The sequence below is a fragment of the Alteromonas lipotrueae genome (assembly GCF_019249255.1).
Lineage (GTDB): Bacteria > Pseudomonadota > Gammaproteobacteria > Enterobacterales > Alteromonadaceae > Alteromonas > Alteromonas lipotrueae.
The window spans coordinates 57,672-145,364 of record NZ_JAESDJ010000011.1; the positions used below are offsets into that span (position 1 = coordinate 57,672).

General features: G+C 43.7%; 77 protein-coding genes and 1 pseudogene (1 of these 78 cut by a window edge). 47 read left to right on the plus strand and 31 right to left on the minus strand.

Features of this window, described 5'->3' with window-relative positions; all coding sequences use genetic code 11:
- Nucleotides 1-343, plus strand: partial view of a TonB-dependent receptor gene (locus KYS23_RS14990; protein WP_218419247.1) — the final stretch only. The gene continues 2,678 nt to the left of window position 1, outside the view; 343 of the gene's 3,021 nt are visible here — the last part of the coding sequence; the start codon falls outside the window, past its left edge; it ends in the stop codon at nucleotides 341-343.
- 180 nt (nucleotides 344-523) lie between these two features.
- A complete protein-coding gene (locus KYS23_RS14995) occupies nucleotides 524-1,207 on the plus strand; it encodes a type 1 glutamine amidotransferase domain-containing protein (RefSeq protein ID WP_159533340.1) in 684 nt (227 codons plus the stop codon).
- Nucleotides 1,208-1,383: 176 nt separating this feature from the next.
- Here KYS23_RS14995 and KYS23_RS15000 read toward each other — a convergent pair whose 3' ends face one another.
- Both KYS23_RS15000 and argR read right to left on the minus strand, forming a co-directional pair.
- On the minus strand, nucleotides 1,384-3,984 hold the full coding sequence (locus KYS23_RS15000; protein ID WP_159533338.1) for a TonB-dependent receptor plug domain-containing protein: 2,601 nt from the start codon (nucleotides 3,982-3,984) through the stop codon (nucleotides 1,384-1,386).
- An 801-nt stretch (nucleotides 3,985-4,785) separates the two neighbouring features.
- Nucleotides 4,786-5,250: a transcriptional regulator ArgR gene (gene argR / locus KYS23_RS15005; protein WP_013782583.1), complete on the minus strand. Its 465-nt coding sequence runs from the start codon at nucleotides 5,248-5,250 to the stop codon at nucleotides 4,786-4,788.
- A 232-nt stretch (nucleotides 5,251-5,482) separates the two neighbouring features.
- Between argR and mdh the strand changes: the two genes are divergently transcribed.
- Nucleotides 5,483-6,421 carry a malate dehydrogenase gene (mdh, locus tag KYS23_RS15010; protein ID WP_159533336.1) on the plus strand — a complete coding sequence of 313 codons (939 nt, stop codon included), beginning with the start codon at nucleotides 5,483-5,485 and terminating at the stop codon, nucleotides 6,419-6,421.
- A gap of 506 nt (nucleotides 6,422-6,927) precedes the next feature.
- On the opposite strand, the gene KYS23_RS15015 is transcribed toward mdh, so the two are convergent.
- Entirely contained in the window at nucleotides 6,928-7,068 is a 141-nt protein-coding gene (locus KYS23_RS15015; protein ID WP_201510815.1) for a hypothetical protein, read from the minus strand.
- 509 nt (nucleotides 7,069-7,577) lie between these two features.
- Between KYS23_RS15015 and katG the strand changes: the two genes are divergently transcribed.
- Nucleotides 7,578-9,767, plus strand: a complete 2,190-nt coding sequence (gene katG / locus KYS23_RS15020) for a catalase/peroxidase HPI (protein ID WP_218419249.1) — start codon at nucleotides 7,578-7,580, stop codon at nucleotides 9,765-9,767.
- 105 nt (nucleotides 9,768-9,872) lie between these two features.
- Here the strand turns inward: katG and ppc are convergent, their stop codons facing one another.
- The gene (ppc, locus tag KYS23_RS15025) at nucleotides 9,873-12,494 is read right to left on the minus strand and encodes a phosphoenolpyruvate carboxylase (protein ID WP_159533332.1); all 2,622 of its coding nucleotides are present in this window, start codon (nucleotides 12,492-12,494) and stop codon (nucleotides 9,873-9,875) included.
- 233 nt (nucleotides 12,495-12,727) lie between these two features.
- On the opposite strand from ppc, the gene KYS23_RS15030 reads away from it, so the two are divergent.
- The 13 genes from KYS23_RS15030 (at nucleotide 12,728) to KYS23_RS15090 (ending at nucleotide 25,286) form a co-directional block, all read left to right on the plus strand.
- Entirely contained in the window at nucleotides 12,728-13,348 is a 621-nt protein-coding gene (locus KYS23_RS15030; RefSeq protein ID WP_057789303.1) for a BamJ family beta-barrel-assembly machinery protein, read from the plus strand.
- 378 nt (nucleotides 13,349-13,726) lie between these two features.
- Entirely contained in the window at nucleotides 13,727-14,905 is a 1,179-nt protein-coding gene (gene fabV / locus KYS23_RS15035) for an enoyl-ACP reductase FabV (protein WP_218397682.1), read from the plus strand.
- Between the two features lie 474 nt (nucleotides 14,906-15,379).
- Complete coding sequence (locus tag KYS23_RS15040; protein ID WP_218419278.1) at nucleotides 15,380-16,720, plus strand: Na(+)-translocating NADH-quinone reductase subunit A; 1,341 nt, start codon at nucleotides 15,380-15,382, stop codon at nucleotides 16,718-16,720.
- A 2-nt stretch (nucleotides 16,721-16,722) separates the two neighbouring features.
- A complete protein-coding gene (locus tag KYS23_RS15045) occupies nucleotides 16,723-17,925 on the plus strand; it encodes an NADH:ubiquinone reductase (Na(+)-transporting) subunit B (RefSeq protein WP_218419250.1) in 1,203 nt (400 codons plus the stop codon).
- Nucleotides 17,915-18,679, plus strand: coding sequence for a Na(+)-translocating NADH-quinone reductase subunit C (locus tag KYS23_RS15050; RefSeq protein WP_159533326.1), 765 nt, complete (start codon nucleotides 17,915-17,917; stop codon nucleotides 18,677-18,679). The genes KYS23_RS15045 and KYS23_RS15050 overlap by 11 nt, the downstream gene beginning before the upstream one ends.
- Before the next feature lie 10 nt (nucleotides 18,680-18,689).
- On the plus strand, nucleotides 18,690-19,322 hold the full coding sequence (locus tag KYS23_RS15055) for an NADH:ubiquinone reductase (Na(+)-transporting) subunit D (RefSeq protein WP_126872855.1): 633 nt from the start codon (nucleotides 18,690-18,692) through the stop codon (nucleotides 19,320-19,322).
- Between the two features lie 3 nt (nucleotides 19,323-19,325).
- Nucleotides 19,326-19,934, plus strand: a complete 609-nt coding sequence (gene nqrE, locus KYS23_RS15060) for an NADH:ubiquinone reductase (Na(+)-transporting) subunit E (RefSeq protein ID WP_013782594.1) — start codon at nucleotides 19,326-19,328, stop codon at nucleotides 19,932-19,934.
- A gap of 20 nt (nucleotides 19,935-19,954) precedes the next feature.
- Nucleotides 19,955-21,187, plus strand: coding sequence for an NADH:ubiquinone reductase (Na(+)-transporting) subunit F (gene nqrF, locus KYS23_RS15065; protein ID WP_062088288.1), 1,233 nt, complete (start codon nucleotides 19,955-19,957; stop codon nucleotides 21,185-21,187).
- A gap of 67 nt (nucleotides 21,188-21,254) precedes the next feature.
- Nucleotides 21,255-22,286 carry an FAD:protein FMN transferase gene (locus KYS23_RS15070; RefSeq protein ID WP_159533324.1) on the plus strand — a complete coding sequence of 344 codons (1,032 nt, stop codon included), beginning with the start codon at nucleotides 21,255-21,257 and terminating at the stop codon, nucleotides 22,284-22,286.
- Nucleotides 22,287-22,296: 10 nt separating this feature from the next.
- Complete coding sequence (nqrM, locus tag KYS23_RS15075) at nucleotides 22,297-22,530, plus strand: (Na+)-NQR maturation NqrM (RefSeq protein ID WP_013782597.1); 234 nt, start codon at nucleotides 22,297-22,299, stop codon at nucleotides 22,528-22,530.
- A gap of 334 nt (nucleotides 22,531-22,864) precedes the next feature.
- Nucleotides 22,865-23,938, plus strand: a complete 1,074-nt coding sequence (gene dinB / locus KYS23_RS15080) for a DNA polymerase IV (protein WP_159533322.1) — start codon at nucleotides 22,865-22,867, stop codon at nucleotides 23,936-23,938.
- Nucleotides 23,939-24,081: 143 nt separating this feature from the next.
- Nucleotides 24,082-24,345: a DUF1653 domain-containing protein gene (locus KYS23_RS15085; RefSeq protein ID WP_159533320.1), complete on the plus strand. Its 264-nt coding sequence runs from the start codon at nucleotides 24,082-24,084 to the stop codon at nucleotides 24,343-24,345.
- Nucleotides 24,346-24,410: 65 nt separating this feature from the next.
- On the plus strand, nucleotides 24,411-25,286 hold the full coding sequence (locus tag KYS23_RS15090; protein ID WP_218419252.1) for an MBL fold metallo-hydrolase: 876 nt from the start codon (nucleotides 24,411-24,413) through the stop codon (nucleotides 25,284-25,286).
- 62 nt (nucleotides 25,287-25,348) lie between these two features.
- On the opposite strand, the gene KYS23_RS15095 is transcribed toward KYS23_RS15090, so the two are convergent.
- Nucleotides 25,349-25,873, minus strand: coding sequence for an Lrp/AsnC family transcriptional regulator (locus tag KYS23_RS15095; RefSeq protein ID WP_218397678.1), 525 nt, complete (start codon nucleotides 25,871-25,873; stop codon nucleotides 25,349-25,351).
- 143 nt (nucleotides 25,874-26,016) lie between these two features.
- On the opposite strand from KYS23_RS15095, the gene KYS23_RS15100 reads away from it, so the two are divergent.
- The 4 genes from KYS23_RS15100 to KYS23_RS15115 all read left to right on the plus strand — a co-directional run bounded on the left by KYS23_RS15100 (nucleotide 26,017) and on the right by KYS23_RS15115 (nucleotide 29,930).
- Entirely contained in the window at nucleotides 26,017-26,295 is a 279-nt protein-coding gene (locus KYS23_RS15100) for a hypothetical protein (protein WP_218419254.1), read from the plus strand.
- On the plus strand, nucleotides 26,292-27,419 hold the full coding sequence (locus KYS23_RS15105; protein WP_218419255.1) for a DUF917 domain-containing protein: 1,128 nt from the start codon (nucleotides 26,292-26,294) through the stop codon (nucleotides 27,417-27,419). Before KYS23_RS15100 ends, KYS23_RS15105 begins: the two co-directional genes overlap by 4 nt.
- Nucleotides 27,420-27,510: 91 nt before the next feature.
- A complete protein-coding gene (locus tag KYS23_RS15110; RefSeq protein ID WP_218419257.1) occupies nucleotides 27,511-28,353 on the plus strand; it encodes a class II glutamine amidotransferase in 843 nt (280 codons plus the stop codon).
- A gap of 167 nt (nucleotides 28,354-28,520) precedes the next feature.
- Nucleotides 28,521-29,930 carry an alginate export family protein gene (locus KYS23_RS15115; protein WP_218419259.1) on the plus strand — a complete coding sequence of 470 codons (1,410 nt, stop codon included), beginning with the start codon at nucleotides 28,521-28,523 and terminating at the stop codon, nucleotides 29,928-29,930.
- A gap of 39 nt (nucleotides 29,931-29,969) precedes the next feature.
- Here the strand turns inward: KYS23_RS15115 and KYS23_RS15120 are convergent, their stop codons facing one another.
- Nucleotides 29,970-30,917: a LysR family transcriptional regulator gene (locus KYS23_RS15120; RefSeq protein ID WP_218419261.1), complete on the minus strand. Its 948-nt coding sequence runs from the start codon at nucleotides 30,915-30,917 to the stop codon at nucleotides 29,970-29,972.
- Nucleotides 30,918-31,016: 99 nt separating this feature from the next.
- Here KYS23_RS15120 and KYS23_RS15125 point away from each other — a divergent pair, with 99 nt between their 5' ends.
- Nucleotides 31,017-31,532, plus strand: a complete 516-nt coding sequence (locus KYS23_RS15125) for a lactoylglutathione lyase family protein (RefSeq protein ID WP_013782605.1) — start codon at nucleotides 31,017-31,019, stop codon at nucleotides 31,530-31,532.
- Nucleotides 31,533-31,663: 131 nt separating this feature from the next.
- On the opposite strand, the gene KYS23_RS15130 is transcribed toward KYS23_RS15125, so the two are convergent.
- The 3 genes from KYS23_RS15130 to KYS23_RS15140 are packed head-to-tail and all read right to left on the minus strand — an operon-like array spanning nucleotide 31,664 to nucleotide 35,079.
- Nucleotides 31,664-32,305: an MBL fold metallo-hydrolase gene (locus KYS23_RS15130; RefSeq protein ID WP_126872841.1), complete on the minus strand. Its 642-nt coding sequence runs from the start codon at nucleotides 32,303-32,305 to the stop codon at nucleotides 31,664-31,666.
- A gap of 21 nt (nucleotides 32,306-32,326) precedes the next feature.
- Nucleotides 32,327-34,063 (minus strand): amidohydrolase, encoded by a 1,737-nt coding sequence (locus tag KYS23_RS15135; protein WP_218419264.1) that lies wholly within the window; start codon nucleotides 34,061-34,063, stop codon nucleotides 32,327-32,329.
- 2 nt (nucleotides 34,064-34,065) lie between these two features.
- Nucleotides 34,066-35,079, minus strand: a complete 1,014-nt coding sequence (locus KYS23_RS15140; protein WP_218397673.1) for a serine/threonine dehydratase — start codon at nucleotides 35,077-35,079, stop codon at nucleotides 34,066-34,068.
- Between the two features lie 157 nt (nucleotides 35,080-35,236).
- Here KYS23_RS15140 and KYS23_RS15145 point away from each other — a divergent pair, with 157 nt between their 5' ends.
- Both KYS23_RS15145 and KYS23_RS15150 read left to right on the plus strand, forming a co-directional pair.
- Nucleotides 35,237-38,209 carry a sensor domain-containing protein gene (locus tag KYS23_RS15145; protein WP_218419266.1) on the plus strand — a complete coding sequence of 991 codons (2,973 nt, stop codon included), beginning with the start codon at nucleotides 35,237-35,239 and terminating at the stop codon, nucleotides 38,207-38,209.
- Nucleotides 38,210-38,218: 9 nt separating this feature from the next.
- On the plus strand, nucleotides 38,219-38,593 hold the full coding sequence (locus KYS23_RS15150) for a PH domain-containing protein (protein WP_159533302.1): 375 nt from the start codon (nucleotides 38,219-38,221) through the stop codon (nucleotides 38,591-38,593).
- 135 nt (nucleotides 38,594-38,728) lie between these two features.
- On the opposite strand, the gene KYS23_RS15155 is transcribed toward KYS23_RS15150, so the two are convergent.
- Complete coding sequence (locus KYS23_RS15155) at nucleotides 38,729-40,936, minus strand: S9 family peptidase (protein WP_218419268.1); 2,208 nt, start codon at nucleotides 40,934-40,936, stop codon at nucleotides 38,729-38,731.
- Nucleotides 40,937-41,008: 72 nt separating this feature from the next.
- Here KYS23_RS15155 and KYS23_RS15160 point away from each other — a divergent pair, with 72 nt between their 5' ends.
- Genes KYS23_RS15160 through KYS23_RS15170 form a run of 3 tightly spaced genes read left to right on the plus strand, consistent with a single transcriptional unit; the run spans nucleotide 41,009 to nucleotide 42,933 of the window.
- Nucleotides 41,009-41,629, plus strand: coding sequence for an NAD(P)H-binding protein (locus KYS23_RS15160; RefSeq protein WP_159533298.1), 621 nt, complete (start codon nucleotides 41,009-41,011; stop codon nucleotides 41,627-41,629).
- 47 nt (nucleotides 41,630-41,676) lie between these two features.
- Nucleotides 41,677-42,393, plus strand: a complete 717-nt coding sequence (locus KYS23_RS15165) for a tRNA1(Val) (adenine(37)-N6)-methyltransferase (protein WP_159533296.1) — start codon at nucleotides 41,677-41,679, stop codon at nucleotides 42,391-42,393.
- Nucleotides 42,394-42,408: 15 nt separating this feature from the next.
- Entirely contained in the window at nucleotides 42,409-42,933 is a 525-nt protein-coding gene (locus KYS23_RS15170) for a YgjV family protein (protein ID WP_159533294.1), read from the plus strand.
- Nucleotides 42,934-43,030: 97 nt separating this feature from the next.
- Here KYS23_RS15170 and KYS23_RS15175 read toward each other — a convergent pair whose 3' ends face one another.
- From KYS23_RS15175 to KYS23_RS15190, 4 genes are all read right to left on the minus strand, one after another.
- On the minus strand, nucleotides 43,031-43,438 hold the full coding sequence (locus KYS23_RS15175) for an ExbD/TolR family protein (protein ID WP_211071803.1): 408 nt from the start codon (nucleotides 43,436-43,438) through the stop codon (nucleotides 43,031-43,033).
- Nucleotides 43,439-43,578: 140 nt separating this feature from the next.
- Nucleotides 43,579-44,364 (minus strand): CLCA_X family protein, encoded by a 786-nt coding sequence (locus tag KYS23_RS15180; protein ID WP_159533290.1) that lies wholly within the window; start codon nucleotides 44,362-44,364, stop codon nucleotides 43,579-43,581.
- A gap of 2 nt (nucleotides 44,365-44,366) precedes the next feature.
- The gene (gene fldB, locus KYS23_RS15185) at nucleotides 44,367-44,906 is read right to left on the minus strand and encodes a flavodoxin FldB (protein WP_159533288.1); all 540 of its coding nucleotides are present in this window, start codon (nucleotides 44,904-44,906) and stop codon (nucleotides 44,367-44,369) included.
- A gap of 21 nt (nucleotides 44,907-44,927) precedes the next feature.
- Nucleotides 44,928-46,793 carry a metallophosphoesterase family protein gene (locus KYS23_RS15190; protein WP_218419280.1) on the minus strand — a complete coding sequence of 622 codons (1,866 nt, stop codon included), beginning with the start codon at nucleotides 46,791-46,793 and terminating at the stop codon, nucleotides 44,928-44,930.
- Between the two features lie 294 nt (nucleotides 46,794-47,087).
- Here KYS23_RS15190 and KYS23_RS15195 point away from each other — a divergent pair, with 294 nt between their 5' ends.
- Nucleotides 47,088-48,236, plus strand: a complete 1,149-nt coding sequence (locus tag KYS23_RS15195) for a hypothetical protein (RefSeq protein ID WP_159533286.1) — start codon at nucleotides 47,088-47,090, stop codon at nucleotides 48,234-48,236.
- Nucleotides 48,237-48,417: 181 nt separating this feature from the next.
- Here the strand turns inward: KYS23_RS15195 and msrA are convergent, their stop codons facing one another.
- Nucleotides 48,418-48,963: a peptide-methionine (S)-S-oxide reductase MsrA gene (gene msrA, locus KYS23_RS15200; RefSeq protein WP_218397665.1), complete on the minus strand. Its 546-nt coding sequence runs from the start codon at nucleotides 48,961-48,963 to the stop codon at nucleotides 48,418-48,420.
- Between the two features lie 168 nt (nucleotides 48,964-49,131).
- Between msrA and KYS23_RS15205 the strand changes: the two are divergent.
- From KYS23_RS15205 to KYS23_RS15215, 3 genes and pseudogenes are all read left to right on the plus strand, one after another.
- Nucleotides 49,132-49,524 (plus strand): annotated as a pseudogene (locus KYS23_RS15205) (thiol-disulfide oxidoreductase DCC family protein); the annotation flags it as partial.
- A gap of 85 nt (nucleotides 49,525-49,609) precedes the next feature.
- The gene (locus KYS23_RS15210; protein ID WP_218419272.1) at nucleotides 49,610-50,419 is read left to right on the plus strand and encodes an SDR family NAD(P)-dependent oxidoreductase; all 810 of its coding nucleotides are present in this window, start codon (nucleotides 49,610-49,612) and stop codon (nucleotides 50,417-50,419) included.
- A 207-nt stretch (nucleotides 50,420-50,626) separates the two neighbouring features.
- The gene (locus KYS23_RS15215) at nucleotides 50,627-52,048 is read left to right on the plus strand and encodes a sodium-dependent transporter (RefSeq protein ID WP_159533278.1); all 1,422 of its coding nucleotides are present in this window, start codon (nucleotides 50,627-50,629) and stop codon (nucleotides 52,046-52,048) included.
- 156 nt (nucleotides 52,049-52,204) lie between these two features.
- Here KYS23_RS15215 and KYS23_RS15220 read toward each other — a convergent pair whose 3' ends face one another.
- The gene (locus tag KYS23_RS15220; RefSeq protein WP_218419274.1) at nucleotides 52,205-53,035 is read right to left on the minus strand and encodes an NAD-dependent epimerase/dehydratase family protein; all 831 of its coding nucleotides are present in this window, start codon (nucleotides 53,033-53,035) and stop codon (nucleotides 52,205-52,207) included.
- A gap of 293 nt (nucleotides 53,036-53,328) precedes the next feature.
- A complete protein-coding gene (locus KYS23_RS15225) occupies nucleotides 53,329-54,129 on the minus strand; it encodes a DUF2884 family protein (RefSeq protein ID WP_159533274.1) in 801 nt (266 codons plus the stop codon).
- Between the two features lie 362 nt (nucleotides 54,130-54,491).
- On the opposite strand from KYS23_RS15225, the gene KYS23_RS15230 reads away from it, so the two are divergent.
- Complete coding sequence (locus tag KYS23_RS15230) at nucleotides 54,492-54,683, plus strand: hypothetical protein (RefSeq protein ID WP_013782633.1); 192 nt, start codon at nucleotides 54,492-54,494, stop codon at nucleotides 54,681-54,683.
- Nucleotides 54,684-54,761: 78 nt separating this feature from the next.
- Here the strand turns inward: KYS23_RS15230 and KYS23_RS15235 are convergent, their stop codons facing one another.
- Genes KYS23_RS15235 through KYS23_RS15245 form a run of 3 tightly spaced genes read right to left on the minus strand, consistent with a single transcriptional unit; the run spans nucleotide 54,762 to nucleotide 57,855 of the window.
- Entirely contained in the window at nucleotides 54,762-56,048 is a 1,287-nt protein-coding gene (locus tag KYS23_RS15235) for a mechanosensitive ion channel family protein (protein WP_159533272.1), read from the minus strand.
- Between the two features lie 2 nt (nucleotides 56,049-56,050).
- Nucleotides 56,051-56,944, minus strand: a complete 894-nt coding sequence (locus KYS23_RS15240; RefSeq protein ID WP_159533270.1) for an acyltransferase — start codon at nucleotides 56,942-56,944, stop codon at nucleotides 56,051-56,053.
- Nucleotides 56,941-57,855 carry an acyltransferase gene (locus KYS23_RS15245; protein ID WP_159533268.1) on the minus strand — a complete coding sequence of 305 codons (915 nt, stop codon included), beginning with the start codon at nucleotides 57,853-57,855 and terminating at the stop codon, nucleotides 56,941-56,943. Before KYS23_RS15245 ends, KYS23_RS15240 begins: the two co-directional genes overlap by 4 nt.
- Before the next feature lie 124 nt (nucleotides 57,856-57,979).
- Here KYS23_RS15245 and fghA point away from each other — a divergent pair, with 124 nt between their 5' ends.
- Entirely contained in the window at nucleotides 57,980-58,822 is an 843-nt protein-coding gene (gene fghA, locus KYS23_RS15250; protein WP_159533266.1) for an S-formylglutathione hydrolase, read from the plus strand.
- Between the two features lie 55 nt (nucleotides 58,823-58,877).
- Here the strand turns inward: fghA and KYS23_RS15255 are convergent, their stop codons facing one another.
- The 4 genes from KYS23_RS15255 to KYS23_RS15270 are packed head-to-tail and all read right to left on the minus strand — an operon-like array spanning nucleotide 58,878 to nucleotide 63,787.
- Entirely contained in the window at nucleotides 58,878-60,983 is a 2,106-nt protein-coding gene (locus KYS23_RS15255) for a sensor domain-containing protein (RefSeq protein WP_159533264.1), read from the minus strand.
- A 9-nt stretch (nucleotides 60,984-60,992) separates the two neighbouring features.
- The gene (locus KYS23_RS15260) at nucleotides 60,993-61,478 is read right to left on the minus strand and encodes a Rab family GTPase (RefSeq protein WP_159533262.1); all 486 of its coding nucleotides are present in this window, start codon (nucleotides 61,476-61,478) and stop codon (nucleotides 60,993-60,995) included.
- Nucleotides 61,475-63,244, minus strand: coding sequence for an OmpA family protein (locus tag KYS23_RS15265; protein WP_159533260.1), 1,770 nt, complete (start codon nucleotides 63,242-63,244; stop codon nucleotides 61,475-61,477). The genes KYS23_RS15260 and KYS23_RS15265 overlap by 4 nt, the downstream gene beginning before the upstream one ends.
- A gap of 6 nt (nucleotides 63,245-63,250) precedes the next feature.
- A complete protein-coding gene (locus KYS23_RS15270; RefSeq protein WP_159533258.1) occupies nucleotides 63,251-63,787 on the minus strand; it encodes a hypothetical protein in 537 nt (178 codons plus the stop codon).
- Nucleotides 63,788-64,116: 329 nt separating this feature from the next.
- On the opposite strand from KYS23_RS15270, the gene dusA reads away from it, so the two are divergent.
- The 10 genes from dusA to KYS23_RS15320 all read left to right on the plus strand — a co-directional run bounded on the left by dusA (nucleotide 64,117) and on the right by KYS23_RS15320 (nucleotide 74,212).
- The gene (gene dusA, locus KYS23_RS15275; protein ID WP_159533256.1) at nucleotides 64,117-65,160 is read left to right on the plus strand and encodes a tRNA dihydrouridine(20/20a) synthase DusA; all 1,044 of its coding nucleotides are present in this window, start codon (nucleotides 64,117-64,119) and stop codon (nucleotides 65,158-65,160) included.
- A gap of 228 nt (nucleotides 65,161-65,388) precedes the next feature.
- Nucleotides 65,389-65,670 carry a hypothetical protein gene (locus KYS23_RS15280; protein ID WP_159533254.1) on the plus strand — a complete coding sequence of 94 codons (282 nt, stop codon included), beginning with the start codon at nucleotides 65,389-65,391 and terminating at the stop codon, nucleotides 65,668-65,670.
- Nucleotides 65,671-66,020: 350 nt separating this feature from the next.
- Entirely contained in the window at nucleotides 66,021-66,692 is a 672-nt protein-coding gene (gene pspA, locus KYS23_RS15285; RefSeq protein WP_159533252.1) for a phage shock protein PspA, read from the plus strand.
- Between the two features lie 89 nt (nucleotides 66,693-66,781).
- Complete coding sequence (locus tag KYS23_RS15290) at nucleotides 66,782-66,982, plus strand: PspC domain-containing protein (protein ID WP_013782645.1); 201 nt, start codon at nucleotides 66,782-66,784, stop codon at nucleotides 66,980-66,982.
- Entirely contained in the window at nucleotides 66,982-67,326 is a 345-nt protein-coding gene (locus tag KYS23_RS15295) for a hypothetical protein (protein ID WP_159533250.1), read from the plus strand. Before KYS23_RS15290 ends, KYS23_RS15295 begins: the two co-directional genes overlap by 1 nt.
- A gap of 157 nt (nucleotides 67,327-67,483) precedes the next feature.
- Nucleotides 67,484-68,476: a DUF2333 family protein gene (locus KYS23_RS15300; RefSeq protein WP_159533248.1), complete on the plus strand. Its 993-nt coding sequence runs from the start codon at nucleotides 67,484-67,486 to the stop codon at nucleotides 68,474-68,476.
- 3 nt (nucleotides 68,477-68,479) lie between these two features.
- On the plus strand, nucleotides 68,480-69,235 hold the full coding sequence (locus tag KYS23_RS15305) for a TIGR04219 family outer membrane beta-barrel protein (RefSeq protein WP_159533246.1): 756 nt from the start codon (nucleotides 68,480-68,482) through the stop codon (nucleotides 69,233-69,235).
- Nucleotides 69,236-69,928: 693 nt separating this feature from the next.
- Nucleotides 69,929-71,755, plus strand: a complete 1,827-nt coding sequence (locus tag KYS23_RS15310) for an assimilatory sulfite reductase (NADPH) flavoprotein subunit (protein ID WP_159533244.1) — start codon at nucleotides 69,929-69,931, stop codon at nucleotides 71,753-71,755.
- Complete coding sequence (gene cysI / locus KYS23_RS15315) at nucleotides 71,755-73,473, plus strand: assimilatory sulfite reductase (NADPH) hemoprotein subunit (protein ID WP_218397657.1); 1,719 nt, start codon at nucleotides 71,755-71,757, stop codon at nucleotides 73,471-73,473. The genes KYS23_RS15310 and cysI overlap by 1 nt, the downstream gene beginning before the upstream one ends.
- A complete protein-coding gene (locus tag KYS23_RS15320) occupies nucleotides 73,466-74,212 on the plus strand; it encodes a phosphoadenylyl-sulfate reductase (protein ID WP_159533240.1) in 747 nt (248 codons plus the stop codon). Before cysI ends, KYS23_RS15320 begins: the two co-directional genes overlap by 8 nt.
- 53 nt (nucleotides 74,213-74,265) lie before the next feature.
- Here KYS23_RS15320 and KYS23_RS15325 read toward each other — a convergent pair whose 3' ends face one another.
- On the minus strand, nucleotides 74,266-75,066 hold the full coding sequence (locus tag KYS23_RS15325) for a TIGR03899 family protein (RefSeq protein ID WP_232370689.1): 801 nt from the start codon (nucleotides 75,064-75,066) through the stop codon (nucleotides 74,266-74,268).
- Between the two features lie 247 nt (nucleotides 75,067-75,313).
- Here KYS23_RS15325 and KYS23_RS15330 point away from each other — a divergent pair, with 247 nt between their 5' ends.
- Nucleotides 75,314-77,548: a bifunctional diguanylate cyclase/phosphodiesterase gene (locus KYS23_RS15330; protein WP_159533237.1), complete on the plus strand. Its 2,235-nt coding sequence runs from the start codon at nucleotides 75,314-75,316 to the stop codon at nucleotides 77,546-77,548.
- Nucleotides 77,549-77,552: 4 nt separating this feature from the next.
- Here the strand turns inward: KYS23_RS15330 and KYS23_RS15335 are convergent, their stop codons facing one another.
- Nucleotides 77,553-78,131, minus strand: a complete 579-nt coding sequence (locus KYS23_RS15335) for a uracil-DNA glycosylase family protein (protein ID WP_218397656.1) — start codon at nucleotides 78,129-78,131, stop codon at nucleotides 77,553-77,555.
- Nucleotides 78,132-78,246: 115 nt separating this feature from the next.
- Here KYS23_RS15335 and KYS23_RS15340 point away from each other — a divergent pair, with 115 nt between their 5' ends.
- Nucleotides 78,247-78,561 (plus strand): pyridine nucleotide transhydrogenase, encoded by a 315-nt coding sequence (locus KYS23_RS15340; RefSeq protein ID WP_159533233.1) that lies wholly within the window; start codon nucleotides 78,247-78,249, stop codon nucleotides 78,559-78,561.
- Nucleotides 78,562-78,613: 52 nt separating this feature from the next.
- On the opposite strand, the gene sthA is transcribed toward KYS23_RS15340, so the two are convergent.
- The 3 genes from sthA to KYS23_RS15355 all read right to left on the minus strand — a co-directional run bounded on the left by sthA (nucleotide 78,614) and on the right by KYS23_RS15355 (nucleotide 82,897).
- The gene (gene sthA, locus KYS23_RS15345) at nucleotides 78,614-80,041 is read right to left on the minus strand and encodes a Si-specific NAD(P)(+) transhydrogenase (protein WP_159533231.1); all 1,428 of its coding nucleotides are present in this window, start codon (nucleotides 80,039-80,041) and stop codon (nucleotides 78,614-78,616) included.
- A 170-nt stretch (nucleotides 80,042-80,211) separates the two neighbouring features.
- The gene (locus tag KYS23_RS15350) at nucleotides 80,212-81,339 is read right to left on the minus strand and encodes an acyl-CoA desaturase (RefSeq protein WP_159533229.1); all 1,128 of its coding nucleotides are present in this window, start codon (nucleotides 81,337-81,339) and stop codon (nucleotides 80,212-80,214) included.
- A 238-nt stretch (nucleotides 81,340-81,577) separates the two neighbouring features.
- On the minus strand, nucleotides 81,578-82,897 hold the full coding sequence (locus KYS23_RS15355; protein WP_218419276.1) for a DsbA family protein: 1,320 nt from the start codon (nucleotides 82,895-82,897) through the stop codon (nucleotides 81,578-81,580).
- A gap of 323 nt (nucleotides 82,898-83,220) precedes the next feature.
- Between KYS23_RS15355 and fabR the strand changes: the two genes are divergently transcribed.
- Entirely contained in the window at nucleotides 83,221-83,841 is a 621-nt protein-coding gene (gene fabR / locus KYS23_RS15360) for an HTH-type transcriptional repressor FabR (RefSeq protein WP_159533225.1), read from the plus strand.
- Nucleotides 83,842-83,972: 131 nt separating this feature from the next.
- On the opposite strand, the gene trmA is transcribed toward fabR, so the two are convergent.
- Nucleotides 83,973-85,067: a tRNA (uridine(54)-C5)-methyltransferase TrmA gene (gene trmA / locus KYS23_RS15365; protein WP_218397654.1), complete on the minus strand. Its 1,095-nt coding sequence runs from the start codon at nucleotides 85,065-85,067 to the stop codon at nucleotides 83,973-83,975.
- A 157-nt stretch (nucleotides 85,068-85,224) separates the two neighbouring features.
- On the opposite strand from trmA, the gene KYS23_RS15370 reads away from it, so the two are divergent.
- Entirely contained in the window at nucleotides 85,225-86,502 is a 1,278-nt protein-coding gene (locus KYS23_RS15370) for a DUF5610 domain-containing protein (RefSeq protein WP_218397652.1), read from the plus strand.
- Between the two features lie 36 nt (nucleotides 86,503-86,538).
- Here the strand turns inward: KYS23_RS15370 and KYS23_RS15375 are convergent, their stop codons facing one another.
- On the minus strand, nucleotides 86,539-87,003 hold the full coding sequence (locus KYS23_RS15375; protein WP_159533220.1) for an RNA recognition motif domain-containing protein: 465 nt from the start codon (nucleotides 87,001-87,003) through the stop codon (nucleotides 86,539-86,541).
- Nucleotides 87,004-87,693 lie beyond the last annotated feature (690 nt).

Sequence of the window (87,693 nt, forward strand, 5' to 3'; positions counted from 1 at the left end):
TCCGTTTAGTTACACCATCAGTGGTAACTCTGTATATGGCTATACGCCATACCTTGAAGGTAATAACGTATTACCGATTGGCGCAGAGCGTAATGATGAAACTAGCCCTTGGTGGGTTAAAGTGGATATCGCAGTTAGACAAAACATTCCTGCGTTCCGTGAAGATCACTCTGCTCAGGTTTACTTCGTAATGGATAACTTCACCAACTTCATCAACGATGATTGGGGTATTTTGGAAGAAGTTAATTTCAACACAGCCTCTCTAGGTACTTCATCTCCTGAAAGCCGTCAGGGTGATGCATCGCTTTGGGAAGTACGTGTAGGTATTGACTACCGCTTCTAAGCAACAGTTTAAAAACCAGTTGTAGTGTTAAATGCCACTTTCCAATTTTGGAAGTGGCATTTTTTTATCTTGCAAATCAACTTCTCCTAATGTTTCTCATCGCATTCCCTGCCTTTTTCTGATCTAACTATTACTGCCATACGAACGAATAACTAAATGAATTGTTCACATGGAGAACTTATGTCTAAACATATATTAATGGTAATGACCTCACATGAATTGTTAGGTGATACAGGCAAGAAAACAGGAATGTGGCTGGAAGAGTTCGCGTCACCGTATTACGCGTTCAAAGATGCGGGGTATACCATCACCTTAGCTTCACCTATGGGCGGCCAAGTGCCAATCGACCCAAACAGCTTGGCAGATGATGCCATGACCGACGATGCTATCCGTTACACAAAAGATGAGGTTGCAAGAAGCGCAATGTCCTCAACTATTGTGTTGGAAGATGTTCGTGCAGATGAGTTTGATGCTGTGTTCTATCCGGGCGGCCACGGTCCGCTATGGGACTTATCTGACAATACTCACTCCACAATGCTAATTGAAGATATGGTGAAAGCCCAGAAGCCTGTAGGCGCTGTTTGCCATGCTCCTATCGTACTTAAAGAAGTAAAACGCGCCGATGGTGAATTTTTTATTAACGGCAAAACCGTTACTGGCTTTTCAAATAGTGAAGAAGACGCAATGGGGTTAACCGACGTAGTGCCTTATTTAGTGGAAGATGCGCTTATCAGTAAAGGCGGTAAGTATGAAAGTACCGAAGACTTTGGCGTTAAAGTGTGTGTTGATGGTCTTTTGGTGACGGGGCAAAACCCAGCATCATCAGGACCCGCAGCAGAAACGCTTATTAAGGTACTTTCGTAGCGTACTTCAAGCACTTACACTACTCACTTAGCCCGTGTTGTCTAATTGACAGCTGGTATAAGGGGTTTATAAAGCGTTAATGATTACGAAAATAAGAAAACGCCGCTGACTGTGTTCTATCTCAAACAGATTAGAGATAGAACACAGGAAATGCGGCGTTTTTTATAAGTTAAATGTTAGAAGCTCGCTTGAACGTTGAAGCTCATAGTACGACCTAGTGGGTCATACAAAGAGTCATCATATCCGCGCCATTCCCCAGGTGCATACTCTTCAAGTTCATCGGTAATGTTGGCAATTCCGGCAGAAACCTTAACATTATCGTTCACATGATATGAAACCGTCACATTATGCTTAAAATAGTTGTCGGCATAATCGTAGTAATCGTAATAGGTTTCACCATTGGCGCCGATGAAGAGTGTTCTCCATGAGGCTGTCCACTTATCACCGTCTGTCCAATCTACCGTCAAGTTAGCGCGATTATCAGGATAGAATAATTCACCTGCCCACTCAGTACCTTCTTCTTCGTAACTAAATACGTGAGAGTATTCAAGGTTAACCCCGAAGTCTCCAATTTCAGTGGCCAGATCGTAGTTCGCGGTAATATCAAAACCGTTGGTCTTCACTTCTGAGTAGTTTGTGTAACCAGAGGTAATAGACGTAATTTTACCATCGCTATCACGAACGATACTGCTAGACGTACCATCTAAGTCAGCGGCAATTAAGTCATCTACATCAATATCTTCAATTTTATTTTCGTAGTCATATTGGTAGTAAGACACTTCAAGTGATAAATCATCAGTGACATCGTAAACCACACCAAGCGTAAGCGACTCAGAGTTTTCTGGGCTAAGGTCAGGGTTACCGCCGTAATAGGTTAGGTGTTGCTGACCGGATGAGCAGTAACTATCGTCGCTACCAGGATTATCTAGTGTATCGCAGTAATAGGTATCGTACGCGCTTGGGAAGCCGTAAGAAATGGTTGCGAACATTTCACTCATTGTAGGTGTACGGAAAGCTTCTCCCCAGCTAGCACGAAGTAACAGTGACTCAGTTGGGCGCCAGCTGATACCTAGCTTAGGTACGGTATCTGAGAACTCAGAGGTTGAAATGCTTTCGCCTGTATCCCCTTCAAGCTCGTACCCGTCGTAACGAAGTGCAGCAGATACTTCCACTTCATGGGGTAGTTCGATAGCAAACTCAGTATAGTAAGACTGTCGCTCACGAGTCGCATACACGTCGTCACCGCCCGAACCGCCTGAAATAATACCCAAGCCCGATTCAGGGTCAGATATCTGCTCAAAATCAAGGTAAGAGTACTCAGCGCCGAAAACAGCACTCACTGTCATGAAGTTATTCGAGAAAACTTCGCCAGAAATGCTGCCGTCAATAATGTCACGCATCTGTGTAGACTGGTAGGTGCCAGTGTGATCAGCGCTAGCTAATAGCTCTGCATTATAAGCAGACCAGTCGTCGGTACTTAAACCTTGAACATTAAATAAATCCAACTGTTCAGTATCAATTAAATCTTGTACAACTGTGTCGTTAACTAAGTTGTAATTGAATACCTCTTCTTTTGCCGATGTGCGCTGGTAATAAACCTGCCAGTCCCACTCGTTTCCACCAATATCGGTGTAACCTTCAAGCCCTGTTACCATTTCAAACGTGGTTTTTTCGGTTTTCGTATCACGTGTTCCCAAGCTAGCGGTACGGAAGTAAACAGCGCCATCTTGACCATAAGGGTTCATTGCGTTATCCGCATCGATGGTCAGCGAAGATGTAGATACTGGGGTAGCAGCATAACGAGTGTCTGTAGATGTCTGTAGTGCAGAGAAACGAGTAATAAGTTGCAAGTTCTCTGCTAACTCGTACTCGATTTTAGTCATTAAAGAGTTTTTCTCAGACGCGCCATAAAGCCAAGTGGTATTACCGTAGTAATAACCACAACGATCAGATTCAATCGATGTGTCAGCCACATCGCCACACAAATCTTCGTTATAAAGATACGAACTAGTATTTGTATCATAGAAATTGGCAACAGGGCTGTAGGTTGAATAGCTATCTAGTGCATTTTCGCCTGAAACTGCTACATCGGTGACTTCTTGAGTGTTTTCATGCTCAGCAATGAAAACGATACTACCTTTGTCATTGGTTACGCCGGCTGAAAAGTTGTACTTGCTAGAGTTGCCACCGTCAGCACCTGGATCTTCAAAGCTATAACCTACATTTACGCCATCAAACTGCTTCTTAGTAATAATGTTAATTACACCTGCCACGGCATCAGACCCGTAAATGGCGGAAGCTCCGTCGCGAAGAATTTCAATGCGCTCTACAATTGACATTGGGATCATCGACATATCAGAAGATGAGCCACCGTCGTACCCTAAACCTGGTAGGCGACGGCCATCCATAAGCACTAGCGTTGCGCCTGCACCCAGACCACGCAAGTTTACTTCACTAGACGCAGATGCGCCGCTGCCGTAGCCAGATTGGCCGCGAAATGAACCGAAAGTGTTAATCGAAGAGTTACGTAACACTTGGGCAACCGATGTATCGCCAGATAACGCGATAGATTCAGCAGTAATGACGGTAACGGGAGATACCGATTCAAGGTCAACCCGTTTAATACGCGAACCAGTAACCTGAATTTTTTCAACAGGCTCTACTGCGTTTTCATCATCACTTTGAGCGAATGCCATCGGCGAAGCCATTATGCTAGCAGAACCCGCTAACATAATGCTGCGCTTAATCGCGGTGCTTAGTTTATTCGTGTTAAACATTTAAATTCCCCTTGTCGAAGGTGATTACATTTAGTAATTACAAAGACGTTTATTAGTTTTTATTTTGAACAGATGTTTTCTGTCGGGAGAATTAAGCACTTCGTCGCGCTATTTGGCAATTTACAAAGTGTATAATTTGTTCTATTTAGACTTAATTTACTTTAATTATACGCAGGGCGGTGAAACCTTTACGCTCCTATACATTTGTAAAATAATTCTTATGCTTTTTATCTTTTTGGCTTGTTTAAAAATAAAACGAGGTTTGCATGGATAGAAATTAAAAATAATGTGAGAGGTAGATAGTGTGCAGGTTTAGCATGCAAATAGTGCGGGTTTAGTGCGGGTTTAGTGCGGGTTTAGTGAAGGGCTTGTGTATTAGGGGCGCAGGTGTAGCGTAGACGCGGGGCAGTTAAATATCATGTGAAGTTTAAAATGGGAGGGTGTTGTATCGAAGATGAAAATAGGTTCTATTATTTGAAAAATTAAAAGCGATTTTTTCTGATTTATCGTTTATTTTTTTGTGGGGAAAGGTTGTGGTAAAAGGTAAGGTGGCTTTTAATTTAATTTGGATAGTTGGATGTGCTTTTTAATGTTATAAGGTTGGTGGTGAAATTTAATTCTATAACGTATAAAACATTTAATTGTGGTTTTCGAATTCTTTACTTTTCTTTCCTTATTCTTTTCTAAGTCTATGATAATTTAAATGCACAGCTACCAAGTTGTTTTGTATCTCCCTGGTACAAATTCTTAACCGCCATCTTGTTATGGCGGTTTTTTTTTGCTTAAAAATTTAGTCGGGCCTTATACATTCTCGAATAAGTCTTCTACCCGTTGGCGTAATTCTTCAATAAGGGTCACGTCAGCAGGGGCAATAAAAATGGTATCGTCGCCCGCAATGGTACCAAGCACACCATCTTTTTTGCTTAATGAGTCAAGCAAGCGTGCAATGAGTTGCGCTGCACCTGGGCTGGTGCGAATAATCACCATCACATTATTATGCACAATGTCGAGAACAAGTTGCTTTAACGGGCTTTTAGCAGTAGGCATACCCAGTTCAGGCGGTAGGCAGTACACCATATCGCCGCGAGCATTGCGGGTACGAACTGCGCCAAATTTACTTAGCATGCGGGAAATTTTAGATTGGCTAATATTGTCATGGCCTTGAGTTTTAAGGGCATCGACAATTTCACCCTGAGACCCATAGCTTTCCGCTTTCAAAATTTCTTTAAAGGCTTTAATCAGTTGCTCTTGTTTTGCGTTGGCCATAGCATCCTGCACATCTGTTAACGTTAATAAGTTAAATAATCGTATATTTTATATTGTGCCTTACAGGTGACCTTTGCGCAATTTAATTGCATAATCATGCATGATAGTGAATATCGACATAAAATTGCCTTAAATGGCCGTATTAAGACCATCAGATGATTGAGTTTTCCCCCGCGTTGCATTAGTGTGACGTTCCGTTTAAATACGTGAGTAATCCCATAGGAGAAATGGTATGAAAGTAGCCGTGTTAGGTGCTGCCGGTGGTATTGGCCAAGCGCTGTCTTTGTTGTTAAAAACACAATTGCCAGCTGGTTCTGAGCTAGCGCTTTATGATGTAGCGCCAGTTGTTCCTGGTGTAGCTGTTGATTTAAGCCACATCCCAACTGCAGTAAAAGTAACCGGTCACGGTAAAGATGACCTAGCTGGTGCATTAACAGGTACAGACGTTGTTCTTATTCCTGCTGGTGTTCCGCGTAAGCCGGGCATGGATCGTTCAGACTTGTTCAACATTAACGCTGGTATTGTTAAGAACCTTATTGAAGGTGTTGCTGACAATTGTCCAGATGCTTGTGTTGGCATTATTACTAACCCAGTTAATACAACAGTGGCGATTGCTGCTGAGACGCTTAAAGCGAAAGGTGTTTATAACAAGAACAAATTGTTCGGTGTTACTACCCTTGACGTAATTCGCGCCGAGACTTTCGTTGCTGAGCTTAAAGAAGTAGACGTTGCTTCTGTACACGTTCCAGTAATCGGTGGTCACTCAGGCACAACTATTCTTCCTTTGCTTTCGCAAGTTGAAGGTGTTGAGTTCTCTGACGATGAAGTTTCAAGCCTAACTACTCGTATCCAAAATGCGGGTACTGAAGTTGTTGAAGCTAAAGCTGGCGGCGGTTCTGCTACCCTTTCAATGGGTCAAGCAGCTGCACGTTTCTGCTTATCTTTGGTTGCAGCAATGCAAGGTGAGAACGTGGTTGAATACACTTACGTTCAAACTGACGACAGCGACGACGCTGCATTCTTCGCTCACCCTGTTCGCCTTGGTGCTAACGGTGTTGAAGAAATCTTGCCATATGGCGAGCTAAGCGCATTTGAAGAAAAAGCGAAAAACGACATGCTAGATGGCCTTCGTGGCGACATCAAGCTAGGCGTAGATTTCGTAACTGGCTAAAGCTAGGATAATGGGAGCGCTGCTCCCATGTACAAGGCAGGATTAGTAAGCTCTACACAAACACGCCGAGTATCCATCCATGGAGGCTTGGCAGTAGCATCCATGCTACTGACAGTTTGTTACGACCTTACTAATTCTGCCTTTTTGTTTGAGGTACCTACATAATCAATTCGCCGTAAATACTTCTCTGTAGGCTCCGCCACCGCATCCTTAGCAAGGGAGGGGCTACTATTTAATTTCAAACCGTTTATCTACTAACACGCACTCATCGCACTCAATAGATTTCATTTTTGTAAGACAGCATTCATGCTGCCGACAGTTTGTTACGACCTCAATAACCCTGCCTTTTTATTTGGGTAAATCACACGGCTGATGAGTTCATTTGTATTGTTAATATGCATGATACCCACCCACAGAGCAGAGATGTCGCCAGTAGCCGTATTGGCTAACGCTTCTATTGAATATCGGTACACGTTTAAAAAGTTGCGAACGGATGATTGGTTCTGCTAATCATCTAATTGATAAGTGCTACTTAAGGTAGGTTTATTGTTTTTACCGGTAGTCGATTCTATTACTTTGCAATCGGTATCTATGTAGGGAGATAAAAACAAACGGTAGGCGCCAGCCATGACGAAATGCACTGCCAATGTATGCCTCAAAAAAGCGGTGTTCCCCGTTTTCATTTATCTGAAGTAATTTATCGTTATAGTCAGAGTCGCTCACACCTTCCTTGAGTCCTGAGGGCAAAGTAAACCGTTCAAATTGTGTTATAGGCATTAGCGCAAAAAAGGCGAGGGGCGGGTTTATAAGTGATCTGTTCAAATAAGACCTCCTGCCTAGGGATTAGTTACTAATATCGTTTGTTGCCCTATGATTTATCAACAAGCTTTTACAAAAAACGAGATAAAAGGCATAGAAAATTCATTGATATTGTCTACGCTTTCTTTAATTAATTTTACATGTCAGTGTTGATGAATAGCTTTATAAGGTCTTGTTTTCTCATCGTAAGGTTCAACGATTTCCTAATCGTTAAACCTATTCATCAGCATCGAAAAAACTCACTGTAGTAATATAAATCTAATAACTAGAATAATAACATGTCAATCAATCGGTTGGATTGATTAAGTGCTTTGTCGAACAGCAAGAGGTAACAAATATGAGTAACGCGAAGCTAGGCGATGTAAATGATTCAGATAGAAAGTGTCCCGTCATGCATGGTGGCCTTACGGCTACTGGCAGCACAAATATGGATTGGTGGCCTGAGGCGCTAAACCTAGACATATTGCATCAGCACGACACAAAAACCAATCCAATGGGTGACGAATTCAACTATCGCGAAGCAGTGAAAATGCTTGATTTTGATGAATTGAAAAAAGATATGATCGCGCTAATGACAGACTCTCAGTCGTGGTGGCCGGCAGATTGGGGGCACTACGGTGGCCTAATGATTAGGATGTCTTGGCACGCTGCCGGTTCGTATCGTATTGCAGATGGGCGTGGTGGAGCATCTACGGGCAACCAACGGTTCGCGCCACTAAACTCATGGCCGGATAACGTTAACCTTGATAAAGCGCGCCGCTTATTGTGGCCAATCAAGAAAAAGTACGGCAACAAGCTTAGCTGGGCGGATCTTTTAGTTTTTGCCGGCACAGTAGCTTATGAAAGCATGGGGCTTAAAACTTATGGTTTCGCATTTGGCCGCGCCGATATTTGGCACCCAGAAAAAGATACCTATTGGGGGGCTGAGAAAGAATGGCTAGCGCCAAGTGATGAGCGTTATAACGACGTTGAAACCCCAGAAACAATGGAAAATCCATTAGCTGCAGTGCAAATGGGGCTAATCTACGTGAACCCTGAAGGGGTGAATGGTAAACCTGATCCGCTTAAAACCGCACTACATGTACGTGAAACCTTTGCGCGTATGGCCATGAACGATGAAGAAACCGTTGCGCTTACGGCAGGTGGACACACCGTGGGTAAATGCCATGGTAACGGACGTGCGGAAAACTTAGGTCCTGATCCAGAAGGCGCTGATATCGCCGAGCAGGGTTTGGGTTGGATTAACCATGAATCACGTGGAATAGGTCGCGATACTGTATCAAGTGGTATTGAAGGTGCGTGGACGACTAACCCAACTCAGTGGGATAACGGCTACTTTGAACTGTTACTAAACTACGACTGGGAATTGAAAAAATCACCAGCGGGTGCTGAGCAATGGGAGCCTATCGACATTAAAGAGGAAGACAAGCCAGTTGATGTTGAAGATCCGTCAAAACGTTATAACCCTATCATGACCGATGCGGATATGGCGATGAAGATGGATCCTATTTATCGTGAAATTTCTGAGAAGTTTTACAACAATCCAGATTATTTCAGTGAAGTATTTGCTAAAGCATGGTTCAAATTGACTCACCGTGATTTGGGGCCAAAAGTACGTTATATCGGTCCTGAAGTGCCACAAGAAACGCTTATCTGGCAAGACCCTGTACCTGCAGGCAGCACGTCCTACGATGTGAATGCATTAAAAGCCAGCATTGCGGATTCCGGCCTAACAATTGGTGAAATGGTATCTACTGCGTGGGACAGTGCTAGAACCTTCCGTGGTTCAGACTTACGTGGTGGTGCAAATGGTGCCCGCATTCAGTTAGCGCCTCAGAAAGACTGGGAAGCGAACGAACCGGAAAAGCTAGCTAAGGTATTGTCGGTGTTGAAACCACTTGCTGAGGCAGCCGGTGTAAGTCTAGCAGATACCATTGTGTTGGCAGGTAATGTAGGTGTCGAAAAAGCCATCGAAGCGGCAGGGTTCAGCGTTGATGTGCCTTTTTCAGCAGGTCGTGGTGATGCGACTGATGATATGACGGATGCTGATTCTTTTGCACCACTAGAGCCGCAGGCCGATGGTTTCAGGAACTACTTGCCGAAAGACTACGTGGTTAAGCCAGAGGAGCTGTTGTTAGACAAAGCTCAGTTGCTTGGGTTAACGGCTGCAGAGATGACGGTGTTAGTAGGTGGAATGCGTGCAATGGGAACAAATTACCAAGGCACTGCACATGGTGTGTTTACAGGTAGTGCTGGCTCACTAACGAACGACTTTTTCACGACTATCACCGATATGCAATACACGTGGAAGCCCACAAGTAAAAACACTTACGGCATTGTAGATAGAGTGTCCGGTGAGCAAGTTTATTCAGCGACTCGTGTTGACTTAGTCTTCGGTTCAAACTCTATATTACGTTCTTACGCTGAGGTTTATGCGCAAGACGATAATAAAGAGAAGTTCGTTAAAGACTTTGTTAGAGCTTGGACTAAAGTGATGAATGCCGATCGCTTTGAATTACAGGCTTAACATTCAGTTTGTAATGTAAACTCACTAAAAAGCCCGCTTCAAGCGGGCTTTTTTATTTGTGCTATTTGGTTAAATAGTATGATTACGTACCTATCAAGATAGGTACTAACCTGTATTACGCATCCCTGTTGCGATACCAGTAATGGTCACCATCATGGCACGCTCTAGTGCGGTATTTTGCGCATTGTCACCCGCTTTACGAATTCTATCTAGCAATTCGATTTGTAGGTAATGAAGCGGCTGCAAGTAAGCGGCGCGAATTTCCATTGATTCTTTACCCAATGGATCAGCTTTCATAATGTCGTCTTCGCCAGTTAATGCTAGCAATGAAGCAATACTTTCTTTAAGTTCCTCTCGAAGGGCTGCACCAAAATGCTTAAGCTCTTCCGGTACTAGGCGCTCATCGTAGGCTTCACTGATACGTGGATCCGCTTTATGGAATACCATGTCCAGCATCGATAAGCGTGAACGATAGAATGGCCATTCGGCAAACATTTCATTCACGACTTTTTCATTTTCCGCATTTTTCACGCTATCGATAGCACGCATTACACCTAACCATGACGGCAAGACTAGGCGTGTTTGCGCCCACGCAAATATCCAAGGAATAGCACGAAGACTTTCGATACCACCTTGTGGCTTACGCTTAGAAGGTCGGCTGCCTAACGGTAACTTACCAAGCTCTTGTTCAGGTGTCGCCACGCGAAAGTAAGGCACAAAGTCTTCGTCATGGCGCACAGTAGCGCGGTAGTTGTCGCGACCCTGACCTGCCATCGTGGTAATTAGTTCACGCCACTCTTCTTTTGGCGCCGGGGGTGGGAACAACATGGCTTCAATTATCGCGCTGGCATAAATGCCTAGGCTTCGTTTGGCCAGTTTAGGCATACCAAACTTATATCGAATAGTTTCGCCCTGTTCAGTAACACGGAATCCACCTTCTAATGAGCCAGGAGGCTGCGAATAAATAGCAGCGTGGGCAGGTAAACCACCTCGGCCAATTGTACCGCCACGACCGTGGAACAAGGTAAGTGAACAGTTAAACTCTTCAGCAATAGCCACTAGCGCTTCTTGAGATTGATACTGAGCCCAACCTGCCGCAAGTGCGCCGGCATCTTTAGCTGAATCTGAATAACCAATCATCACGAATTGACGGCCTTTCACATAGCCACGATACCAGTCGATAGAAAGCAATTTACGCATAACACTTGGCGAGTTGTTTAAATCGTCTAGCGTTTCGAACAAAGGTGCAACTGGCATTGGCCAATCAACACCGCTTTCTTTAAGCAGTAATTGAACGGCAAGTACATCTGATGGCTCACTCGCCATCGAGATAATGTAAATACCAAAACCGTGCTTGCTGTGCTTAGCCACTACTTTACAAGTATCAAGTACTTCTTTCACATCTTCCGATGCGCCCCATTGGGCAGGGAATAGTGGGCGCTTTGAGCCAAGCTCACGTAGCAAGAAGGCTTGTTTGTCTTCTTCGCTCCATTGTGAGTAGTCACCTAACCCAAGGTAACGTGTAAGTTCACTAAATACATCAGCGTGGCGTTCTGAATCTTGGCGCACATCTAAACGAAGTAGGTGAATTCCAAAAACGCGGGCACGGCGAATGGTATCTAGCAGTAACCCTCTAGCGACTACATCCATGCCACAGTCGATAAGTGACTGGTGGCAAAGTAGTAGGGCTTCTAACAGTTCGTCGTTACTTTCAATCCAGTTAGACGTATCTGGGTTTTTACCGGCTAAATAATTAGCAATACCATCTCGGGTAGCGATAAAACGGTCTAGTAAAGGGCGAAGTAGAGCGCGGTAAGGCTCGTTCGCATCGCCTACTTTTTCACGCAGTGTGTTATTGCAGTCGTACATAGACAGTTCAACTTGCAAGCGGTCTAAGTCAAGCGCAAAAAGCTTCGCGGCACGTTTACGCGCCAATAGTAATACTTGCTCGGTAACTTTAGAGGTTACAAACGGGTTGCCGTCGCGGTCACCGCCCATCCAAGAGCTAAATTGCACCGGTGAAGCATCTAGCGGAAGCGACACGCTGTAGTCTTCTTGCAAACGGCCATCTAGCTCGCGCAGGAAATCGGGAACAGCTTCCCACAGTGAATTTTCAATAACTGAAAACCCCCAACGAGCTTCATCAACAGGGGTAGGGCGCACAGAACGAATTTCCTCTGTGTGCCACGCTTGGCTAATTAAATCAGCAACACGAGTCTCTACCTTACTTCTATCTGTATCGGTTAAAGACTCTTGATGCACAGCCTGTAAGCAGTCTGCTAACTCTTTATGTTTATGAATAAGGGTGCGACGTGTGACTTCGGTAGGGTGAGCCGTTAATACTAAGTCGATGTTCAACTTTCCGACTGCTTCTTGCACTTTATCAGCCGTGAGGTCGGCTTTATCTAGATGCTTAAACAGTGCATCAATAGACGCGTCAACATTCATTGCACTGTTATATTCTTGCTCAGCAATATTCCCTAGGTTTAAAAACTGTGCGAAAGCACGGCCTACCGTCAACAAGTCGCTGTCGGTCATCGTTTTGAAAGTTTCTTTCAGTTCATCACTGCAACTCGTGTCTCCCTGATAAGACGCTCGGCCGTCTTTTCGAATCTTCTCAATGCGATCAAGCCACTCTTGGCCTAATTGGTTTTTGATGGTTTCACCTAGCGTTTTGCCAAGGTATCTAACTGTATCTTTTAGTTCAGCATCGTAATGAGTGTGCATGCTATCCTCCCAATTATATGGCCTTCACCATACTAAGTACTTAACAAGTTGTAAAACCACTTTGCGTTATAATTTACAATATTTTGTTCCATTTGCCCCCATCTATTTAATGCTCAAAGCAAGATAAATTATGGTGTGCTACACTCTTGCATCGGAAAATGCAGAAACATATTCGTGAAACGCGGTTTGTTTGAAATTTGTACTGCATTTGTAATTTAATTTCAGGAGTTCTTGTGACTGATACATTCAACACAGTGGAAACCCAAGCAAGTTACGGCATTGGTTTTCAAATGGGTCAACAATTGCAATCTAATCCTTTTGAAGGTTTAGCTATTGACGCGGTAGTGACAGGGTTAAAAGATGCTTTCGCGGGTCAAGCTCCGCAGGTTGATAACGACGCACTACGTGATGCATTCGGCGAAATCCATAAGCGTATGCAAGCTGAGAAAGAAGAAGCAAGCAAAGCGGTTATCGAAGAAGGCGTTAAGTTCCTTGAAGAAAACGCAAAGCGTGAAGAAGTTCAGGTAACTGAATCTGGCCTACAATACGAAGTATTGGCTGAAGGCGATGGCGAAACGCCAACTGCAGATAGCACGGTTCGCGTGCATTACCACGGCACACTTACTTCAGGTGACGTTTTTGACAGTTCTTACGATCGTGGTCAACCGGCTGAATTCCCAGTTGGTGGCGTGATCAGAGGCTGGACTGAAGCACTACAGCTTATGAAAGTTGGTGCTAAGTTGCGTTTATACGTACCACATGATCTTGCGTACGGTGAGCAAGGAGCTGGTGCAGCAATCGCACCATACAGCACGTTAATTTTTGATGTTGAATTGCTTGATATCTTAGGTTAATTCACTCAAAAAGGTGAGCTCTTGTGGGGGCTCACCTTTTTATTCACTTCACATTTAACGTCACACTTCACACTTCACTTTTCTCTCCCTTGCTCGACTTATACGTCCGTTCTTAAATTAGCATCTACCCTCGTTTTACATTAACTTCTAGCGTAATAGTCGTTAATCATTTTTGTTTTCGTATACATTCTATAGCGTTCCAAGATATTCTTTCGATATAGACGTTAAAAACAGTTTTCGTACTAGGCTACCCATTTGTACATGTGTATCTTTTTGATGAATAAGGTGTTCGGTGTGTATATTGATGTCATCTGCTCCGAGTTGTTATCAGCCTTTGCACGTTTACAATAGGCGCACGCATAAAAAAGGAAAATGAATATGGTTATCAAGCCTAAAGTGAGAGGCTTTATCTGTACAAACGCACATCCTGTGGGTTGTGCAAAGTCAGTAGAGCAACAAATTGCCTATATTGAAGAGAAAGGCAGCTTGGGTGATGGCCCTAAAAATGTGCTAGTCATAGGTAGTTCTACGGGTTATGGCTTGGCATCGCGTATTACTTCTGCATTTGGTTATGGAGCAAAAACCCTTGGCGTTTGCTTCGAAAAAGCGCCTTCAGAACGTAAAACTGGCACTGCGGGTTGGTACAATACTGCTGCTTTCCATCAGCAGGCAGCTAAAAAAGGGCTTTATGCTGAGACTATCAATGGTGATGCGTTTTCTGATGAAATTAAAGCGCAAACAATAGATAAGATTAAAGCCAATATGGGTAAGGTCGACCTTGTGATTTATAGCTTGGCGTCACCGCGCAGAACCGATCCAGATACGGGCGTAGTCTATAAATCTACGCTTAAACCTGTGGGGCGTGAGTACACCACCAAAACTTACGATACCGACAAAGACAAAGTGCATGATGTTACCCTAGAGGCGGCAAACGACGACGAAATCTTAAACACCATTAAAGTCATGGGCGGAGAAGATTGGGAGCGTTGGATGGATCAACTGGGCGAAGCTGGCGTACTTGCTGAAGGTTGCAAAACCACGGCGTATACCTACATAGGAAAAGCCCTAACGTGGCCTATCTATGGCCAGGCGACCATCGGAAAAGCGAAGGAAGACTTAGACAGAGCCGCTGCTGCTATCATTGGTAAAAACACCGAGTTACTCGTTGAAGCGAATGTCAGTTCGTTGAAAGCTCTGGTTACACAAGCCAGTTCTGCCATTCCTGTTATGCCGCTTTATATATCGTTAATGCAGGAAGTGATGAAGCGCGACGGGACCCATGAAGGCTGTATTGAACAAATACATGGGTTGTTCTCTACCTGCCTATTCGGTGATACACCTACATTAGATGAGGCAAACCGCTATCGCATGGACGGCATTGAAACCAATGACGTTACGCAAGCTAAAATTCAAGCCTTGTGGGACAAAGTGACCCAAGAGAACTTTCATGAGCTAAGCGATTACGCTGGTTATCATCACGAATTTTTAAAACTGTTTGGTTTTGATATTGAAGGTGTTGATTACGAACAGGATATTGACCCACTCGTGAAATGGTAAAGGTTTACTATACTTAGTTAAGCCTAATATTGAGTAGAGCCGTCGAATAGACGGCTTTTTCGTTGTTTACTTACCACTTAAACGTAAATGGGGTTTACATTAAATTATAGAAAAGTTGCTCTTTATCTATGATTTGCGTGGCACAAACCGCTCGGTTAATGCTAAAATCCCGAAATTAAGCAGGGGTCTATTCTACCCCTACTCAACAACAGCGTTGATAGCAGTAATACAACAACAAAAATAAGTGTGAATTTTCACTGTTGGTCTATAAAAGAAAAGGCGTATAACGTCGCTTATACATTTGGAATATAAGTTACGGCTTCATAACAGGCTGACCGTAACAGTAAAAAATTCCGTCAATCTAAATATTAAAGGTGTTCAACACCTTAACAATAGTACGCTTTTGCATGCTGATAAGCAGGATTGTCTACGGTCATGCAAAAGAGTATTTCTATTAGAGTAGTGCGATTACATATGATAAAAATCAAGAAAGGTCTCGACCTCCCAATAGAGGGAGCGCCGAAGCAGGAGATCGCTGAAGGGTCTGCTGTTTCACGCGTTGCCATTCTGGGAGAAGAATATGTGGGTATGCGCCCTACCATGCACGTCCAAGTTGGCGATGTAGTGAAAAAAGGCCAGATGCTTTTTGAAGACAAAAAGAATCCTGGCGTTAAGTTCACTGCTCCAGCTGCGGGTGAAGTGGTAGAGGTAAACCGTGGTGCAAAGCGTGTTTTGCAATCAGTAGTGGTTAAGGTTAATGGCAGTGATGCTGTTAGCTTTGATAAAATTGCTGCAGACAAAATCGCGAGTACTGAGCGGGAGCAACTCCAATCAATCCTAGTTGAGTCAGGTATGTGGACAGCGTTGCGTACGCGCCCATTTAGCAAATCTCCAGCCCTCGACTCGATTCCAAATTCAATCTTTGTTACAGCAATGGACACCAATCCGCTAGCCGCGGACCCAGCGGTGATTATTGCTGAGCGCAACGATGACTTCGTAAACGGCTTAAAAGCGTTAACGCAGTTAAGTGGCGGCAAAGTTTACGTTTGTAAAGCTGCAGGCTCATCAGTAGCCACTGGCGATGCCGCAGTAGACGTAGAAGAATTCGGTGGACCACACCCAGCCGGCTTAGCAGGTACACATATCCATTATTTGGATTCTGCTGGTTTGAATAAAACGGTTTGGCATATTAGCTACCAAGATGTAATGGCCTTTGGTGCATTGCTTACTACGGGTGAGCTAGATGCCCGTCGTGTTATTGCTATTGGTGGTCCATCTGCTAAAAATCCTCGTCTAGTTCGTACCTCTATAGGTGCTGATTTAGAAGAGTTGCTAGCAAACGAACAACAAGACGGTGACGTACGTGTCGTTTCGGGTTCCGTGTTAAACGGCGTAACAGCACAAGGTGTTCACGGCTTCTTAGGTCGTTTCCACACCCAAGTATCACTGCTTAAAGAAGGTCGCGAGAAGAAATTCCTTGGCTGGATCACACCTGGTTCAGACAAGCATTCCGTCACGCGCGCTTATCTAGGCCACTTAGGTGGCAGCAAGAAGTTTGATATGACAACAACAACCAATGGCTCTGAGCGCTCTATGGTGCCAATTGGTAATTACGAACGCGTTATGCCCCTAGATATCATCCCTACGCTTTTGCTTAGAGATCTGATTTCTGGTGATTGTGACAGTGCTCAGACATTGGGTTGTTTAGAGTTGGACGAAGAAGATTTGGCATTGTGTACCTATGTATGCCCTGGCAAATACAACTACGGCCCGATTTTACGCGACTGTTTGACCACGATTGAGAAAGAGGGTTAGTCATGGGTTTAAAAGCGTATTTAGAAAAGATTGAACCGAACTTTGAGCCAGGTGGAAAGCACGAAAAATGGTATGCACTGTATGAAGCAGCGGCAACTATTTTCTACACTCCTGGTAAAGTAAACAAAGCTAACACGCACGTGCGTGACAGCATTGACCTTAAACGCATCATGATTTTGGTGTGGTTAGCAACATTCCCAGCAATGTTCTTCGGTATGTACAACATTGGTTTCCAAGCGCAAGAAGCTATTGCTGCTGGTGCCGGTACACTGCCTGACACATGGCAAGCAGGTTTATTCACTGCCTTAGGTGGAGACTTAGCGAATTCCGGTTTGTTAGGGTTATTCTTCTATGGTGCCTGCTTCTGGCTACCTATCTATGCAGTTACCTTTATTGTTGGTGGCTTCTGGGAAGTACTATTTGCTTCGGTACGTAAGCACGAAGTTAACGAAGGTTTCTTCGTTACCTCGGTACTTTTCGCATTAACGTTACCAGCAACTATCCCGCTTTGGCAGGTTGCATTAGGTATTACCTTTGGTGTGGTTATCGCTAAAGAAGTCTTCGGTGGAACTGGCCGTAACTTCCTAAACCCTGCATTGTCTGGTCGCGCGTTCTTATACTTCGCATATCCTGCACAAATCTCTGGTGACCAAGTTTGGGTTGCTGCTGATGGGTACTCAGGTGCAACATCATTAAGCCAAGCGGCTTCAGGCACGCTTGATTACGCTAACATGGACCTTTGGTTTGATAGCTTCTTCGGAACTATCGCAGGTTCTGCGGGTGAAGTATCTGCATTAGCTATCTTAATTGGTGGCTTGTTCATTATGTACATGCGTATTGCAAGCTGGCGAATTGTTGCTGGTGTAGCGATTGGGGTAGCCGTGTTTGCCACCTTGCTGAATATGATTGGTAGCGATACCAACTACATGTTTGCTATGCCTGCATATTGGCACTTTGTTATTGGTGGTCTTGCCTTTGGTATGTTCTTTATGGCCACAGACCCTGTGTCTGCATCGTTTACCAACAAAGGTAAGTGGGCATACGGTATTTTCATCGGCTTTATGACAGTACTTGTACGTGTGCTAAACCCAGCCTTCCCAGAAGGTGTAATGTTGGCCATTCTTTTTGCCAACCTTTGGGCGCCACTGTTCGACTATTTCGTCGCACAAAGTAATATCAAGCGGAGGGTAGCTCGTGTCGGCTAAGAAAGAATCTTTAGGAAAAACGATTGGCGTTGTAGTTGCCGTTTGTCTTGTGTGTTCAATTGTTGTATCTGGCGCCGCTGTAGGCTTGCGCTCGTTACAACAAACTAATGCGTCGCTCGATAAAAAGAGCAACATTTTGAACGCAGCAGGGCTTTACGAAACAGGCATGACGGGTAAAACCATCGAAAGTACATATAGCGAAAAGATTGAATCTCGCTATGTTGATTTGGAAAGCGGTGAGTTTGTAGAAGCGCCAGAGCCAGATTACGATATGTATAAAGCAGCCAAGCAAACTGAATACAGCACAAAAGTGACTAGCAGCAACGTTGGCTTCCAACGTCGCCCTAATGTTGCCAGTGTTTATTTGGTACGTGATGAAGCTGGCGATGTATCTCGCATTATCTTACCAGTGCACGGTAGTGGTCTTTGGGATCTTATGTACGGTTTTCTTGCCCTTGACGCCGATGGCGAAACCGTTCGTGAGTTGATTTACTATCAACAAAAAGAAACACCAGGACTTGGTGGCGAAGTGCAAAACCCAGCGTGGCAGGACAAATGGGATGGAAAGAAACTATTTGAAGATGGCGAAGTGGCTATCCGCGTAGTTAAAAATGCAAACCCAAGCAATCCACACACTATTGATGCGCTTTCAGGTGCTACCCTAACCAGTAAAGGTGTTGAAAACACTATTCAATACTGGGTAGGCGAGCAAGGCTTCGGCCAGTTCCTGAAGACTCAGGCATGGCGTTCATAAGGGGAGTCTCATGGCAGATACTAAAGAAATGAAAAAGGCCCTCTTTGGGCCAATTATGGACAACAACCCTATCGCCTTACAGGTTCTGGGTATTTGTTCAGCACTGGCTATTACCACTAAGCTAGAAACAGCCTTGGTAATGTCTTTAGCGCTAACAACGGTTGTAGCGTTCTCGAACTTGTTTATTTCAATGATTCGTAACCAGATACCATCAAGCGTTCGTATCATCATCCAAATGACTATCATTGCGTCGTTGGTAATCGTAGTTGACCAAATATTGAAGGCTTATTCGTACGAAATTTCGAAGCAGCTGTCGGTATTCGTTGGTTTGATTATTACTAACTGTATCGTAATGGGTCGTGCTGAAGCCTATGCAATGAAGAGCCCACCTCTGATGAGCTTTTTAGATGGTATTGGTAACGGTTTAGGTTACTCATTTGTACTCATTGTTATTGGTACAATTAAAGAGCTATTCGGTTTCGGTACTATTCTGAACTTCGAAATTCTTCCACTAGTTCAAAACGGTGGTTGGTATCAGGGTAATGGTTTGTTAATCCTACCATTTAGCTCATTCTTCTTAATCGGCGGTATGATTTGGGTTATCCGTACCCTTCGTCCCGAGCAAGTAGAGCCTAAGGAGTAAGTCATGGAACATTATTTGTCGTTATTTGTTCGCTCAATTTTTGTTGAGAACATGGCGTTATCACTTTTCTTAGGTATGTGTACCTTCTTGGCGGTATCGAAGAAAGTTAAAACTGCTATGGGTCTTGGTGTTGCGGTAATCGTAGTACTGGGTATTTCTGTACCGGTTAACCAAATCATTTATGTGAACATCCTTGCACCAGGTGCACTAGCGTGGGCTGGTTTCCCTGACGCAGATTTAAGCTTCCTGAATTTCTTAACCTTTATCGGCGTTATCGCGGCATTGGTTCAAATTTTGGAAATGAGCTTAGATAAGTTTTTCCCTGCGCTTTATAACGCGCTTGGTATCTTCCTTCCGCTAATTACGGTTAACTGCGCTATCTTCGGTGGTGTGGCATTCGCGGTACAACGTGAGTATAACTTGACCGAAAGTGTCGTTTACGGCGTAGGAAGTGGTATGGGCTGGGCAATTGCAATTGTGCTGTTGGCCGCTGTACGTGAGAAGCTTAAATATGCCGATATGCCTGATGGTATTCGTGGTCTGGGCTCTGTGTTCATGATTGCGGGTCTTATGGCACTTGGCTTCCAGTCATTCACTGGTATTCAGCTGTAATCGAGCTCGGGAGCATATAAATGAATCAAGTAGAAATTTTCCTAGGCGTCGGCATGTTTATTGCCATTGTATTGGCGCTAGTATTTATCATCATGTTTGCTAAGTCGAAGCTGGTACCAAGCGGTGATGTAACTATCACTATTAACGGTGACCCAGACAAAGCAATCAAAACTGAGCCAGGCGGCAAGCTTCTCGGTGCACTTGCAGATGCTGGATACTTCGTATCTTCAGCATGTGGTGGTGGTGGTTCTTGTGGTCAGTGCCGTGTAGACGTGCATTCAGGTGGTGGTGAAATTCTTCCAACTGAACTTGATCACATCACTAAAGGTGAAGCCCGTGAAGGCTGCCGTTTGTCATGTCAGGTTGCGATTAAGCAAGACATGGAAATCGAACTTGAAGAGTCAGTATTTGGTGTTAAAAAGTGGGATTGTGAAGTTATTTCTAACGACAACAAAGCGACCTTCATCAAAGAACTTAAGCTTCAAATTCCTAACGGTGAAAGCGTACCTTTCCGTGCTGGTGGTTACATTCAAATTGAAGCCCCTGCGCATCATGTTAAGTATAAAGAGTTTGAAATCCCTGATGAGTATCGCGGTGATTGGGAACGCTTTGGCTTCTTCGATATCGAATCTAAAGTAGATGAAGAAACCATTCGTGCTTACTCAATGGCTAACTACCCGGAAGAAGAAGGTATTATTATGTTGAACGTGCGTATCGCTACGCCGCCACCTAATAACTTAAGCCTACCTGCTGGTAAAATGTCATCGTACATCTGGAGCCTTAAAGAAGGCGACAAAGCAACGATCTCTGGTCCATTTGGGGAATTCTTCGCAAAAGAAACCGAAAACGAAATGGTATTTGTTGGCGGTGGTGCGGGTATGGCGCCAATGCGTTCGCATATCTTCGACCAACTTCGTCGCTTAAAAACTGATCGTAAGATGAGTTTCTGGTACGGTGCTCGTTCACTTCGCGAAATGTTCTATACAGAAGACTTCGATGAGTTAGCTGCAGAAAACGATAACTTCAAGTGGCACGTTGCCCTTTCAGATCCTCAGCCTGAGGACAACTGGGAAGGTTACACTGGGTTCATTCACCAAGTTCTTCTTGAGAACTACCTGAAAGATCACCCTGCGCCAGAAGATTGTGAGTTCTACATGTGTGGACCACCTATGATGAACGCAGCCGTTATCAACATGCTGAAAGACCTAGGTGTTGAAGACGAAAACATTATGCTTGATGACTTCGGTGGTTAATCCGAAAATCGACAAGTGAGTAAAGGGGGCGTAAGCCCCCTTTTTGTTTAGTTAAAGGACCCATAACGTGATTCGATTCTTTGCCAGAATAGCATTAGCAGTTATTGCTATGAGCATCCTCTTTATTGCCAGTTGCAGTGAAAAACCCCTTTCGGTAGTACATCTGCAAGGCCAAACCATGGGCACGACTTACAATGTTAAGTACGTACTAGGTGAAGGTGAGGCGGCAGTAGAAGGTTTGCAGGAAGAAATTGACGCTAAGTTAGTTAACATTAATAAAATGATGTCGACTTACGATACAACGTCTGAGTTGTCTCGTTTTAACCAATACCGATATTCAGATAACTTTGCTGTGTCTCAAGAGACACTTACCGTGGTTACTGAAGCCCTTCGCTTGGCCCGTTTGAGTGACGGTGTGCTAGATGTTACGGTTGGGCCCTTGGTCAATCTATGGGGATTTGGCCCGAATAAACGGCCAGAAAAAGTGCCAACCCAAGCAGATATTGATGCAGTTCGCGATTACGTAGGTTTTGAGAAATTATCTACTACGCCAACCGGCCTTAAGAAAGCAAACCCCATGCTGTATGTTGATTTATCAACGATTGCTAAAGGTTATGGTGTTGATGAAGTGGCGGCCATTTTAGATGCCCATGATTTAGAGCATTATCTTGTAGAGATTGGCGGTGAAATGCGGGTTAAAGGCGAGCGTGGTGATGGCAATGAATGGCTAATTGCGATTGAAAAGCCGGTAACGACAGAACGCGCGGTACAAAAAGTGGTGTCTATTGGCACTAATGCTATAGCGACTTCGGGTGATTACCGTAACTATTACGAAGAAGACGGTAAACGTTATTCTCATTTGATTGATCCGAATACCGGCGCACCGATAACCCATGATTTGGTGTCGGTTACGGTGGTAAACCCATCTTCAATGATTGCTGATGGCTTAGCCACAGCGTTTAATGTAATGGGGTGGCAACGTGCAATCGACCTTGCAGAGCAAGAGCAACTTGCTGTATTCCTCATTCGTCGCACAGCCGACGGATTTGAAGAGTATGCCACGCCAGAATTTGATAAACTGGTAGAAGTAAATAATTAAGGAGTAGGCTATGTCTACGTTTATTTTAGCATTCGGTTTCTTCCTCACTATGGTACTCGCCATGGCTGTTGGCTACCTGGTGCAGCGCAAAACTATTTCGGGTAGTTGCGGTGGACTAGGCGCATTAGGTATCGCTAAAGCATGTGATTGCCCCGAGCCTTGCGACAGGAAAAAATCTCGTATGGAAAAAGAAGAAGCGAGAGAAAAGAAATTGAATGAATGGAAACAAAATCAGATCCTTTAATCTGATGATGTAGTTAACCTAGTGATGTAAGTAGGCGCTGATAAAACAGAGCCTTTCACAACATTGGATCACACTATACGGCAATAACCGTTCCTAGATAAAAGCGCGATAGGCTGCAAGCTTACCGCGCTTTTTTTATCTAAAACGATACGCCTATTTTGCCCATTCACTCATAGTTCGCGCAAAGTGGTTGCTCACTATTCATCGTATACAGTGGTAAGCCTAACTGATATGTTCTAGAATACTGTTTTTACATACAGCATTTTTTTAAAGGCTTGTATAATAAGAGCTAGCAACTTAGGGGCGGCTTAGGGGCAGTTTGGGAGCATACACCATGCGAAAAATCATCCATGTAGATATGGACTGCTTTTATGCTGCGGTTGAAATGCGTGACAACCCTGCGTTACGCAATATCCCTATTGCCATTGGTGGAAGCTCTCAGCATCGAGGGGTTATTTCTACCTGTAATTACCCCGCCCGTAAATATGGCGTTCGTTCCGCCATGGCCACCGCTTATGCATTCAAGCTTTGCCCAAATCTCACCTTAGTGAAAGGGCGCATGGAGGCTTACGTAAAAGAGTCTCAACGAATTCGCGAAATATTTGCCGACTATACCGATTTAATCGAGCCACTTTCGTTAGATGAAGCTTACCTCGATGTGACCAATAGCCAATATTGTGGTGGCAGTGCCACGTTAATAGCCGAAGAAATTAGAAGTCGAATTGAGTCAGAGTTGGGCTTAACCGCATCGGCGGGCGTTGCACCCTGTAAGTTCGTAGCAAAAGTGGCCAGCGATGAAAATAAGCCTAATGGTATTTGTGTCATTACTCCTGATAAATTAGATAGTTTTGTGAGGGGCATGCCTCTTAAAAAAATTCCAGGGGTAGGTAAGGTGACAATGCTAAAGCTACAACGATTAGGCTTAGCTACCTGTAACGATGTGCGCAGTTATCCTTTTGAGCGCATACAAAAGGAATTAGGTAAATTTGGTGCGGTATTATGGGAGCGTGCGCATGGTATTGATGATCGAGAACTGTCAGTATCAAGAGAGCGTAAGTCTATAGGCGTAGAGCGCACCCTAAGCAACGATATTCATTCGATGGAAGAATGTAGAGACTTTATGCCTCATTTACTGGAAAAGCTTCAGGAACGCATTCAGGCGCATGAAAAGCGCACAGGCAAACCTGTTCGTATTCGTACTCAAGGGGTGAAACTTAAATTTCAAGACTTCCAGCTAACCACGGTTGAGCATCGATGCCCTTCGTTAAATGCGCATTACTTTGATACCCTACTAAAAGAAGCTTACGAGCGCGCTAAAGGCCGTGGTATACGCTTAGTTGGGCTACATATTGGTCTTGGTGAGGCACAAACCATACATCAGCTCCCTTTGCCCCTAGAAGGTGAGTAGAAAAGTGAGTAGTAAAGAGCGTAGACTGGTGTGTACATAGGTGAATAGCCGCAAAGTACGGGAAACCTTATCAGACGCTTTATGAACAGAGCCCGAATTTTACCGTATTCAAATTAACAAAAAAGTGAAAAGCAGGAACCATCATGACTACCCCGGAACCTAAAACCCAAGAACTTAAAACCCCAGGTCGATACCGCCATTATAAAGGCAGTGATTACGACGTTTACGAAGTGGCGATACATTCAGAAGACGAGTCTTCCTTAGTGGTATATCGTCCATGTTATGGCGAAAAAGCCCTGTGGGTTCGTCCATTAAGTATGTTTCAAGAAGAGGTGGTGGTAGAAGGTAAGTCAGTCCCTCGATTTGCTTATATTGGTGAGATCCCAAACGACGAAAAAATGATCTGAACCGCAAACTAAGTCATAGTGTACTTAGATCTATTTAATAATAAGCACTCTTTAAGGGAACCCTAATGACGCACAAACTTACCCGAAGTTTTCTACTTGCTGCAAGTTTAGTATCGACCACCTTCATTCCAGCCGCTTTTTCGCAAGACCGTTTCGAAAAGGTTGAAATAGAGGCAACAGCACTTAAAGGTTCTGTGCATATGTTGACGGGGATGGGCGGTAATATCGGCGTTTCTGCGGGTGACGATGGCATTCTAATTATTGACGATCAATTCGCACCTCTAGCTGAAAAAATTGCGACGGCACTTGGCGAGCTTGGCAGCGATAAGCCCAAGTATGTGATTAACACCCATTACCACGGCGACCATACAGGCTCAAATGCATTTTTCCACAGCCACAAAGGCGCGACTATATTAGCCCACGATAACGTGCGCATTCGATTAGCCAACGATGAAAAAGTATCGCCAGATGCGCTACCAGCTATCACTTATGAAAACGGCATTAAGTTACATTTTAACGGTGAAACCATTCACATTATGCATCTTGAATCAGGGCACACCGATGGCGATAGCATAGTATGGTTTGAACAGCCGGATATCATGCACACGGGTGATTTATTCTTTAATGGGTTATTCCCATTCATCGACTTAAATTCTGGCGGCAGTGTTAAAGGCTACATCGAATCAGTCAAGCAAGTGTTGGCGAAGATAAATGACGATACTGTGCTCATTCCTGGTCATGGTGAACTTAGCAATAAAACCGAGTACACCAATTTTCTTGCCATGATTGAAGAAACTTTTGCCTTTGTAAAAGCGCAGAAAGCAAAAGGCATGAGCCTTGAAGCAATTACTGAAGCAGGGCTCGATAGTAAATGGCATAAGTGGGCATGGAGCTTCATTTCTGAAGAGAAGTGGATTGCAACATTATACAAAGGCGCTTAGTCGAAGCACGTAGAGCCACTTTTAAAAACAAACAAGGAGCAGCTAAGTAGCAGCTCCTTTTTTTAGTTATCGGTAAGCATAGAAATTTTCGCTTTATCTAACCATTTTAATTGCGCCAGCGGATAGCCCAAAAAGAATTTTTCTCTTGATAAAATAATTCGATTTTCAATGCGCTTAATACCAAGCTCTTCTCTGTCACTCAGCAAGGTACAGGCATCATTTAGTTTGGCGATATTCGCAAAACAACTGAACGACACATAATCCACTTTTCCTGTAATCTGCATGCAATCCATGAACTCTGGTATTTCTTGAATAGCAGCAATAAAGCGCCGTTTAAATGGGGCACTATTGTCATGCAAGGTAAATTCAACATACGCGAAAACATGTTCGCACATGGCTTCAATATTCACATCAGCGTGAAAGGTGCGAAAGTACCCGGCTTCTTTTAATGCTTTTACTCGCTGAAAGCAGGCGCTAGGGGAAAGGTTAACTCGGCCCGCTAATTCCACGTTGGTGAGGTCTGCTTGCAAATGCAATATAGCCAATATTTTTTGATTGTAACTATCTAAATGAATAATCTTTTTCATAAGGTGGTTTCTGTTGGCTTAAACACACGAGTTACTACATTTAGAACTGTTTTTCGCGCTGAATTCCTTTTCTCCTTGTCCATCATGTTTACCCCTGTTGCCGCTATCTACTGCGCTGACTTTTTATTCTGCGACGACAAGCTGTGTACCGGGCGGGTGACTTTATTCCTGCGTTTAACATTTGCGCCATAGCCGCGTGGATAACCGGTATCCTGTTTAGCTTTTCGAGCGCTGAAACTGGGCTTTTTATCACCCCTATTGAAGCCATAGACGCCTTAATTATTTCCTTAGCCAGCTACCTTTTTTTATCCCGCGCAATGCGAGTTCTTACTAATAAGACCGCCATAAAGAACAGTGCCAATAGCGCTACACCCGCAACCATAACCGCAACCAAAGACACCACCGAAAGAGAAAACCTATGAAAGAACTAAGCTTTCAAGATATGAAAGACATTTTGCTAGGCTGTACTGTGCTAGGCACCGGGGGCGGTGGTGAAATGAGTGAAGGCCTAGAATTAATTAACGAAGTGATAGAGAAAGGATTACCACTTCGGCTTGTAGGGCTAGATGAAGCCCCCGACGATGAATGGATTTGCACGCCTTATTTGCTCGGCGCCCTCGATTTAACGGCCAAAGAGGCCGACGAATACAAAGCCTTACCCAGAAATGCTGAGCCAGCTATATGCGCCGCGTTTAGCCGCATAGAGTCTTATTTTGATAGAAAGTTTTATGGCACGGTATGCTGTGAAATGGGCGGTTCCAATACGGCTGTGGCATTTTATACCGCAGCGTTAAATGGTGGCGTGGTGATTGACGGTGATCCCGCTGGGCGGGCTGTACCTGAAATAACCCACTCAACCTATTATCTAAACGGACTTGATGCCGCGCCTGTTATTGCCGCCAATAGCTTTTGCGAAATCTTCGTGTGTGAAGGGTTGCATGATGACCAAAGAGCCGAGCACGTTATGCGTGCACTTTGCCGAGTTAGCGCCAACGACATTGCGGCTATCGACCACGCTATGCCGGTAAAAGATATCCGTCATGCCCTTATTGGTGGAACTATTTCAAAAGCGTGGGCGCTAGGTAAAGCAGTGTCGGCAGCCAAACAGCAAGGTGCGGATATTGCCAAAGTGATTGCAGACGTTGGCAATGGTTTTGTTGCCTTTAGAGGCAAAGTGACAGCCTTTGAATTTGATACCATAGGTGGCTTTTCTGTCGGAACCGTTGATTTAGCTGGCGCAGACAATGATGAAGGGAATGACGCAGGACATACCTACCAGTTAGGGGTTAAGAACGAAAACCTGGTCAGCTACTACGATGGTGAAGTGGATGTGACTATTCCAGATCTCATTTGTGTAATTGATGAGAATACCGGTGAGCCAGTGACCAATCCGCATTATGAAATTGGCCAATCGTTAGCGGTGATTATTTTGCCTGCGCCTGATGCATTTTTAACCCCAAAGGGCTTAGCTACCTTTGGTCCAGCGTATGTTGGTGTAGATGCGCCTTATCGCCCAGCTAGCTTGCAAAACAGGCACAATAAATAGGTGTAAATTAGACGTATTGCGCGTTGCTTAGCGCGCCAAGCTTGTTTATGCTCAAGCCTGTTATTATTAACGTTCTAAAAAAGGGTACATCGTGTGTGAACTGCTTGGCATGAGTGCCAATACGCCAACTGATTTGTGTTTTAGCTTTACTGGCCTCACCCGACGTGGTGGCGAGACAGGCCCGCACAAAGATGGCTGGGGCATGGCATTTTATGAAGGCAAGGGCATTCGCCTTTTTCACGATCCAGAGCCCTGTGCCACGTCTCAAATTGCAGAGTTTGTATCTCACCTGCCGATTAAAAGCGAAACGGCTATTTGTCATATTCGCCAAGCTAATGTAGGCAATATAAACCTTGCTAACACCCACCCTTTCACCCGTGAAATGTGGGGTAAGTATTGGGTGTTTGCCCACAATGGGCAGCTGCCTAACTTTGTACCTCGTGAAGGCATGTATGAAGCCGTTGGGGATACTGACAGCGAAGCCATGTTCTGCGACTTAATGAATCAGGTGCGCGAGAACTTGCCTCGTGATGCGATGCCGCAACAATTGGCCGATACACTGGTGGATATCGCAAAAGGCTACGCAGAGCAGGGCGTATTCAATTGTTTATTAAGCAATGGCGACTGGTTGTTTTCATTTTGTAGCACCAAAATGGCGAGCATTACCCGCCGTGCCCCGTTTGGCCCAGCTTGCCTCAGCGACGTGGAGGTAGAGATTGATTTTGCTGCAGAAACCACACCCAACGATGTGGTGAGTATCATTGCCACTGCGCCACTAACCCATGACGAACAATGGGATATTTACGAGCGTGGTGAATGGAAGCTATGGCAGCAAGGCGAGGTGATTGCCAGCGGTAAAGTGGATGTTCCTGTGCACAAATCTGAAGCGGCCATGACAAGCCCGAGCCCTGATCCTAGCGCTAACTCACTCTAGTTCAACCCTTAGTAAGTCACAACTGTCACGTAATTGTCACCGTACTGCAATTGACTTCTATCCTTACATATCTGAACATTCATATATTATAAATTTCATATGTGACTTGCCGGGGCATACGTTAATGCTCCGCAGTTCTATGATGTTTCAATTATAAATGGACGGGTATGAACAAGTGGTTAGGGTTTAATTACGGCGCATTTTTTGTTGTGCTTTTCGGCATTACCTCATTATGCACGATCGTTCCACTTACCAGCCATGCCCAAGGGTTTACTGTTGAAGGTGAACTTAGAGGCAGATATGAAAACCTAGACGGCCAATTTAGGGCCGGCGAGGAAGGGAGCGACGAGGTACTACTTTTTCGCACTCTACTCCATGGGAAGTACCGTTATGAAAACATCACGATAGGCATAGAAATTCAAGACAGTCGCAGTTATTTGGGAGATGAAAGTACTCCCTTGTCTAGCAGTTTTGTGAATACGGCTGACGCCCTACAAGCATATGTGGCGTTTTCGGGGCTGCCTAGTCTGCTTAGCTATGTACAACCGCAAAGGCATTCCCAGCACACACTCACTGTAGGAAGACAAACGGTGTCTATTGGATCGAAGCGGCAAATAGAGCGGGTAAGCTACGCCAATGTCATTAAAAGCTACACAGGTATTTATTCCCAGACGACCACCGACAGTAGTAATGAACTTCATGCCTTCTATGTCGTGCCGATTGAACGATTGGTCGATGACAAAGATGAGGTACTATCTAATCATTGGCAAGCAGATAAAGAGCAATGGGGGCGACGCATATGGGGTATTCATTATCGTCACGCAGATACACTACCTTCACTCGTTTCAAATTTATGGACGGAAGCATTTGTATACGGCTTCGATGAACAAGACCGGCACCATACCCCAACCCCGAATCGTCACTATCTCACCTTGGGTTTTCGGATTTTTCGTAAACACAAACCACAACAATGGAACCTCGATATAGAAGTTGCCCATCGACAAGGCAGTCGACATAGTAGCAGTGACGTGACAGACAACGATGATTTGGCCGTAAGTGCGAACATGTTATTGTTCCGTGTGGGTTACACCTTTAATCACTGGCTAAACCCTAACTTAGCCTTTCAGCACTATTACACCAGTGGCGATGATAACCCTAATGATAACCGCTATGGTCAGTTTGAACGGTTATTTGGCGGCAGGCGCACCGACTTAAACAATACTTCTATTCATGGGCCGTTAACACCTGCAAACCTAACCGCGACAGGGGTTCGCGTTGAGTTTCGTCCAAATGCAAACTGGGATGGAAGGATTCATTATTCTGCCGCTACCTTGTCGTCAAACACGGATAGCTTTGTTATTGGTAAATATCAGGATCCGTCAGGGCAAAGCGGTGATGATATTGGCCACACAGTCGATTCCCGTATCCGTTTTTGGACAGACGATAAAACGTGGATGTTTGATGCAGGTTTCTCGCTATTGTTCGCGGGCAATTACCTTGAGTCGTTACGAGCGCAAGAGGGTTTGCCTACCTCCACCACCCGCTTCGGTTATGTGCAATTGAGCTATCAATTTTAGTCAAAGAAGCGTGATTGCGTTTATTAACGCGTAAAGGTACTAGCTGTTAAGGGCCTCTACAATCAACGACTGAATTTTTTGATAGCGTAGTGGCAACGAACGGTGGGGAGTTTTCACAAAGTAAAGAGGCTCCGCAACATCGTTTGTTGCAGGGTATATCGTTAAACTTTCAGTGGCGTTGGCAAAGCTATCTAGTACTTTAATGGGCAGTACGGTAAAGCCCAGCCCTTTGCTTACGGGCAATAAAATTTGAGACAGCTGATTAATGTAACCACGCTTTGGCAACCGACTAGGATCTAATTGCATTAGCGCTTGCTCGCCCGAGTGGCTAAAGTAAAGTTTTAGGTAGTGCATGGCGTCGGGGTGGTTAATCAACCCAAGCGATAGCAAGATATCGGCAATGTCTTTTTCTTGGCTACTTGCACTATTGTCAGCACTATTATCAGCACTATTCGTACTTAAATTACCAAGAGCACCTTTGGGCAATATAAGCCCCAAAGATTCGCTACCGATTTTTTCAGAGGATAACATCTCTTCATCAGGTTGTTGCGTGACGATGCCTAACTCTAGGCTAGAAGCGTGAATGCTATTGAGGATGGTTCGGTTGGGCGCAACTTCTAAATGTATACTCAAACTCGGATGGGCAACCTGTAGCTCAACAAGTACAGGGTACAAACGCTGAGCCAACGCACCCGAGCAACCAATTACACACTGTCCTTCGTAGGGCGCATCAAACTTTAAGCTTTCTATGAGTGCCTGTTCATGCTTACTCAAGCTTTGCGCATAGTCGTAAACTCGTTGCCCTTGTTCAGTTAGCTCTACACCTTTACCTAGGCGAATGAGTAACTCACAGCCACAGGCTTCTTCCAATTTTTTTATGTGTTGGCTCACACCGGGCTGCGTCATAAATCGTTGTTCTGCGGTACGGGTAAAATTCCCCGTTTCTACTAGCACTTTGAACGTATCAAGCCACTGTGGATTTAGCATGGTATAAATTTAAATTATGGATTTGAGAATTAATCATAATTTCTAGTGTTTGCTTTGTCTAGTTAATATACGTGCATACTTTACATTGAGGAGATAAAGATGACTGAAGCAGTTAACACCCCTTATCCACGTACGTTTTCGCACATTGGTATTTCGGTTCCAGACCTTGATGCCGCCGTTAAATTTTACACTGAAGTACTAGGCTGGTACTTAATTATGAAGCCCACTGAGATTGTTGAAGATGATTCAGCAATTGGCGAGATGTGTACCGACGTATTTGGTGCAGGTTGGGATAAGTTCCGTATTGCTCACCTTTCAACGGGCGACCGTGTGGGTGTAGAAATTTTCGAGTTTAAAAATCAGGAAAACCCTGAAAATAACTTCGAATACTGGAAGACTGGCGTGTTCCATTTCTGTGTTCAAGACCCTGATGTTGAAGGCTTGGCAGAGAAAATTGTAGAAGCGGGTGGTAAGAAACGCATGAAAGCCCCGCGTTACTACTACCCAGGCGAGAAGCCTTACCGCATGATTTACATGGAAGACCCGTTTGGCAACATTCTAGAAATTTATAGCCACAGCTATGAACTTCATTACGCCAGCGGTGCCTACCAATAGGTAAAGGCAATAGGAAAGGAAGCAGGCATCAATGGCTATAACGTTAGACATTGATAATAGTAAGAGGCGAGTGGATCACTCGCCTTTTTTAATGGGCAGGAAAGCTACCGTATTGGCACTTCTATTAGCACTTAACCCCATTGCCCCGCAACATAAGGGTTGCTGGCTTTTTCTTTTGCTACCGTGGTAGTAGGGCCATGACCAGGATAAATCACCATATCGTCAGGCAGCGTTAAAATATTCGCGTTTATTGAATCGAGTAGCTGTTGATGATTTCCCTGAGGGAAATCAGTGCGCCCAATCGAGCCTGCAAAAATCACATCACCTACAATAACCTTGTTACTCGTTCGCTCCACCAGAACCACATGGCCAGGGGTATGTCCCGGACAGTGCAGCACCTCAAGCGTTAGCTCGCCAACTGAAATGGTATCTTTGTCATTCAACCATTGGTTAGGCACAAAGGGCGTGGCAGGTGGAAAGCCAAACATTTGGCTTTGCTGCATAAGGGCATCTAGCCAAAACTTGTCCCCCAGATGTGGCCCTATTATCGGCACATCGTAATGTTTAGCCAGTTCGACGGTGCCACCTACATGGTCTAAATGACCGTGGGTAAGAATGATTTTTTCAATAGTGACCTGATTATCCGACGCCGCGCCGATAAGTTTCTGTATATCTCCGCCAGGGTCAACAAATGCCCCCTGTTTACTACCTGCGTCCCAAATAAGCGAACAGTTTTGAGCAAATGGCGTAACCGGTATAATAACAATTTCCAATGTGCTGCCTCCCAACAACGGCTATTTCGAAAACACTTGTTTGCCTGCTATGTAGGTAGCATGCACTTGGGTTTTCCAAATATCTTTTTTATCAATGGTGAAGATATCTTGATCAACCAGTATAAAATCAGCCCATTTTCCCGGTGTAAGGGTGCCAAGTGTATCTTCCATATGTCCCGCGTAAGCGGCATCTAATGTAAAGCCTTTAAAGGCTTGCTCAATAGTAAGCGCTTCGTGTGCATACCAGCCTTTCACCGGTTGATTGTCCCTGTCTTGACGGGTTACCGCAGCGTGCAAACCATAAAATGGGTTTGCCAGTTCGACAGGAAAATCTGAGCCTAATGGCAAAGGAATGCCTGATTCAAGTAAAGTTTGCCACGCATAAGCACCTTCCATTCTGTCTTTTCCAATACGATCTTCAGCCATATTTTTATCGCTGGTGGCATGTGTTGGTTGCATGGATGGCAATACATCTAATTCGGCAAAACGAGCGAGATCTTCAGGCGCGATAACTTGCGCATGTTCTATTCGGTTACGTAATTCACTACCGCCAATAGCAGCAAATGTTTTTTCAAATTCATTAAGCGCAACATGATTCGCTTTGTCGCCAATAGCGTGGTAATTCAATTGAAACCCAGCACCGATGACCGATGTAAATAACGGCGTCATGTCCTCAGGCTGAGTGAGTAATAAACCATGCTGGTGGGGGGCGTCAGAGTAGGGGGCTAATAAGGCTGCGCCTCTACTGCCAAGGGCTCCGTCACCGTAGGCTTTGACTGAACGAATGTACAAATAATCATTAGCGTCTCGTATTGGCCCTTTTCCAAGTAGTTTACTTAAGTCAGGGTCAGTGGCGCTTATCATGGCGTATATTCGAATGGGTAATTCAGCTTGAACTGCTTGTTTAATATAGAAGTCGTACACACCACGGCCGACACCCGCATCATGCATTGACGTAATACCATTTGATAGTAAGTGCTTACCTGCGGCATCAAGTTGGCGTTTATAAACCGCATTGCTCTGTGTTGGTAAATAGGGTTCGACTAATGCCATGGCATTGTCAATTAATACTCCAGTCGGCTCGCCGTTAGCATCTTTAACTATCTCACCGCCAACGGGCGTGGGGGTGTCTTTGGTAATACCGGCCAAGGTAAGGGTTTTGGTATTAGCCCAACCCGCATGGCCATCTACACGCGTTAGCCATACCGGCCGGTCGGACACTTTTTTATCCAAATCACCACTGGTTGGAAAGGCTCTATCAGACCATAACTCTTGGTTCCACCCTCGGCCAGTAATCCATGGTTGCGTGCTATTCGCCAGTGCATATTCTGCTACGCTATCAGCGGCATCGGCAGCACTGGTACTTTCACGTAAATCAACTTCCAGTAGGTTGGCACCTAAGCCCAATAAATGCCCGTGCGCATCAATAAGCCCCGGCAACATTACGCGGCCTTTACCATCAATGGTGTTGGAAATATTTAACGTTTGAGCAGTGGTCTCATCTACTTTTATATCGAGAGAAAGCACTTTGCCTTCGTCGATAAGAATCGATGTGAACGATATTAAATCAGCATCATCATTCAGCGTGTAACCTTTTACGTTGGTAAAAAGTGTTGCTGCACACGCAACACCCGATAGTGTGGCTATAGCAAGGGCGCCACCGAATTTAAGAAAGGAGCGCTTAATGCCGTATCTGTTACTTTGATTAGGGGGAATTCCACTTACTATTTCTGTCGTATTAACGTGCATTTTTAGCATGCTTATTCTTCCGTGTTAATAATAGGGGGTTGTAGTAAAAAGTCGCGCTGCCAAATTTCGGTCATAGAGGCTTGGCTTATATTGCCGCCTGACAGCATCACCAATGCCGTTTGCCCAGGTGGCGTGTTAGCAGCCCAAGCAGCAACCGCTGCCATACTCATGGCACAAGTGGGCTCTATATGAAGTTTTAATAGGTGCTGTAGCCACTGCGTCCAGTAGACTATTTGCAATTCGTCCACTTCGTAAAAATCATCAAGCTCTTGTAATAGAGGAAAGGTCACATTGCCAACCGAGGGCGTTGCTGCGCCGTCGGCAAGGGTTACCGGTGGGGCATCAAGGGCAATAATCTCGCCTTGCTGCAATGACTGAGATGCATCGTTGGCAGCCAGTGGTTCAGCCCCAATCACTAGCGCATCGGGTTGTAGCGCACGAGCCGCAAGCAAAGTACCCGATAACAGTCCACCACCGCCACAAGGGGCAAAGATAGCATCTACCTTTCCTGTATCTTCGAGGGCTTCCATTGCGGCGGTGCCTTGACCGGCCACAATGTCTGGATGGTTAAATGGTGGGATCCACACAGTATTTTCTTCTTCGGCTGCATTAGCCACGGCGATATCTGCTTCTTGGCGGGTGGGGAACAACTTAAGTGTTGCCCCATAACTTTCAGTGGCCGCTGCTTTAATAGGAGAAATTGTTTTGCTAGCGAAAATAGTCGCGGGAATGCCATACTTTGCCGCCGCGTATGCCACGGCTTGTGCGTGATTACCCGAGCTATTCGCTACGACTTGTTTTGGTAACTTACCTTGTTCGTGAAGGTGACCTAAAAAGTTCAGTGCGCCGCGAAGCTTAAACGCGCCTATGGTTTGAAGGCATTCAGCTTTGAATAAAATACGGTGCCCCATCCACCTATTTAACAAACTCGACTCCATAATAGGTGTGCGCGTTACGTGGTCTTTTATTCTGTCATACGCTTGAGTTATAGACGAATAGGAGAGTTCCGTTTCATTAGGGTGCATGAGTAACGCCTTGTATCTTCATTAGAAATACGTTTATTTAAACGCAGTGATCATTATGTAAAGGTATACCCTACCATTTAAATTCTAAAAGGATAATTCATAAAAATTTCATATTCGAGGTTTATAGTCCCAGCCTCTCGAATGAGAGGTCATTGTAATGCAATCAAGAGTTACCCACCGAATTTACGGACTCCCCTTAGTGCTGTTCGTGTTTCTTTCCATACTTTTTGTTTCAGCGGGTGTCTATCTCGACAAAGAAGACAAACGGGTGCGGATTTCAAAAGCCCAGTCAGTTGCTGAACAGGTAAAAATTAGCTTAGAAGTATTCTCTACCGAACGCATCCAAGCCGTCCACAATTTAATGCGTAACTGGCCAACCTTTGCGCCCAATCAGGTAGATTGGTTTAATGCGCAAGCAATGTCTTTGATGGGGATGCAGCGCGGCTATAGTTCACTAACGTTTGCTGATCAAAACGGCATTATTCAATGGGTTGCTACGCCCTCTCATGGAATGAAAACTCGCCTATCGAACCAACTTATCGGCCAGCCACTCGTATCGGTGGGGCTAACTATTCCCGCGCTTGCTGAATCGCTGGCGAGTACGTTGGTACATTCGTCAGTAACGAGTCATTACCATATTATTGTTGGCCGTTCTATTAGCCCTCAAGAACTCAATCACGGGTACTTATTGGCGGGCTTTGACGCACAAACGATTTTGGGCGTTATGCTAGGTGAACTAGAAGGTCCTCAGTTTAATTTTGTGCTTCGAGACTCGGGGCACACCCTATTTAGCAATGGTGAGTTGGTCAATGATGGAACCGTTATTACTACTGAGCCATTTTCATTTATTGGTCGGCAGTTTTCGCTTTCCATGCAAACTCAAGTGGGGCGTTATAGCGTTGGCCTATTAGTCGCGGTAATCGGGCTTTTAATGTCGGCGTTGGCCAGCTGGATTTTTCATAAGCAAATGAAAGGTGCGGTGAATCTATCGGTCAGTCAAAAGCGCTACCTTACGGCAAGCGAGGCCTCGTTAGATGCGTTAGTCATTTATCGGCCCAAGGGCAGTGATTACGAGCTAGTTGAAGCGAACCGCTACAGCCGTTTTCTATTTCGTGGAGCATGCTCAGAGTTAAGCACTAAAACACTGAAAGACCAGTTAGCGTTTCTAGGTAAAGCCGAACTGTTCGACTGTATCAAGGAGGTGGCAACAAACAACATGCCCTTTGAAGAGTACGTCGCTATTAAGGAAAGTAAAATTGCGCCTGAATGGTTGAAGGTACAAGTGGTTAAAGCGGGAGACAATATTGCCTTAACCGCTAGGGATGTCACAGAAAGATTCAAAGCTCAGCAAGCACTTAAACATAGCGAAGAGCGCTATCGGAGGCTTGTCGATGGCATGCATAGACACTTCGTTTATACCAAAACCGCTGAACATAAGTTTATTTATGTCAGTGCTGGAATTAATACTATTTTGGGGTTTACGCCAGAGTATTTCATCGAGAAAGAATCGCGACTGTTAAGGAAAATACCAGACGAGACTTTCGATATACGAATGAAATCGGGGGAGGGGGTAAAACCCGACCCATATTTGGTTCACTACACCAGCTGTGAAGGAAAAGAATTGGTACTAGAGTTTTCAGATACGCCGATCTTGAACGAGTCTGGTGCCCTAATCGCAGTTGAAGGTATTGCAAAAGATGTAACCAAAGAGCAGGCGTTGCAAGAAGAAGTCGCCTATCAGGCCAATCATGACCAACTTACAGGTCTACTCAATCGGTATGCTTTTGATAAACAACTCCGTGACATTTTAGAGGCGAATGCAGCCGATACGCCTGATAAAAATACAGACGTGGAAAGAGACAACGTCACTACCATATACCCTTCACGAAACTCGGATGATAGCACTAACCCTGGCGTAATGTGCTTTATCGACATGGACAGGTTTAAGTTAGTAAACGACAGTTGCGGGCACCCCGCTGGCGATAAGTTACTTCAAGAAGTGTCTACCATATTTAGGCAGCACATTAGTGAGAAAGACTTGCTTGCCCGAATAGGCGGAGATGAATTTTGTATTATTTATCATGAACAGCCCCTTGATAAGGTAAAAATTAAGCTCGATAAGCTGTTAAAGGCTATCTCTACTTACCGGTTTATGTATGGAGATAAGCTATTTTTCGTTGGGGCGAGCATTGGTGTAATTGAAATGAATCCGCAAGAGCATAACGCCGCAGAACTCATCAAGGCCGCTGATAATGCCTGCTATAAGGCCAAGCATTTAGGAAGAAATAGGTACTTTGTTTACCATGCTCACGATGCACAACTGAACATGGATAACAGCGAAAATGATGTGTTACACACGCTGCACAAAGCGCTACAGTTCGATGGTTTTGAATTATATAGCCAAGCCATTATGCCCCTTAATGGCATAACTGAAGACGATACCAACGGCCTTGAACACTATGAAATTCTACTACGCTTAACCGGAAGTGATGGCACTCTTATTAGTCCAGGTTTGTTTATACCCCTTGCCGAACGTCACGGCTTGATGAACAAAGTGGACTACTGGGTGGTAGACAATACACTAAAGACATTAGAGGCCAATCCACTGCATGTAGACAATGTGGCTAAAGTAGCGATTAACTTGTCGGGAATTACCCTCGGCGATGAAATCACCTTGTTAAAAATTACCCAGCGGCTTCAAGGTACGACAGTACCACTAGAAAAAATTTGCTTTGAAATCACAGAAACCACAGCAGTCACTAACTTAAGTGCGGCTAAACATTTTATTTCCACCCTTCGGGAAATAGGGTGCAGCTTTGCCCTCGACGACTTTGGTGCAGGAATGTCGTCGTTCACTTACCTTAAAAACTTGGATGTTGATTACGTCAAAATTGACGGCTCCTTCGTTCGAAATATTGTTCACGATCCGATTGATCATGCTACAGTTACTGCGATAAATAATATTGCTCACAGTATGGGTAAGCAAACGGTGGCGGAGTTTGTGGTAGATACCGCAACGGCAAATGTACTAAAGGCACTACAGGTAGACTATGGTCAAGGTTTTGCCTTAGACAAGCCCAAGCCCCTTGCTCATCGCGTACAGTGGCTGACAAAACTCGTGTCTGTTTAGGAGAATAAAATGGGCTTATTTGACACCTTGCTAGGTAACGCTAGTGAAACCAGTGCTGAAGCGGTAAATGAAGAACTCTCACCCATATTGGCTGAAAATGAAACCGTCACCGCAGCATTTAAACTAGTAAGAGATTTAAGCGTATTTACCAATAAGCGTTTAATTCTTATTGATAAGCAAGGGCTAACGGGCAGAAAGGTTAATTACCATTCCATTCCTTATAAGTCTATTACCCAGTTTGTGGTAGAAACGGCAGGACACTTCGATACCGATGCAGAACTAAAAATATGGTTATCAGGTAAAGGTGACGCTATCGAAATTGAGTTAAGTAAAGCATCTGCGCAAGATGTACAGAAGAACTTAGCCAATCAGATGTTTGCATAATTCTATACTTATTGCCGGCTTAGATTTCACGGCGGTTTGACATAAAGAATGGGAAGTATAAATAAAAACGGCGGTGCTTTAAAAGCATCGCCGTTTTTCGTTCTCAGCTTTTTTCAAAGCCTAAAATTTAAAACCTTATTGCTCAGGCGTTAAATTTCTGTCGAAAAAGTTAGTAATGGTTTTGTACAAGTGGATACCCGTTTGCTTACCACGAATACTGTGCTTCTTACCCGGGTAATCCATGGTTTCAAATGGAATTGCCAAATCTTGAAGGTGCTTGTATAGCATCGTAGAGTGGGTGAACAATACGTTATCGTCAGCCATTCCGTGATAAATAAGCAAGTCACCTTTTAAGTCTTTCGCGTAAGGGAATACGGAAGAGGCTGTGTATGCATCGTCATCAGTTTTAGGGTTGCCCATATAGCGTTCAGTGTAATGCGTATCGTACAGGCGCCAGTCGGTAACTGGAGCACCAGACACACCTGCTTGGAAGTAGTCGCCCGCTTTAAACATGGTCATTAGCGTCATGTAACCGCCATAACTGTGGCCATGAACACCAATACGTTTAGCATCTACATAAGGTAGGGTTCGTAAGAACTCAACACCCGCTACTTGGTCGTCAACTTCTATAAAGCCCATCTTCTTGTAAATAGGATCTTCAAATGCTTTGCCACGGTAATTGGAGCCTCTGTTATCAAGGGTAAACACCACATAGCCTTTATCTACCCAATGTTGCATCAGTAACCCGCGATTACCTGCCCAGCTATTCGTCACAACTTGCGCATGTGGACCACCGTAAAGGTACACAATAACAGGGTGTTTCTTTTCAAGGTTTTCAGGTTTGTAAATACGGTACTTTAAGGTGGCGCCGTCTTTGGTAGTAATGTCGCCAAACTCAGGCTTCGTCCAGCTATCCATATAGGCATGTAACGGGTGGCCTTCTTCAACTTTGTTTTCTTCAAGCCATGTAATACGCTTGCCAGAAGCATCATTTAAACTTACTTGGGCAGGTGAGTTAATGGTAGAGAAACGGTCGATAAAGATGGAGGCATCTTTACTGAACGACACACTGTGATAAGCGCCTTCGTTGGTAATACGTGAAATATCGCCACCGTTTAACGATACCGAATAGGCGTGGCTTTCAAGCGGTGTATCTTTACGACCCGCGAAATAAATTCGGTTGTTCTTGGCATCAACCGCTTCGATGTTATCAACCACCCAATCGCCTTGAGTTAATTGACGCACTAACTTACCGCTATTCTCGTAAAGGTAAAGGTGCTTAAAGCCATCTCGTTCAGAGGCCCAGATAAACTGGTCTGAGTCAGACAAAAAGTATAAATCGTTATGCAAGTTAACCCACGTACTACTGGTTTCGCTTAACAATACTTCCTGTTTTTCTGTTGGAACGTTATACGCTCGCAGCTCAAGAGTCTGTTGGTCGCGAGTTTGCCACTGATACGTGAAGGTTTCACTGTTAGGCATCCATTTACCGCGGGCAAGGTATATGTCTTTGTCTTCGCCTAAGTCTACCCATCTGCGTGCACCGTTATTGATGTTTTGAATAGCAAGTTCAACAAGTACATTGTTGGTGCCTGCTTTAGGGTATTTCTGTTCAATGGTTTTAATGTCATCTGCGTAGATTTCAGAACGCGAAATGACGTCTACAGGGCTTTCATCTACTTTGGTAAATGCAATGAAGCTTTCATCTGGTGACCACCAGTAACCGGTCATTCTGCCCATTTCTTCTTGAGCAACGAATTCGGCCATACCAAATTTAATGTTGTCGCCACCTTCCTTTGTAATGGCCGTTTCTTTTCCCGACTCAATATGTTTTACATACAAGTTTTGGTCGCGAATGAAAGAAATGTAATTTCCTTTCGGAGATAGCTTAATATCAGTTTCAAATACGTCGGTATCAAGAAGTTGCTTTGCACCTTTCTCGCCAAGCTTGTGGTAATACACATCGCCACCTAGTGGGAATAGAAGGGCTTTTCCGTCGGCAGACCATTGATAGCTGACAATACCGCTACCCGATAAACGCATGCGTTCGCGACGGGCTTTTTCTTCGTCGCTCAATACTTCTTCGCCACTTTGAAGGTCATTTGAGTCGAATAGAAGGCGAGTTTCGCCACTGTCTATATGGTATTCCCATAAATCGAGACGTTCATAATCGGTCTGTTTTCCTTTTAGAAACGTAACTCTTTCTCCATCAGGAGAAACTTTAAGTGCACGAGGCGCATTGCCATCAAGGGAAGGAGAAGCGAAAATACGCTCAATATCGAGCGGTTCGGCCTGTACAGCGGTAGAGAGCATAGCGGCTCCTATTAAAAGGGCTTTTTTCATTTTTATCTGCATATTTTTAACTGTCGAATAGTTGATTGTAGAGAAACTGTCTTAGGATACAAGGTACTAAGTATGAAAACCGCAATGGTGCTAGGAGCGACCGGATTAGTGGGACGAACGTTGGTAAACATACTTTTACAGGACCGCCGCTATAGCGAAGTGACCTGTTTGGTAAGAAAGCCGCTACAGTCTAATCAATTCGCCGATCCACACAATAGGCTTAAACCCGTGGTTATTGATTTTGATAACCTGCAAGACTACCAAGGGTACTTCGGTGTCGATCACGTATATTGCTGTTTAGGGACCACACTTAAACAAGCGGGCTCTAAGTCGGCGTTTAGACGGGTGGATTTTGAATACGTACATGTTGCTGCTCAACTTACTCGTGCACAGCGCACCGGCAGTTTTGTATGGATCTCGTCGGTTGGAGCAGATGCAAAAAGCAGTAACTTTTATTTACGGGTGAAAGGCGAGTTAGAAAACGCGATAATGCGCATGCCACAGCTTCCTCATGCGGCAGCAGTACGTCCTTCACTTCTGTTGGGAACGCGAAGCGAATTTCGCACCCTTGAAGATGTGGCACAGAAAACCGCACCAGTTTGGAAAATATTGATGCAAGGGCCGTTAAAAAAATACCGCCCAGTGCATGCTGTCGATGTAGCAAGAAACATGATGACAAGGCAGAAGTGGTAGTGCCAGAGCACAACGCCCTAGAAAACAAAAATATAAAGAGAGCTACCATGTTTCGCTGTAAGCAGTTTGTGGTTAATCAAACCAATTGTGCTATGAAAGTAAATACCGACAGTATGATATTAGGCAGTTGGGCCAAGCCCAATCAAAGTAGCCATATTCTTGATATAGGCACGGGCACCGGTATTCTCGCGCTAATGATGGCGCAAACGTCTGCGCCATCAGCCAAAATCACCGCTATCGATATTGATGAAAAGGCTGCATCACAAGCGAGGTTAAACGTAGCTGCCTCACCTTGGCCAACAAAAATAACAGTGCAGCATAATAAGTTGTCGGACTTAGCTGCGGATAACGCGTTCGACTTTATCGTGTCTAATCCGCCCTATTTCGAGCATGTAAAAGGCCATAGTCATGCCTACAAGTCGCAAAGTGACACTAGAGAACAGGCTCGGCAAACTGTTTCACTTACCCCAGCGCATCTATTTTCATTTGTTACTGAGCAACTTACCAGTACTGGTGAGTTCTATTGCCTTTATCCTTTTGCTCGGGAGAGTGAAATTATAGGCATAGCTGCTGAAATAGGCTTAGTCACAAATCGTATTCTAAGAGTGCAGCACAATGACCAACGCCCCCCTTATGTGACGGTATTTTGTATGAGTAAACAACACAAAAAGAGCGACATTGACAATCTGGTGATTAGAGATGAAAGCGGAGATTACTCAAGTCGTTTTAAAGCGCTTTGCCGCGATTTCTATTTACGCTTTTAACAAAGGTAGTTTGGCATGTTGATTGTAGCTGAAGCGTTCGGTGCTATTGCCGTCGTACTTAATTTTATTGGTTATAGGCAAAATAGTGTAGAGCGCTATTTATTTATCTCTGCCTTTGCTTTACTGAGCTTAAGTGTGCATTTTTTTATGCTTGATGCCATGGCAGCTGGCGTGGGTACATGTTTAGCGGGGTTGCGTAATTTTATCGCTATAAAGCATCGTAGCCGATGGGTACTGTTTATTTTCGTGGCCGCCAATATCCTATTCATGCTGTATGAGTGGTTTATTCTGCACCATGACTGGAACATTTTTATCGCCTATGCGTCATCCCTCATTTTTACGATAGGCTCAATTGTCTTAAGAGAAACAGACAAAATCAGGCGATATTTCTTGCTCGCCGAAACACTTGGGCTCATGTACGCCCTCTCAGTAGGCAGTATTTTTGGTACCGTTTTTAATATCAGTAACTTATTTAGTATTGTGACAAAGATGATAAGTGATGGAAAAAAGAGCAATCATAAATGTTGGAGGTCGAAGTGAAGTTTTCCAAATACATTGATGGGGAGTCTATAAATCGGTGGACGAGTAAAAACGAAAAAGCCGCCCTAGAGGCGGCTTTTTAAAACTTTCGAAAGAACTAGCCTTTCTTGACCAGTACCGACACTTTAGCGATACCAGCTACTTTAACCTGGTTCATTACTTCTACCACTGTACCGTGTTCAGTATCTTCATCAGCTTGTATAGCTGCTGAATCAGTGTTGTTTTCCGCTAAAAAAGTTTGTGTGTTTGCAACAACACGGCGGATATCAACTTCACGGCCACCCATCATGATAGTGCCATCGGCATCTATACGAATAGAAAGCGCTTTAGAAGGCTGATCATTCTTAGCCTGATTGTCTTCTGGGCGGTTTGTATCTAACCCTTTTTCTTTCACGAACGAGGTCGTTACGATGAAGAAAATCAACATGATGAACACGATGTCCAACATGGGGGTCATATCAATCTGAGCCTCGTCTTCGGCCGAGGTATGCTTTTTTCTTTTCATCTCGTCTTCTTTTTTCTGTTACGTTCGAGCGCTTTAGTATACTGCCTGTAACAAAAATAAACAGGGTTTTGTACAAAACAGCGTGCTCGTTAACACTTGTTGCTGAAAAATTGCTCAGTTTCCATCGTAAAACAACAAACTTAAGATTGTTTGTGGGAAATGGCGACGCCTAATTGGTAAAAATACAACATCAACGACTCATTGAGCGCTATACGCAAATTACCATGAGGATAAATGCCAAGTCTAGCCTCTGTTGATCTTTTTGTGCCTTGAACCAAGAATGCATTTTTGATCAAATGGTCTTGAACGCAGGCTTCAAAGGCTCTGGCGGCCATTTCTTGTGGCATTGCGTAATAATAGATTTTTAATGCGCGATCCGCCTCTACAGATCGTACAAAATAATCGTTAGGTCGATTATTGTTGTCTAAAAACAACGAAGAGAAGCATTTACTCAGTTTTTCATTGAGTGGATGGGGGTTGAGTTGGGCATTATCTAACCACGCTTGCGAGGCAAAGCTACCCACACCTACATCGGCAAACATTTTGGGTGCAATATAATGATCAAACGCATGAAACCACTCATGAGCTAATGCGCCTGCGCCGGCATTCTTAGCCAATGCGAGCTGTCTTCGAGCGCTGTTATAATGTGCGCTGGCGCCTTTTTGACCACCACTGCCAAAGGCTAGCGATAATGTGCCGTTTAAAGACAGCACTTGTTCGTTCACGTTTAAAATGGTGGCCAGATCATACAAGGCGTCGAAGAATAAGTTGGCCGCTATTTGCTGTTCATCAGCGGTTACCCATTTTCCAATGGTGATACTCGAAAAATTAAACAGTTTGCGAATATCTTGAAAAGTGACATCGGCACCATCTCTATGGCTTGGGCCATTACGATAGAAGTCTTGATGTATGCGCCCTTGGGTCACAGCTAACCCGCTAACGATATAAGCAGTTGTTCACACCATGCAGCAATACGTTCATCTGATTTGTCGTACTGGTTCTCGTCGTCTAACGAGAGGCCTAAAAAGTGTGACTTGTCTTCAGTTAATGCTTTAGACGCTGTGAACTCATAACCCTCATTGGGCCAATAACCAATGATAGTGCAGTTGGAAGGGGCGATAGCATCGTGCAGCATACCCAAGGCATCTTGAAACCAATCAGCGTAACCAAGTTGGTCGCCCATGCCGTATAAGGCTACGATTTTACCTTCCAAATTAAGCTGGTGGGCTTCTTCCCAGTGAGACTCCCAATCTTCTTGCAGCTCACCGAAGTCCCAAGTAGAAATACCAAAGATAATAACGTCATAGTCGGCAGTTTTGTTCAAACTTACATCTTTAATATTGTGAACATCTACAATGTTATCGTCGAATAAGCTATTCAATTGTGCCTGAATTTTTTCCGCTGCCATTTCCGTATAACAGGTTGTTGAACCGTAGAATAAGCCAATCGACAGCGCATTATCACTCATGAAAACCTCTTTCCGTACACACTAATTATCTTTTATGGGCGGGAATTCTACCTCTTTACCATTGCTCAACAAAGCTTTGCAGCCAACAACTGTACTATTTTGTGAAATTTGTAATATACCAATGGCGCAGCCGTTATATAGCTCACCGTATCCTGATGATGGCTCTCTGGCGGTGACTGACATATTTCTGCGCCGCGTGAACACGTTCAGCACAGATTTTGGCCCGTAGAAAACACGGTTAAGCCTATCTAACCAGCGAATTAAGCCTTCTGGAAAGGCGTTCTTTAATCCGCTACAGGTAAATTGGGTAATGTGAGGGCTGTTGCGACGAAAGCGTAGTCGTACATCGTATACAAACGAGTAGTGAACATCACCAGATAAGATAATAAATTCAGGTGGCGTTTTGTAATGTCGAAAAATGTTCAGCATGACATTCGCCGTGCCTTTGTGCGCCATCCAGTTTTCGGCGTCCACAGTCAGTGCTTTGCCAAAGAAGGTAAAAGTCTTTTGAATGGCTTCTATAAACTTCACCCCATAGATAGGGGCGGCCGACACCACTATCACGGCATCCTTTCCAATAATATTATGCTGAAAGTCGCACAAGGCTTCCCAATCCATCAAGCCAGACGGCTTTTTCATACTTGATTCTGAGCGCCAACGACGGGTTCGGGTATCCAATACCTCAATAGGGGGCGTGGTGTCTAAGCGATAATTCCAATGTTCAAAGTCTAACAATTGATCGATGAGTTCATCTTGTTTCACCATGCCACTTTCGGTAAAGGTTTCACTGGCTTTAGCAATCAACGGCGCGCATTTTTGTGGCGCATTGCCCCAGCCTTGGCAAAGTAGGTAACCGGTAAGGGCATTACCAATCATACGTTTAGAAAAAGGGTTTCCATAAACTTCTTGCTCCCAACCCCGGGTTAAATTCCAGTCGTCGGTGACATCGTGGTCGTCAAAAATCATATAAACGGGGATATGCGCCAGTGCACGACGGACTTTTGGCAACTTGCTCACAAAACCTTCAATGGCGCGTTGTTCTTTTTCAAAGGTCTGTTTGTGTTGCACGGCTATATCATTCACTTGAAAAGTCACGTTTCGCCACAGGGCAGGTGACCACACCAAGAAATACATGGCCACCACTTCGGCGCAGCTTATTAAGTGATTTTGCGCATTCACCGAGGTGAAAATGGGTTTTCTTTTGGCGCCAAAGAAGAGTGATGAAAGTGCGGTATTCGTCTCCGTTTGAGGCAGTAACTGCTCACGTTCATAAAAACCATGCAGGTGAGTAGGGAGTTCTGCGGAATTTTCTAAAACCGCGCCCTCAAGGGGCTCTTCAAAAAGCCCGAGTAATGCAATGACGTGGTGAATGGCTTGCAAAGTAGGGCCGGCTACATCATCGGTGTATACCTGATCGCCTGTCATCATAAGCACATCAGGGCGAGGGCTATTTGATGCAATGGCATTATCGAGTAAATTATCAACTTGGGCTAGAGCGTCATCTCCATCAAAATGAGGCTTTCGACATGAGCCATGCAATAGGGTTTCAGGCTTGTTTGTCCAGCAAAAGCTCAATGCAGTTTGATTAGCATAAAGTAAGTCTGCTTGCTCTTTTTGCCACTTTTCTTGGCATTCAGTCGCTGTAAAGGTGAGTTGGTAGTAAATGGGTATATTAGCGGTAAAGCTTTCATCTACAGTGGCAGATAATAAATGAATGAAGGCGTGCTTACCTACTTGCACGCAGGTGCTTGCCACCTCTGCGTCAAGCTTCGCATCATTTTGTGAAAGCGTAAATGTTGGGGCCTTAGCCTCTGACGTGACTAACCAAATATGACACGCACTTTGTGTGACTCGCCTAACGATTGGGCCCGCAACCACCGCAGGAATACACTGCTTAGAAATAATATGCTCCTACCAAAAGCAACAAGAAGAAAAATGTACCTTACTCTTTTTTGGCTTTAAACGGTATGGTAGATATACTCGCTTACATTTTTTACCCTAATGGGCTTTACTCGTGACGGTTTTCGCCCATAAATTTGCTTCTGCCTAACTGTTCAAAATGCAGGTCAAAATGCAGCCGGTATCGTGGATTTGGTGAGCAGTAGAATTATAAGCTAGTGCTTGCAGCTTTTGCTAGGCGTGAGTTATAGGGGCATCTTAACGTTGAAGGAAATGAAAGATATGTTGAATAATTGGCCGGTTGCCGCGTGTATTGTTGTCGCGTTAAGTAGTGTTATGGCAGGCTGTAGCGAGAGCAAAGATGCCGCATTTAACGAAGAAGTACCTAGTGCCACAACAAGTTCGGTTTTAACCTCTGTTGGGCGCTGGATATCCACCGACACCAGCGAGGTAATGCAAGACCCTCAAACCTCGGGGCTAATTGAAATTAATGGTCAATTAGTCACCATAGCAGATGGTAGTGCCGCCTTTGAGCAGCAAAGAAAACTGCACTTTCTTGATAAAGAAACGGCAACACTGACCACATCAAGTAATGCATTTAAACTAGCCACACGCGTGCGCAGAAGTTGTTTTAGTGACTATTTAACCAATGCACCAGATTTAGAAGCGCTTGCTAGCGATCCTCATAACCCGAATGTGATTTATACCGTAACCGAAGATGCTACCCGCACAGGAACGCTTTCTACCCGTTGCGAAAAGAAATATCAAGATACGGGCTCGACCGATTATCCCACCTTATTGGTTCGATTAGCGCGAGATGAAGACAATACTGTGACAATGACCCATGTTCGCCCTTTGCAGTTTCCTACCAAATTTGAAGTGGGTAACTTTCCTAACGACGGTATTGAGGGCATGGCCATGGCAAAAGATGGCACCTTGTACTTAGGTCTTGAGAAAGACAAAGCGGGGCAGCCGCGTATTTTCTCGTTAAACATGACAGATGACTTTTGGAAAAGTGCTGATTTCGCTGTGGTAGATGAACCTGATTTGTCGGTGCCTACGTTTGATGCGGGTAGTCACCCTATCAATGGTTTAGCACTTTATAATGCCGCTGATAGCGGTAATAGTTACTTATTAGCCGCTGCCCGAAATGACAACGAGGTTTGGGTAATTGATGTTGCTGGTAAGGCTGAAACTAAACGTATCTCCATGCAGTTTAACGTGAATGCAGATAACGACTGTGGCGAATATGTAATGGATAACGCCTCAATTGAAGGACTCGTTGTGGTAGAAGATACCTTGTGGCTAATTAACGACCCGTGGAAAGTGAACTACTTGAAGAACATCAAATGTGAGGCAGAAACTGCGCGTTATGAGGCTATGGCACCCTTGTTGTTCTCAGTGCCTCTAGATAGAGCCTGGTTTCAGTAGCACTAACCTGCAATCGCGCTAAGTTTAATTAGCTTTGTTTTTAGAAAGCATTGAGCTTCAAAAGTACTGATCTTCAAACTTATTGGCTATCGATAGAAATAAAAAATGCGGTTGCAGATTTTACGCTGCAACCGCACTTTTTGTCAGGCTGTTCAAACCAAGCGATACTTAATAAGGCTACTTATGCTTCTGGGCGTATACGGGATGCAAATGTCTTTTTAAACTTTGCTAGTTTAGGTGCTACTACCATTGAACAGTATTGGTTCTGCGGATTATTTTTAAAGTAATCTTGATGGTAGCCTTCAGCCTGATGGTAGTTATTAATCGGCACTACTTCGGTGACAACCGGATCAGGCCAAATCTCTTCCGTGGTGATTTCTTCTATAATGGCCTTGGCTGCGTCTTTTTGCGCATCGTCATGATAGAAAACCGCACTACGGTATTGCGTGCCCACATCGTTACCTTGACGGTTCAATTGCGTAGGATCGTGCAGTGCAAAGAAAATTTCTAATATCTCTCGATAACTGATGTTATCTGCATCATAGGTAACTTGAACCACTTCAGCGTGACCAGTACCGCCACCACAAACCGATTCATAAGTTGGTAAGGGATCTTCGCCACCTGCATACCCAGATACCGCTTTTTCAACACCTTCAACAGTATTAAATGCTGATTCAATACACCAAAAACACCCGCCTGCTAGGGTGGTTACTTGTAAATTTGCCATTGCGTTACCTCAGAAAAAACGTATGACATCAGTGTGGGTGTGAGCGCGGTTAAACTCAAGTCATCCAAGTGCATTTTTTTAGCGTATAAAAGCATAATAAATAAAAAGCCCAGAACACAGAAAGCACAGAACACACAGAAAGCTACGGCTAAGTCAGAGGTGACTACATTGATAATTTTTTACGATGGCTACTGCCCGTTGTGCAAAACAGAAATGCGCCATTTACAAAAACGGGATAAGCAAGGTGCATTAACCCTTGTTGATATTCAAACTCCAGAGTTTGCTGCTAAATACCCTGAATTAGATTGGCATGCACTCAACGCCAGAATTCACGGGGTATTACCCGATGGTACACTGATTACTGGGCTAGATGTAACCCACCAGGCGTGGAAAGCTGTGGGTGTAGGTTGGCTATACGCCCCCCTGCGCTGGCCAGGTATTCGTATTATTGCCGATTGGTGTTACCTTAAATTCGCTAAACACCGCTATACCATTTCGTATTTATTGACCGGTAAAAAGCGTACTTGTGACCGATGTGTACCAGGTGATATGCAACAAAAATTACCCAGCACGGCGAATACTAGAAGCTCCGCTGGGGCGGAACATATTACGAATACCGAAAGCACAAAAGGCAAAGGTGGCGACAGTGGCAGATAACCCCAAAACTGAGCAAAATACTGCTGAGCAGAGCGCTAATACGGTCACTCTTGTGATAGGGGCGTCAGGAGGGATCGGTAAGGCACTGGTTCATCTATTGGCAAGCGCTGAGGCCCATGAAGGTGATAATCCCAATAAGGTAATCGCGCTTAGCCGCACTGGTTATAAAGACGCCACTTGGCCTGATAATGTAACGGCATTTAGCTTGCCGGAACACAATGAACGCAATATAGAGGCGTTTGTTAAAGACTTAAAAGCCAAAGGTCTGCGCGTGAAGTTAGCGATTGTCGCCACAGGTGTGCTCAATAACGAAACGTTGGGGCTCCGCCCGGAAAAGCGGCTGGAAGATATCAGTGAAGAAGCGCTAGCAACCTACTTTGCAATCAATAGTACGATGCCCGCTTTATGGATGAAGTACTTGGTGACTGTGATGGTGAAAGAGAGCCCGTCTATTGTATGCATAAGCGCGCGGGTGGGCAGTATTTCAGATAATAAACTGGGGGGCTGGTATGGATATCGAGCTTCAAAAGCCGCGCTTAATATGTTGGTAAAAACAGCCTCGGTAGAGTATACACGGCGACTAAAAGATCCACTTTTAATCTGTTACCACCCAGGCACTGTCGATACTGGTTTATCAGCGCCATTTCAGAAAAACGTAAAAGCAAATAAGCTATTCACACCGGAATTTACCGCTAAACAACTGCTTACCCATTTGTCGACACTGAGCGCTTCTCGGCATTCAAATCGCGACGAAAGCTGCCACTTCATTGACTGGGACGGTAAGGTGGTAACTTGGTGATACGCCAATTGCCGCTTTCTGTAAGCCCAATATCAAGACTTTTTATTACACTGCTGTTACCATGCATTTTAGGGAATGGTGCAGTGTTTTGACTCGCTTAAAAAAGGCGAGCAATACGACGTAGTCGACGCCATTAGCACGATGAAATAATCATAAGTTATCGCCATCCCAGAAAACATAAAAATAAACTCAACAAGAGGAAGGGATATGAGCGGGGCCAGAGAACAGTTCGGATCGCGCATAGGTTTTATTCTAGCAGCGGCAGGATCGGCAGTAGGTATTGGTAACCTAGTGGGTTTTCCTGTTGGCGCAGCAAAAAATGGCGGTGGTGCATTTTTATTGATGTATGCCATTTTTGTATTCGCTATTTGCTTACCTGTGATGTTAGCGGAAATGTCAGTGGGGCGTCATGCCAAAAAGGATCCATTAGGCGCATACAGCGCAATCAGTGGCAATTCAGCAAAGTGGAAAATCGCCGGTTGGTTAGCCATTGCTACGCCATTTATGATTGCCGTGTTCTACATGGTGATAACGGTGTGGATTTTCGGTTATCTTTTTGAAACCGTCAGCGGTAATTTAGACACCTTAGCTAACCCAGATACATTTGGGTTATTTATTAATTCATCGTCTATTTTCGCTTATATGGCCGTGGTTGTTGGTGTGGTCTATCTCATTCTGCAAGGCGGTGTTAAAGAGGGGATTGAAAAAGCAGCTAAGCTGCTGATGCCAGCCCTTTTTGTTATGTTAATTGGCTTAGTGTTGTTCGTACTCACCCGCGAGAATGCTATGGCAGGGGTGAAGTTTTATATCATTCCTGACTTCTCAAAGCTGACAGCAAGTGTGGTGAATGGTGCGCTCGCACAAGCGTTTTTCTCCCTCTCGTTAGGTATGGGGATTTTGATTACCTACGGCAGTTATATCGACAAGAGAGCGGATGTGCCTACGTCGGCAAAGTTAGTGGCAATAACAGATACCGCAGTGGCCTTCACAGCAGGCTTAATGATTCTACCTGCGATATTCTCTTTCAACCCTGATATTAATCCTGATGAACTTAGTGAGTCATCGGTGAGTATGATTTTCACCTATTTACCTAATATATTTTTAGCGCTGCAAAGCTCTATTGGGTATGTGGGGGCGTCTATCGTGGCAAGCCTGTTCTTCTTATTAGTGTTCTTTGCTGCCATCACGTCTTTAGTGTCTATTTTTGAAGTGCCAGTAGCGGCGCTAATGGACGAGAAAGGGGTAAGCAGGAAGTGGGCGTTAGCGTCACTTGGTAGCGTGATGCTTGTACTAGCGGTACTGTGTACTTTGTCATTTGGTAAAGTTGATGCACTTACGCAGTTCGCCAGCTACGCGGGTGTAGATAAGTCGCTGTTCGACGTTATTATTGACGTATTTTACGAGACTATTTTGCCATTAAACGGCTTCTTGATTTGTATCTTTGTTATTTATCGTTGGAAAAGTGCAAACTTCAACGCATCCCTTGAAGAGGGGAGTTCAGGCTATCGCGGTGGATGGTTTGAAAAGTATGTCGATGTATCGCTTAAAACGTTTATCCCTGCCATCTTGTTAGTTATTTTCATCAATACCGTGGCGGTTAAATACTTCGGCGTTAGCCTGTTTGGCTAGTCGCTTACTAAACTTGTTGTAATAGAGATACCAACGATAAGGCGCTCAAATGTGAGCGCCTTATCTATTTGTAATTCTGTACTTTATTTATAAGCCTGCTCTTTTTATAAAACTGCACTTTTTATAAATGAATGTCCTTCACAACATCCTATTTAACTAAATCATGTCATCAGGGTTGGCATAGTCAGGAAGTATTCCCAGCAAATTCCAACTCGCTTTTGCATCAATCGCCTTACCCGTAGGGGCCAACTCTGACTCACTAAAGGTGGGAGCCGGTATGCCTTTTTTCAGTGCCGCTTGGGTATAGTAATCGCCTCTTTTCGGGTGTTGTAAACTACATAAATGATATAAATCGGTGCTGTCACCCTTGCTAGTTTCGGCCAAAATCAGTGCCTTTAACGCGGCAATAACATCATGAACATGTACTAAGTTAATTCGTTTATTGCCCGCATTCAGGCTTCTTCCGCTTAAGGAATTTACAGGGTGGCGATCTGGGCCTGTTAACCCAGCAAGGCGTACTATTTTAGCGTCTACCTTGGCATTCGTTTTTAATTTTAACACGTGCTGCTCTATGGCAACATGCGCTTTTGCCGATGCGGTTTCAGGCTGGGTGCTGGTGTGTTCATTCAACACATCACTTCTATTATCGCCGTATACCGAGGTGGTACTCATGAAAATAATACGAGCTACTCTGGCCGCCACTGCATTATCAATAAGAGCAAGCATGTTATTGGTGAAGTCATCTAACTGGGTATTACGACGGCCAGGTGGAATGTTTAGCACAAGTGTTGCATCGTTAAGTTCTTTACATAGTGCGGTGGTGTCGTCACCCAAACTAAAAACCAAGCCTTTAATGTGCTTATCGCTTATTTTCAACGCTTTTTCTTTGCTTCGCGTGGTAGCAATAATTGCATGGGTAGCTGACATGGCTTCGCCTAAGTAGCCACCAAGCCAACCGTAACCGCAGATAACTAGCTTATTATTCATAACGTCTTCTAGATGAGAAAAAGAGGGTGAAAGTAAAAGTATCAAAAATACGCGGTAAGGCGCAAAACGGATTGGTTCTGTGTGGTAAATACCAGGTACACAAATGCTGGGTGTTAGGTGCATAGTTCTGAGGATAAGGTGCAAAGCGCTAACCGATGAGGGAGAAAAGCTATTAAAATCAATTTGGTTATAAAAAAACGCTAGCGGGAAAGCTAGCGTTGTAAGGTTATTAAATGTAAATTGAACGTGGTTTGAATGTAGTGGGGGCAGTCACTGCACGAATAAAAACACAATTACATTTTCATTTCGCCACTGCGCATATCAATTAAGTCTAAGCCACCTAACCCAGGAATGCTGGCTTGCATTTTGTTTTCGGCATAATTAGCTTCTTGCAACACTTCACATAGGGCATCGCCTTTTTCTTCAAGTGCTGCGGCCTGTGATTCAACACGGTGTTCAATAGTCTCACCAAAGCGTTCCATTTTTTCCTCGAAGGCTTCCATATCGCCGCCGTTCCATAGCATTTGGGTGCCCACAGCAATCAAAATACGGCCCATTGATTCAGTTATGAGCGACTCGAATTGCGCTTCAAATTCGTCTTCCCAGCTTTCGTCGAAAAAGCCTGGCTCGTCAAACTTAGCTGTATCCACTTTGATATTGCCGTTGTCGTCGTAAAAAGACGTTGCTAACTTTTCGTTAAGCGAAGTGAACATGGTATCGAAATCTTCAGTAAGCTCATTATCGCCGCCAAGCAGTTCACCGAATACTTCTGAAACGGCGACACTGGCAATTTCTAACCCTTCACTTGCGATGTTAAGAGTCATGGGAATAGCAGTATCGATACGGTCGTAATAGGTATTGACCCATTGTTGTTGTTCGTTGTTCAACGTCACACTCTCACCGTTAATCACCAAATGGTAAGTGTCATCAATCGACATGGTAGAACCGTTTTGCATGTCGACAGTAATTAGGCCCTGGTGGTATTGAAGATGGCCATCTAATTCGATGTCGCAGCTAGTCTCAAAAGCAAACGCTGGCACGCTAAGTAAAGATGAAGATACTAAGGCGAGTGGAAGTAATTGTTTAATTTTCATTTTCTGAAATCCTATTAACCATGATGCTGTCGCGAAGACCGTCTAGTGTTATGAACTCTGTGTTGTGGTCACGCTGTTTTATAGCCTAGTGATTGCACTAGTTGTTACACTAGTTATTGTTATTGCAACCTCAGTGCCATTTTAATAAATACATTTATTTCAATGTCTTAAGGTTTTATAGAAAGGATGTGACATTGACTATTTACGAAAAGTTAGCAATTAGCTTAACTATTTAGCATTTTTGACTAAGATCAAAGGGGTGAGGAAAAGAGCACATTACTTGCATTTAATGTTTTTTGAGGCATGTTCATCCAGATTGATTTCGTGCATAATAATGCCAGAAAAATTAAAGGGTTTAGAGAATGACTGATTGGATTAACGCAATTGTATTTGGTGTTGCGCTAATTGCCTTCACTCTGGGGCTTAGCAGCATCGTAATGGGTTTCATGACAGCTGAAACTGGCGCAAAAGGCATGCAAGAAAAAATCGAGTATGGTTTCTTTGGCGTGTCTGGGCTAGTGGTTTGCTTGCTAATGGGTTATGCGTTGGCTTAAGTAATGATAGACATAAAAAAACCGGCTTAAGCCGGTTTTTTTATGTCTATCGTTTACATTTTTTGGTCACTGCAAGAACTAGTCTTGTTCGCTCTGGCTTATTTCCATTGCACTGGATAAGTAACCTAAGTGGCCGTCACGCTGGTAAGCAACGAGGTCAAACAAAGATAACATGGCCATCACATGGTCAAATATATCCGCTTGAACCTTTTCGTATTTCACCCAGTCTTTCTCAATACTAAAACAATATAGCTCCAGTGGCAGGCCAATTTCGTTAGGTGGCAGTTGGCGCACCATCAAGGTCATTTCCTGGTTCACACTAGGGTGTTTACGCAAATAAGACTCAAGATAAGCTCTGAAGGTACCAATGTTGGTTAATTTGCGGCTATTTAATAAGTCAGATTCATCAATAGAATAGTCTCTGTGATAAGCACGCAGTTCATTTGTTTTCTTCTCTATATACTCACTGATATAGCGAATTTTTGAGAAGCGTTCTAACATTTCGTTGTCACACAATTTAATAGAATGAACATCGATATACACCGAGCGCTTTATTCTTCGGCCACCAGATTCTTGCATGCCTCGCCAGTTCTTAACTGCCTCGGTAGTCAAATTATAGGTAGGCAGAGTTGAAATGGTTTTATCCCAGTTCTGCACTTTTACGTTGGTTAAACCTATTTCTTTAATTTCACCATCTACTTCGTATTTTTGCATGGTGATCCAATCACCGGTGTTAAACATGCGGTTAGCCGCAATTTGAATACCTGCCACAAAGCCCAATATGGTATCGCGGAAAATTAATAGCAGTACGGCGGCAATAGCCGTTAAGCCAGACACTAAGAGTAAGGGGCTTTTATCTACAATTAACGAGATGCTGAACAAAATGGTAAGAATGGCAAAGCCAAGCTTGGTGACTTGAATAAAGCCAGTAATAGGTGCACGTTTAGATAATGCAGAGGCGTTGTATACATCTTCCACCGTACTCAAAATGGCGTAAATACCCAACAGTCCACTGTAAAGCATATACAACAACGCGCTTTTTATTAATAAGCCGTACAGCACAGAGGCTTCTTCAATAAGTACTGGAGTGGCAAGAAATATAAAAAGAGCAGGGAATAAATGCATAAGACGGCGGAAGAAGCCATGTTCTTGTAATGCGTTATCCCAAATGTTGGTGGTCTTCGATACCCATCTCGCTATTTCAGGGCGAACAATCAACCTTGCAAATATATAAATGACAATCGCTATCGTCAATATGGTGCCCAATGCTAGCGCATTATATAGCGGGTCGTGCATAGTCAGTGATGGAAAGAAATCCTTCACTAAATGCATGAAGCTATCACGTACAGTCGAACTTACTTCCACAATTACGACTCCAAAAGACGTTTGATACGGCTATCTTTATTTTTCCACATGGCATTTAACCAATCTTGGAAAGTGGTGCGAAACTCAGGTTCACTCATTGAAGAGTGTTGCTGAAGTGCTGGCACAGGCATCACATTAACATCGATTATGATTTTGGTCATTGTGCCACTTAGCATAGCCATCATTGGGTGGCGCTTATTTTCTGGATATAGCAAAGAAATATCGAGCACATTAGTAAACAACTCACCCATTGCAGCCAGTGTAAAGGAAACGCCTCCCGCTTTAGGTGGAAGCAAGGTTTCATAAGGGCTTTGCTTCTGATGGTGTTTTTGTGTGGTAAATCGTGTGCCTTCAACAAAGTTGATGACAGTGGTGGGCACCGTACGAAATTTTTCACAAGATGCTCTTGTTGTTTCCAAATCTTTGCCTTTTTTCTCTGGGTACTTTTCTAAATAGGCCTTAGTGTATCTGTGCATAAAAGGCATATCTAAGGCCCAAGCACCTAATCCTACAAAAGGAAGCCAAATTAATTCCTTTTTGAGAAAGAACTTTGGCGCAGGTATACGATGAGTCGCAAATTCAATAAGTAGCACAATATCAAGGTAACTAAGATGGTTGGCGATAATCAAATACCATCTATCTTTCGACAATTCACCATGAACCGCACACTCAATGTTTACATTGTTAAAGAGGCGAATAAGCAATACGCTTACCCGTCCAAAACTAAACAAGCAAGCGTGCATGACGCTATTCCACGCTTCGGTAACTTTACCTGAAGGGAGTATCAGTTTAATGACGCCGAACAAGATGATCAGCCCTCCCCATAGCGCAAGGTTGGCTACTTGAAGCGCCGTGTGGACAACGAAAGTTACAGGAGAAAACAAGGTACGGATCATAGTGGCTTCTGAGTTGCGTTAATCGATTCTAATTGGTCGTTTTTATCTTGCCAGCGGCTATTTAACCAACGCTGAAATTGGCTTCTTACTTGTGGATCGTCAAAGTAATTATCATTAAAGTAGCCATTTTCGGTAATATCCGTGATGGGGGTTACTTTTATACTGACGCGAATATCACGTACCTTCCCGCTGACGAAATCCCAAAATGAGGGAACGCCGCCAGGGTAATCAATCGTTACGTCAATGAGCTTGTGCAACTGAGAGCCCATCGCTGAAAGCACAAACGCTACGCCGCCCGCTTTAGGTTTCAGCAGGTGGCTAAACGGTGAGTTCTGTCGGTCGTGTTTTTCTTGGGTAAAGCGTGTTCCTTCCACAAAGTTCATAATACTTACCGGCTTGGTACGAAACTTTTCGCATGCTTTGCGAGTAGTTTCCATGTCTTTGCCTTTCAGGTGTGGGTTCTTCGCCAAGAAAGATTTTGAGTATCGACGCATAAAGGGAAAATCGAGAGCCCACCAGGCGAGGCCTAAGATAGGGACGTAAATAAGTTCCTTTTTAAGGAAGAACTTTAAAAATGGGATTTTTCGGTTGAATACACGTTGTAAAACTAAGATATCGACCCAAGATTGATGGTTGGCAATCACTAAATACCAGTCTTTGCGGGTAAGTTGATCAAGGCCGGTAACATCCCATTTTGTTCTACTACTCACTCGTTGATTAAGATTATTAATCGTAATCCATGCGGTTGCGCACGCGTCCAAGATATACGATATAAATCGTCTCCAAGGCGCAAGCGGAATAAGTTTGAAAAAAGACAAAATAATGATGGGCGTTGCCCATAAAACTGTATTTAAAAAATAAAAAATTACTGAAATGGTGCCAACCAGATGATGCATTAGGCTTCTTATCATCGTACTTACCTCAAAAATTAGGCACTTAGTGTAAACGAACTTGATTTAAAATCCGATAGACCCTTTACTGTTTGCTACAGCAAAGTGGTTATTTTTCTAAATTTATTAGTGTACAGGAGTCATTATGGAGCTTATTAGTGAAAATCGTGCATTTGGCGGTAGGCATTTACGCTACAGTCACGATGCAAAGAGCACCAATTGCAGTATGACATTTGCAATTTATTTACCACCGTTTGCCTCCGCTGAAAAACCAGTGCCGGTTTTATACTGGCTGTCTGGGCTTACTTGTAACGACCAAAACTTTATGCAAAAAGCAGGGGCGATGAAACTAGCAGCAGAGCTAGGAATGGCGATTGTTGCGCCAGATACCAGCCCTCGCGGTGATGGTGTTCCTGATGACGAAAATGGCGCTTATGATTTTGGGCTAGGTGCTGGTTTTTATGTGGATGCAACACAAGCGCCATGGAATGAGCATTATCAAATGTATAGCTACGTCACCGATGAATTGCCTAGTGTTGTTGAGCAACACTTCCCTGTGACAAAAGAGCGCGCAATTAGCGGTCACTCAATGGGCGGCCATGGCGCGCTAATCGCTGGTTTACGTAATCCAAATCGCTATGTATCTGTTTCTGCGTTTAGCCCAGTGGCGAACCCTTCTGATTGCCCATGGGGCCAAAAGGCATTGGGTCAGTATTTAGGTGATGAGAAATCAGCCTGGGATGAATACGATGCTGCAAAGATTATTGCTAGTAAGAACCACGCAATTCCATTATTGGTTGAGCAGGGTAATAGCGATGAATTTCTGTCAGAGCAATTAAAACCACTGGCACTTGTGCAAGCGGCTCAGCAAACAGATACACAATTAACGCTGAACATGCATGAAGGTTACGATCACAGTTACTTTTTTATAGCGTCGTTTATTGATGAGCACCTAGAGTTTCATGCTGGGCATCTAGGCCTTATTTAAGCGACAGTGCCCCATTTTACATGCGTTAGTTAGTTGCCTGATAACGTGCAGCTTTCTAACGCAGCTTTTCTACGAAGTCGCCAATCGACATGGGTCTGTCAAAGTAATAACCTTGGGCATAAGTACACGCGTTATTCACCAAAAACGCCTGTTGATCTTGCGTCTCAACCCCCTCCGCGATAATGCTAATATTTAAATTTTTAGCCAAACCCAGAATAGCTTGAATAATAGCCTGGTCGTCGGTATTCGCTTCTAAATCGCTCACAAAAGAACGGTCTATTTTGAGTTCATCAATAGGCAGCTTTTTAAGGTAAACCAAAGAGCTGAAGCCAGTTCCAAAGTCATCAATTGAGATGGTAATGCCCATGGCTCTAAGTTCGTTCAGCAACACGGAGACAGTGTCTAAACTGTCGATGAACACACTCTCGGTGAGTTCTATCGATAAATGCCTTGGGTCGATGGCTCGGCGCTTTAAGGATGATTGTATTTGATGAAGCAGCACAAGATCGGTAACTTGTCGGCCAGAGATATTAATCGCCAAACGAATATCTAAATTAGCCTCTGTAAGCTTATCGATAGCATTACAGGCTTCTTCTACTAACCATTCACCAAATGGGAATATCAGCTCTGTACGTTCTGCAATTGGAATAAAAACATCTGGTGGAATGTAGCTTCCGTCTTCTGTCTTCCACCGCGCTAATGCTTCGCACTTAACAATTTTACCGGTTTCTAAATCAACGATAGGTTGTAAGAAAAGCGCTAATTGCTTGTTTTCAATGGCGGTGCGAAGTTTACTCTCTAACTCAGACATACTCTGATGTTGGCGATGCAACATTTCGCTGTATTCAAGAATAACGTTTTTACCTTGAAACTTCGCAATTTGGAGCGCGATATCTGCATGACGCAGTAGTACATTCGCTTGATCTCCATGTTCGGGATAACTCGCGATGCCAATGTTAATGCCAAGATTGGATTCGGCACCATGAAGTGAAGTATAGGTATTAACCAGCTTCTTCTTCATAGCTTGCGCATAGTCTAATGGGTTAACGCCACTGAAGGTATCGGTGCGTTTTACAATGGCAAATTCGTTACTCCCTATTCTGGCAATAAACCCGCTGTTGCCAACAAATCCTTGTAATCTTGATGCAAAAGACTTGAGTATCTCATCACCTGAATGATAGCCAAGCTTTTCGTTAATTTTCTTAAACTCTCGTATATCTATAATAAACAGAGCAAATTTAACGTCCTCTTGAACCAACTTCTGAACATAGCTATTGAAAAAATTGCGGTTTGCAATTTTGGTTAAAGAGTCCATTCCTGTGGCAGATAGTACGCTTTCTTCTTTATTTCGAATGTGACTGATATCGGTAAGAAGATATACCCAGTGGGTGAGTTCATTATCATGAATAACCGGGTGAATGGTCACTTGTAACCATATTTCATAATTATCGGTAGGCTTCCAATAAAGCTCCCCTTGCCATGCTGAACGTTTTTCAATGAGTGTTGGGAGGAAGGTGTCTGGAACGCTGACATCTTCAAGTAAGTGTTCAAGCCTATTGGCACTATCATTTGATCGGCTACAGGAAAGCAGCTGCCTAGCAGATTTATTGTCTAACACCGTTTCACGGTCTTTATTTAAAATAACTACCCCAGTTTCTAGGTGGTGGATAGCTTGTTTTATCGGGGGGACTAGCTTTTCATAATTTTTGTTTTTAAGTAGTGTTTTATCTAGACGCTGGCGGATGTATTCGTGCTGACCTACTATTTCGTGATGGCTTAAAAGTAGCTCTCGTGCGGCTTGTAGGGTTTTTTGTTTTTCTTCGTATTGGCTTTCGACATTCTTTATAACTAAGAAATGCTCACCTTCGCCGCTATTAATCGCGAGTGCTTCTAAATGGAGGGACTCGTTCTCGTCTTCTTCAGTCCAAAAACCTGAAGATAGGGTAAATACGCTGTCATTTTGCCAAATATCATTGGCATCCGTCATAAAGTCGTCTAGAAAAATGGAGGAAAAGGTATCTGGATTAACCTTGTTATCTTCATCGAGGGTGGCGATCTTATGTAGCCACGAAACATCAGGCGTTAGGCATTGAAGGCTCGTTGTGCTTTTAAAGATAGCGCAGTCTGTAATTCCTAGCGCATTAAGAAGGTGTATATCCATACGTTGCTCCTACCAAAACGCAATTGTACTGAAGAGATTTTCGACATTCTCGCCGGTCTTTGCACTGGTTTTAGTTAGTGATGTAAACTTCTTTGCATAGGAATCAAGTTCTTCTTCACTCCAGTGCCAGCTTGAAGGGAGGTCGGTTTTATTGACCACGAAGAAAGCAGGAATATCAGGATAATGTTCTCTAGCCATTTCTAGGATTTCTATACCTTCTAATAACGACTGCGAGCGGGTTTGATCGACCACGATGATATAGGCACTTGCGCCACGTAAATAGCGTGGATTGAAACCGCAGTATCTATCGATACCTTCAAGATCCCAAAGCAGCAACTGGACCCCTCGGCCATCTTTGTTAACTTGTTTTTTATCGATTTTCACACCGATTGTCGTTTTATATTTTTCAGAGAAAATACTTTCGACAAATTGTTTAACAAGGCTCGTTTTCCCAACACCGGTAGGACCTAAGATACATACCTTTTTTTGAATCACTGTGTATTTACCTCTGATGTCTTTGGGTCAGATAGCAAAACATTTAAAAATACAGTTCGTCCCATTGAACCCTCACTTAAAGATAACTGGCCAAGCCCTATTGGAAAAAGAATGCTAGGGTCAACCTTCATGGGTAGCAGCGCTTCTTTCACGTTGTTAGCTCTTAATTTGCTTAAAGCAAGATTGCGTGAAGGGCTACCCGAATTATCACTTGCGCCCAAAATAAAGACAGCAACTGACAGATTAAGCTGCTTCGCAAGTAGCTGCAACTGATACAACTCTTGGCCTAAGCGCTCTAATACTTCCAATTGCTCAGAATCAAGGTTCTCTTGCGCAATTGCAAACGGTAAATGCGTAGAAGAAATTCTCGCCACAAGGTCGTTGATTACCGCGTTATCAAGTTCTTCAGTATTGGCACGCACCTCATCAACAATATCGATGCCAGAAAGATTAGGTTTCAATTGAGAAATACCGGGTATTGCACGAAGTTCACGTGTGAATGCACGTAATGCATCAATTGTCATTGAGCCGCTCAGAAATAATGCATCATTTTCATCATAAATGGCTGTCAGTCCGTTAATGGTTACGACTAAGGATGATACTTTGTCGATAACTACATTTTTTTGTAGCGACACAAACGGCGCTTCGTGAATAATCACTTTGCTAGTGTTAATTTCTTGGCTTTCTAACCATGAGAGAGATGATTGCATATGAGGATCGCGCAGTAAGCGGACTTGCACCTTTCCATCTTTTACGGCCGTGTCAGTAAGCACAACGCCAGCTGGGGGAGATAAATCTCTTATCGTGCTTTGCAGTATCGACAAATCTATTCGTAAAAATGCAAGATAAGCTAAAAGCAGCAGTACGATGCCGATAACACCACCACCGATGAGTCTTTTTTTCTTACCTTTCGCTTCCTCTTTTTTCGCGCTAATTAAACAGTCATTCAGCAACGTTTCGCAACCCGCAAAAGGTGTGCTGTCGCCCTGATACTCCTGCAATGGCACCTGGTAGAACTGGTGGAATTCTTCTAATGCTTGCTGTAGTCGGCTTCTAATATCCGGTGGAACACTACCGACGACCGCGGCAACTAAAATGGCCTGTGGACCTATTTTTATAAGCAGTGTGAAGTCGCCAGTTTTAATTTCACCTAATTCGTTTTCGGTCTCATACTCTTGCGACTGAAATGCATCAGCAACAAAATCATTGATAGCAACCAGCATGGATGAAATAAGATCTGCGTCTTTGCTGCGTTCAGGATCAGAGGAAATGGTATGTAGCAGTGTACCGGTTTCTCGGTGAATGACAAAAAGCTGCTGAACTTGGTATTGATAGACTTGAGAAGCAACGTAATCAGAATACCTAACACCAGATTGCCACGCTTTAAAACGCCACGAAACGCTTTTAGGGCTAAGGCTGTTTTCGATAAGTGCGTTGGTTCTTTCTACAAAATCGACTAAAAATGACGATACCGCTTTGCGAACTAAGGTGCCGACAAGAGGGTATAGTGTCCCTACGATTTTATCGCTGTTTGCTTCAATTGAGCGATGCAGTGATTTTTCAACCAGCGGCACCAGCACTTTATTCACCGAGCCGTCTTTATTTTCTCTTTCATGTAATGCTTCAGAAACAATACCACCTACCACTTCTTTGGCATCGCGTTTTACGATTTCTTGTATATATTTGTCGTCCCGGCCAAGTATTAACGCTCTGATTTGATCTAGAGAATTATCTTTTGACTCAGGAGAAAGCCCGTTGTCTTCCATTAATGGCTACTGGTCAGTCGCTAAGTTCGAAGCCATAGTGGAAAGCAAGTTCGCCAGCGTTTTTCTATCAGTTTTCGTTTCTGATAGTTCACTTGTCACCTGCTGCAGACGCGCGAGTAGCTCTTGATGACGTTTACTAAATACACTTTCTAAAGCATCTAGTTCTTTCACTACATGTGCTTCTAGGGCATCGTTATCGTTTTTGGCAGAGGTTTCGGCTATTTCAAGTTCTGATTGTAATTTATCTGTAGTGGCTTGAAGTTGATTCTGTACATTGCTGTTTGAGCTATTCGCCCCTTCAAGTCGATGTGATAAATCTTGAACTTGGTTATCGATGAGCTTTCTAATGTCGTTGAACTGAACTTCTAACTGGTTATTTAAGGTCGCAAAGTTGTCATTTATGCGAGATTCTAAGCTGGCTAAATCTGCCTTGAATGCTCGATTAGTTTGACCAAAAAGTATCTCTCTCAACTGAGTAAGCTCATCACCCGCTTGTGTAACGTCGGCTTTGGCTTCCACGTTTTTAGATGGTTTATTTGCCATGCAAAAAATCTCCCTTAGGCATAAACATAACTGCGTTCACATCAAACCTCTGAAATGGGCGTATCAGATAAGCCCATTAAATTGAAAAATAGGATGTTTTTTATTCTTTTTCCTACCATAACGCGTAAAGGCGAGATTGGAAATAACACATTAGTTCTAAATGTGTTTTTTACTTTCGCGCCAACGCACGCCGCTAATATGACCGATGAGCTTTAACCTTTACCGTTACAGTAGTAAAATAATGTCATTCAGCGAAGTGTTTATAGACTTAAGTATTAGTCTTTAAAACAAGGAAACGCTACTTATCTATATAATATTGAGGTGACTTTTTGTCTTTCGCTCCGCTAAATCGTAAATTCTCTATCGCGCCAATGCTGGATTGGACCGATCGCCATTGCCGTTATTTTCTTCGGTTGCTGTCAAAGCATTCTTTGCTTTATACCGAAATGGTAACTACGGGGGCGATTATTTATGGCAAAGGCGACTACCTTGGATTTAACCAAGAAGAACACCCTGTAGCGCTGCAGCTTGGTGGCAGCAACCCAGAGCATATGGCTAAATGTGCGGTACTTGCGCAGGATCGGGGTTACGACGAAGTTAACATCAATGTGGGCTGTCCTTCTGATAGGGTGAAAAACGGCAGCTTTGGTGCTTGCTTAATGGCTCAGCCAGAAGTGGTGGCTGAGAACGTTAAGGCCATGCAAGCGGTTGTAGATATTCCTGTTACGGTGAAATGCCGGATTGGTATCGACGACATGGATGAGTATGAAGACTTCGCCCGTTTTGTTGACATCGTCGCCAACGCTGGTTGCGATACCTTTATTGTTCACGCGCGCAAAGCTTGGCTACAAGGGCTAAGCCCAAAAGAGAACAGAGATATTCCACCGCTGAATTACCCTAGAGTGCATATGCTAAAAGAGGCTCATCCTGGGCTTTCTATTAGTATTAATGGCGGTGTTAAAACGTTAGCCGATACTCAAGAACAGTTGAAATACGTTGATGGCGTGATGATGGGCAGAGAGGTTTATGCCAACCCCTACATTCTGTCTAGTGTTGATGCCGAGATTTTTGGCGACAATTCGGTGCAGCCTATTAGCCGTCGTGATGTAGTACTTAACATGCAGCAATACATAGAGCTATGTATTGCGCGGCAAGACGATCCTTACTTTAAGCCCTGGCATGTGGCTAGACATATGCTCGGTTTGTATCAAGGACAAGCTGGTGGGCGAATTTGGCGTCGTTATTTAAGCCAAAATGGTACCGGAAAGTCTCCGGATCCTCATTTATTAATGAATGCGCTTGAAGCTGTTGAGTCAGCACAGCAAGAAATCAATGACTACAATGCGCAAAAGGCGGCGAATAATATTTCCTAAATGAGTGGTCAGGCACCGAGTGGTCAAATACACTAATCTACTTAATGAGTTTGACTAAACCTTGGTGTTGTACGAAATTTGGTCGAAATGTCGCGGACGTGGTACGTTCTAATATCTCAATTAAATTCAATTATTTACCTATAATTTTTCTAGATGGCACGAGTTTAGCTATCTATTAATCAAAGCAATAGCGAAGTGCTGTTGCAGTGATTACCATCAAGGGAAATTATGAAAACTTCACTTTTAGCAGCATCAATCGTTTCTATCACTTTATTTAGCGCTGGCGCCAATGCGCAAGAATCAATCCTTCAGTCAATATTGACGAATATGGTTGATCACGCCGTGAGTATCACGACCAATGAAGTAAAAGCAAATGTGTATCAAACGGTGGCGAATACGGCTTACCACTTTGAATTAGAAGGTGAAGCTACAACAGGTAAAGTACAGGTTACCGATATCGCAGCGGCATCAACTGCCGATATTGAAGAAGCGAACCCCCGTGCTGAGTAAGCCATCACCGGTTTTACCCTATTTATGAAAAGCGACCTAATAAGGTCGTTTTTTTTGCCTTAAATTTAGAACGTAGCGCTGATTTTATAAGTGGTTAAATTGACGAAATGTAAGTGGTTAAATTTACTAAATAGTTAGTTTATATGGATGGTGCGATGCATTAGTAAATTATAAATTTACGATTTATTTATATAAAACAGCTGCTTACTTATTTGGCACGCCAATTGTAATGAATATAGTAAGCAAAGAGATGTAAGCGACAAGATTGGCGTCAGCATAGTTAATCGCCAACCGTAGTATGGCTACTGCCTAGTCTACGTTATTAATCACACTGAAACGGAGCAATAACAATGGGTATGTTTTCAAGAATAAACGACATCGTGCAAGCAAACTTAAATGCCATGTTAGATAAGGCTGAAGATCCAGAAAAAATCATCCGTCTTATTATCCAAGAAATGGAAGAGACCTTGGTTGAAGTACGCACTGATGCAGCACGTTACTTAGCCGACCAGAAAACCTTAGCTCGGCATATGGCGTCAGCAGAAAAGGATATCAATGGTTGGCAGGACAAAGCACAGCTTGCCATGAATAACGACAAAGAAGGGTTGGCTAAAGCCGCTTTGGTAGAAAAGCAGAAGTATGTTGCCAAGCTCAACCAGTTAGAGCAGCAGCAGGTACAGCTAGCTGAAATTATCGAGAAGATTCAAGTTGATACAGGGCGTTTAAATAGCAAGCTAAGTGAAGCAAAGCAAAAGCAAAAATCGCTTGTTAGCCGCAAACAAACGTTAGAAACGCGCCTTAAAGTAAAAAGTGTAGATAACAGTAATAAAATTGATGATGCCATGATGCGTTTTGAGCATTACGAACAGCGCATCGACTCATTAGAAGCGCAGGTTGATGCGTATGACCTAACGAAAGACAGCAGCAATGCTACCTCGTTGGCCGCTGAGTTCGACGCCCTAGAAGCAGATGAAACGATAGAGAATGAACTCGCAGCTCTGAAGAAGCAGAAGGTCGCATAAATATCGAGTAGAGCGTGGCGTAGGTTATTACCTGCGCACTCTCACCGTACAACCCTAAGCAAATCTGAAATGAATTTGAGGAAATGAAAATGAAAATGCCATCACAAAAACGTATTTATAGAGATTTAGACAGCGCGGTTATTTCAGGTGTTTGCGCGGGTGTTGCACGACACTTAGAGGTAGATCCCATTTGGGTTCGCGTAGGTGCAGCAACGGCGCTTATCTTTATGCCAGCTATCGCCGTGGTTTCTTATTTCGCAGCAGTCATGCTATTACCAAGGGCAGTGTAATGAAAAATTTTCTTATCGCCATTGTGTTAGCTGTGATTCTGGTCAATTGTTTAGGCAGTGTCATTGACGATTGGTTTGGTATGCATATCGTAATGTCAGATGAATTACTTAGCCCTTGGGAAAACCTTGCTGCGCTATCTGTCATAGGGGTTCTTTTAGCAGTAGTGGGTTTTGTCGTAGCAGTCAGTGTTCTTGGCACGCTATTGTTGGCTGTAGGCGCGGTGTTCTTGGCGTTACTTGCTGCAGGCATTGGCGCGTTTTGGCCAATCGTCGTTCTTGCTATACTTATCTATGCATTTAAGGACAAATCCAAGCGCGATCAACACCTAAATCGTCCTGTATGATGATTATAAGTTTATTTAAGTTGTGTTATTAGGCCGTTAAATGGTGATATAACTGCAACCGTCATAAAGGTTTAGTAATTCTCGCGTATTTATAATTAGTTATACATTGCCGGTTAAGTCCGGCTTTGTGTCATTTGAAAGGAAGGTTGGCATTGATATGAGAAAATCAATTAGCACAAAACGAGTAGCCCTTGTCATTGCAGTGTTGTTTCTGATTTTTTGGTTAATAGGTTTGTATTGGAGCATGGCACCAGACGCCTATGACGTTAAAAAGCGGGTGGCACAGCAAGCACAAAATATTAATCCAGAAGACGTGGCTGGCTATACGCTTACTGCAACCATGATTGATGTCTCTGAAACCTTGCTAGATAAACCTGGCGGTTACCTGTCGAACGATGTGATGCCGCCGGGTGTTTTCTTAGACAATATGCCTTCTTTTGAATTTGGCGCGCTGGAAATGATTCGTGACCTTGCGCTTTCTATGCGTAAAGACTTTAGCCGTTCGCAATCTCAATCGTTAGAAAACCCTTATCTCACTAAAGCGCATCCTAAATTTAACATGGATCATAAAAGTTGGATGTTTCCGTCGTCTGAGTCTAGTTACCGAGACGGCATAGAACTTCTAAAGCTTTATCGCGATCAGCTTGCGAACCCGCAAAATTCCGACAGTCAATTTTATACCCGTGCTGATAATTTACGTGAGTGGCTTAAGCAAGTTGAAAAGCGTTTAGGCAGCTACTCTCAGCGTTTAAGTGCCAGTGTTGGTTCTGCAAGAATTAATACAGATTTAGCGGGCGATTCTAAAGCGAAGCGGTCTACATCGGTAGCGCAGCAGCGCACGGTTAAAACCAGTTGGTTCAAGCTAGACAATAATTTTCATGAAGCGCGCGGCGCGACATGGGCGCTACTACACTTTCTTAAAGCGGTAGAAGTTGAATTTTACGATGTATTAGAAGATAAAAACGCGTTGGTTAGCTTACAGCAGATAATTCGTGAGCTTGAAGCAACTCAGCAGTCTGTGTTCAGTCCTGTTATTCTAAATGGCAGTGGCTTTGGTATGCTGGCTAACCATTCTTTAGTGATGGCGAACTATATTTCTCGCGCTAACGCTGCTTTAATTGAACTTTCAGAACTTCTCAGTCAAGGATAACAAATGAAAAAGTGTCTTTTGGCAACCTTAGTAGGTTGTGCTCTTTTCTCCGCATCTTCACATGCAGACACAATTGCAGGGGTGTACGCAGGTGCACAAGTTTGGCAAACGGATACCAGTGGTGGTTTTGCCGATAGTTCGTCTACCGCTGATTTTAATTTTGATGATGAAACAAATACCGCGTTATACGTTGCATTTGAGCACCCGTTGCCATTTGTGCCTAACGTTAAGATAGGGCATACCACCCTTGATAACTCGGGCACGACTACGCTAAATACTAACTTTACCTTCGATGGTGATCTGTACACCGCAGAGAGCCAAGTAGATACTATTGTTGAGTTAGATGCGACTGACATTATTTTGTATTACGAACTGTTCGACAACGACCTAATTAGTTTCGATGTGGGCTTGAATGCTAAGTATATTGACGGCGCGTTCTCAGTTTACGATACCGCTAGCGACACACAGGGCTCAGGTGATTTTTCTGGTGTGATACCAATGGTGTATTCCAAAGTACAAGTTGGCTTGCCGTTTACGGGCTTAGCGGCTTATGCTGAAGGTAGCTATTTATCGTTTGACGATCATGAACTGAGTGATTATCAAGTGGCAGTGACTTACTCGTTTATCGAAAGTATCGCGGTTGATATGACCCTTCAGGTGGGCTATCGCAAAGTGACAATGGATATTGAAGATCTAGACGATATCTACGCAGACATGGAATTTGATGGCGCGTTTGCAGGGTTAGAAGTCCACTTCTAATTGTTGCCAACATCTAGCTATTAAACAAAAAACCGACATGCGTCGGTTTTTTGTTTTTTCATGTCTGTACCGTTGCGCTAGTGGCCAAATTTAACTCTTATTCCTGCATCGGCGATGCGCCCAAAACCAGACGCTTGAATCAGGATTTTTCAACTTCATCGTGATGGAATTAATGTTCGTCATGCTCATCTTTATGCCACTCTTGATTCAATTGCACATCTGAATACTTAACTGTGTCGGCATGACTAGATGAAATTGCGCTAAGAAAGAACAGAATGGTTAACGAGGCGGTTGATCTAAAAAATGAAAATAGAGACGTAATGCAGCAATTGAAAAGTTTGGGTAATTACAGCATGTTTTGCCGTCGTAGTCTTAGTGGTTTTATACTTAAATTAACTTATTTATTAAGTGCTTAGATATTTTTACATTTAGCTAATAGAATGTGTGAGTCGAGCTCGTGGTTGCTTAAAACCTCTTTATTAATGCTTATTTTTTTGTTTTATAATTTATCAATTATGGGTAGGAAAGCAGATAAATACTATCAACCTGTTGTGCAGCCCACAGAAAATAGCCCTGTTTATAATTCAATACTCACTCTTAATCACTTTCAGTAATAAAAAAGTTTCATTTATTCTTTTCTCTTCTTGTAGAAAGTCGTTAGCCTTATGCCCATCGAATTAAGGCTAAAGAATTATGTCACAACAATCGAACAATCCATCGGCTACTGGTGCCGTATTAAATGAACAACAGTTCAATGCAATTACCCAAGCAATTTCTGGGTTAAACCGTGATCAACTGACTTGGATCAGTGGCTATGCTGCGGGTATGGCGGCTGCACAAGGCGGCGCCGTTGCGCCAACCGCTGCCGGTGCAGTAGCACCAGCGCAGACTGATGCCCCTACACTTACTATTTTATTCGGTTCGCAAACCGGTAATGCGAAAGGTGTGGCTCAACAGTGTCAGGCTAAAGCGGAAGAAGCGGGCTTTAACTCAAAGTTAGTTAGCATGGCAGATTACAAGCCTCGTTCGCTTAAAGCTGAAACCCATGTTGCGCTTTTTGTTAGCACCCATGGTGAAGGCGATGCGCCAGATGATGCAATCGAGCTGCATGAATTTGTTAGCGGCAAGAAAGCACCTAAATTAAGCAACACCAAGTACGCGGTGTTAGGGTTAGGTGATAGTAGCTACGAATTCTTCTGCCAAACGGGCAAAGACTTCGATGAACGCTTAGGCAAACTTGGTGGTACCGAGTTAGTTGCGCGTGCCGATTGCGATGTTGATTATGAAGCGCAAGCTGAAACGTGGTTGAATGACTTAATCGCTTCTCTTAAGGATGACTTTACTGCTTCAGCGCCTGTTGCCCAAGCACTGCAAACCGGCTCAGCCGTGCAAGGCGCACCTGAACAAGCGTATACCAAAAAAGCACCTTTTACGGCAACCTTGCTTGATGCTCAGAAAATTACAGGCCGTGATTCAGTAAAAGACATTCGCCATATTGAAATTAGCCTTGAAGATTCTGGTATTACTTACAAAGCGGGTGATGCATTAGGCGTGTGGTTTAAAAATGCGCCAAGTCTTGTTAATGCATTTATAGATACACTTTCTCTTGATGGCGATGCAGAAGTGAAGGTTGCTGACGCAACGTTGACGTTGCGTGAAGCATTAACCAGCAAGCTTGAGCTAACGCTTAGTTACCCTAACTTCATTAAAGCCTATCAAGCAGCTACTGGCTCTGAAAGCTTAGCCGCGATGATGGAAGATAAAGCGAAATTGCGCACCTACATGGCAGAGCGTCAATTGATTGATATTGTGCGCGACCATCCGGGCAGCTTAACGGCGCAACAACTGGTTGAAGCGTTTCGACCCCTAACACCGCGTTTATACTCTATTGCGTCTAGTCAAACCGAAGTTGAAGACGAAGTTCACCTAACGGTAGCTCACGTAGACTATGAAGCCTTTGGTCATCGCCACCAAGGCGGGGCATCTGGTTTTTTATGTGAATATTTAGAAGAAAACGGTGAAGTAGACGTGTTTGTTGAAAACAACGATCACTTCCGTTTACCTGAAGATGGAAATACACCGGTTATCATGGTTGGCCCAGGTACGGGTATTGCCCCTTTTAGAGCCTTTATGCAAGAGCGTGATGCACAAGAGGCTGAAGGTAAGAACTGGTTGTTCTTCGGTAACCCGCATTTCACGCAAGACTTCTTGTATCAAGTGGAATGGCAAGGTTACGTGAAAGACGGCCTACTAGATAAAATTACTTTGGCTTTCTCTCGCGACCAAGAAGAGAAAGTTTATGTGCAACACCGTTTGCTTGAGCATGGTAAAGAAGTGTACGAATGGCTTCAGCAAGGTGCACATTTTTATGTGTGTGGCGATGCAACCTACATGGCAAAAGATGTGGAAAATGCACTTATCAGTATTGTGCAACAGTACGGCGAAAAATCAGAAGCCGATGCTAAAGCGTACTTAGTTGAATTACGCAAAGCGAAACGTTACCAGAAGGATGTCTATTAATGAGCAATGAAAAATCACCATTTATCGTTGAGGGCAAACTGGCTGACAACGAGCGTTTAAAACGTGAAAGTAACAACTTACGCGGCACTATCGAAACCGATTTAAAAGACGATTTAACCGGTGGGTTCACGGCGGATAACTTCCAACTTATTCGCTTCCACGGTATGTATCAGCAAGACGACCGCGATATTCGCGCCGAGCGTGCTAAGCAAAAACTAGAGCCATTGCACAACGTAATGCTACGTGCCCGTTTACCGGGTGGCGTTATTACCCCTGACCAATGGTTAGCTATCGACAAATTCGCTGCCGATCACACTATGTACGGCAGCATTCGTCTTACTACTCGTCAAACGTTCCAGTTTCACGGTGTATTAAAGCCGAAAATCAAGTCGATGCACCAAATGCTGAATAAAGCAGGAATCGACTCTATTGCCACCGCTGGTGACGTAAACCGAAACGTACTTTGTACCTCTAATCCGGTTGAGTCTGCCTTACACGTTGAAGCATATTCGTGGGCTAAGAAGATAAGCGAGCACTTACTTCCAAAAACCCGTGCTTATGCTGAAATTTGGTTAGACGGTGAAAGAGTGGAAACTACTGAAAAGCCAGTCGAGCCAATCTTAGGTGACAATTACTTACCCCGTAAGTTTAAAACCACCGTGGTTATTCCACCACAAAACGATGTAGATGTTCACGCGAACGATCTTAACTTTGTGGCTATTGCCGAAAACGGCAAGCTGATTGGTTTTAACGTACTCGTGGGCGGCGGCCTTGCCATGACGCATGGCGATAAGAGCACTTTCCCACGTAAAGCCAGTGACTTTGGTTTTATTGGTTTGGATGACACATTAGCCGTTGCTGCAGCAGTGGTAACTACTCAGCGTGATTGGGGTAACCGTGTTAACCGTAAAAACGCTAAAACCAAATACACGTTAGAACGAGTTGGCGTAGATAACTTTAAAGCCGAAGTAGAGAAGCGTGCCGGCGTGACCTTTGGCGACACTCGTCCATATGAATTCACAACCCGTGGCGATAGCTTCGGTTGGGTTGAAGGTATTGACGGTAAATACCACTTAACGTTATTTATTGAAAACGGCCGAATTTTAGATTATCCGGGCAAAACCTTGAAAACAGGGTGTGCTAAAATTGCAAAAATTCATACTGGCGACTTCCGCTTAACCGCGAATCAAAACCTGATTGTTGCAGGTGTACCGGCAGAAGATAAAGAAAAGATTGAAGCCTTGGCTCGTGAGCATGGCCTTATTGCGCCAGAAATTTCAAACCAGCGCCTTGATTCAATGGCTTGTGTTGCACTGCCTACCTGCCCATTAGCAATGGCAGAAGCAGAACGCTATTTGCCTGATGCGGTAACGGAACTGGAAGGCTTGCTAGCGAAGCATGGTTTAGCTGACGACAGTATTATTTTCCGTGTAACGGGATGCCCTAATGGGTGTGGTCGTGCCATGTTGGCCGAAGTCGGTTTAGTGGGTAAAGGCCCTGGTAAATATAATTTCCACTTAGGTGGCGATCGTGAAGGAACGCGTATTCCTAAAATGTATCGTGAAAACATCAGTGAAGAAGAAATTATGGCGGAACTTGATTCATTAATTGGCAAGTGGGCGAAAGAGCGTAACGGTAACGAATCGTTTGGTGATTATGTTATTCGCGCTGAAATTGTCGCACCCGTTGTCGATTCAGCTAGAGACTTTTATGAGTAATTCGACGCGACTTAATAGCAGTCCGTTAACACTTGATATCAGCAAGGAATCCCTTGCCGATATCAATGTTGAACTGGAAGAAATGAGTGCTCAAGACCGTGTTGCGTGGGCGCTTGAAAACTTACCTGACAGTCACATTGTGTCATCAAGCTTTGGTGCGCAATCTGCGGTTATGCTGCACATGCTTACCCAAGCTAAGCCAGATATTCCCGTAGTTTTAACGGATACTGGTTATTTGTTTCCTGAAACCTACAAGTTTATTGATGAGCTTAAAAGCGCATTGAATTTGAACTTGCACGTGTATAGCGCAGATATTTCATCTGCGTGGCAGGAAGCTCGCTTTGGTCGATTGTGGGAGCAAGGTGTTGAAGGTATTGAGCAGTACAACCGAATGAACAAGGTTGAACCTATGCAACGTGCCCTAAAAGACCTTAATGCTGGAACATGGTTTGCGGGTCTACGCCGCAGCCAGTCTGATACCCGCGGCAAGTTACCAGTGCTTCAAAAGGTGGGTAATCAGTTTAAGCTTTACCCTATAATTGATTGGAGCAACAAAGACCTGCACTATTATCTAAAAGAGCATGGTTTGTCATACCATCCTTTATGGGATGAAGGTTATGTATCTATTGGCGATTGGCATACCACACAATCTTTGCAGGAAGGCATGAGTGAACAAGATACTCGCTTCTTCGGGCTTAAGCGTGAGTGTGGGTTACACGAGTTCGGTGACGGTATCTAACATGTCACCTCGCTCGCTTAGCTTACTGAAAAAGGCGGGGCTTAAATAGCGGGTTAATGGATGTTGAAGACTTCGCTTAATACGCCCTTAAGTGCCGATAGGTAAGCTGGGTTTTGTTTTCTTGGTACGAGCTTATAAAGCTCGCTTCCTACCGCGGTAAATTTAAAATACACTAGGGCCACACCTGGCTGCTTACTTTCCAAAGTGAACTGCTCGGCACCACAGCGCCATTTTGTTTGTTGGCCCTCTGCATATTCACCGCTTTCTATCTCACTGGCATAAAGTAGTTTCATATCTTGGAGCGCCAGTAAATCAGGATAGGAAAGGCCGACAGAGGCTAAATTTAACTGTTCTGGAACCGCACGTTTGAAAAATGAAAGTATGCCTTTTTTTCTATGAAAACCGACTAATATACGAGGGATGGTATCGTGTTGCCTTCTACTGGCTATACTGACGGCCTTCGCAAAGACTTTTGCGTCTCTGTGAGTAAGCAATTTCAACATCTGTAAGCTGCGAAGAGAAAAGCTGCCGGGTTTACTTACCTCAACGGCAAAAATCTTGCCCCAAAGTTCCTGCATTCCTGGGCTGTGGATCTCTTCTGCCATGTTGCTAAAGGCAAAAAACCAATCTGGATCAAGCCCATCATTTTCTGATTCGGTTATAGTTACATTTAGTGCTATATTTAAGACAGCCTGGAGGTTTGCGGCTTTTTGTAGTTCAATTATCTGCTTTCTTCGTTCTAACGTGTTTCGTTGGCTTTTTGGATCTTTCGCCATTGATGGAGAAATACCGACACGAGAGAACCAAGAGAGTATCTTTTGCCGTACAAAGTGCGTCGGTGTATCTTGCTGCACGTTTTGAGTGGCACTTTGGTTTGAATTTTCGTTACGGCTAGCCGGCGATGGTTCAGTAGGGCGCTTGGTCTTAGGAAGTGAGCTGGTATAAGGATCAGGGGTTATCTTCATTTTAATATGTAGATTGCCATTAAAAGCATAAACAATAGATTACCACTATTGCATTGCAGTATCGATTTAGCAATTCTGATAAACAGCATACAGACAAAAAAGTATGTATGAATCAGTGACGAGGGTTTAAGCAGTTATGTCGGCAACGGATTACGATAATGATGAACTTATCTTCTTAGATGATGATGGAAGTTCTGATATCGACACTACAATCTATAAGGAATGGAATATTCTCATCGTTGATGACGACGAGGAGATTCATACCGTTACGCGACTCGCGCTCTCCGACCTTATTGTCAATGACAGAAAACTTAATTTCCTTCATGCTTATTCGGCTAAAGAAGCCAAAACCCTGTTGCATGATTACGGCAAAACCATTGCTATCATTCTACTGGATGTTGTAATGGAAACTGACGACGCCGGTTTCGATGTTGTGCGTTATATTCGCGAATCTATGGGGCTAACCGAGCCACGTATTGTCTTAAGAACAGGGCAACCTGGTTATGCACCTGAAGAAGAGGTCATTAAGCTCTACGACATTAACGATTACAAAACAAAGACTGAGCTTACCCGCGCCAAGCTGATGACCACGGTTATCTCTTCTCTGCGCTCGTATCAGCAAATTATGACAATCAATCAAAACCGCGTTGGCTTAGAGAAAATCATTACCTCGTCGGCCAATTTGTTTGAAGAGCATTCGGTAAAAGGGTTTTGCGAAGGGGTTGTCACCCAGATTAGTTCGTTGATTGGATTGGATGCTGAAGGGCTAGTTTGCGCAAGGGCTGGTTCGGTTCTCGATAAAGACGACAACGGTGTGTATATCTTAGGAGCCGCTGGCGAATATGCTTCTTTTATTAATGAGTCTATCGATAACATTAATAACAGCGAAATTGCCGAGCAAGTAGTTCGTTGTCTTCGCCTCAAACGCCATATTTTCGAATCTGATTCATCTGTGCTGTATATTAACCGCTCCGGGTTTGAAGCGGCCGTTTACGTGAATATGGTAAGTGAAATTACTAGCCTAGATAAAAGCTTGTTAGAAGTGTTTTTATCCAGTATTTCGGTAGGCTATGAAAACGTAAACTTGTTTCACCAACTAAGAAACGCTGCCTTTAGGGATTGGCTTACGAGACTTCCCAACCGTAATGAATTTATCAATATGCTCGATAAGCCGCATATTTTTGCATGCGAAAACTGCTCAGTTGCGCTTATTGATGTAAATCATTTTTCAGACATCAACGATGGTTTAGGTCAAGAAGCTGGAAATGAGCTATTGCGTGCTATCAGTGATAGGTTTCAAGCGTGCTTCAATGACTCAGTAAAAATTGGGCGCATTGGTGCGGATGTGTTCGGGCTTATTGGCCCTTCGAATGTGGTTAACCCCGACAACATCAACTCATTGTTTCAATCGTCGTTTAAGGTGAGCGACCATACCTTGCCTGTCAGCGTGACGATGGGGCTATGTCAACTTGACGACAAACGAAATATTGGCTTAGAAATTTTAAAACGCATTAATATTGCGTTAAACCGCGCGAAAAAAAATATCAGCGATAACTTCGAGTATTTTGCTAAAGATATTGAAGACAAAACTACGTGGCGCCTTGAAATGATCCGCCGCTTACGCAGCGACTTCATGGCACGTAAGCTAGAGTTATGGTTCCAACCGCAAGTAGACTTAGGTAGCGAGAAAGTGGTAGGCATGGAAGGTTTGCTACGTTGGCCTGATGGGAAAAACGGCTATATTTCCCCCGCTGTGTTTGTGCCTCTGGCTGAGTATTCAGGTCTTATTGTTGATATTGGTGAGTGGGTACTCGAAGAAGCCTGCCACCGATTGAAAGATTTAAAAGAGGCTAATTTCGGCGACTTAAGGGTGGCGGTAAATATATCAATGCCTCAATTTAGAGATAGGTCGTTTGTTAATAAAGTGCTTGGCACTATTAGCACATCTAAATGCGATCCAAGTTTACTCGAGTTAGAAATAACAGAAAGTGTGGTAATGGATGAACCGCAAATTGTGATAGATGCCCTTAGAACGTTAAAAGAGCATGGTGTTGCCATAGCAATAGATGACTTCGGTACGGGATTTTCGTCTATGAGTTACTTGCAGCAACTTCCATTAGATCGCTTAAAAGTAGATCGCTCGTTTATTCGAGATATTGAACCCGGTAAGAGCGCAGTGCTTGCTGAGACCATTGTGACCTTAGGAAACAAATTAGGACTACTCACTATTGCTGAAGGGATTGAAACCAAGGAGCAAGCTGAGTATATGATTAAACTGGGTTGTAACGAAGCGCAAGGTTTCTTTTACGCTAAGCCCATGCCATTTAATGAATTGATGGATTACCTTGTATCCCAAAAAAACGCGAGCTAACGGTTCACTCAAGTAGTGGCGTTAAGCGTGCTACCACATGGGGTAAATATTCAGTTTCAAACCAAGGATGCTGTGCGAGCCAGCGGTTATTTCTACCAGAAGGGTGGGGCAGCACGGCAAACTTGTTATCACTGTTGTTTTTTATAGCGTTTGTTAGTGTGCGGTGCTTGGGCAAGTAATACTGCTGGGCATATCTACCTACAAGAAGAATTAGTTCTGGTTGAATGGCGTCTAACATCTTATCGTGCCAGGTGGGAGCACATTCTTTTCTAGGCGGCGCATCGGCCCCATTTTTGTAGCCCGGAAAGCAAAACCCCATAGGCATAATCGCTAATTTGTTTTCATCATAAAACGTTGTAATATCGATGTGTAACCACTGCCTTAGCCTTTCACCACTTTTATCACTGAAGGCTTTTGTCTTTTGATGTGCGATTAGGCCGGGCGCTTGACCAATTAGCACAACCTTCGCCTGTGGCCCAATTGAGAAAATTGGGTTTACGCCATAGGGGAGGTGTTCAATACACATTGAACACTGTTTTGCCTCTTTGACTAAATCCTCAAAATTAATTGCTGAATTGCTCATAATATTTCACTTTGTAATATTGCTGTCACATTTCCGTGATCCGATTTGACATTAAAACGTATATACATTATTATTAGATCATCGCAGTAATGAACTGCTGAACAGGAGAAAAACCATGCGTAAAGTAGTACTAGGATTAACCTTAATGTCCGTCTTTGGTATTGCGCATGCGGGCTCTGGCGAAAACCAGCTTTTCGATTGTATGGACGCAAAATCGTTCGAATTGAATAATGAATGTATAGCTGAGAACATCAACAACAACATTCATTTCCGTGATGCACAAACTGATTTGGTAAATGTTGCCAGCGAAAGTCTTGGAGACTACGCAACTGCAACAATGACGTTCGACCAAGAAAAGATGCAGATCGATATCGTAGCACATAGAGATGCGCTTTCAGCGCTAAATACTCTGGCTGCCTACCGAGATTAATCGCACTAAAAAAACCGGCACTCAGTGCCGGTTTTTTTGTGTCCAAATTTCCCTAAAATATTCTATTGAGCCCGTTAATTGCTGCTACGCGATAAGCTTCGGCCATGGTGGGGTAATTAAATGTTGTATTCACAAAGTAGTCGATGGTATTCCCATCACCTTTTTGCTGCATAATAGCTTGCCCAATGTGCACAATTTCAGATGCACGCTCTCCAAAACAATGAATACCCAAGACCTTCTTAGTCTCTCTATGGAATAGAATTTTCAAGCTACCAACTTGTGTTGACGCAATCTGAGCGCGAGCCAAATGTTTAAATTGAGCTCTACCCACTTCGTAAGGGACTTTTGCGGCAGTAAGCTCTTGCTCGGTTTTACCAACCGAACTAATCTCAGGAATAGTATAAATGCCAGTGGGAATATCGGCCACGAGTGCGGTGTGTGTCGTTGCCCCTAACATTGCTTCAGCGGCAAATCGCCCCTGATTGTATGCGGCAGACGCCAAACTTGGGTATCCGATAACGTCTCCTACAGCGAAGATGTTGTCCACTTGGGTTTGGTATTTCTCATTCACACTGAGTTGCCCGCGATTATCTGCTTTGAGACCAATGGCCTCTAAACCCAACATGTCAGTGTTACCTGTACGGCCGTTGGCAAACAATAAGCAATCAGCTTTCATTCGTTTACCTGACTCTAGGTTCAATACTACACTGTCTTCTTTACCCTCCACCGACTTATAGGTTTCGTTATGCCTAATAAGCACGCCGTTATTCCACAGGTGGTAACTTAGCGCATCTGAAATTTCGGTATCAAGGAAAGACAGTAACCTATCGCGCATATTCACGAGGTCGACTTTTACGCCCATTCCTCGAAAGATACTGGCGTATTCAGACCCTATAACACCTGCACCGTAAATTATGATGGATTTAGGATCGTGATCGAGAGATAAAATAGTATCGGAATTGTAAATTCTAGGATGATCAAAATCGATATCTTTAGGCGTGTAAGGGCGTGAGCCGGTGGCGATAGCAATTTGTGCTGCTGTTAAAATATCTTTCGACCCATCATCACGGACAATTTGTAAGGTATTGGCATCTAGGAAGCTGGCTTCACCATGATACAAGTTGACACGGTTTCTATCATAAAAGGATGATCTAAGACGGGTCTGACTTTTTACGACACCACTGGCATGATGCATAATTTCTGCAAAAGTGAGGCTTCGGCTTAAATGGTTATCAGCAAAAAGGGGAGAGCTATTGTATTCAATTAAGCGGCTAACTGAGTGCCTTAACGCTTTAGATGGAATAGTACCCCAATGCGTACATCCGCCTCCCACCGCTTCGTACCTTTCTACTACGGCGACTTTCTTGCCAGCTTTAGCCAACTGCATGGCTACACCTTCGCCCCCAGGTCCTGTGCCAATAACAATGGCATCGTATTGGTAAGAAGGGGTTACTGGTTTGTCTTTTTGCTTTGTCGCCATAACTACATCCTATTTTTGAGTGGCCGCGCTTGTCGTAAAATAATTTCTACTAATATTCTACGTTACTGGGTTTGTAACACTAACTCTAGTGCTAATCGCCAAATAAACAAAACCCACATGTGCAAGGCGCATGTGGGTTCTTAAAATACACTAGGGTGTAGCCAATAATTCTATGCGGCTTGCAGCGAAAGGCTTTGTAATTGAAGCCACTTTTCTTTCTGTAGGGCTAACGCATGCTTAAGCTCTTTGTACTTGTAGGTAAGCTCTAAGCCTTCTATGGTGCGCTTGAGTGATGTTTGTTTTACCTTCATCAAGCGTTTTTTCGCCGCATAGTAGTCAGACATACGTTGCATAAGTAACTCATACTCTTGCTCGATAGTGTGCATTAACTCTTCTGCATTTGGTAGTACAGAGACTTGTTCGCTAGCGCGTTGCAGTTGCATGGCAGCTCTCGCTTTTTCAATACGCTCTTCAGGTACACGACGTAGGTTATGCGTTAGACCCACGTAAGACAGTCCGCGAATTAACCATTTTGTAGGATCGAATTGATACCAACGAATACCGTTGCGATAGTCATATTCAAAAATATGATGGTAATTGTGATAACCCTCGCCGAAGGTAAAAAACGCAAGCACGCCGTTGTCTCTGGCCGTGTTTGAATCAGTGTACGGCTGGTTTCCCCAGAAATGTGCTAAGGAATTGATAAAGAAGGTTACATGATGCACAAGTACCAAGCGCAATACGCCAGCCACTAAAATCATGCCTAGAATGTCGCCATTCAACCAACCCAAAAAGCCAGTAACGCCGAAGTTAGCAGCAAGAACGATAGGTAAATAGTAATTGTGTTGCCACATAACAACTTTATCTTTCTGCAAGTCTTTGCAGTTTCTATAGTCGTCATATCGTTTTTCCTGATACTCGCGGAGCATCCAACCAATGTGTGCAAACCATAAACCGCGTTTTGCAGAATAAGGGTCTTTTTCGTTGTCATCTACATGACGGTGGTGAATTCTGTGATCTGAACTCCAGTGCAAAATACTATTTTGCAGCGCCATTGCGCCACCTATGGCAAGTACTACGCGCACGACAATATTCGCATCATAGGTTTTATGTGACCACAGACGATGGTAACCAGCAGTAATTGACATACCAGTGAAATAAAATAAGAAAATCGCAGTGCCTATTTCCGCCCAATCAATTCCATGATTGATAACCCAAACAGGTACGCCAATAAAGGCGATGGCGCCGGTAATAATGAACACTAAGACATTCGTCAGGATAAGAGGTGGTTTTTTCATTTTCTACAACTCAGCTTACAACTGTGCGCTAATTTATCGTTTTATTGCTCATCAGGCAAGCAGAATGGACAGAAGTTCTGCTTACGTGTGTAAACTTTAATTATAGTAAGCTTCAAGAAATTGCCTACTACACTTTATGCTAAGGAAGTCTTATCGGTGTTTATAAACGAAATTATTGAATTACTTACATCGGTAGGCGCTTCAAGTTGGGGGAGTGGCCAATGTTATGCACTACCCATCACTGTTGCACCTTTATGCGGTTAAGGTTTTGCCGAATGGCATCTTCCATTACGAATAACCTATCTTGTCCCCATACCTGAATATCTTTATATCTGAAAACGGGCACACCCCAACTGCCTTTTTGGTAAATATCCGATTGGTTTGCAGTGACCTCTTCTTTCCAGTCAGTGTTGGCTAAGTGTCGCTTTGCCTCTTGCCAAGATAGCCCTGCGCCTTCCACTATTTTTTTCATTCCGCTGTCTTTATCTGCTCTAACACCGTGTGCATTTACAGACTTCGCAAACGAGAGTAAATAATCCAGATATTTATTATTCGCCCGAGCATAGGCTAGTAACGCATAGCATCGCTCTACACCTTCACCTAACGGATCGGCAAGAAACCCATATTCAATCCCCAGTTTCTGTGCCTCGCGTTTTGTGTCTAGAAAAATATAAATGGCTTTTTTAGGGGGAACATACAACCCACGCATCATCATCGGCAATACAGGTTTTACTTCAAGGGGAATACCGTAGTGAATGGTTAGTTTTACGGCCTGTAACAACGCAATATAAGAATAAGGGCTACGGGCAGACCAAAACAGGGTTAAAGGTTCGGCGCACTTTTTCGTATCTATCGAAAAATTGAGAGGCTGTAGTAGTGAAGTGTAGGTTTTATCAAATTCGATTTGAGTGTTGGGTTGTATGCCATAGCCTTCATCAATAAGTCGACGTTCTAAGTGATCAAGCCTATCCACACCCCAATACCATTCACCTTCGTAAAAAGTCGTGGCGGGCAGATAGTGACCTTTCGAGGAAAGCTGATGTAGGTGTGCTTCAAAGCGTTTTTCTAATGCCGCCTCATCAATGCTAGACGAGGCATCAATATGATCACCTTTCCAATAGGCAAGTAGCAATTCAGCAATGGCTGTCCATGAAGCGCCTTCATCTATTTTTTGCTGAACGGCACAGGACGCAGTAAAAACTGAGCGTGCTTGGTGGGTAATCTCAGTAGCAGAGCACGGAAAATGAAGATGGTAGACGTGGGCTAAATGCATCGCATCATTAATTGAATGCTTATTCCACATAGTTAATTCAGGAAACATCACTGGATCTGAATTGATAATGACGCGAGCTGTAATGGCTACGCGATACTTTTTTTCTAGTGTCGGTAATGCTTGAACAAGTAGGAATGAGTAGGGGTCATCTACTTTTATGAAAATTTCTAATTTAGGTACACCACGCCTAAAAAGGCGTGCACTAGAATAATAGCGGCGTTTAATACTTAGTAGCGTGTTACTCGAAATGAATCGTAGCACGTAGGGCTGAATACTTTTTTTCATTATTGGATCAGTTATTTTCGTTCATGTAGGCCGATAGTCCTATAACCCCATAGTCCAGCATTCCCACAGGAAATAATGAGATAAATTAATTCTGGCTAGGCACTCTAATAAAGTCCCAGTAATGCCTTACAGGAGAATAACGGCTACATGGTTAACAACTTGTTAAGAGTTGAATGTACAGTAACAACAGTTACTATAAAACGCTATGGAGATAATACTAAGTAAGTGCTAATACTGTTTATGCCTAGAGCCGAATTAATTTAAGCTTCTCCCCATAGGCACTCATGGGATAGACTAGTGAAGACTAACAAACTGGTACTATTGTGACTCGTCAGGAACAAAAGCTTAAAACCCGCCAAAATATCATTCATGCGGCATTCCTATTACTGGATGAAAATCGCAGTTTGTCTGCTATTAGTTTACGTGAAGTAGCGCGAGAGGCTGGCATTGCGCCAACGTCCTTCTATCGACACTTCAAAGATATGGATGAATTAGGGTTAACGCTGGTAGATGAAGCTGGGTTAGCCCTTCGCCAATTAATGCGCCAGGCTCGCCGTAGAATAGCTTCAGGTGGCGGCGTAATTCACACGTCAGTTGAAACCTTCATGGAGTTCATTTCAGCAAACAAAAATGTGTTTCGATTATTATTGCGGGAACATACGGGTACGTCAGCGGCATACCGAATGGCGGTTTTTCGCGAAATTCAGCATTTTATTGAAGAGCTAACCGATTACATCATCGAGCAACAAGGCGTGGAGTACAATATTGCGCAGCTGCAAGCTGATGCGATGGTTAGGTTGGTATTTAGTGCAGGGGCAGAAGCGCTAGAGGCTGATACTAAGTTAAAGGTGGAAATTGGTGAAAGGGTTAAAGCCCAATTACGTTTCGTGCAATTGGGCGCAATGTCGAAGCTTTCATCAGAGACATCACCTGACCCAACTTAAGCGTTAGAATTTGAGCTTGCTTCGAAGCCCTCAAGCCATTTATATATGCTGTGAGCCGTCCTAAATAGCGTTGACACTTTTCAAAGCAGGTTTCAAAAGCATCGATAAAACCAATCAAATAAGGCCAAGCGTTACTTTCTGGTGAGTAACACACCCGCTTCAATATGATGGGTAAACGGAAACTGATCGAATAGCGCGGCATTTGCGACTTCATGAGTATCACAAAGCAGGCTTAAGTTTTCAGCTAAAGTTTCAGGATTACAAGAAATATAGATTATATTATCGTACCCTTGAATCATTTTTAATGAATCTACGTCTAACCCTGCACGGGGTGGGTCAACCAATACAGTGGTAAAATTGTATTCAGCTAAGTTGACACCTTCTAAGCGAGAGAAGGTTCTTTCCCCGTTCATTGCTTCGGTAAACTCTTCTGCCGACAATCTCACAATTTTCACGTTATCTAAGTGGTTTGCCGCAATATTGTATTGCGCTGCTTGTACCGAGGGCTTTGCTATTTCGGTTCCTATCACATTGTCAAAATGAACCGCCAATGGCATCGAGAAGTTCCCTGCACCACAATACATTTCTAGTAAATCACCGGTTAGGGGAGCAGAGCATTCAAGTGACCATTCAATCATGCTGCAATTTACTTCTGCATTAGGCTGGGTAAAGCTATTTTCAATATGTTTAAATTCAAACTCACGGCCATTAATAGGTAAGCGCTCTATAATAAAGTCGTTACCCACAATGCGCTTTTGCTTTCTAGCACGTCCAATAATACTTACCGCGGTAAATTGCGTAGATAAAAAGGTGCGAAGCAGTTCAGCTTGTGCTTCCCAAGCATCATCAAGTGGCTTGTGATACAGCAAGCTAATAACGAGTTCGCCGGATAGCCCAGTTAGATAATCAATTTGAAAAAGTTTTTTGCGCAGCAGCTCGTTTGGTTTTAGATAGTCTATTAATTGCAGCATTGCATTATTAATAGTTTCACTTGCTGGTGGAAACGTATCTACGCGATATTTCTCTTTAGAACTTTGATCGAACATGATGTGATAAAGATCGTCACCGTCGTGCCATACGCGAAATTCAGCTCGCATGCGGTAATTTTCAGGTTTAGACGGATGCACCGACAGGGTAGGGGCGTTAAACGGAGCTAGGAGAGTACCTAACCGATCCACTTTCTCATCGAGTTGAGCTTGATAGTCTTTTGCAGTGGTGGTTGTCATGTGGTTCTCCGAACATCATTTAAATAAGGCTGCGAATTGTAGTGCCTTATATTATATGTGCAACGGATAAAACTCACAGAACCAAAAATTTCGTATTAAAATTAAACAATACGTGATTGGTGCCGATAACTTGATTGAGGATAGTGAGGATCAAATTATGAACGTGAGTCAAATTAAGGCTTTCATGGGCGACCAGAAAGTGGATGAAAAGGCATCGGTTCACCCGAATGAAGCTATAAAGAAGCAGCTTCAACAGGAGGGTTTACAACAAGCAGCCGAGTTTACCAAACAGCATTCAGCAACGGTCACCGTGAATAGCACGCAAACCAGTATCGGCTTAAAGGTCTTCAGTGGTAGTTTAAGTCAAAATGTGGTTATTGATGGCAAGCGCCCGAATGAAAGCAAGCAGTCTGAAGACGGCGAAGAAAATAAAAGCTTATTCGATTTCGAGAAAGTCGCACGTAATGTACTTGGGTTCGTGACCGGTGTCATTCAAGGTGCTGCTGACGGTGGCGCTGATGACGATACCCTAAAAGGGTTATTTGGTCAGGCCCGTGAAGGCGTAAGTCGTGGCTTCGCTATGGCTGAAAAGGATCTCGAAGGCTTTATGAATGATGAGATTGAAGAAGGTGTTACTCGTAGCCGTGAAATGATAGATGGCGGCATCGACGATTTAGAACAGAATATCTTCAACCCTAATCCAGTGAGTGTGAGCGAGCTTAACGCGGTATCTGCATCTGATGCTAAATCAGGTAGTTTGCTTATTCGAACCAAAGATGGGGATGAAGTAAACCTTAGCTTTGAAAGTATCAGACAATTTAGTGCTGCTAGCCAGACGTCATTGTATATACCCGCAAATGACGACACCCAAGAGTCTAGTTCGAATACGGGGTCAGTTGTGGTGCAACAGTCCTCTCAATATGAATACTTTGAACGAAGTGGCATCAGCTTTTCGTTAAAGGGTGAAATCGATGAAGATGAAATGACAGCTATTGCAGACCTTGTGGGTGAAGCACAGGACTTAGCTGATACATTCTATAGCGGCGATATGGATAAGGCCTTCGAACAAGCGTTGAATTTAGGTTTCGATGATAAAGAGTTAGTTGGGTATGCATTGCAGTTAAACCGCACTACACAAACCGAAATGGTAAAGGCTTATGAGAACGTTAAGCATTATAGTGAAGAAGGTGAAGCTGAAAACCAATATGGCAATGTAGTTAGCCCAATCGCACAGTATCTAGAAAAGATGATGTCTACATTCGAAAATGCTGAGAATACTTTAAGCTCTGGAGATGACTATAATACCTTACTTGCGGGTATTATCAGTGAAATGAAAGATGTACAAATACCAGATTTAGTATCAGCTATAAATCGCTTCCATACGTTTAATCAAAACTTATTGAACGCAATGCCACAGCAAGCGGCTACGGAATAAAGAAAAAAACCTGGGCTTAAAACCCAGGTTTTTTATTTATGCTTGTTCTACTTTATCTTTAGCTGGCCTAACTTTTAATGTTCGCTCTTGGAACACTGAGTCGTTAGTCTTCGCTATTACTGGGTCAAGATCGCTAGTTAACACTTCAATAAAGCCATAACCTTTTCGCTTGCCAGTTTTTCTATCCTTCATGAGTCGGACAGATTGCACTTCGACAAAACTACCAAAATACTCTTTAACCGCAGATTCGTTTGCACGATACGGTAGATTACCGACATAGAGTGTTTCAGTGGTTGTGCTGCTAGTGGAGGGCGCAGCATTTTCAGAGGGTGAATTGTTAAGGAGTGAAGCTAGCCACGGAGTTAATATACCGCTTACTAATAAAGACGCTGAAACCGTTAACGGCACGTGCGCCTCTATACTAGCTGATGAAAACAACAGATATCCTGCGATTGCAAAGATAGCACTAATAACAGTGCATTGAATAAAGCCTACTTTCATATACCTACCTTTCTAGTGTTTATTATCATAATGAAGGCTGGTCATAGTTTACTCATTTGTAACAATTAGAACAATAAAATGTGAAAGAACTATCCTAAAGACCAATGGAATACACCCAAATGATGTAAAAATGAGCGTTTAAAGGTGAAAATGGTTTTAAATACAAATAACTGTCAAATAACGGTTGATCTTTTACGCCACCTATCTATAATGCGCTCCACGTTTTGAGGGGCTTCAGGCACTCGCAAGACATAGCGCTAAACCCTGATTTAAGACTGGTTAAATAGTTTGAAAACAGGGTTGACATCGGAACTTAACGATGTAGAATGCGCGCCTCGCTTCAAGGAGTTGGTAACAACGACGAAAAAGCAGTTTTTAGAGGCTCTTCGGAGTAAATGACGATTCGAAAAGAAATTTACGAAAAACGTTGACACTAAAAACAAATGGCGTAAAATGCGCATCCGCTTCGAAGAGAAGCGCTCACGGAAAGCGAGAGCTTATAGTGAGGTCGGTAAAATACTTATCGGCACAGCAAGAGAAACGGCACTGCAATATGTAATGTGCGTCCTCCTTGCGCAGAAGTCCCGACCGAAAGCGTCGCGATTCTGCACCTCGTTCTTTAACAATTTATAACAAGACAATCTGTGTGGGCACTCATTAAGAGTGTCACACAACGACGATTCATATTCG

Coding starts and splice junctions, on each gene's coding strand:
- sthA (WP_159533231.1), bottom strand. CDS start 80,041: ATGGCGACAAAGCAAAAAGACAAACCAGTAACCCCTTCTTACCAATAC.
- KYS23_RS15265 (WP_159533260.1), bottom strand. CDS start 63,244: ATGGAAGACAACGGGCTTTCTCCTGAGTCAAAAGATAATTCTCTAGAT.
- KYS23_RS15165 (WP_159533296.1), top strand. CDS start 41,677: ATGTTTCGCTGTAAGCAGTTTGTGGTTAATCAAACCAATTGTGCTATG.
- KYS23_RS15045 (WP_218419250.1), top strand. CDS start 16,723: ATGGGTTTAAAAGCGTATTTAGAAAAGATTGAACCGAACTTTGAGCCA.
- argR (WP_013782583.1), bottom strand. CDS start 5,250: ATGGCCAACGCAAAACAAGAGCAACTGATTAAAGCCTTTAAAGAAATT.
- KYS23_RS15120 (WP_218419261.1), bottom strand. CDS start 30,917: ATGCTAAATCCACAGTGGCTTGATACGTTCAAAGTGCTAGTAGAAACG.
- KYS23_RS15155 (WP_218419268.1), bottom strand. CDS start 40,936: ATGAAAAAAGCCCTTTTAATAGGAGCCGCTATGCTCTCTACCGCTGTA.
- KYS23_RS15175 (WP_211071803.1), bottom strand. CDS start 43,438: ATGAAAAGAAAAAAGCATACCTCGGCCGAAGACGAGGCTCAGATTGAT.
- KYS23_RS15310 (WP_159533244.1), top strand. CDS start 69,929: ATGTCACAACAATCGAACAATCCATCGGCTACTGGTGCCGTATTAAAT.
- KYS23_RS15305 (WP_159533246.1), top strand. CDS start 68,480: ATGAAAAAGTGTCTTTTGGCAACCTTAGTAGGTTGTGCTCTTTTCTCC.
- KYS23_RS15335 (WP_218397656.1), bottom strand. CDS start 78,131: ATGAGCAATTCAGCAATTAATTTTGAGGATTTAGTCAAAGAGGCAAAA.
- KYS23_RS15255 (WP_159533264.1), bottom strand. CDS start 60,983: ATGGATATACACCTTCTTAATGCGCTAGGAATTACAGACTGCGCTATC.
- dinB (WP_159533322.1), top strand. CDS start 22,865: ATGCGAAAAATCATCCATGTAGATATGGACTGCTTTTATGCTGCGGTT.
- KYS23_RS15330 (WP_159533237.1), top strand. CDS start 75,314: ATGTCGGCAACGGATTACGATAATGATGAACTTATCTTCTTAGATGAT.
- KYS23_RS15140 (WP_218397673.1), bottom strand. CDS start 35,079: ATGCACCCTAATGAAACGGAACTCTCCTATTCGTCTATAACTCAAGCG.
- fldB (WP_159533288.1), bottom strand. CDS start 44,906: ATGAGTGATAATGCGCTGTCGATTGGCTTATTCTACGGTTCAACAACC.
- nqrE (WP_013782594.1), top strand. CDS start 19,326: ATGGAACATTATTTGTCGTTATTTGTTCGCTCAATTTTTGTTGAGAAC.
- KYS23_RS15145 (WP_218419266.1), top strand. CDS start 35,237: ATGCAATCAAGAGTTACCCACCGAATTTACGGACTCCCCTTAGTGCTG.
- fghA (WP_159533266.1), top strand. CDS start 57,980: ATGGAGCTTATTAGTGAAAATCGTGCATTTGGCGGTAGGCATTTACGC.
- KYS23_RS15115 (WP_218419259.1), top strand. CDS start 28,521: ATGAACAAGTGGTTAGGGTTTAATTACGGCGCATTTTTTGTTGTGCTT.
- KYS23_RS15225 (WP_159533274.1), bottom strand. CDS start 54,129: ATGAAAATTAAACAATTACTTCCACTCGCCTTAGTATCTTCATCTTTA.
- KYS23_RS15350 (WP_159533229.1), bottom strand. CDS start 81,339: ATGAAAAAACCACCTCTTATCCTGACGAATGTCTTAGTGTTCATTATT.
- katG (WP_218419249.1), top strand. CDS start 7,578: ATGAGTAACGCGAAGCTAGGCGATGTAAATGATTCAGATAGAAAGTGT.
- KYS23_RS15215 (WP_159533278.1), top strand. CDS start 50,627: ATGAGCGGGGCCAGAGAACAGTTCGGATCGCGCATAGGTTTTATTCTA.
- KYS23_RS15340 (WP_159533233.1), top strand. CDS start 78,247: ATGCGTAAAGTAGTACTAGGATTAACCTTAATGTCCGTCTTTGGTATT.
- KYS23_RS15295 (WP_159533250.1), top strand. CDS start 66,982: ATGAAAAATTTTCTTATCGCCATTGTGTTAGCTGTGATTCTGGTCAAT.
- KYS23_RS15085 (WP_159533320.1), top strand. CDS start 24,082: ATGACTACCCCGGAACCTAAAACCCAAGAACTTAAAACCCCAGGTCGA.
- KYS23_RS15280 (WP_159533254.1), top strand. CDS start 65,389: ATGAAAACTTCACTTTTAGCAGCATCAATCGTTTCTATCACTTTATTT.
- msrA (WP_218397665.1), bottom strand. CDS start 48,963: ATGGCAAATTTACAAGTAACCACCCTAGCAGGCGGGTGTTTTTGGTGT.
- KYS23_RS15355 (WP_218419276.1), bottom strand. CDS start 82,897: ATGAAAAAAAGTATTCAGCCCTACGTGCTACGATTCATTTCGAGTAAC.
- fabV (WP_218397682.1), top strand. CDS start 13,727: ATGGTTATCAAGCCTAAAGTGAGAGGCTTTATCTGTACAAACGCACAT.
- KYS23_RS15095 (WP_218397678.1), bottom strand. CDS start 25,873: ATGAAAAAGATTATTCATTTAGATAGTTACAATCAAAAAATATTGGCT.
- KYS23_RS15300 (WP_159533248.1), top strand. CDS start 67,484: ATGAGAAAATCAATTAGCACAAAACGAGTAGCCCTTGTCATTGCAGTG.
- KYS23_RS14995 (WP_159533340.1), top strand. CDS start 524: ATGTCTAAACATATATTAATGGTAATGACCTCACATGAATTGTTAGGT.
- KYS23_RS15125 (WP_013782605.1), top strand. CDS start 31,017: ATGACTGAAGCAGTTAACACCCCTTATCCACGTACGTTTTCGCACATT.
- KYS23_RS15270 (WP_159533258.1), bottom strand. CDS start 63,787: ATGGCAAATAAACCATCTAAAAACGTGGAAGCCAAAGCCGACGTTACA.
- KYS23_RS15000 (WP_159533338.1), bottom strand. CDS start 3,984: ATGTTTAACACGAATAAACTAAGCACCGCGATTAAGCGCAGCATTATG.
- KYS23_RS15055 (WP_126872855.1), top strand. CDS start 18,690: ATGGCAGATACTAAAGAAATGAAAAAGGCCCTCTTTGGGCCAATTATG.
- KYS23_RS15245 (WP_159533268.1), bottom strand. CDS start 57,855: ATGATAAGAAGCCTAATGCATCATCTGGTTGGCACCATTTCAGTAATT.
- KYS23_RS15290 (WP_013782645.1), top strand. CDS start 66,782: ATGAAAATGCCATCACAAAAACGTATTTATAGAGATTTAGACAGCGCG.
- KYS23_RS15240 (WP_159533270.1), bottom strand. CDS start 56,944: ATGATCCGTACCTTGTTTTCTCCTGTAACTTTCGTTGTCCACACGGCG.
- pspA (WP_159533252.1), top strand. CDS start 66,021: ATGGGTATGTTTTCAAGAATAAACGACATCGTGCAAGCAAACTTAAAT.
- KYS23_RS15150 (WP_159533302.1), top strand. CDS start 38,219: ATGGGCTTATTTGACACCTTGCTAGGTAACGCTAGTGAAACCAGTGCT.
- KYS23_RS15090 (WP_218419252.1), top strand. CDS start 24,411: ATGACGCACAAACTTACCCGAAGTTTTCTACTTGCTGCAAGTTTAGTA.
- KYS23_RS15040 (WP_218419278.1), top strand. CDS start 15,380: ATGATAAAAATCAAGAAAGGTCTCGACCTCCCAATAGAGGGAGCGCCG.
- KYS23_RS15195 (WP_159533286.1), top strand. CDS start 47,088: ATGTTGAATAATTGGCCGGTTGCCGCGTGTATTGTTGTCGCGTTAAGT.
- mdh (WP_159533336.1), top strand. CDS start 5,483: ATGAAAGTAGCCGTGTTAGGTGCTGCCGGTGGTATTGGCCAAGCGCTG.
- KYS23_RS15375 (WP_159533220.1), bottom strand. CDS start 87,003: ATGAAAGTAGGCTTTATTCAATGCACTGTTATTAGTGCTATCTTTGCA.
- ppc (WP_159533332.1), bottom strand. CDS start 12,494: ATGCACACTCATTACGATGCTGAACTAAAAGATACAGTTAGATACCTT.
- nqrM (WP_013782597.1), top strand. CDS start 22,297: ATGTCTACGTTTATTTTAGCATTCGGTTTCTTCCTCACTATGGTACTC.
- KYS23_RS15105 (WP_218419255.1), top strand. CDS start 26,292: ATGAAAGAACTAAGCTTTCAAGATATGAAAGACATTTTGCTAGGCTGT.
- KYS23_RS15170 (WP_159533294.1), top strand. CDS start 42,409: ATGTTGATTGTAGCTGAAGCGTTCGGTGCTATTGCCGTCGTACTTAAT.
- KYS23_RS15220 (WP_218419274.1), bottom strand. CDS start 53,035: ATGAATAATAAGCTAGTTATCTGCGGTTACGGTTGGCTTGGTGGCTAC.
- KYS23_RS15230 (WP_013782633.1), top strand. CDS start 54,492: ATGACTGATTGGATTAACGCAATTGTATTTGGTGTTGCGCTAATTGCC.
- nqrF (WP_062088288.1), top strand. CDS start 19,955: ATGAATCAAGTAGAAATTTTCCTAGGCGTCGGCATGTTTATTGCCATT.
- KYS23_RS15160 (WP_159533298.1), top strand. CDS start 41,009: ATGAAAACCGCAATGGTGCTAGGAGCGACCGGATTAGTGGGACGAACG.
- KYS23_RS15320 (WP_159533240.1), top strand. CDS start 73,466: ATGAGTAATTCGACGCGACTTAATAGCAGTCCGTTAACACTTGATATC.
- cysI (WP_218397657.1), top strand. CDS start 71,755: ATGAGCAATGAAAAATCACCATTTATCGTTGAGGGCAAACTGGCTGAC.
- trmA (WP_218397654.1), bottom strand. CDS start 85,067: ATGACAACCACCACTGCAAAAGACTATCAAGCTCAACTCGATGAGAAA.
- KYS23_RS15135 (WP_218419264.1), bottom strand. CDS start 34,063: ATGCTAAAAATGCACGTTAATACGACAGAAATAGTAAGTGGAATTCCC.
- KYS23_RS15370 (WP_218397652.1), top strand. CDS start 85,225: ATGAACGTGAGTCAAATTAAGGCTTTCATGGGCGACCAGAAAGTGGAT.